Annotated in this window: 70 protein-coding genes and 1 tRNA gene (1 of these 71 only partly in view); 31 read left to right on the forward strand and 40 right to left on the reverse strand. The window is 67.7% G+C overall.

Going from position 1 to position 82,474, the window contains the following annotated elements:
- Positions 1–565, reverse strand: partial view of an MtrAB system histidine kinase MtrB gene (gene mtrB / locus QZZ33_RS00805; protein WP_291377567.1) — the beginning only. It extends 1,058 nt beyond the left edge of the window; the window shows 565 of its 1,623 coding nt (coding positions 1–565); it begins with the start codon at positions 563–565; its stop codon lies beyond the left edge, outside the window.
- Positions 562–1,245, reverse strand: a complete 684-nt coding sequence (gene mtrA / locus QZZ33_RS00810; protein WP_291377568.1) for an MtrAB system response regulator MtrA — start codon at positions 1,243–1,245, stop codon at positions 562–564. The genes mtrB and mtrA overlap by 4 nt, the downstream gene beginning before the upstream one ends.
- A 278-nt stretch (positions 1,246–1,523) precedes the next feature.
- Here mtrA and QZZ33_RS00815 point away from each other — a divergent pair, with 278 nt between their 5' ends.
- The 5 genes from QZZ33_RS00815 to QZZ33_RS00835 are packed head-to-tail and all read left to right on the forward strand — an operon-like array spanning position 1,524 to position 6,844.
- A complete protein-coding gene (locus tag QZZ33_RS00815) occupies positions 1,524–2,519 on the forward strand; it encodes a hypothetical protein (RefSeq protein WP_291377569.1) in 996 nt (331 codons plus the stop codon).
- A gap of 7 nt (positions 2,520–2,526) precedes the next feature.
- Positions 2,527–3,165, forward strand: a complete 639-nt coding sequence (locus QZZ33_RS00820; RefSeq protein WP_291377570.1) for a DUF4129 domain-containing protein — start codon at positions 2,527–2,529, stop codon at positions 3,163–3,165.
- A complete protein-coding gene (locus QZZ33_RS00825; RefSeq protein WP_291377571.1) occupies positions 3,162–4,391 on the forward strand; it encodes a DUF4350 domain-containing protein in 1,230 nt (409 codons plus the stop codon). Before QZZ33_RS00820 ends, QZZ33_RS00825 begins: the two co-directional genes overlap by 4 nt.
- Positions 4,388–5,551, forward strand: coding sequence for a MoxR family ATPase (locus QZZ33_RS00830; RefSeq protein WP_291377572.1), 1,164 nt, complete (start codon positions 4,388–4,390; stop codon positions 5,549–5,551). Before QZZ33_RS00825 ends, QZZ33_RS00830 begins: the two co-directional genes overlap by 4 nt.
- Complete coding sequence (locus QZZ33_RS00835; protein WP_291377573.1) at positions 5,552–6,844, forward strand: DUF58 domain-containing protein; 1,293 nt, start codon at positions 5,552–5,554, stop codon at positions 6,842–6,844.
- A gap of 71 nt (positions 6,845–6,915) precedes the next feature.
- Here the strand turns inward: QZZ33_RS00835 and QZZ33_RS00840 are convergent, their stop codons facing one another.
- Positions 6,916–7,911: a stage II sporulation protein M gene (locus tag QZZ33_RS00840; RefSeq protein WP_291377574.1), complete on the reverse strand. Its 996-nt coding sequence runs from the start codon at positions 7,909–7,911 to the stop codon at positions 6,916–6,918.
- A gap of 29 nt (positions 7,912–7,940) precedes the next feature.
- On the opposite strand from QZZ33_RS00840, the gene QZZ33_RS00845 reads away from it, so the two are divergent.
- Positions 7,941–8,765: an RDD family protein gene (locus tag QZZ33_RS00845; RefSeq protein ID WP_291377575.1), complete on the forward strand. Its 825-nt coding sequence runs from the start codon at positions 7,941–7,943 to the stop codon at positions 8,763–8,765.
- A 13-nt stretch (positions 8,766–8,778) separates the two neighbouring features.
- Here QZZ33_RS00845 and ahcY read toward each other — a convergent pair whose 3' ends face one another.
- Genes ahcY through QZZ33_RS00865 form a run of 4 tightly spaced genes read right to left on the reverse strand, consistent with a single transcriptional unit; the run spans position 8,779 to position 12,545 of the window.
- A complete protein-coding gene (gene ahcY / locus QZZ33_RS00850; protein WP_291377576.1) occupies positions 8,779–10,218 on the reverse strand; it encodes an adenosylhomocysteinase in 1,440 nt (479 codons plus the stop codon).
- 21 nt (positions 10,219–10,239) lie between these two features.
- Positions 10,240–10,713 carry a hypothetical protein gene (locus QZZ33_RS00855; protein WP_291377577.1) on the reverse strand — a complete coding sequence of 158 codons (474 nt, stop codon included), beginning with the start codon at positions 10,711–10,713 and terminating at the stop codon, positions 10,240–10,242.
- 9 nt (positions 10,714–10,722) lie between these two features.
- Complete coding sequence (locus QZZ33_RS00860) at positions 10,723–12,144, reverse strand: phosphomannomutase/phosphoglucomutase (protein WP_291377578.1); 1,422 nt, start codon at positions 12,142–12,144, stop codon at positions 10,723–10,725.
- A gap of 41 nt (positions 12,145–12,185) precedes the next feature.
- The gene (locus tag QZZ33_RS00865; RefSeq protein ID WP_291377579.1) at positions 12,186–12,545 is read right to left on the reverse strand and encodes a DUF3499 domain-containing protein; all 360 of its coding nucleotides are present in this window, start codon (positions 12,543–12,545) and stop codon (positions 12,186–12,188) included.
- A 94-nt stretch (positions 12,546–12,639) separates the two neighbouring features.
- Between QZZ33_RS00865 and QZZ33_RS00870 the strand changes: the two genes are divergently transcribed.
- On the forward strand, positions 12,640–13,041 hold the full coding sequence (locus tag QZZ33_RS00870) for a metallopeptidase family protein (protein WP_291377580.1): 402 nt from the start codon (positions 12,640–12,642) through the stop codon (positions 13,039–13,041).
- Here the strand turns inward: QZZ33_RS00870 and QZZ33_RS00875 are convergent.
- The 3 genes from QZZ33_RS00875 to QZZ33_RS00885 are packed head-to-tail and all read right to left on the reverse strand — an operon-like array spanning position 13,038 to position 17,857.
- The gene (locus tag QZZ33_RS00875) at positions 13,038–14,435 is read right to left on the reverse strand and encodes a DUF5719 family protein (protein WP_291377581.1); all 1,398 of its coding nucleotides are present in this window, start codon (positions 14,433–14,435) and stop codon (positions 13,038–13,040) included. The genes QZZ33_RS00870 and QZZ33_RS00875 overlap by 4 nt on opposite strands.
- On the reverse strand, positions 14,432–17,515 hold the full coding sequence (locus tag QZZ33_RS00880) for a glycosyltransferase (protein ID WP_291377582.1): 3,084 nt from the start codon (positions 17,513–17,515) through the stop codon (positions 14,432–14,434). The genes QZZ33_RS00875 and QZZ33_RS00880 overlap by 4 nt, the downstream gene beginning before the upstream one ends.
- Before the next feature lie 27 nt (positions 17,516–17,542).
- Positions 17,543–17,857 carry a WhiB family transcriptional regulator gene (locus QZZ33_RS00885; RefSeq protein WP_291377583.1) on the reverse strand — a complete coding sequence of 105 codons (315 nt, stop codon included), beginning with the start codon at positions 17,855–17,857 and terminating at the stop codon, positions 17,543–17,545.
- A 192-nt stretch (positions 17,858–18,049) separates the two neighbouring features.
- Here QZZ33_RS00885 and QZZ33_RS00890 point away from each other — a divergent pair, with 192 nt between their 5' ends.
- Both QZZ33_RS00890 and QZZ33_RS00895 read left to right on the forward strand, forming a co-directional pair.
- Positions 18,050–19,255 carry an LCP family protein gene (locus QZZ33_RS00890; RefSeq protein ID WP_291377584.1) on the forward strand — a complete coding sequence of 402 codons (1,206 nt, stop codon included), beginning with the start codon at positions 18,050–18,052 and terminating at the stop codon, positions 19,253–19,255.
- A 37-nt stretch (positions 19,256–19,292) separates the two neighbouring features.
- Positions 19,293–20,483 (forward strand): LCP family protein, encoded by a 1,191-nt coding sequence (locus tag QZZ33_RS00895; protein ID WP_291377585.1) that lies wholly within the window; start codon positions 19,293–19,295, stop codon positions 20,481–20,483.
- 31 nt (positions 20,484–20,514) lie between these two features.
- Here the strand turns inward: QZZ33_RS00895 and purE are convergent, their stop codons facing one another.
- Both purE and QZZ33_RS00905 read right to left on the reverse strand, forming a co-directional pair.
- Positions 20,515–21,015, reverse strand: coding sequence for a 5-(carboxyamino)imidazole ribonucleotide mutase (gene purE / locus QZZ33_RS00900; RefSeq protein ID WP_291377586.1), 501 nt, complete (start codon positions 21,013–21,015; stop codon positions 20,515–20,517).
- Positions 21,012–22,151: a 5-(carboxyamino)imidazole ribonucleotide synthase gene (locus QZZ33_RS00905; RefSeq protein ID WP_291377587.1), complete on the reverse strand. Its 1,140-nt coding sequence runs from the start codon at positions 22,149–22,151 to the stop codon at positions 21,012–21,014. The genes purE and QZZ33_RS00905 overlap by 4 nt, the downstream gene beginning before the upstream one ends.
- A 34-nt stretch (positions 22,152–22,185) precedes the next feature.
- Between QZZ33_RS00905 and QZZ33_RS00910 the strand changes: the two genes are divergently transcribed.
- Entirely contained in the window at positions 22,186–22,689 is a 504-nt protein-coding gene (locus QZZ33_RS00910) for a GtrA family protein (RefSeq protein WP_291377588.1), read from the forward strand.
- On the opposite strand, the gene QZZ33_RS00915 is transcribed toward QZZ33_RS00910, so the two are convergent.
- Together QZZ33_RS00915 and QZZ33_RS00920 are read right to left on the reverse strand one after the other, a co-directional pair.
- Complete coding sequence (locus tag QZZ33_RS00915) at positions 22,686–23,960, reverse strand: ATP-binding protein (RefSeq protein WP_366475346.1); 1,275 nt, start codon at positions 23,958–23,960, stop codon at positions 22,686–22,688. The two genes, QZZ33_RS00910 and QZZ33_RS00915, sit on opposite strands and share 4 nt — an antisense overlap.
- 45 nt (positions 23,961–24,005) lie before the next feature.
- A complete protein-coding gene (locus QZZ33_RS00920) occupies positions 24,006–24,680 on the reverse strand; it encodes a response regulator transcription factor (protein ID WP_291377590.1) in 675 nt (224 codons plus the stop codon).
- A gap of 81 nt (positions 24,681–24,761) precedes the next feature.
- Between QZZ33_RS00920 and QZZ33_RS00925 the strand changes: the two genes are divergently transcribed.
- Positions 24,762–26,879: a hypothetical protein gene (locus tag QZZ33_RS00925; RefSeq protein WP_291377591.1), complete on the forward strand. Its 2,118-nt coding sequence runs from the start codon at positions 24,762–24,764 to the stop codon at positions 26,877–26,879.
- Between the two features lie 67 nt (positions 26,880–26,946).
- Positions 26,947–28,818 carry an FtsK/SpoIIIE domain-containing protein gene (locus QZZ33_RS00930; RefSeq protein ID WP_291377592.1) on the forward strand — a complete coding sequence of 624 codons (1,872 nt, stop codon included), beginning with the start codon at positions 26,947–26,949 and terminating at the stop codon, positions 28,816–28,818.
- Here QZZ33_RS00930 and QZZ33_RS00935 read toward each other — a convergent pair.
- Positions 28,785–29,180 (reverse strand): hypothetical protein, encoded by a 396-nt coding sequence (locus tag QZZ33_RS00935; RefSeq protein WP_291377593.1) that lies wholly within the window; start codon positions 29,178–29,180, stop codon positions 28,785–28,787. The genes QZZ33_RS00930 and QZZ33_RS00935 overlap by 34 nt on opposite strands.
- A gap of 159 nt (positions 29,181–29,339) precedes the next feature.
- Here QZZ33_RS00935 and QZZ33_RS00940 point away from each other — a divergent pair, with 159 nt between their 5' ends.
- On the forward strand, positions 29,340–29,594 hold the full coding sequence (locus QZZ33_RS00940; RefSeq protein ID WP_291377594.1) for a WhiB family transcriptional regulator: 255 nt from the start codon (positions 29,340–29,342) through the stop codon (positions 29,592–29,594).
- An 18-nt stretch (positions 29,595–29,612) separates the two neighbouring features.
- On the opposite strand, the gene QZZ33_RS00945 is transcribed toward QZZ33_RS00940, so the two are convergent.
- Positions 29,613–31,058: a PAS domain-containing sensor histidine kinase gene (locus QZZ33_RS00945; RefSeq protein WP_291377595.1), complete on the reverse strand. Its 1,446-nt coding sequence runs from the start codon at positions 31,056–31,058 to the stop codon at positions 29,613–29,615.
- A 69-nt stretch (positions 31,059–31,127) separates the two neighbouring features.
- On the opposite strand from QZZ33_RS00945, the gene QZZ33_RS00950 reads away from it, so the two are divergent.
- The gene (locus tag QZZ33_RS00950) at positions 31,128–31,634 is read left to right on the forward strand and encodes a DUF2505 domain-containing protein (protein WP_291377596.1); all 507 of its coding nucleotides are present in this window, start codon (positions 31,128–31,130) and stop codon (positions 31,632–31,634) included.
- A gap of 75 nt (positions 31,635–31,709) precedes the next feature.
- Here QZZ33_RS00950 and QZZ33_RS00955 read toward each other — a convergent pair whose 3' ends face one another.
- The 5 genes from QZZ33_RS00955 to QZZ33_RS00975 all read right to left on the reverse strand — a co-directional run bounded on the left by QZZ33_RS00955 (position 31,710) and on the right by QZZ33_RS00975 (position 38,007).
- Positions 31,710–32,954, reverse strand: coding sequence for an APC family permease (locus QZZ33_RS00955; protein ID WP_291377597.1), 1,245 nt, complete (start codon positions 32,952–32,954; stop codon positions 31,710–31,712).
- 9 nt (positions 32,955–32,963) lie between these two features.
- Entirely contained in the window at positions 32,964–34,397 is a 1,434-nt protein-coding gene (locus tag QZZ33_RS00960; protein ID WP_291377598.1) for an amino acid permease, read from the reverse strand.
- Between the two features lie 69 nt (positions 34,398–34,466).
- Complete coding sequence (locus QZZ33_RS00965; protein ID WP_291377599.1) at positions 34,467–36,629, reverse strand: EAL domain-containing protein; 2,163 nt, start codon at positions 36,627–36,629, stop codon at positions 34,467–34,469.
- Between the two features lie 3 nt (positions 36,630–36,632).
- Positions 36,633–37,796, reverse strand: a complete 1,164-nt coding sequence (locus QZZ33_RS00970) for an FIST N-terminal domain-containing protein (protein WP_291377600.1) — start codon at positions 37,794–37,796, stop codon at positions 36,633–36,635.
- 137 nt (positions 37,797–37,933) lie between these two features.
- Positions 37,934–38,007: transfer RNA gene (locus QZZ33_RS00975), tRNA-Met, on the reverse strand.
- 147 nt (positions 38,008–38,154) lie between these two features.
- Between QZZ33_RS00975 and QZZ33_RS00980 the strand changes: the two genes are divergently transcribed.
- The gene (locus QZZ33_RS00980) at positions 38,155–38,913 is read left to right on the forward strand and encodes a DUF4328 domain-containing protein (RefSeq protein ID WP_291377601.1); all 759 of its coding nucleotides are present in this window, start codon (positions 38,155–38,157) and stop codon (positions 38,911–38,913) included.
- 63 nt (positions 38,914–38,976) lie between these two features.
- Here QZZ33_RS00980 and QZZ33_RS00985 read toward each other — a convergent pair whose 3' ends face one another.
- Positions 38,977–41,943 carry a UPF0182 family protein gene (locus tag QZZ33_RS00985; protein WP_366475331.1) on the reverse strand — a complete coding sequence of 989 codons (2,967 nt, stop codon included), beginning with the start codon at positions 41,941–41,943 and terminating at the stop codon, positions 38,977–38,979.
- Positions 41,940–43,058 carry a S16 family serine protease gene (locus QZZ33_RS00990; RefSeq protein ID WP_291377602.1) on the reverse strand — a complete coding sequence of 373 codons (1,119 nt, stop codon included), beginning with the start codon at positions 43,056–43,058 and terminating at the stop codon, positions 41,940–41,942. Before QZZ33_RS00990 ends, QZZ33_RS00985 begins: the two co-directional genes overlap by 4 nt.
- Before the next feature lie 95 nt (positions 43,059–43,153).
- On the opposite strand from QZZ33_RS00990, the gene QZZ33_RS00995 reads away from it, so the two are divergent.
- The 3 genes from QZZ33_RS00995 (at position 43,154) to QZZ33_RS01005 (ending at position 45,870) form a co-directional block, all read left to right on the forward strand.
- Positions 43,154–44,530: a zinc-dependent metalloprotease gene (locus QZZ33_RS00995; protein WP_291377603.1), complete on the forward strand. Its 1,377-nt coding sequence runs from the start codon at positions 43,154–43,156 to the stop codon at positions 44,528–44,530.
- 96 nt (positions 44,531–44,626) lie between these two features.
- Positions 44,627–44,785 (forward strand): DUF5679 domain-containing protein, encoded by a 159-nt coding sequence (locus QZZ33_RS01000; protein WP_226094589.1) that lies wholly within the window; start codon positions 44,627–44,629, stop codon positions 44,783–44,785.
- Between the two features lie 140 nt (positions 44,786–44,925).
- A complete protein-coding gene (locus QZZ33_RS01005) occupies positions 44,926–45,870 on the forward strand; it encodes a hypothetical protein (RefSeq protein WP_291377604.1) in 945 nt (314 codons plus the stop codon).
- A 20-nt stretch (positions 45,871–45,890) separates the two neighbouring features.
- Here the strand turns inward: QZZ33_RS01005 and QZZ33_RS01010 are convergent, their stop codons facing one another.
- Both QZZ33_RS01010 and nudC read right to left on the reverse strand, forming a co-directional pair.
- Positions 45,891–47,882, reverse strand: coding sequence for an ATP-dependent DNA helicase UvrD2 (locus QZZ33_RS01010; protein WP_291377605.1), 1,992 nt, complete (start codon positions 47,880–47,882; stop codon positions 45,891–45,893).
- Between the two features lie 60 nt (positions 47,883–47,942).
- On the reverse strand, positions 47,943–48,857 hold the full coding sequence (nudC, locus tag QZZ33_RS01015; protein ID WP_291377637.1) for an NAD(+) diphosphatase: 915 nt from the start codon (positions 48,855–48,857) through the stop codon (positions 47,943–47,945).
- Between the two features lie 147 nt (positions 48,858–49,004).
- Here nudC and QZZ33_RS01020 point away from each other — a divergent pair, with 147 nt between their 5' ends.
- Positions 49,005–49,949 (forward strand): phosphotransferase, encoded by a 945-nt coding sequence (locus QZZ33_RS01020; protein ID WP_291377606.1) that lies wholly within the window; start codon positions 49,005–49,007, stop codon positions 49,947–49,949.
- Here QZZ33_RS01020 and QZZ33_RS01025 read toward each other — a convergent pair.
- The 4 genes from QZZ33_RS01025 to QZZ33_RS01040 form a co-directional block, all read right to left on the reverse strand.
- The gene (locus QZZ33_RS01025) at positions 49,928–51,499 is read right to left on the reverse strand and encodes a diguanylate cyclase (protein ID WP_291377607.1); all 1,572 of its coding nucleotides are present in this window, start codon (positions 51,497–51,499) and stop codon (positions 49,928–49,930) included. The genes QZZ33_RS01020 and QZZ33_RS01025 overlap by 22 nt on opposite strands.
- A gap of 130 nt (positions 51,500–51,629) precedes the next feature.
- Positions 51,630–54,875 carry an ATP-dependent DNA helicase gene (locus QZZ33_RS01030; protein WP_291377608.1) on the reverse strand — a complete coding sequence of 1,082 codons (3,246 nt, stop codon included), beginning with the start codon at positions 54,873–54,875 and terminating at the stop codon, positions 51,630–51,632.
- Positions 54,872–58,021 carry a UrvD/REP family ATP-dependent DNA helicase gene (locus tag QZZ33_RS01035; protein WP_291377609.1) on the reverse strand — a complete coding sequence of 1,050 codons (3,150 nt, stop codon included), beginning with the start codon at positions 58,019–58,021 and terminating at the stop codon, positions 54,872–54,874. The genes QZZ33_RS01030 and QZZ33_RS01035 overlap by 4 nt, the downstream gene beginning before the upstream one ends.
- 81 nt (positions 58,022–58,102) lie before the next feature.
- Positions 58,103–59,089 (reverse strand): DUF3152 domain-containing protein, encoded by a 987-nt coding sequence (locus QZZ33_RS01040; protein WP_291377610.1) that lies wholly within the window; start codon positions 59,087–59,089, stop codon positions 58,103–58,105.
- A gap of 49 nt (positions 59,090–59,138) precedes the next feature.
- Here QZZ33_RS01040 and QZZ33_RS01045 point away from each other — a divergent pair, with 49 nt between their 5' ends.
- Positions 59,139–59,357, forward strand: coding sequence for a DUF3107 domain-containing protein (locus QZZ33_RS01045; protein ID WP_291377611.1), 219 nt, complete (start codon positions 59,139–59,141; stop codon positions 59,355–59,357).
- Positions 59,358–59,372: 15 nt separating this feature from the next.
- Here QZZ33_RS01045 and QZZ33_RS01050 read toward each other — a convergent pair whose 3' ends face one another.
- A complete protein-coding gene (locus tag QZZ33_RS01050; RefSeq protein ID WP_291377612.1) occupies positions 59,373–59,876 on the reverse strand; it encodes a gluconokinase, GntK/IdnK-type in 504 nt (167 codons plus the stop codon).
- A gap of 184 nt (positions 59,877–60,060) precedes the next feature.
- On the opposite strand from QZZ33_RS01050, the gene QZZ33_RS01055 reads away from it, so the two are divergent.
- Positions 60,061–61,656: a DEAD/DEAH box helicase gene (locus QZZ33_RS01055; RefSeq protein ID WP_291377613.1), complete on the forward strand. Its 1,596-nt coding sequence runs from the start codon at positions 60,061–60,063 to the stop codon at positions 61,654–61,656.
- Between the two features lie 18 nt (positions 61,657–61,674).
- Here QZZ33_RS01055 and QZZ33_RS01060 read toward each other — a convergent pair whose 3' ends face one another.
- A complete protein-coding gene (locus QZZ33_RS01060) occupies positions 61,675–62,499 on the reverse strand; it encodes a PHP domain-containing protein (protein ID WP_291377614.1) in 825 nt (274 codons plus the stop codon).
- A gap of 59 nt (positions 62,500–62,558) precedes the next feature.
- On the opposite strand from QZZ33_RS01060, the gene QZZ33_RS01065 reads away from it, so the two are divergent.
- Positions 62,559–63,953, forward strand: a complete 1,395-nt coding sequence (locus QZZ33_RS01065; RefSeq protein WP_291377615.1) for an aminopeptidase P family protein — start codon at positions 62,559–62,561, stop codon at positions 63,951–63,953.
- Between the two features lie 15 nt (positions 63,954–63,968).
- Complete coding sequence (locus QZZ33_RS01070) at positions 63,969–64,175, forward strand: hypothetical protein (RefSeq protein ID WP_291377616.1); 207 nt, start codon at positions 63,969–63,971, stop codon at positions 64,173–64,175.
- 4 nt (positions 64,176–64,179) lie between these two features.
- Here the strand turns inward: QZZ33_RS01070 and QZZ33_RS01075 are convergent, their stop codons facing one another.
- Together QZZ33_RS01075 and QZZ33_RS01080 are read right to left on the reverse strand one after the other, a co-directional pair.
- Positions 64,180–65,025 (reverse strand): DUF3800 domain-containing protein, encoded by an 846-nt coding sequence (locus QZZ33_RS01075; protein WP_291377617.1) that lies wholly within the window; start codon positions 65,023–65,025, stop codon positions 64,180–64,182.
- 185 nt (positions 65,026–65,210) lie between these two features.
- Entirely contained in the window at positions 65,211–65,597 is a 387-nt protein-coding gene (locus tag QZZ33_RS01080) for a DUF1304 domain-containing protein (RefSeq protein ID WP_291377618.1), read from the reverse strand.
- A gap of 213 nt (positions 65,598–65,810) precedes the next feature.
- On the opposite strand from QZZ33_RS01080, the gene QZZ33_RS01085 reads away from it, so the two are divergent.
- Positions 65,811–66,806, forward strand: coding sequence for an LLM class flavin-dependent oxidoreductase (locus QZZ33_RS01085; protein WP_291377619.1), 996 nt, complete (start codon positions 65,811–65,813; stop codon positions 66,804–66,806).
- Between the two features lie 114 nt (positions 66,807–66,920).
- On the forward strand, positions 66,921–68,300 hold the full coding sequence (locus QZZ33_RS01090; protein WP_291377620.1) for a hypothetical protein: 1,380 nt from the start codon (positions 66,921–66,923) through the stop codon (positions 68,298–68,300).
- Positions 68,301–68,324: 24 nt separating this feature from the next.
- Here the strand turns inward: QZZ33_RS01090 and QZZ33_RS01095 are convergent, their stop codons facing one another.
- On the reverse strand, positions 68,325–69,725 hold the full coding sequence (locus QZZ33_RS01095) for a PLP-dependent aminotransferase family protein (protein ID WP_291377621.1): 1,401 nt from the start codon (positions 69,723–69,725) through the stop codon (positions 68,325–68,327).
- 97 nt (positions 69,726–69,822) lie between these two features.
- Between QZZ33_RS01095 and QZZ33_RS01100 the strand changes: the two genes are divergently transcribed.
- From QZZ33_RS01100 to QZZ33_RS01115, 4 genes are all read left to right on the forward strand, one after another.
- A complete protein-coding gene (locus QZZ33_RS01100) occupies positions 69,823–71,265 on the forward strand; it encodes a pyridoxal-dependent decarboxylase (RefSeq protein ID WP_291377622.1) in 1,443 nt (480 codons plus the stop codon).
- 134 nt (positions 71,266–71,399) lie between these two features.
- Positions 71,400–72,308 carry a phosphotransferase gene (locus QZZ33_RS01105; protein ID WP_291377623.1) on the forward strand — a complete coding sequence of 303 codons (909 nt, stop codon included), beginning with the start codon at positions 71,400–71,402 and terminating at the stop codon, positions 72,306–72,308.
- Between the two features lie 41 nt (positions 72,309–72,349).
- Positions 72,350–73,648: a CBS domain-containing protein gene (locus QZZ33_RS01110; RefSeq protein WP_291377624.1), complete on the forward strand. Its 1,299-nt coding sequence runs from the start codon at positions 72,350–72,352 to the stop codon at positions 73,646–73,648.
- Positions 73,641–74,159 carry a DUF1003 domain-containing protein gene (locus tag QZZ33_RS01115; RefSeq protein ID WP_291377625.1) on the forward strand — a complete coding sequence of 173 codons (519 nt, stop codon included), beginning with the start codon at positions 73,641–73,643 and terminating at the stop codon, positions 74,157–74,159. Before QZZ33_RS01110 ends, QZZ33_RS01115 begins: the two co-directional genes overlap by 8 nt.
- An 18-nt stretch (positions 74,160–74,177) precedes the next feature.
- Here QZZ33_RS01115 and QZZ33_RS01120 read toward each other — a convergent pair whose 3' ends face one another.
- On the reverse strand, positions 74,178–74,693 hold the full coding sequence (locus tag QZZ33_RS01120; RefSeq protein ID WP_291377626.1) for a hypothetical protein: 516 nt from the start codon (positions 74,691–74,693) through the stop codon (positions 74,178–74,180).
- 86 nt (positions 74,694–74,779) lie between these two features.
- Between QZZ33_RS01120 and QZZ33_RS01125 the strand changes: the two genes are divergently transcribed.
- Positions 74,780–75,907 (forward strand): Mrp/NBP35 family ATP-binding protein, encoded by a 1,128-nt coding sequence (locus tag QZZ33_RS01125; RefSeq protein ID WP_291377627.1) that lies wholly within the window; start codon positions 74,780–74,782, stop codon positions 75,905–75,907.
- A 6-nt stretch (positions 75,908–75,913) separates the two neighbouring features.
- On the opposite strand, the gene QZZ33_RS01130 is transcribed toward QZZ33_RS01125, so the two are convergent.
- Positions 75,914–76,480, reverse strand: a complete 567-nt coding sequence (locus QZZ33_RS01130) for a hypothetical protein (protein WP_291377628.1) — start codon at positions 76,478–76,480, stop codon at positions 75,914–75,916.
- Between the two features lie 91 nt (positions 76,481–76,571).
- On the opposite strand from QZZ33_RS01130, the gene QZZ33_RS01135 reads away from it, so the two are divergent.
- On the forward strand, positions 76,572–77,804 hold the full coding sequence (locus QZZ33_RS01135) for a galactokinase family protein (protein WP_291377629.1): 1,233 nt from the start codon (positions 76,572–76,574) through the stop codon (positions 77,802–77,804).
- 10 nt (positions 77,805–77,814) lie between these two features.
- Here the strand turns inward: QZZ33_RS01135 and QZZ33_RS01140 are convergent, their stop codons facing one another.
- From QZZ33_RS01140 to glyA, 4 genes are read right to left on the reverse strand one after another with little or no spacing between them, the layout of a single operon-like run.
- Positions 77,815–78,624, reverse strand: a complete 810-nt coding sequence (locus QZZ33_RS01140) for an exodeoxyribonuclease III (protein WP_291377630.1) — start codon at positions 78,622–78,624, stop codon at positions 77,815–77,817.
- Positions 78,625–78,672: 48 nt separating this feature from the next.
- The gene (locus tag QZZ33_RS01145) at positions 78,673–80,199 is read right to left on the reverse strand and encodes a DUF2142 domain-containing protein (RefSeq protein WP_291377631.1); all 1,527 of its coding nucleotides are present in this window, start codon (positions 80,197–80,199) and stop codon (positions 78,673–78,675) included.
- A 50-nt stretch (positions 80,200–80,249) separates the two neighbouring features.
- The gene (locus tag QZZ33_RS01150) at positions 80,250–81,125 is read right to left on the reverse strand and encodes a bifunctional methylenetetrahydrofolate dehydrogenase/methenyltetrahydrofolate cyclohydrolase (RefSeq protein WP_291377632.1); all 876 of its coding nucleotides are present in this window, start codon (positions 81,123–81,125) and stop codon (positions 80,250–80,252) included.
- Positions 81,126–82,424, reverse strand: coding sequence for a serine hydroxymethyltransferase (gene glyA / locus QZZ33_RS01155; protein WP_291377633.1), 1,299 nt, complete (start codon positions 82,422–82,424; stop codon positions 81,126–81,128).
- Positions 82,425–82,474 lie beyond the last annotated feature (50 nt).

The raw sequence follows: 82,474 nt of genomic DNA on the forward strand, positions 1-82,474 counted from the left end.
GCGAGTACACGAAATACAACTCATACTCTTCGGCGGACTTCAAGTCGAGAGGGGCGCCAACCACCACGGCCGGCGCGCCGGAAGGCAACTCGGCAGGCTGCCAGAACTGGTTCGACTCGTTCACCACGGAGGCACGGAGGTCTGGCGTGATGAGGGGTATCAGTTCCTGTTGGCCGAACAGAGTAAGGAACACATCCGAGTCGTTGTTGGGCGAGCGCAACAGCACCAAGCTGCGCGACGCGCCCCCCAGCTTGTTGAGCGCCTGCAGCTGGTCGATCACCAGTTGCTGAAGTTCGCCGGGCGTCTCCGCCGTGGATGCCTCGAACACCTGTTGGGTGCTCTCGATGTCTCGGGCAGACTCCACAAGGATGCGCTCCACGCGCTTGTCCACTAGTCCGTCGCGAATCTCGGTCGTCACATACGCGCCCAGCACCGCCACGGCCGCCAGACCCACCACGAGCGTCGAGGTGATGACCCTCAGCAGCATGGACCTGGTCCAGCGGCGCCACAGTTTCTGGACTGGCGCGAGCAGCATCATGCCCACCGCGCGCGCGCTGAATCTCACGACGTGTGGCCGCCAGCCTTGTACCCCACTCCGCGCACGGTGAGCACAATCTCGGGATTCTCGGGATCGTGTTCGATCTTGGCGCGCAGCCGTTGAATGTGGACGTTGACCAACCGGGTATCGGCCGCGTGGCGGTAGCCCCACACGTCCTCGAGCAGCACCTCGCGGGTAAACACCTGACCCGGAGCGCGCGCGAGCGTCACCAGCACGTCGAACTCGAGAGGCGTGAGCTGCACCACCTCTCCGCCGCGGGTCACCCGGTGGCCGGTGACGTCGATCTCAAGGTCGCCGATGCGCACGACGCCAGGCGAGATGTTGTCATTGCGGCGCAGCCTGGCGCGCACACGCGCGATGAGTTCGCGTGGCTTGAACGGCTTGGGGATGTAGTCGTCCGCCCCCGACTCCAAGCCGAGCACCACGTCGACGGTGTCCGACTTGGCCGTCAGCATGATGATCGGCACGCCAGACTCGGCGCGGATCTCCCGACAGATGTCGATTCCCGACTTTCCAGGAAGCATCAGGTCGAGCAGGATCACGTCTGGTTGCTCGGCACGGAAGATGTCGACCGCCCGATCCCCGTGATCGCAGAACACCGGATGGAATCCGTCGGCTCGCAACACAATGCCCGTCATCTCCGCAACTGCTGGGTCGTCGTCGACCACCAGGATCTTTGCCACCATGTCGCCATGATGCCACGGCCCACCACTTGACGGGGCGCGCGCCTTGGGGGTGGGCCCGAGGCGTGGCAAGATGGGCGGCACACACGCGAGGAGGGGACGTGACGGACAACGGCTCGTCGGGAAACGACGGTTGGGCCATGCCGGGCACGAACGTGCCGCCGCCTGGGCAGGCACCCCCTGGCGCACCAGGGTCCGGTTACGCTCCACCTCCAGCGCCCGGCTACGCCCCGCCACCGGCGCCCAACTACGCGCCTCCTCCTGTACCGCCAGGTGCGGGTGTGCCACAGCAGCCAGCACTGACCTACCGTTCGTGGCAGCCGGGCATCGTCGCGTTGCGCCCCTTGCCCTTTGGCGACTTCATCACGGTGCCCTTCAAGGCCATGCGCTTCAACCGCGCGGTGGTGGTGGGCGGACCGCTGTTGCTGTTCACCGTCAGTGCGATGCTCACGGCCCTCGCGATCTGGGCCGCGGCCAACGACAGCGAGCTCAACCTGTTCTCCTACTACGACTCCTTCAAGGGAATATCCACCTCGACGATCGTTGCCGCGGTGATCGCGGGGCTTTCCTGGGTGGTCTCGGACGTGTTGGCATCCTCGATCGTTTACCCCGCCGTGGCGCGAGCCATGCTGGGAGAGCGCATCACGTTCTCGGCCGCAATGAAGGCCACCATGGCGCGCATCGGACACCTGTTGCTGTTGTCGGTGATCGCCGCCATACCGCTGCTCATTGTCGCGGGACTCGCGTTCTGGGGACTGGTCACCACGAATCCGAATGATGACTCCGCTTTTGGCGCCGCGCTTCTGGGGACCATGGCCCTGATCTTGTTGGTGATGGTGCCCATCGCCTTCGCCATCAGCGTGTACTCGGTGGTCGCCCGCGGAGCCATCGTCTTGGAACGCGCGAACGCCATCCAGGCGATCAAGCGAGCCATCCAGCTCGTGCCAGGGCGTTTCTGGTGGTCGGTGCTCATCATGTTCGTGGTGGGGCTGATCGTCGGCGCCGTCCAACAGGCTTTCGGCTTCGTCACCCAGTTCGCCGCGATCATTCCGATGGGGCTCACGTCGAGCGGCAACGCCGACGCCGCGGTCGCGATCGGGTTCATCGTGGGGTACATCTTCCAGTTGATCGCCATCTGCGTGACGCAGTACTCGTTCTTTGGGTCAACAAGTGCGCTCATCTACCTCGACATGAGGATGCGCAAGGAGGGCCTCGCGTTCGACCTGGCCAAGGCCGCAGAGGCGCGCTACGCCGCCGCTCAGAACTCCATGGCGTGACATGGCCATGGCCCCACGGAGCATCCCCATCGAGCCAGATGCAGAGACCGCCCGTCAATGGGTGGTCGACGAACTGGCCAAAGACGCCTACGACGCGACGGGCCGTTCGTGGCTTCAACGATTCCTTGACTGGGTAGCGAGCCTGTTCGATGGCGTCGGCGAGGCCACTGGCAACTTGGGCTTCGCCGGAGTGCCCGGCGCCGTGGTCGCGATCCTCCTGGCGGTCCTCTTGGTCGCACTCATCGTGTTCATCGTGTGGGGGCCGATGCGCGCCTCGCGCCGTCGCAAGGCCTCCCACGCCGTCTTCGAGGACGACGTGCGCGACTCGAAGGCGATGCGTTCGGCGGCAGAGCGCGCCGCCGCCCGTGGCGACTGGACACTCGCCGTCATCGAACGCTTCCGCGGCATCGTCCGTGATGTGGAGCAGGCCGGTTGGGTGGCCGTCTTTCCCGGCATGACCGCGTACGAGTTCGTCACCCAGGCTGGGGAGCGGGTGCCCGCGCTCACGAGCGAGCTCGACTGGGCTGGCGATCTGTTCGATCGGATCAGGTACGGGCACGACGCGGGAAGCAGGGCCCACTACGAACGCATGGTCGCGCTCGACTCCGCCACCGCGTCGGCCCGCGTCGTGGGAGCGACGGCATGACCGCGACGCTCGAGCGCACGGACGACGGCTTTGTGCGCCGCAGCGAAGGTCCAGGGGTCAAGCGCCGTGTGGTTGGTGCCAAGTGGGCCATTGGCGGGGTGGTGCTGGTGACCATCCTGGCGTTCATCGCCTATGCGCAGCGCGCCGACAACGACTACACGCCGCTGTCCATCAAGAACTATGAGCCCGGCGGCGCTCGAGCACTCGCGGAGGTAGCAGGCGACCAAGGGCTCGACATGCGCCAGATCGAATCTCTCAGTGACGCCCGCATCACCGACCCAGAGTCGACCACGTTGGTGATAGCCAACGGCGAGGCGCTGCAGGCTTTCCAGGCGCGCACCATCCTGGACTACCCAGGCGACGTGGTCATCATCGGCGAGAGCCATGCCCTCCTGACGGAACTCGGGGAGTACCTCTGGGTGGTCGAGTCGACGGAACGCACCCTCGAAGCGGGCTGCAGTCACGTCGACGCGCGAGCCGCAGGGACCGTCTCGACGTCTGGAGCGGTGATCGCGGGCACCACGGATGCCACGGCCCGCTACTGCTTCACCGCCTCCGACAACGGGGGCTCCACCGTGGTGTTCACGCACGGCACTGCAGGCGGGCGTGTGACGGCGGTAGCCGATCCCGCGATCGTCGTGAACGACACGATCGACAACGAGGGCAACGCGGCGCTCGCCTTGCGGCTCATCGGCAAGCACGACAACGCCGTGTGGTACGTCGGATCACTCTTCGACACCACGATTCTCACCTGGACGTCGCCAGACAACCCCCACGGCCCCGCCCAGCGGGATGACGTGCCAGCCTCGACTGACTTTCTCCCTCCGGGGACGGGCAACGCGGTGTTCGCCCTGGTATTGGCGATGTTCTTCGTGGCGCTGTGGAGGGCCAGGAGGTTCGGCCCCCTGGTTCACGAGCCGCTGCCGGTGGTGATTCGATCCTCAGAAGCGACGCGCGGGCGGGCCCGGCTGTACCGGAGCGCGGGAGCCTCCGGCCGTGCCGCGGCATCGCTGCGCGCCTCGGCCGCCACCCGCATCGGCGCCCGCATCGGCGTGCCGCGGTCATCCGGCAAGGCCGTCCTGCTGGCCGCCACCGCGAGGGCCGCCGGGCGACCAGTGGCCGAGGTTGAGGCAATCCTGTACGGCCCACCGCCAGGCAACGAGTCCGCCATGATGAGTCTGATAGAGCAGATCGACACACTCGAAAGAGAGGTACACCGAACGTGAGCGACACCGCACCACGACCGGAAGAGCCCCAGTCCGCGCCCCCGCTGGCGCCGTCGGATGCTCCACCCACACCGCCAACCCCTCGCTTCTCCGCTGACCCCGGGGCCAGCTATGCCTCCGCCGCAGCCGATGCCCCCGCGTCGGAACCTGCGTCGGAAGCTGCCCCGGCGTCGGCGTCGCAACCCTTCACCGGACCGAGCGACACCGTCACCTCCCCCGCCCGTGATGCGCTCGGACGCATCCGCATCGAGATCGGCAAGGCGGTGGTGGGCCAGGACCGCGCCGTCACTGGCCTGGTGATCGCGTTGCTGTGCAAGGGCCACGTGCTGCTGGAGGGCGTGCCAGGCGTCGCCAAGACGCTCTTGGTGCGCACCATGGCTCAAACCCTCGGGCTCGAGTTCTCGCGTGTGCAGTTCACGCCAGACCTCATGCCTGGAGACGTCACCGGTTCGCTCGTGTACGACGCGCGCACCGCAGCGTTCTCCTTCCGCCAGGGGCCAGTGTTCACCAACCTGCTGTTGGCCGACGAGATCAACCGCACTCCTCCCAAGACGCAGTCGTCGCTCTTGGAGTCGATGGAGGAGCGCCAGGTGACGGTGGACGGCGACTCGTTGCCGCTGCCAGACCCGTTCCTCGTGATCGCGACCCAGAACCCCATCGAGTACGAGGGCACCTACCCGTTGCCAGAGGCCCAGCTCGACCGCTTCATGCTGAAGCTACCGATTGGGCTGCCTGAGCGCGCTGACGAAGCCTCCGTGCTGCGCCGCCACGCCGACGGCTTCAATCCCCGCGACCTCGCCGCCGCGGGTGTCGGCAGGGTCGCGTCCGCAGCAGACATCGAGGCGGGACGCCGGGAGATGGCCACCGTCGATGTGTCTGACGACATCATCAATTACGTGGTGGACATCGCTCGCGCCACCCGCGAGATGCCCTCCGTGTCGCTCGGCGTCTCACCTCGTGGAGCCACCGCACTCATCGCGGCGGCGCGAGCGTGGGCCTGGATGCGCGGCCGCACCTTCGTGTCCCCTGACGACGTCAAGGCGCTTGCCGCCTGGACCCTCGCCCACCGCATGCAGCTGCGGCCGGAGGCCGAGCTTGAAGGCGTCACACGCGAGTCAGTGCTCACGTCTGTACTCGCGTCGGTGCCGGTGCCTCGCTAGATGTACATCACCGGCTGGACGGCACTCCTCGCAGTGCTCGGCGCGATTCCCGCGACGATCACCAGGAGTCAAGACATCGCGTGGCTGTGGATGTTCGGCGTGCTCGCGCTCGCCGCCATCGATGCCATCGCGGCGCCGTCCACCCGCTCCATCTCCGTACGTCGCACTGTGCCTCACTCGGTGCGCCTCACGGAGGCGACGCAGTCGACGCTGACGCTTGCCAACACGTCCTCTCGCCGCGTGCACGGCTCCGTGCGCGATGCCTGGCCGCCGTCGGCGGGAGCAGGGAAGAACCGCCACCGCTACTCGCTTGCGAGGGGGCGCACTCAGGTCTTCACCACGCCGCTCATGCCAACGCGGAGAGGGGACCGCAAGGCAGCCCACGTGACCCTGCGGATGGAGGGCCCACTGCGCCTTGCGGGCCGACAGCGAGCGCTCCCTGTCGACACGTCGCTCAGGGTCCTTCCCGAGTTCGCATCGCGCAAGCACCTGCCAGCCCGGCTGGCGCGGCTACGTGAGCTCGACGGACTCAGCCCGATTCTGATGCGCGGGGCCGGTAGCGAGTTCGACTCCTTGCGCGAGTACGTCATCGGCGACGACGTGCGCACCATCGACTGGCGCGCCACTGGAAGGCGCGCAGACGTGGTGGTGCGCACCTACCGCCCCGAACGCGACCGGCGCGTCTTCATCGTGGTCGACACGGCTCGCCTATCCGCCGCACGCGTGGGTGACGCGCCCCGCCTCGAGGCCTCGATCGAAGCCGCGTTGCTGCTCAGTGCTCTCGCCTCGCGAGCTGGCGACCGCGTCCAGGTCACCGCGTTCGACCGCGTGGAGCGGGCGCGGGCTCAGGGCGCTTCCGGGTCGGCGCTCATGCCAGTGCTGGCGTCGGCGTTGGCTCCTGTGGAACCCCACCTCATCGAGACGGACTGGCCGGCCCTGGTGCGGCTCATCGGCGAGCGCCTGTCACAGCGTGCGCTCGTGGTGCTGCTCACCACCGTGGATATCTCGCTCGTGGACTCGGGGGCCCTGCAGGCGATTGCGGCACTCCAGCGAGACCACCACGTGGTGATCGCCTCCGTCGACGATCCAGACGAGGGCACGATGCTCCAGGCACGCGGCGACGTGGAGTCGGTATACACGGCGGCGGCCGCTGCCCGCGGTCGCATCGAGCAGGACATGGTGGTGGCAAGGATCCGCAAGTCGGGCGCCGACGTGGTGAGCGCACTGCCAGACGACATCGCACCGCGGCTGGCGGACACCTACTTGGCGCTCAAGTCGTCGGGAAGGCTGTAACGCGCGCCCGCAACCGTCGTGTCGCCTCCCGCTATCGAGCTAGCAGTGTCACAAACCGAGCCGCAGGGCTCCTAGTGCGCGACGGGAGCCATCTCCACGCGGAAGCCCTGTTCGGCGTCTCCAGAAGCTCCGCGCTGCGACGCCCACCTGCCCACCCCGAAGATGTAGAGCCAGAACGCCAGGAAGGCCAACGCACCCACGGCAATCTTGAGCCACCACGCCATGTGCGAGCCCGTGATGTAGCCCTCGATGAGCCCCGACAGGAACAACGCGATCGTCAGACCCAAAGCCACGGACAGCAGCGTGCGGAACATCTCAGCGAGCGCTATCCCTCGAGGGAGCCTGCCGGGCACCAGGAGCGTCCAGAACACCTTGAAGCCCGCCCCAGCGGCCACGAACACCGCGCTCAACTCCAGCAGCCCATGCGGAATGATGAGCTGGAAGAAGATGTCCAGCATGTCGTGCTCGGCCATCACGGCGCCTGCGACTCCCAACTGGATCACGGTGTTGTACATCAGGATCAGCGGGAAGACGCCCGTAATGCCGAGCACGATGCACTGCGCCGCGAGCCACGCATTGTTGGTCCACACGAGCGCCGTGAAAGACGTCGAGTCGTACTCGACGTAGTAGCTCGCGAACTCCTCTTTAGCGATCTGCGCGCGCACCTCGGGCGGGCCGACCAGCTCGAGCGCCGCTGGCGAGTTCAGGGTGTAGTAGCCAGCCACCACGCCCATACCGACCACCACGAGAGCGGTGATGGCGCCCCACCACCGCACGCGATACAGCGCGGCAGGCAACGAGGTGGTGAAATACCTGCAAATGTCGCCCGTGCGCACCTGGTGAGAGCCCGTGAGCCACACGCGGGAACTGCCGAGCAACATGGACAGCCGGGTGATCAGCGCAGGCTCGGGCGCGGCGGAACGCACCGTCGACAGGTCCGACGCGGTGGCGCGATACAGGCGCGTCATTTCGTCGGCATCGGCGCCGGTACGACGACGCTGGCGCGCCAATTGCTTGAGCCTGCTCCAGCGGGCTTCCCTCAAGGCGGAGAAGGCGTCGATGTCCACGCCGCTACCATGCCATATATGGAGGGGCGATGAGTATCGACGAGGAAATTGTTCTTGGCGAGGGCGTGGCGATCGACTCGGGCGCCGCGTCCGTGGTGATGCGCGCAGGATCTGGCGCGATCGACGCGATCATCATGTACGTCGGCTTCGTGGTGTTGGTCAACGTCGCTAGCCCACTCCTGACCTCGGTCAACTTCGCCATCGTCAGGGCACTGACAATCGTGCTCTTCGTCGCGTGGTTCGTTGGCGTGCCCGCGCTCGTCGAAACCCTGACGCGCGGCCTCAGTGTGGGACGACTCGCGCTTGGCCTGCGCATCGTGCGCGATGATGGCGGCCCCGTCTCAGCACGCTACGCGCTCGGCCGTGCCCTGGTCGGCCTGTTCGAGGTCTATCTCAGCGCCGGCTTGTTCGCCGTGATCGCGTCGTTCATGTCGGCTCGCGGCAAGCGCATCGGCGACATGCTCGTCGGCACCTATGCCATGCGGACCAGGGGCGGGCGCAAGGCCATGCCCCCCGTCGTGATGCCCTTCGGCATGACCGAGTGGGCGCAACAGGCTGACGTGCGGCGGCTCCCAGACGGTCTGGCGCTCACGGCGCGGCTGTTCCTGGGGCGCGCCCACCAGATGTCCCACGACGCTCGTTACCGCTTTGGCACCGAGATCGCCGGACAGCTGGCGTCGTACGTAGCACCGCCCCCGCCAGAGGGAACGCACCCCGAGACCTTCATCGCCGCCGTGCTCGCCACCCGCAGGGACAGGGAGTACGTGTCCGGCATCTCGGCTCAACGCCTCAACGCCGAAGAGTTTCAGCGGCTGTCAGTGCTGCCGTACGGGATTCAGGACAGCGACAACTAGCCGCCGACCGCGCCTAGTAGCGGTAGTGATCGGACTTGAACGGGCCGTCGACCGGCACGCCCAGGTAGTCGGCCTGCGACGGAGTCATCGCGGTGAGGCTCACGCCCAGTGCGTCGAGGTGCAACCGCGCCACCTTCTCGTCCAGTTCCTTGGGAAGCCGGTGCACTCCCAGCGGGTACGCGTCGACGTGGGTCCACAGTTCGATCTGCGCGAGCACCTGGTTGGTGAACGATGCCGACATCACAAAGCTGGGGTGGCCCGTCGCGTTTCCGAGGTTCATGAGTCTGCCCTCGCTCAGCACGATGATCGAGTGACCGTCCGCAAACGTCCATTCATCCACTTGCGGCTTGATCGGCTCGCGCTTGGCGCCAGACCGGGAAAGCCCCGCCATATCGATCTCGTTGTCAAAGTGGCCCACGTTGGCCACGATCGCCTTGTCCTTCATGGCGGCCATGTGTTCCACACGGATGATGTCCTTGTTGCCCGTGGTCGTGATGAAGAAATCAGCGCGGTCAACGTAGTCCTCGACGCGTGTCACCTCGTAGCCGTCCATCGCCGCTTGGAGGGCGCAAATCGGATCCACCTCTGACACCACCACCCGAGCGCCTTGTCCGCGCAGCGCCTCCGCGGCTCCCTTGCCCACGTCCCCGTAGCCGCACACGAACGCGATCTTGCCGCCCATGAGCACGTCGGTGGCGCGGTTGAGCCCGTCAGGCAGCGAATGCCTGATGCCGTACTTGTTGTCGAACTTGGACTTGGTCACAGAGTCGTTGACGTTGATGGCGGGGAAGAGCAGCTCGCCGCGCGCGTGCATCTGGTCAAGCCTGTGCACACCTGTGGTGGTCTCTTCGCTCGTGCCGACGATGCCTGCAGCCATGCGCGTGAAGCGCGTCGGGTCCGCGGCGAGTGAGCGGCGCAGCACGGCCCTCATCCCCTCGACCTCCGCGTTGTAGGCGGGGTCCTCCTCTTCGAGCGGGGGCGGCACCGCGCCAGCCGTCTCGAAACGCACACCCTCGTGCACCAGCAGCGTCGCGTCTCCGCCGTCGTCCAGGATGATGGTGGGCCCATCGTGGCCCTCCCACGTGAGAATCCTGTCGGTGTACTCCCAGTACTCCTGGATGGTCTCGCCCTTGATCGCGAACACCGGCACTCCGCCCGGCGCGCTGTAGGTTCCAGGGCCGACGACGATGGCCGCTGCCGCGTCATCTTGGGTGGAGAAGATATTGCACGACGCCCATCGCACCTGGGCACCGAGCGCCGTCAGGGTCTCGATCAACACGGCCGTCTGCGTGGTCATGTGAAGCGATCCGGCGATGCGCGCGCCCTTGAGCGGCTGCGCGTCCCCGAACTCCTCGCGGAGCGCCATCAGGCCAGGCATCTCCACCTGGGCCAAGCGAATCTGGTGGCGGCCGGAGTCGGCCAAGGCGAGGTCGGCGACGATGTGCTCAATCATGGGGGTCTTCTTTCGGTGGGTTCACGAGCGGTGGGCGGCCCAGCGCGCCACCGCCTCAGCAGCGGCGGGCTCCAGGTAGATCGTGAAGGGCTGGTGTTCGGCGCTGGCCAGCGTCACCTCGGCCATGCTCGGGGAGGCAGGACCGTTGACGGCCATGACGGCGCCAAGTTTGACGGTGCTTGACGGTTGATGAATGCGCACCGGCGCGCCTTGTTGCTCGTAATGATTCATCACGAGGTCGCCCGCCGAGGTGATGGTCACGACGAGTCGTGACCCGGTTCGATGCGCCCCCCACCACACCGTGCCGAATCTCTCGCCCGGACGAAGGCCGAACTTGGTGAAGTAGAAGGCGCTCACCGTGGGCTGAACCGCGGGCTTCTTCGACGCTCTCACCAGCGCAATGATTCCGGCGACGATGCCACCGATAATGACCAGCGGAATGAGTAGCCCCATGAAGAGTTGGCCGAAGGCGTAGCCGGAGTCGTATGCGTCCACCAGCCGCTCCTAGTTCCGCTCGCGGATCACGGCGAGCGCACGGTCGCGGACGCGTTCCATCACCTCGCGGTCGGCGGCCTCCACGTTGAGCCGCAGCAGCGGCTCCGTGTTGGAGCCGCGCACGTTGAACCACCACAACTCCCCTGAAGATCCCCAGTGGGTGAACGTCAGCCCGTCAAAGTCGTCGACGTCGACACCCTCGCCAGAGAACGCCTCCCGCACGCGCTCGAGGGATTCGGGCACTGAGCCGACGCGGGAGTTGATCTCGCCCGAGGCTGGGTACGGGTCGTGCGTCGCCAACAGGGTGGACAGCGACGCGTCCGACTCCCCCAGCGCGGCCAACACGTGCATGGCCGCGAGCATGCCGGAGTCGGCAAAGTAGAAGTCCCTAAAGTAGAAGTGAGCCGAGTGCTCTCCCCCAAACACGGCGTCCACGTCGGCCATCTGCGCCTTGATGTTGGAGTGGCCTACTTTGGAGCGCACGGGCTCAGCACCGGCAGCCGACAACTGCTCAGGGACCGCTCGCGAAGAAATGAGGTTGTGGATCACCTTCGCAGTGCGCCCGGCCGCGGCCTCCCTGGCCGTCTCTCGCAACCCCACGAGGCACGTGATGGCGGACGCGCGCACAATCTCGCCGCGCTCATCCACCGCGAAGCAGCGGTCGGCGTCGCCGTCGAAGGCCAGGCCGATGTCGGCGCCGTGCTCCTTGACCGCCGCCTGGAGGTCGCGCAGGTTCTCCTCGTCGAGGGGGTTTGCCTCGTGGTTGGGAAACGTGCCGTCGAGCTCGAAGTACAAGGGGATGATGTCGAGCGGCAGCTCGGGCAGGCCCGCGGCGGTTCCGAGCACCGCTGGCACCGTGTAGCCGCCCATCGCGTTGGCGGCATCCACCACCACCTTGAGTCGGCGCCCGCCCTCCAGGGGAACAAGGCTGCGTAGGAACGCCGCGTAGTCGGCGAGCATGTCTCGCTCGGTGGCGGCACCAAGGTGCGCCGCTGGCGTTGGCGGCTCCACCAGATAGCGGGAGGCCAGCTCGCGCACCTGCCCCAGCCCGGAGTGCTCGCCCACCGCCCTGGCGCGCGCGCGGCACATCTTCATGCCGTTGTACTCGGCTGGATTGTGGCTCGCGGTGATCATGATGCCTGGTAGATCAAGCGTTCCAGAGGCAAAGTAGAGGCCGTCTGTCGAGCACAGGCCGATGCGGGTGACGTTCACGCCGCGGGCGGTCAGGCCCTCTGTGATGGCGTCGGCCAAACCAGGCGAGCTGTCTCGCATGTCGTAGCCGATGGCGACGGTGTCCTCGCCGTCAGGCAACACAATGGCGTCGGCGAAAGCGGAGCCGATCGCGCGGGCGACGTCGTCAGTGAGGTCCTCTCCCACCACCCCTCGCACGTCATAGGACTTGATGAGGCCGCTCAGATCTGGTGGGTTCACGCGGTCAAGCCTAGCGAGCCGCCGCCGCAGTGCGGGCCGCTCTAGCCGTCGGACGCCACCACGCGCAGGTGGCCGCGGCGCGGCTCGGAAGCCAGCGGAGGGCGAGGGTCAGCGAGCGGGGCGGTCACGGGCTTGCCAGCCTCACGTACTGCCCTCGCGAGAGCGTCAAGATCGTCAGGCGACGGCCCCTGCTCCTCGAAATCCTGGTGGATGTGCACCACGTTCCAGCCTCGCGGCGCAGTGAAGCGCTCGGCGTGCGAGGAGCACAGGTCGTAACTGTGAGGCTCGGCTTCGGTCGCGAGTTGCCCGACAACAACGGTGGAGTCCGCGTAGACGTAGGTGAGTGTCGCCGCGGCGGGGCGTGCACACGCCGTCTTGGAGCACTGCCTGGTTGCCATCACAGCAGTGACGCTACCTTTCGGCGGTGGCCCCGAGCCGTCACCACGCCGGGCGTCGCCTCGTCCGCTACCGCCACCGAGGCGTTAGGGTCACGACATGAGGCGAGACACGCACGGCAGGGGGCCACGAAGGCCGCTCATTCCGCCGACGCTGCCCGGCTATCGCACGCGCGCGGAGGTGTTTGACGAACTTGCGGCCGAAGGCTCTGAGCGCCTCGCGAGCAGGTGGTCGAAGCAATGGGGCCGGGTGGAGTTTGGCGTCGAGGACGTGCCGCCGTCTGAACCCGCGCCGTGGGAGCACGGCGTGCCCCTGGGGCGGGTGTTCCCTGGCGAGTACGGGGCGCCCACGCGGGTGGTGCTGTACCGGCGACCCCTCGAGCAGCGGGCGTCTGCTGACGAACTTCCCGGCTTGGTGCGGGACATCCTCGCCGAGCAGGTGGGACACCTGTTGTCGATGAGGCCAGACGAGGTGGACCCCGACTACGGGGCGACCGACTAGCCTCCGCCAGACGCCGGGTAGGTGTCGGGCAGCACCGTCGCCGTCAAGAACGTCGTGCTGATGTCGACGGGCGCGGCGGACGCGATGTAGCCATCGGGCGACGTCATGACAAAGGCCCACGCCGAGACGCCTTCGATGTGAATGCGTGCGCCCTGCGCTGCGGTGATCGGTACCCACTGGACCGTGCGGGCGGCGATGTCGGCGGATCCCACCACCTCGTCGGCGTCGCCCAGAACCTCAACCTGCGCCGCGACCGGCGAGTAGACGGCAAGCCGCGCACCGTCGGAGGGAACCACTGCCGACAGTGTGGTGGGCGTGCGCACGTCCATGGCGGGAACCCAGGTGTGGTCGTAGGCAACGTCTGCCGCGAGGCCCTCGCGCGGCGCACGCGCGACCACGGTGCGGGCGGAGGCGAGCACCGGCTCGTCGGAACGCACCTCGATGGCTCCGAGCCTGTCGGTGGGTACGTCGATGTCGGTGACCACTCCAGGATCGAGCGTGATCGCTTGGCCCACCGACCACGATTCGATTCCCTCTGGGGACACGAGCGACAGCTCCACACGGGCGCCGTCCGGCGCCATGAGCCGCACGGTGACCGCCGGTCCTGGGATCGCTACGGCAGGGGTGGCGGACCCAGTGTCGGTGTTGCCGCTCGCCGCGTCGTCGTTGCGTACCGCCTGCGCGTCGGCATTGACCACCGGAATGGCCGAGTCTGTCGCTGGCGCGCTCGCACCCACCCAGGTGGTGCCAGCGGGTTGGAAACCCTCCAGCCGGGAGTCCTGAAGCGCCGCCACCACGCCGGGACCAGTGGCCTCGACCCGCAGGACGATCGCGCTCATCTGCGTGGCAACGCCCTCGATGAGCCTCTGCACCGAGTCGCCAGGCGCAATCGGGAGCAGCACCTGATCCTCCCGAGCCCCCAACGGTCCATAGATGGTCACGGTGACCTCTGTGGGCGCCGTACTGGGATTGGAGAGCACCAGGCGTGTGCTCGACCCAAGGGTGGTCGCGCCGCCCACGAGCCACTGGTCAAAGGAAGGCTGCGCGCACGTGAGGGCCGCCCAACCCTCGATATCTCCGTCAGCGATTCGCTCCGTCTGCACGGCTATCGCATCGTCCGCTCCGAGGCCGAGCCCGACCGCGCGAGTTGACGTGGGTCCCCACACGTCGAGCGTGCGCACCGTCGGTTCTGAGGCCAGGTCGCCTCCTGTGCCCACGTCCCCCACGGGGACGGTTTGCCCCCCTGGACAGGCCACGACGGGCGCGGGTGGTTCGATCTCGAAAGACATCGGCGTGGGCATCTCGAGCGGCGGCGAGGCGACGATGATGGTCGCGGCGGCCGACGCTGTGACCACGGCGAGCGCTCCGGCGGACACCACGATGCGGCGGATCATTCGGCCACCTCCTTGGATCGCCTGAGGGGCACTGAGCCGATGAGGGCCCACGCGACCGCAGCCAAGCTCGCCCACCACCACCAGCGTTGCGCGGGGTCGCGGTATTCGTATGTCACCGCGCCTCCTCCCGGTGGAACATCGAAGGCGACCCGGCCCAAGGGGTCGTCAACTCTGTCGAGTTCGTGTCCGTCTAGCTGTGCGGTCCACCCGATGGCCGAGGGAGTGGCGATCACGAGGGTCCCGCCTTCTGTAGGCGACTCCGTTGGCCCTCCCGACGTGACCAACGACTTCACGGCGAGTCTCTCGTCATCCGTCGCGAACCACGCTCGCGACACATTGCCGCCGTCCAGCCGATACGTGGTGCCAATTTCGGATCCGCCGACCAGCGTGAGGCTGGCGTTCTGGTCGAGCGCGCCTTGTATCCGGGTGCCGCCAGGGGCAACCACCACGGTGCCGATGCCCCACTCACGCAGAGCAGACAGGTCCGCGGCTCCCGACCGAACCGCCTCCGCGACCGTCGGCGCGAGAGTGTCGATCGCCACGGTCTCGCCTCCCGATCCGCCGAGCGGTTCCCCTTCGGGCCCCCACTCAGCCCTACCGATCGCGTGAGACGAACCGTCGTGCGTCAGCACTGAGTAGGTGACCTCGCCGTCGCCAGTAGAGGCGAGGACCAAGACGCGCTGACGTGCCAGCCCCTCCTGCTCGAGCGGCACGGCAAGCGGCAACACGTGCGTGCCGACCGTGGTGGCAGAACCGGGTTGGGAGCCGGGCCACGCCACAAAGACGATCACGGCCACCGAGGCGCCAGCAGCGACCGTCGCCACGGCCGCCGAAAGGACCCTCCCGACCGCAAACCGAGTGCCGTCTCCGGCAAGCAGAGTGCCGTGCGCCCCCGCGGCCGCCACCAGCGCGCCCACCAGCACCAATGAGGAGCCGGTTCCCGGCCATCCCGAGATCGCGCCGGAGCCAGCCCCGTCCGGCCACGCCGCAGTCGCATGCGCTGACCAGGCCGCCACCGCCCCGCCTGCGGCCATCACCACGAGGCCGGCGGCGGCGGTTTGCCATGCCCTGCGCGATGCGATCGCGGCGATCGCGCACGCCACGACCGCAACACCACCGACGATGCCGATGGGCCACGCGGCGCCGAGGGTCGACGGCCAGCGGGACGTGTCGGCCATTCCCAAGGCGACGCGCCATGCGCTCCCGGTGAAGGCCTCCCCAGGCCCGGGCTCGCGCGCAAGCACGGAGGCGACCAGGTTGGCGTCGGGTGCAAGCCTGGCCGCGGCGGCGAGGCCGGGAAGCCCCACCACGATCGGAACTGTGGCGATGGCCCACACCCTCCACCGCAGTCGGCCCGCCATGGCACCGAGGACGGCGACGATCACGGCCACCGGGAGCAGCAGGACCGGTTGCGCAACGGTCGCGACGGTCACGGCAAGCGCCGCCGCAAGTCCCGCAGAAGGCGAAGGCGCGGGGGTCGGAGATTCGATGCGCCCAGCGACCAACTCTCCACGGCGCCACCCCGCGGCGCGCGCAAGGGCCACGGCCGCCGCCACGAGCGCCACGTGAGCGAGCACTGGGCCCACACGGGCGTCGGCCACCGCTGCGAGGAACGGGGGCCAGAACCCAAACACGAGCGCTACGGCCGCGCGAATCCACGGCCCGCGCGTGGCATGGCCAGCGGCCCACCATGCGAGCAGTGCCGCCACGAAGGGCGAGGCGATGAGCAGCACGCCGATTCCCACGCGCAAGCCTCCGGGAAAAGCCGCGAAGGGAGCCATGAGGCCCGCGTACGCGCCGTCGATACCGGCCGAACCGAAGCCGACGTCCGCCCACCCGGTCCAGGCTCGCGTCCAGACTGTCTGGAAGGCCAGATCGGTGGAGCCGATACCCGGCCCGGCCACCATCTTTCCGGCAACAAGTGCGCGCATGTAGTCGAGTCCCACCGCTACCGACGCTAGGGCGGCGATCGCGGTTGTGGTGAGAAGGCTGAGGCGTTGGCGAGCGGCCGCTGCGTCGAGTTCCGCCTTCACCATTTCGCTCGGCACCCGCGAGGCGCGCGAGCGCTCAAAGGTCCCCAACTCACGGTGCCTCACGGCATCGATAACTTGCCTGACGCTCGCGAAGAGGCGATCCTCGATGGGCCCCGTCGCGCCCACGGCGCGATGGGCGGCCGACGTCCGCATGATCGCGGGCGCTCGTGCGATCAGCAGCAACGGCACCGAGAGCTCGGCGAGAGCACGCCGCGGAACGTTCTGTGCGAGGCGCGCCACGATTCTCAGGGCCACGCTCAGGGGTATGAGCAGGATCAACGGCAAGACGGCCCACCACGGGGCCCAGGCGAACGCATGATGCCATTCGCTGACACGTCTGCGGGCGTGTGTCGATCCCCTGCCGCCTCGCCGGGAGCGCGCTCCATAGAGGCCGTCTTGGGCATGCCTCACGTGCGCACGAGGTTCGATCACCACATCGTGACCAGCGGCCCACGCCCTTCTGCACCATTCGAGGCTGTCGCCAAATCCCTCGTATCCGGCGTCGAGCCTGCCGAGCGCTTCGAAGGCTTCACGACGCACCAAGGCTCCCGCGAGAGAGACCGCCATGACGTCCTCGCGCCAGTCATGCTGACCCTGGTTGATGTCGTCCTCGACCACGAGCGCCACGCGGCGCGCCCCCACCTTGGACACCGTGGTTCCCAGGTTCACGAGCCGGGACGCGTCGTTCCAGCGCACGTGACCCGCGCCTACCACCGCGGCGCGAGGGCGCTTGGTGGCCGTGGCGACGAGCCTTGCCAAGGCGTCGGCGTGTGGCGCGGTGTCGTCGTGAAGGAGCCACAGCAGCTCGCCCTCGCGCGCGCCCGCTGTGTCGAGCAGTCCGCTCAACGCGTCGGCGTACGTGGGGGCGTCGACTCGGCGAACGTCGGCCGCGAGCGCCTCTGGAACGTCGACGTTGGCGCCACCAGTGACGACGATGTGCAGGATCGAGGGCTGTTCGTCGAGTGCCACGAGCGCGGCCAGGGTGGCGGAAAGGTGCTCAGATCGACCGTCGGTGACGAGCACTGCCCTCACGTAGGGCGTGCTCACGGGGTTCCGCCGCAGCGGGGACGTGCGCTAGACCGCGCGACGCTTGAGCTTGCGACGCTCACGCTCTGAAAGGCCGCCCCAGATGCCGAACCGCTCATCGTGTGCGAGCGCGTAGTCGAGGCACTCCGAGCGCACCTCGCACGACGTGCACACCTTCTTGGCCTCACGAGTCGAGCCTCCCTTTTCGGGGAAGAATGCCTCTGGGTCCGTTTGCGCGCACAGCGCGCGGTCTTGCCACGACAGCGGTCCGTCTGCTTCGCCGCCGAAAATGTCCACCACAGGGGCCAAGCCCGGCGTGGTGCCCACATCGGTCGGCACGGAGCCGGTATACAGATTCCACATTGCCCGTCCTCCGATCGACACACACTCGAAGTGAATTACACCCGTGTAATCCGTGCCCGTCAAGTCGAATGTAGCGCACTGTGACGCATCTCGCTCGGGAACCGAGCGTGGCGCCGTGACGTTTACGCTCAGAAGCGCGACCACCGCGGGGACTTACAATGAGTTCCTCGCGCCTATTTGGGGGTTTGTACCATGAGTTCGACCGAATACGTTCGGGTCCGTCACGCCACGACTGTCCGCAGGCATCGCGTGCTGCAGGGAGTCGCGTGGATCCTTGCAGCCACCGCAGGGTTTGGCCTGGTATTCACCATGACTTTCAAGACAAAGCTAGAAGCAGAGCTCGTGACAGCCAACGTCGAGCCCCTCCTCGGCCCCGACCGCCCCGCCGCTCCCGAACCACCCGTGGACGGGTCCTCAGGCGCGGCCGTCAACATCCTGCTCATGGGCTCAGACGACCGCTCGGGTGACAACGCCAAGATCGGCGGCCAAGAGGCCGGGAAGCGCAACGACACGACCCTCATCATGCACATCTCCGGCGATCGCTCGCGAGTCGAGGTCGTATCGATCCCGCGCGACACCACGGTGCGGATCGCGGACTGCGAGCGTTCCGACGGCACCTCGCAACGCGGCTGGACCGGCCTGTTCAACATCGCCTTCGCGAACGGCGCCGCGAACGGATCCAACTCCGACGGCGCGGCGTGCACCATCAAGACGGTGGAGTCGCTCACCAACATCCACATCGACCACTTCGTGGTCGTTGACTTCGTGGGCTTCCAAGACATGGTCACCGCCATCGGCGGGGTACCCATGTGCATCCCGCACGCCGTCAAGGACGCCTACTCCGGAACCAACCTCGCCGCCGGGCCTCAAGTGCTCAACGGGCGAGAAGCACTCGCCTACGCGCGCATGCGCCACGGCACGGGACTTAGCGGTTCGGACCTCGACCGCATCGACCGTCAGCAGCAGCTGCTCAAGAACCTTGCCAGCAAGATCCTGAGCGCGGAGATGCTCTACAAGCCCCAAGACCTCACCAACTTCATCCGCGAAGTTGCTGGCTCCCTGACCATGGACGACGGCTTTGGCGATCTGGACACGCTCATCGGCCTTGCGTTCTCCATGCGCAGCATCAATCCCTCGTCAGACGTGACGTTTGCTACGGCACCCGTGGTCGGGGACCCCAACAACCGCAACCACGTGATCTTCAGCTCGAAGGCAGACGCGGTATGGCAGGCCATCATCGACGATCAACCGATCGCCCCCTTGCTGGATGCCCAGTCGGCCTCCCCCGCCAATGAATCCAACGTGGTGACGGCACCGAGCCCCGGCACGCCGGAGACTTCTGGCGGCTCTGATGCTCCGTCGCAGGACGACATCCTCGACGCCTGCGCTGCTGGCTGACAACACCGAGCAGGGAGGGGGTCCCGTGGAGGCACTCGTGACGCGCCACGCCCGGTCCTCGCGCGGCCACGTCGTGATGACGGGCTTCGCCTGGGCGCTCGCTGCCGCCGCAGGTTTTGGCCTGGTCTTCACTCAGGCCTTCAGTGCGAAGTGGGATGCGACCGTGACGACCACCGACATCGACCCGCTACTCGGTCCCAACCGGCCGGCCCCGCCGCCACCGCCCACCGACGGGTCCTCAGGCTCGGCGCTGAACATCCTGCTGATCGGTTCGGACGACCGCAGCGGCGGGAACGCAGCGATCGGCGGTGAGGAGTCAGGAAAGCGCAGCGACACCACCCTCATCATGCACATCTCCGCCGACCGATCCCGCATCGACGTCGTGTCCATTCCCCGCGACACCATGGTCAACCTGTCTGAATGTCAGCGATCCGACGGCTCGACGCAGAAGCCGTACTACGGTCAATTCAACGAGGCTTTTGCGAACGGCGTGCGCACCACGGACCTCGACTCGGACGGAGCGGCGTGCACCATGAGAACGGTCGAGGGAATCACCGACATTCGCTTCGACCACTACGCGGTCATCGACTTTGTGGGGTTCGTCAACATGGTCAATGCCGTCGACGGAGTGCCGATGTGCATCCCGGTCGAGTACAACGATCCCCTGTCCGGCACCTACCTGCAGCCAGGGCCGCAGAAGCTCGACGGCAAGCAGGCAGTCGCCTACGTGCGGATGCGCAAGGGTCTCAACACCAACGGTGGCGACCTCGACCGGATCGACCGCCAACAGGAGTTTCTGAAGAACCTCGCGAGCAAGGTGCTCAGCGCGGAGATGCTGTACCGACCCCAAGACATCACCAACTTCATCAAGGCGGTGGCTGGCTCCCTCACCCTCGATGAGCGACTGGGCAGCCTCGACTACATGGCGGGGCTGGGCTTCTCACTGCGCAGCCTCAACCCGTCGACGGACATCACCTTCGCGACCGCGCCGGTCATGGACGACCCCAACATTCGCTTCCGCGTGGTTCTCACGTCGAAGGCGCCGGCGGTATGGGACGCGCTCAAGGCCGACCAGCCAATCGCCCCATTGCTCGACGCCCAGTCAAACTCGCCGGCCAACGACGGTGCCGTGGTGCCGACGGAGCCCACCGCTGGGACGCCGGACGCCACCGGCGGTTCACAGGCCGCTACCGAGCAAGAAATCCTCGACGCCTGCTCGGTCGGCTGAGGTCGACACGACTAGGCATCGCTCGATGAGGCTACGCGTCGCGAAGCCTCGCACCCTTCGACTCAGCCGCGGCGCGCAGGTCCTCCTGGAACGCCCTCATCCGCTCGCGTAGCGCCGCGGCCTCCTGCCCCTCCCCAGAACCCAGGATCCGCGCCGCCAACAGCCCCGCATTGCGCGCGCCGCCGATGGACACCGTCGCGACGGGTACGCCTGCAGGCATCTGAACGATGCTGAGTAGGGAGTCCATGCCGTCGAGGTACGTGAGGGGCACGGGCACCCCAATCACAGGGAGCGCGGTGACGGAAGCCAGCATGCCGGGCAGGTGCGCGGCGCCGCCCGCACCCGCAATGATGACGCGCAGGCCCCGATCCTCGGCTGTGCGGCCGTACTCGATCATCTGCTCCGGCATGCGATGAGCCGAGATCACGTCCTTCTCGTAACCGATGCCGAACTCCTCGAGCACGGCGGCCGCCTCGCCCATGACGGGCCAGTCGGAGTCCGAACCCATGACCACACCCACGCGAATGCTCACGATTGCTCTCCATCCCTCACGACGGCGGCAACGTGCGCTGCGCGCCTCCTGACATCGTCTACCCGGTCACCCATGACGGTCACGTGTCCCACCTTGCGACCTGGACGCACACCCTTCCCATACAGGTGCACCTTGGCTCCAGGGTCGCTCACCTGCGGCCATGCCGTCTCCAAGACCGTCCGCGACCCGCCCAGCACGTTCGTCATCACCGTCACGGGCGCGAGCGCCGCGGTGTCCCCCAGCGGCCAATCCAGCACGGCGCGCAGGTGCTGCTCGAACTGGCTGGTCACCGATCCCTCGATGCTCCAGTGGCCCGAGTTGTGGGGTCGCATGGCGAGCTCGTTAATGAGCAGCCTGCCGCCCACCTCGAACAACTCGACCGCGAGCATCCCGGTCACGTCCAGGGCCTCGGCGATCGTGCGCGCGATGGTCTCGGCATCTGCCTGCTCCGTGGGCGTGAGCCGTGGGGCTGGCGCGATCACCTCTGAGCACACCCCATCGCGCTGAATCGACTCGACGAGCGGCCATGCCTTGACCTCGCCAGAGGGGCTGCGCGCCACCTGAATGGCCAGCTCGCGCGTGTAGGGCACCATTTCTTCGATGAGCAACGCGGCCCCACCTTCTGCCGCCGCCGCCAGCCATTCGTCGGCGTGGGAGGGATTGCGGACGATGCGCACTCCCTTCCCGTCGTAGCCTCCCCGTGACGTCTTGAGTACGCCGACGCCGCCGTGGACCGCGAGAAAGGCCTCCACCTCGTCCTCGGTCTCCACGCGCCGCCACGCTGGCATCGGCAGGCCGAGCGCCTCGAGGCGTTGCCGCATCGCGATCTTGTCGCGAGCGAACAGCAGGGCCTCGCGACCAGGGCGCGCGGGCACGCCCAGTTCGGCCGCCACGTCAAACACGGCGTCGGGAATGTGCTCGTGCTCCCACGTGAGGGCATCCGGCCGTGGATCAGCCAGGAGCAGCCGCACCGCGTCTGGATCGCCGGGGAGTCCGACCACCGTCTCGTGCGCCGCGAGTGCCGCCGACGCCTCCGGCGACTCGACCAACACCCGCAACGTCACCCCTAACGTGGTCGCGGCAGGAGCCATCATGCGAGCCAGCTGCCCGCCTCCCACCACTGCCACTGTCGTCATGCGACTAACCTACCGGCCGCTACGCTCGTGCCTCATGAGCGTCAGCATCCGAGCCATCGTGGCGTGGCTGCGCCAACGCGCCGGAACCCTCGCGCGTTTCGGTGCGGTGGGCGTCGCTGGCATCGTCGTGAACCTGGGCGTCTTCAATGCGCTACGCCTGGGACCACTCGGCCCCGACGTCACCGTGGCTGGCAACGAGGACCGCGTCGTCACCGCCAAGGTCATCGCCACCATCGCGTCGATCGTGTTCGCGTGGATCGCCCACCGCGGCTGGACCTTCAAGGGTCAGCGTCGTCACCGTGCCGCCAAGGAACTCATGCTCTTCGGAGCGGTCAACGCCGTCGCCATCGCGGTCGAGGCGTCGCTCGTCGCGCTCACTCACCACGGATTCGGATGGACGTCGCTGCTGGCAGACAACGCCTCGTCGCTCGTGGGAATCGGACTGGGAACCGTGATCCGCTACTTCGGTTTCACGATGCTGGTCTTCGCCGGGGGCGCAACGGACGACGCGGGCTCAACGGACGACGCAGACGACTAGCGGCGGAGCCAGCGACGGCGCTGAGAACGCGAGAGGCGGTGCGGCACCACCGTGTCGAGGTCGACCATGCGTGGCACGCCCTGAAGAAACACGGAGAACACGGCAGGCGCGCGCTGAGACAGTTCGAGCCGTCCTCCGTCTGCGGCGACCAGGTCGCGCGCGAGCGCGAGTCCCAGACCGGTGCCCTTGCCAGACGTGACCGACCGCTCGAAGATGCGCGGAGCCAAGTCCTCCGGCACCCCGTCACCCTCATCGCGCACCTCGATCACAATCGCGTGGTTGGGCCCTGATTCACGCGCGACGATGGCCGTCGTGCCGCCGCCGTGGTGCAAAGAGTTCTCGATGAGCGTCGCCAACACTTGCGACAGGCCACCGGGCGTCGCGAACACCGTCCCCTCGGTACTCGCGATGTGGAGGCCCCTGCCAGCCTTGGCGAATGCGGGCTCCCACTCAGCACGCTGCTGTTCCAGAACGTCCTCAAGCTCCACCAGTTCCGTGCCGGAGCCGAGCGCCCTGCGCGTGCGGCCCAACAGTTCGTCTACGACGCCAACGAGCCTGTCTACCTGCTCGAGAGACGCCTCCGCCTCTGCACGCACCTCGTCTTGAGTGGTCGACGCAGAGATCTCCTCGAGCCTCATCATCAGGGCCGTGAGCGGCGTGCGCAATTGGTGTGAGGCGTCGGCGGCGAACTGGCGTTCCGCAGACAGCCGAGCTGCCATGCGATCCGCGCTGCGCACCAACTCCTCCGCCACCAGGTCAATCTCTTCCACGCCACTCGGCTCGAGCCGCGGGCGAGTCTGACCAGAACCGATTTGCTCGGCAGACGCAGCCAAGTACACCAGCGGCGCCGCCAAACGATTCGCCTGCCACGACGCCATGGCCGTACCGGCGATCACGGCGACGGCTCCCACGACCAACACCAAGAGGTCCGCTCGCGCCGCCTCCCAGAACACGTCTGACTGAGAAATCGACAACAGGACGACCACGTCGGACTCGGTCACTTCACTACCCCTGAACGACGGTTGGGGTTCCTCTCCAGCGGTGAGCTCAGTGCCGTCCGGCAGGCGCACGGTGATGTGGCGAGGAGCGCCAGAGGCGGTGCCGAGGAAGTTCTCGAGAATGGACTCGTCGAGCACTTCGCCAGAGACGTAGCGAGCCTCGATGGCGCGCGCGGCGGTCGCGGTACGGGAATCGAGGTCGCGCAGGGCGGCGTCCCTGACGAACTGGAAGGCGAACACGGCCAAGGGGATTCCCAGCAACAAGATGGCCACTGCCAAGGCGGAGAGCGTAGCTCCTAGGACGCGACGTCGCACCGCTCAGTCATTCTCGAAACGGAAACCCATGCCCCGCACCGTCGTGATGAAGCGCGGCTTCGCCGCATCGTCGCCCAGCTTGCGGCGCAGCCACGACACGTGCATGTCGAGCGTCTTGGACGGCGCGTGCGGATCCGCGTCCCACACCTCCTTCATGAGGTGCTCGCGCGACACCACCGAACCCGCGTGCGCCACGAGCACGTGAAGAAGGTCGAACTCCTTGCCGCTCAACTGGAGTTCCTTGTCATCGAGGTACGCGCGGTGTCCCGCCACGTCCACCCTGACGCCCCCGGCGGCGATTTCGCCCGCAAACTCGGCGTCGGCGCCGCGGCGCAACAGGGCTCGCACCCGCGCGAGGAGTTCGGCGAGGCGGAACGGCTTGGTCACGTAGTCATCGGCTCCAGCATCGAGGCCCACCACCAGGTCGACCTCGTCGGCGCGGGCGGTGAGCATCAGGATCGGGACGGTCAGGCCTTGATCCCGCACGCGCCTGGCCACATCCACGCCGTCGATGTCAGGGAGCCCTAGATCGAGGATCACCAGATCGGCCGAGTGAGCAGCCCCTACCCCGCCCTGGCCGGTGCCGTGCCACTCCACGTCATAGCCCTCGCGTCCCAAAGCCCGGGTCAAGGGTTCTGAAATGGTCGGGTCATCTTCGACCAAGACAATTCTCGCCATGGGGCAACATTACCCGCGCCGGCGGAGTTTGCAACGCCGAGCGGCACAGCAGGTCGCCGCCACGATTGGTAGTGTCCCGACGTGACCATAGCGCCGCGCACCACGCCATCAAGACTGGGGACAGTCCTCGCCCCTGTGGCGCGCCTCGGGTGGAACGGCGCCCCCGAGTTCGCCGTGGTGGCCCTCGTGGCCCTCGCGCTCGCCGCGGCCACCACCGCCTCGCTAGGCATTCACCGCCCCTACACGACGCTGCCGCTTGCCGCCGTGGCCACCTGGGGGTTGTGGGCGGCGGTCCGACCGCGCACCGCTCGGCACACCCCCGCCGCTCGGCAGGCGGGCAAGTGGGCCATGCTGAGTGTCTTGGTGTGGATCGCCGTCGGCATCGTGCTCTCGGCCGAGTATCTGATTGTCAGCCGCGACCCCGGCTTCCTCACCCTGTCAGGCGTCTGGCTCATCGACCACGCCTCGACGGACATACCGACGCTCGGGGCCATACCTGTCGCCGAACTCCAGCACAACCTTCTCCCCGATGCCTGGCAGGCCTGGAACCTGGACGGCGACCTAGTGCAGCCGCAAGGCGCGAAGGCGCTCCCCGCGCTGATCTCCGTGGGCGGGTGGATCGCGGGGGTGCCCGGCGTGCTCGCAGCGAATGTCGTAGTGGGGGGCGTCGGCGCACTCGCCGTCTACAACCTTGCGCGCCGGTTCCTCAGCCCCCTTGCGGCCCTCGCCCCTGCGGCGACGCTCGCGCTGACCGTGTCGCACCTCGGGTTGTCGCGCGCTGCGTACTCGGAGCCACTCACGTTGCTGCTGGTGATTGCCTCCATCCACTGGGCGTGGCGGGGCCTCGAAGAGGGACGTCACTGGGCGTTGATCGCGGCAGGCGTTGCGTCTGGCGCCACTACCCTGGTGCGCATCGACGGAGGCGCCTACGCGCTCGGGGTGCTCGTGGGCGTCTCCATCGCGGCCGCTTTCAAGGGGCCGAGTGCTCGCTCCCGCTTGATGGTGTTTGGGCTCGCGCAAGCAGTGCTCGTGGGTGCTGGCTACGCCTCGCTCGCGCGGTGGAGCGCGGCGTACCTTGAGCGCCTTGGCGACGAGGCCCGTCAGCTGGGCACCGCCTACGCCGTCGTCGTGGCCCTTCTTCTTCTGTGGGCGGTGACCTGGTCGAGTGTGCTCGCGAGGCGCCTTCGCGAGGTTCTGGCCGCGCACAGCACCGCTGCGGGGCAAGTGGTCGCCGTCGTCATCGCCGGTGCAAGCGTGACCCTCGCATCCCGACCCTTGTGGCTGACAGTCCACCGCGGCACCACGTCGGAGACGGACGAGTTCACCAACACCGTCGTCGCTTCCTTTCAACAGGCGGAGGGTTACGCGATCGAGCCGACGCGCACCTACGCCGAGCACACCGTCACGTGGCTCAGCTACTACCTCACGTGGCCCCTGCTGGTGCTCGCCACGGTGGGATTGGCCGTGATCGCCTACCGGGCGGTCACCGCCAGGTTCGAGTCGTGGGTCTTCCTCGGTGCGGTGCTCGCGCCCAGTCTGTTGTACCTCTCGCGACCCCAGATCGTGCCGGACCAGTTGTGGGCCATCCGCAGGCTGGAACCGGCGACGCTGCCGGGCCTCGCGCTCGCCGCGGGCGTGGGCGCGTGGTGGCTCGCACACCTCCTCGCCGAACGATGGCCACACTTGCGACACCGCTTCGTTGCGGCGGCGACCATTGTCATGGTCGCTATGCCCGTCACCACGTACGTCAGCATCCGGCCTGGGGACGACTACCCCGTCAAGTTCGCGACGTACACCTACCTGAGGGAGCAACACGGCGCCAGAGCCCAACTTGACGCGCTGTGCGCGGTGGCGGACGGTCGGCCCATCATCCTCGCCGGCACCTCCTCCCACTTCGGATCGCTCCGCGTGATGTGCGACGTTCCCGTGGTGCTCGCGCTGGAGGAGCCGACGCCCGACACCTTGCGGCGCGCCACCGACCTCTGGGGCGAAGCGCCGGTGGTCCTCACTCGGGATAGCGACTGGTTCTGGGAGTCCCCGCCCACACCGGTGGTGACGTCGCAGACTGTTCAGGGCGAGTACGCGTTGCAACACATGCCCCAGATCGCCTCCACACGCGACTACACGTGGTTCGCTGGCGTCGTCGCGGCGGACGGCACCCTGACGCCCCTCACCGCCGACGGCTCCCCCGTGCCCTAGGCGTCGGTTCTCCACAGATCCCTCGCCGAGCACGCACGGCAAGCACGCGCTGTGGCACGGTGCCAAGGTGCGCCTCACGATCGATCGTTCGCTGACCGACACTCACGATGTCGAGCTCCACGCAGCCGTGGGGACCAGCCTGGCCGAGGTGCTCGGCGGCAACACCTCCAAGCGCGCCTGGTGCGGATCAACACTGCTCGAACCTTCGCACCGGGTGGGCAATCACCCGCTGCTGGAGGGTGCACGCCTACGGGACGGGCCAGGCGAGCACACCGCCCCCCTCGCGGGGCTGCATCTTGCCGCCATCGCTGGACCAGACGCGGGCGTCATCATTGCCGTCGACGGCCCCGTGACAGTGGGGTCTGCGTCAGGCCGCCAGGGGATCCGGGACGATGCCATGAATCCTTCACACCTCGTGGTCGAGCCAGCGGCTGACGGTGGGCTCTCGTGCGCGGACGCGGGCTCAACCAACGGCACCGTGTGGTGGCGCCATGACGGCGAGCGTTGGTGGTGGTGGGGTTCGAGGCGCCGTTTCACCGCTCATCAGGGAGACGTCATCGGCATCGGCACCACCGCCCTGCAGGTGCGCGGAGGCGCCAGCGCGCCGCAGGCCCACCTCCGTCGGCGCGTGTCCCTGACCCTCGCCCGATGGCTCGCCGCCCTGCCCTGGACTCCCACCCCTGACTGGCAAGGGTTGCCGGACCCGACGACCGTCGGCGCATGGACCGGCTCCGCCACCATCACCGGTCCCCACGCCCGCGAGGCAACGCGCGCCATGATCCTGGCGCGCGGACGCCGCCCACCCTCGCCAGCACCATTCGAAGAAGAATGGCTCCGCTGGCTGCCGGCCGCGCTGCCGACCGATGGCACCATCCGTTGCGGCTCGTCGCAGCCCGCCGATGTGAGCCTTGAGGCGCGCGCCACCTCCACCCTCATCTCAGGGGTCGCCAACACTGAGCCGCGACTACCGATCGCGGTCTCGCGCGATCGCGCGGACGCCCTCGCGCGAGCGATTGCGGGCGCTGCGCCCCCTCCGTGGCCCAAGGCCGTTCGGTGGGCCGACCTGGACCAGCCGGGCGAACTCGCAACGGAAGGACCGCCGCTGCGCGTCGCGCTAGGCGTACTCAGCTCTCCCCATCTGGAGACGTGGACTCTTCGCCTTGACGATTCGACCCCTCACCTCCTGGTAGCGGGCGCGCGGCGCAGCGGAGCATCGACTCTCTTGGCAACCCTCGTGGCGGGGCTGGCCTCTCACTACGACCCTTGCCGCTTGCGGGTGACGCTCATTGGCACGGGCACAGAAGGCCCGCTCGCGCCATGCGCGAACCTGCCGCACGTCACCTGTGCGACCGTTTCGTCAGGTGGCGGCGACGCCCTGCACGTGCTGGAGGGAGCGGTGCACGAGGCTCGAGGCCGTCGCGAGGCCCTGTTCGCATCGGGCCTGCCCGATTGGCGGACGTGGGAGTCGTCCGGCGGGGCCCCCGGCCGACTGCTCGTGGTGGTCGACGACTTCGATGAGGCGACCGGCAGTTCGCACGCCGCCGCGGCCGCGATCGAGGCGCTCACCGGCTCGCAAGACTTTGTGGGCGTGCACGTGGCGCTCGCGACACACCGCCCCGCAGGTGCCATCACTGCCTCCTTGAGGGCGAATTGCGCCCACGCGGTGGCGCTGCGTTGCGCTTCGGAATCCGACTCTCTCGGCGTGGTCGGCGTGCCGGACGCCGCGCGGTGGGACGACAATCCCGGCCGCGGGGTGGCACGCACTCTTGGGGCTCTGGCACGAGTTCAGGTGGCGTTGCCCACGGCGGAGCGGTCGCCGCGCGTTCACCTCGCAGGCGCCGAAGTCACCCCAGCTCCTCATCTCGCCGACGCCGTGGCGAGGGGCGTCGTCGCGAATCGGGGCCGTCAGGAGGCGGCGATCTCACCGCTTCTGCCATAGTCCGCGAGCCTGCGCACCACGGACACCGTCACGACCACAGCGAGGACGATCAGCACCACCCCCACGAGCGGCCACACGGTGAGTAGCCACACGCCTACACTCGCTTGCATCAACTGCCACGCGAGGGCTCCGCTCAGAGCGAACCTGCGCCGCTTCGCGAAGCCCCACGTGAACGCTCCGACGCCGACGGCGAAGATGGCCATCACCGCCCCCAGCGCCGCAGACATCTGCCGATTCTCGCCATCTAGTAGGGCATATATGCAGTAGCCGACCGCCACAAAGCCCACCAGGACGGTCTCCGCTACGAGGATCACGAGCGCGACGAGGTCGAGAACGGCAGTCGCTCCCCGCCTCTTGTCCATCGCTCTCCACCTCGCTCACGGGAATTGTGACAGACGTTACATGCTTTAACCCTTGTCATCTGTTGTTAACAATGCGACCATGGACCTTAGTGATCCGCGACGACGCGGCGAATCTACCCCAAGCGTAGGTCGCCGCCTTTTTCTTTGTGAGGAGACTTCATGGACTGGCGCGACCGCGCAGCGTGTCTCGATGTTGACGACCCGGAACTGTTCTTCCCAGTCGGCAACACGGGGCCAGCGCTCGTGCAGATTGAGAAGGCAAAGACCGTGTGCAACTCCTGCACGGTCCGCGACCAGTGCCTCCAATGGGCCATGGAGCACAACCAAGACTCCGGCGTGTGGGGCGGGCTGTCGGAAGACGAGCGTCGCTCTCTCAAGCGCCGCGCTGCCCGCGCTCGCCGCGCCGCCAAGTAGACCTGCCCAGGGTCGCCCCTAGTCACCGTCGACGGTGACGGTCAGATCGACGCGCGAGCCGCCGGGCACCGAGTGCCATTCGATCTGGCCATGGAGTTCGTTGGTGACGAGCGTGCGGACAATCTGAGATCCCAAACCGGTCGGATCCGCAGCAATGCCCTTGCCGTCGTCGGTGATGCGGGCATGCAGTTCAGGGCCGTCCCGCTCGGCAAAGATCGTGATGGAGCCATGCTCGCGGCCCTCGAAGCCGTGCTCGACCGCGTTGGTCACCAGTTCCGTGAGAATCAACGCGAGGGATGACGCGTACTGCGCGGGGATCATCCCAAAGTCACCCTCGCGCACGATCTTGACCTGAACGCCAGGCGACGCCACGTCGGCCGCCATCCGGGCGGCGCGCGCCACGAGGTCATCGAAGTGGACCTGCTCGTCCAAGGTGCCGGACAGGGTCTCGTGCACCATCGCGATGGTCGCGACGCGGCGCATCGCCTCCGATAGCGCTTCCCTCGCCTCGGGTGCCTCGACGCGGCGCGACTGGAGCCGCAACAGGGCCGCCACCGTCTGCAAGTTGTTCTTCACGCGGTGGTGAATCTCGCGAATGGTCGCGTCCTTGGTGATGAGTTCGCGCTCACGGCGACGCAAGTCGCTCACGTCGCGGCACAACAACACGGCTCCCACACGGTTGCCGTTGTCGGTCACGGGGATGGCACGCAAAGACAACGCCGCTCCATTGGCCTCGACATCGGTCCGCCACGCCGCCCGCCCAGCCGTCACCATGGCTAGCGTCTCGTCCACCTGCCCCCTGTCGGACACCATCGCGGTCACCACGCGTGGAAGCGCCCGGTGCAAGAGCGACCCCGTGACACCGAGGCGGTGGAAGCACGAGAGCGCGTTGGGGCTGGCATAGGTGACGATGCCTTGGGCATCGAGCCTCATGACGCCGTCGCCCACGCGTGGCGCACCCCGTCTGGGGCCGGTCACGGAGGTGCGGACGGGGAACTCGCCGCGAGTGATCATGCTCAGCAGGTCGTCGGCGGCCCCTTTGTAGTTGATCTCGAGGCGACTGGAGGACCTCAAGGCGGCCATCGACGCCTCGCGAGTGAGCACCGCAATCACCCGCCCACGCATGACCACAGGGAGTGCCTCCTCGCGCACGGCATAGGTCTCATCCCAACGCGGCTCCCGTGACACGACGACGTGACGCTCCGTGAACGCCGTCTCAAGATGGCCGATCCTGCCAGCCGCTGCCCTGACCCCCACGACCTCCTCCTGGTGAACAGTGGGTCCCGTCGAGGGCCTGCAGTGGCCGATCGCGACGAAGCCCTCGTCTACCTTGCGCCACAACACCAAGTCGGCAAAGGAAAGGTCCGCAATGATCTGCCAATCAGCCACCACTTCCGACAGCCAGTCGGCCTCGTCCAGGGGCATCGGCCCGTACTGCTGAGCTATCTCCGACAAGGTGGCCACGGCTCAAGCCTATGAGGCGCCACGGGCGTCCGGCGCCGCGATACCCTAATCACAGCGGGAGGAGGCACCATGAAGATCAACCACGAACACCATTTCGATGCGTCGATCGACGACGTGGTCGCCATGTTCAGCAACGAGGAGTTTGCGGCGAAGCGTGCTCGCGCCACCGGCGCTGAAGGCAGCGACGTGCTCGTGGATGCCGATGAAGACGGCGCGTTCACTGTCGTGATTCGTCGCATCATTCCCGCCACCACGATTCCCGCCGAGTTTCGGGCGTTTGTGGGTTCCCAAATCCACGTCCGCTATACGGAGGCCTGGGACGCGCCAGACGCCTCCCGAGAAGACGGCGGGCGCGAGGGAACCTTCGCCATGGAGATTCCAGGTACGCCCGGACACGCGCGAGGAGTGGTGGTGCTCACCCCCGCGGGCACCGGCGCAGACTTTGAGGTATCAGGGGAAGTGCAGGCCTCCGTGCCACTGGTCGGGGCCATGGTCGAAAGGGCGGTCGCTTCCGCGATCGGGCAGGCCCTGCCGAAGGAGTTGGCGGCGGCCGACGCCTGGCTCGCCTCCGCGTGAGGGCGCTGGTTTGCGGCGTCGTCTGTGTTGCCTTCGCGAGCTCAACATCGCCGGCCTGAAAGGGACTCCGGATGGTCACGCGGATCGGCGGCGTGCGGCGGCGCGGATTGCGGCGGCGACTGCGAGCGAGCCCACGGTCGCGAGCGTGGGCGCCACGTCGAGCGACAGTGCCAGGAGTACGCAACACACGAATCCGATGGCCGGGACCATGCGGGCCGCCTGGAGCGCGCCACCCTCGCCTCGACGCGTGGCGCGGTACGCCGCCGCGTTGGCGACGGCGTAGTAGACCAGCACGGCGACGCTCGACATGGCGAGCGCGAAGCCGAGGTCGCCCCACCACACCAGCGTGATCGACCCGAGCGCACCCACGGCCTCGGCTCGCTGCGGCGCCCCAGACCTCCCGATTCGCGCGAGCGACGCCGGCAAGTCCGACTCCCGGGCCATCGCCATCGCCGTGCGTCCGATGCCAGCCATCAGCGCCACCATGGCGCCCATGGCCGCGACGGCCGCGAGCAACGCGAGGCCAGCAGCGGCACCGCGCGCGTCCGGCACCGCCAAGGACAATGGCGCGGAGGAGCCCGCAAGCGCGTCGACCCCAGGTCGCCTCAGCAGCGTGGCGCCGAGCGCCAGGTACACCACCACAACAATGCCGATGGCAATGGCGATCGCACGCGGAATGGTGCGGCGCGGGTCGCGTACCTCCTCTCCCAAAGTGGCGAGCCTGGCGTATCCCGCAAACGCGAAGAACACGAGGGCCGCGGCGGAGGCCACGGACCTCGGGGAGACGGATCCGGTCGACGCGGCAGCCTCTAGCTCTGCCTGTGCGGTGAGGGACGCCGCGATCACGGCCGCAAGCCCCGCCAACACCACCACCGCAATCGCCGTGGTGGCGCGCGCGGTGCGCGTCACTCCCATGGCGTTGACTGCCCACGCCGCAACTATCGCCGCGGTCCCCACGACGGGCACGTGTGCGGGCCACGCGTAGGAGCCAATGGCGAGCGCCATGGCGGCCACAGACGCGGTCTTCCCGACCACGAATCCCACACCGGCCACAAAACCCCACGTGGGGCTCAACTCGCGCCGACCGTACGTGTACGCCCCACCGGCCACTGGGTGGCGCGCCGCCAGCAGCGAGACCGACATGGCGTTGATGATGGCGACGCCTGCGGCAAGCCCGATCGCCACGAGCAACCACGGACCTGCCGCCGTTGCCGCAGGGCCCCACACCACGAAGACGCCCGCGCCCAGCATCGACCCGACGCCGACGCCGACAGCGCCGAAGAGCCCCAGGCGGCGCTCGGGCGCGGCGCGGGTACTCACGCGTGAATGCTAGCGGGACGCCGCACCTTGCTCGCCTGCGTCAGGCTCGACCTCTGCCACTACCTCCGCCTCCGCGACGGCATGCGACGCTCCACGCGGACGTCCCGCCTTGACCCACGCGATGTACAGCCCTCCGCCTACCAGCGCAGTCGCCGCTAGCGAACCAAGCGCGGCAGGGCGCAGTGCGTTCGCCACGAGAGTGAAGCCCACGGCGGTGGCGGCGACAGCGTTGAGCACCACCCATGCCACGCGACGCTCGCGCCACGCGAAGGTCGCCATAGTGAGCAATCCCATCAGGAAACTCACGAACACAGCGACTGCGTAGAACAGCACGAGCCGTTGATCACGTGCGCCTGCGGCGACCACGACCACCACCGACGCGCCATAGAAGACCATCACGCCGACGACGGGCACGTGATGAACGTTCGTGGTTCCCAACACGGACGGCAGCACCCCGTGCCGCGAAGGTCCGCTGCCCTCGTTGCGCGCGAGGGCTTTCAGCAGGCCGGGCCCGGCCTGGAACGAGGAACTCGCCGCAGACAGCAACAGCAAGGCCGTCGTGCCTTGGAATAGCGTGAACACTGCGTGGGAGCTACCGGCCCGCGCCAACTCCGCCACCAGCGTGGTGTCTTCGCCAGGCACCCCTACGCCAAGGTGCACTGCCGCGGCAGCGAGCCCCATCGTGAGCACAGACACAATGCCGAGAGTGAGCCACAGTGCCCACCGTCCGAAAGACCTGCGCCCTGCATCGTCCAGTTGCGCCAATTGGGCAATCGCCGAGGAGGGGGCCTCCACGCCGGTGGCGAGAGCCATGGCCACGGGGAACGCGAGAGCTACCGTCAGCGGCGCGGACGAGGTCAGCGACGGTTCCACGACGGTGGTGATGGTGTCTTGCCCGGCGCTGGTGATCAGCACGACCACGGCGGTGACGACGAACGCGATCGTCAGGAGCGCAAAGACTGCTCTCCCCAGGTGTCCGAAGCGCATGAGTCCCGCCACCAGCGTCAGCAGTCCCAGCGCGAGCCACAGCCGATATGGGGACAGCGAAGGCACGTAGGAGATGATCGCGGAGGATCCCGCGGACACCGAAATGGCGATTGTCAGCACAAAGTCGACCACCAGCGCGCCCATTGGCACGAACGCCAGTCCCTCGCCGAACGCCTTGCCGGTGGCCGCGGCGGCGCCGCCGCCCTCAGGGAATCGCGCGACGAGCTGGTGGTAGGAGGCCACCACCAACCCGACGATCACTAGCACCAGAAACATGGCGGGGAGCAAGAGGCTGAGTCGACCGTCGAGTGCGCGCAGTGCCGCCTCTATCGCATATGCCACCGAGGACACAGGGTCGGCCATCACCGAGAACGCGAAGGCGATCAGGAGGACTGTACGCCCGTGCCACCAGCCGGAGCGGCCCACACCCACCTCGTGCACAGCCGTCCGTGTCATGGCTGCTCCGGTCGCGATACGTCACGCCCCCGGCGCGCACGAGCACCCACGTTACTCGCCGCGAGCCCGTCAGTATCCGGGCCGTTCTTCCCACGCTGCCTCGTCGATCGTGGAGCCGAAACCGCCGCGAGGTTGTCCGACGTGAGATTCCAACTCCGTCAACACCTCGTGGCCCTGGTCCAGGTGTTCTAGCTTCTCGATGAGGCCCTCGGGGATCGCTGGCCTGCTCAGGAAGTATCCCTGGCCCAAGGTGCAGCCTGCCTGAATGAGACGCTGCAATTGCGCCTCATCCTCGATGCCCTCCGCAACCACCTCGAGTCCGTAGACCTTGCCCAAGTCAATGATGGTGCGCACCAGTTGGTCGCCCTGCTCGCCCTGCCCCCCTGAGACGAAACTGCGGTCGATCTTCAGGATGTCCAGCGGCAACTTGTGGAGGTAGCTCAGCGCGGAGTAGCCGGTGCCGAAGTCGTCGAGCGCGATCGTGATTCCGGCCTTCTCCAGTTTCTCCAGCGTCTCGATGGTGCCGTCGTGATCCGCAATCAGTGCGCTCTCCGTCACCTCCATGATGAGCGCAAGCGGCGGCAGGCCAGCCCGCGTGATGGCCGCCACCACGTCCTCGGCAAAGCCGGGCTCGCGCAACTGATGGACCGACGCGTTGACGCTCACCTTGAGATCAGGGAGAGACTCGCGCCAGCGAGACGCCCAATGACACGCCTGCTCAAGAACCCACCGCCCGACTGGCACGATGAGACCGGTCGACTCGGCGATCGGAATGAGTTCAGAGGGTGCCACTATTCCGCGGACCGGGTGGTGCCACCGCAACAGGGCCTCCACGGCGATGGGGCGTCCCGTCGTGAGGTCGAAGATGGGCTGGAACTCCACCGACAACTCGTCCCGCGACAGGGCTCCCGTCAGATCAGAGGCGAGGCCCAGCCGGGACGTGAGTTCATCGCGCATCTTGGACTCGAAGGTGGCACTGCGCCCCCCGCCCGCGCGCTTCGCCCGGTACATCGCCAGGTCGGCGTCGGCCAACAGTTCCGAAGCATCGCGACCGTGACCGCTGAAGGCGATCCCCACCGTGGCGCCGATCAGAACGGTCTTGCCACGCACCGTGAAGGGCTTGGCCACCGCCGCAATGACGCGCTCCGCCACCTGTAGCACGATTCCGGGTTCGGAGCCGTACTCCACCACAAGCGCGAACTCATCGCCGCCAAACCGAGCCGCAGAAGACTCCGTCCTCGTGGTGGCACGAATGCGCTCCGCGACTTGCAGTAGCAGTTCGTCTCCCGCCGCGTGGCCCATCGTGTCATTGACGTCCTTGAAGCGGTCGAGGTCGACGAACAGCACCGCCAACGGATTGGGATCTCTCTTGTCGAGCGCTGCCTTGAGTCGGTCCAGGAACAACGGGCGGTTCGGAAGCCCTGTCAACGGGTCGTGGAAGGCCTCCTTCATGGCCTCCACCGTGCGAGCGTCGGTCAGTGCCAGGCTGGCGTGCTCGGCGAAGGTGGACAGTAGCGCGCGGTCCTCTTCGCCGAGTGGCGTTCCGTCCTGGGACCCCGCAAGGAGATGCCCAGCGGTGACCCCTTGGACGTGGACCGGTATCGAGACGGGATCTACGAGCGTCTCTACGGCGGCGCCCACGTGCACGGGGCGGGTGGGATCCAGCGCGTCGTCCAGCACGAGAGCGACGGGACAGCCCCGCATCACGCTCGAGGCGCCCTCTGTGACAGATGCGAGAATTTTCGCGAGCGGCGCCCGGTGGGAGATGGACCGCTGGAGCGCAAGGAGAATCTCGAGCGCCCGGTGTCGCGCGCGTTCTCGTTCGAGGGCGCGGATGGATCGGGTGGCCAAGTCCAGGACGCCAGCCATACCAAGAAGGAGGTCTCGATCGGAGCTGGTGTAGCGCGCGCTCACTCGGCCAGCGACGATGCGCCCAGAGGGAAAGGCGGCACACGCGGCGGTCATCGTGTGACAACGCCCTATGCCTGGAATGCTCACTAGTGCGACGCCAGAGGGTATCGACTGCAACAGATCGGTGGGTAGATCGGCGCTACCGAAACCCACGCCAGCGAGAACTCCATCGGAGGACATGACGAGACCCACCTCCGCGTCAAACTCCTCTGCAACGAGTTCTGCGGCCTGTCGCACCAGCTCTGCGGACGTCGCGCACCTGCCCAACTCGGTGAGGAACACCACGAGCCGCTGAGGCGAGACTGCAGAGAAATCTGTCATTCATCAACCTAGGGCGAGCAACACGAGGGTGGCGCTGTGCACGCCGCGGGAGCCCGAGCGACGCGCGACCTCACCGTAGGTGTAGAAGCCCGCCAGAGGCACCTCGCCCGCGCGCTGCGCCAGTCGAGCCGTCTCGACCGCCAGGCCATCGTCGCCAAGAATGTTACGCCGTGCCGCGCAGTCAAAGGCCACGTAGCCCAAAGCAGTCGCCCCTTCGAGGCCCTCGATTGCCTGGTCGAACGCATCCTCAGTGCCGCGCAGCACGGACTCTGCGTTGCCCTCCATGACCCAAATCATCGACCCTTGCGGGACGTCACCACAGAAAAGTGAGCGACTCTCAAAATCCGCGCCAAGCACCGCGCGCACCTCATCGCCTCCTGGCCGCGGAAGGCCCAGCGGACGCTCCAGAGCATGGCCTTGCCAGGCCAACGGATCGGAGTATGCCTCCGGCGACGAGTTCGTCAACTTCAAGTAGTAGTCGAGCGCGGGTTGGTCATCGATCTTGAAGATCTGCGCTCCGTCGCTCTCGGTGACCACCATCGGCTCGCCGACTCGCTGCCACCCGTGGCCGACGCCGATACCGATGGGCCCTGCCGACCCAATCGCCGCACCCACCACTGCCCCCGTGTACGCGCGGTCGCCAAGAATCTGCCAGGTACCGGCCATCTGCAACTCGTCTCCGGCACAGCCACCCACGAGTTTCACCGCGGCTCCGCCTACCGCGTACGCGCCGCGCACTACCGACACCTGTTCGCCAGCGAGTCCGTCAGGAAGCAGGATGAGTGCACGGTGCGGCTGGGTGAGAGCAAGGAGCCCTTGAGCCGCCGCGCCTCCCGCTTCGGATGCGCCATCGGCAATCAGGCCCATCGAGGTGTGTGCCTCCAGTCCGTCTCCGCCCAGTGCCACCGCGACGATGCGCCCGGAGCCACCGCGGCCTTCGGCGATCTCACCGGAGGTGGAACACCCCACCAGGGGAGCATCGCCAGCCGCCCGCGCCGCGGACGACGCCACCTCATGCATGTCGTAAGAGGGCGAGACGAAGATCATGACGAGCGCGGCAGGCCTGCCGGCAATCGCGTGAGCGACCGCCTGTTCTGCGGCGGCATCGGGGCGTGGGTCGTCCGACGTGCCGACTGACATCCACCGCTGCACCTCGGAATCACTCATGCCTGAGAATCGACACCGAAGGGACGAAGTTGAGACATTCGGCCAGCGTCACGACCGCCCGGCTCGCGACGCGACGCTGCTCAGGAGGCACACAAGAAACGAGAAACCCCCAGCCGATAGGCTGGGGGTTCTTCTCGTAGCGGGGACAGGATTTGAACCTGCGACCTCCGGGTTATGAGCCCGGCGAGCTACCGAACTGCTCCACCCCGCGTCAGTAGATATCCCATCCTACCTGGCCGGGACAGGGCATCCAAATCGCCCCTTCGGCACCTCCCGGCGGCCCATCGTCCGCAAGGAGGGTCGCAGCATCATTCCGATGGAGGATGCACGCCCGCCCGCGAGTGGATACGGTCGTGTCATGACTACACCTCAAGAACCTCAAGACCCGTTCACCAGTCCCAGCGAGCCGCTGCCGCCGCAGGCGCAGTCGCAGACGCCTCCCCCGGCCTACGCCCCTCCCCCACACATCGTGGTGACGCCGTCTTCGGCACCGACAGCCCTCGCCTTGTGGGCAACGATTCTGACCGGGGCGGTCGCAGCCCTGGGTCTGGTGAGTGCCCTCCAGGCTTCGGACCGCGTGGAAGAGTTGAAGACGATACTCGCGGATCCGGAGAGTGCTTCACCTTTCGCGGGCCAGAGTCCGTGGGATCTGCTCTCCTACCCGCTGTGGATCGCCAGCTTCGTGCTAGTGGCGCTGTGGATGTCGAAGGTGCGCTCGGCGATGACTGACCGCGGCGAGGTCCCTGGCGGGCCCCCCGCCGTTGAGTGGTGGGGCTGGTTCGTCCCGCTCGCCGACTTCGTCCTGCCGTACCTGGGCATGCGTGCGATCACACGGCGCAAGGCCAGCCTCGCGATCATCCTGGGCTGGTGGTTCGCCTTCTGCCTCTATTGGGTGTTTGCGTGGGCATCCATCGTTCCCACGTTCACGGCCATGGACTACTCGACTGGGGAAGTGACCAACCTTGAAGCCTTCGACGTGCTCGTGCCGCTCACGTGGGCCAGTGCGCTGACCCTCGCCGTCTCCTGGGTGTTCCTCGCGCTCCTCATTCGCCAGACGACGGCTGCCGAAAAGACGCTAGCCGCGGATGCGATGAACAGCGCCAGGGCGTCGCTCTAGCCAGCGCGCACCGCGCATGAAGAGGGGCCGCGGGATATCCCGCGGCCCCTCTTCATGCCGGTTCTACTCGTTGCTCGCCGGTGAGGCGGACGGCGACGCCGCCGTGTCGGAATCCCCGTCGACACCGGTCGCCTCATCCAGGTCGGCCTCGGCGGTGGAGGCCCGTCCCAGCGCCTCGGCAAGCGCGTCTTGCGCCTCGCCGTACGCGGCGAAGTCACCGTCTGCGAGTGCGGCCTGACCGTCGAGCAGCGCCTGCTGTGCGTCGGCGAGTGCGGTGCGCAGCGCGTCTCTGGCGGCGCTCACATCCGGATTCACCGGCTCCGTTGGTTCGGTGGGATCCGTCGGCGGGTCCGTCGGGTCCGTCGGCTCTATCGGATCCGTCGGCGCCGCCCCCTCGCCGAACACCTGGTCAAGGGCGCCGGAGAGCGTGTCGGCAAAACCCACCTCGTCGCCGAAGGACACGAACACCTTCTGCAGAAGCGGGAACTGCGTGCCCTCGGAAGACCTCACGTACACGGGCTGGACGTACAGGAGCCCTCCGCCCACCGGCAAGGTAAGCAGGTTGCCGTTGATGACGTCGGTCTCGCCTTGGCGCAACAGGTTCAGCACGTTTTGCGCCTCTGGGTCAGAGCGGAATTGGTTTTGTACCTGGCCCGGACCGGACACAGTCGCGTCGCGCGGCAACTCGAGCAGCCTGAACTGGCCGTAGTCGGGGTGCTTCACTCCTGCCTGGTCGCCCGTCTCGGAGTTCACCGCGACAAAGCCGGTCAACACCTGACGATCCGAGTTGCCTCCCGGGATGAACGTCGACGTCAGCGAGAACGCGGGATCGTCTTGCCCTGGCATTTGTAGCGTCAGGTAGTACGGCGGCTGCAACTGAGCTTCGGCGGTCGGGTCGGCCGGGTTAGCCCAGAAGTCCTGGCCCGAGTAGAAGTCGGACGCATCCTCCACGTGGTAGCGCGTGAGCTGAAAACGCTGGATCGAGAACATGTCCTCCGGATAGCGCATGTGGCTCATGAGGTCCGCACTCATCTCGGAGTACGGAACCACCGTCGACGGGAAGACCTTCTGCCATGTCTGGAGGATCGGGTCCTCCGGATCCCACGCGTAGAGCGTCACGGTGCCGTCGTAAGCGTCCACAGTCGCCTTGACCGAGTTGCGAATGTAGTTGAGCACCGCCGGATTGAGGGTGTCGGTGTTCGCAAACACGTCCGCGGAAGAGATGCTCGCGGCGTAGGGGAAGTCAGGGGTAGTGGTGTACCCGTCCACGACCCACACAACGCGGCCATCGACCACGGCTGGATAGGTGGTCGCATCGAGGTCGAGGTAGGGCGCCACGCGGGCCACCCGCTCGATCGGATCGCGGTAATAGAGAATCTGCGACTCTTCTGTGACGCGGTCAGAGAACAGGATCTGCTGTTCACCGAACCTGAGTGCGTACATCACCTTGGCGAACGCGTTGCCGATGACGGGCCCACCATCGCCGTCGTACGTGTTGTTGACCTGTCCACCAGCGTCGTCGTCGGGGAAGTCGAGCTCCCACGGCCCCCTACCCTCGGGAGCACCCACGATCGAGTACGCCGGCACGCTCGTGCCAAAGTAGATGCGCGGCTGGTAGTCGCCCAGTTCGCCAGTCGAGGGGATCCCCGACTGATAGAACTGCGGGCGACCATCAAGGGCGACCTTGTTGCCGTAGGCGGCGACCACCCCGAAGCCGTGCGTGAAGACCGTGGTGTCGTTCACCCACGAGCGGTTCTCTGCGCTCAGACCGTCAAGGTTGAGTTGACGCACGGCGATGACGGTGTCGCGAATCTCGCCGCCAACACGGTAGCGGTCGACGGTCAGGGTCTCGGGGAACGAGTAGTACTGCTTGTTCTGCTGCAGCTGCTGGAACGTCGGCGCGACCACGTTCGGGTCGAGCAAGCGAATCTGCGCCGTCGTGTCCGCATCCGCGCGCAAGGCATCCGCGTCGGCTTCGGTGCGGGCCTCATACTGGCTGACCTCAACGTCGGTGAGCCCGTAGGCATGCAAAGTGGCGTCAATGTCACGCTGAATGTAGGGAGCCTCGTATTCCTGCGCGTTCGGATCCACCTGGAAGTTCTGAACGATCGCGGGGTACACGCCGCCGATGACGATGGCCGACAGGGCCATGAGGCCAACACCGGTGGCGGGAATCCGCCAGTCGCCCCTCCAGATCACCAGCAAGAACATGAAGGCGACCAGCACCGCGATGCCCGCCAGGATGGACCGAGCGGGGAGGATCGCATTGACGTCGGTGTAACTGGCGCCGGAGAAGCGCTCTCCCTCGTTGAGTACCAAGGAGAAACGGTCGAGGACGTAGTTGGCTGCGATGGCGATCATCACGATGAAGCCCAAGATGCCCAGCTGAGTGCGCGCACCCTTGCTCGCTACGAACACCCGCCCGCCACCAGAGATGCCGCCGTACAGCAGGTGGACGAACGCGGCAAGGATGGTGCAGATGATCGCAATCGCGAGCACGAATCCCACGCCGAGCCGCAGCACGGGCAGCGTGAACACGTAGAAGGACGCGTCGAGGCCAAACTGGGGGTCGGCATAGCCAAACGACGTGCGGTTCATGAAGGCAAGCACCTGGTCCCACCGAGATGCGATGGCGCCACCTGCGATGAGGCCCACGAGCACTGGCAGCACCAAGGTCACGATGCGCTCGATGGGCCGAATCTGCTCCCGGTACTGATCGAGTGGCGTGTTGCGCGCTGCGGTCAACGCGGGCCGCACCGACTTGGCCCACCGCAACGAACCCCACACTGCGGTGCCAGCGATGACGGCGCCGATGGCGAACAGAACGATGCGTGCGATCCACTGGGTGCGCCACACGTTGAAGTAGCCCACTTGGTCGTACCAGGCGGCTTCCGTCCACACGTTGGCAAGCGCCACTGTGAGGACGACCAACAATGCCATCACGGCGATCGCGATGGCCATGGGCGAGCGTCGCTTGGGCACCGAGACGGGCCTATTGCGCGGTGTGGGGCGGTCCTCGTCAAAACTCACGGGAGATCCTCTTCTTTGTTGTTGTCGACACTGCAACGCGGCAGGTCCGAAGTGTCTTCCTCGCCGATCGCCACGATGGCGGCATAGGCGTCTTCCAGCGTATCTACCGCGTAAACGTCGAGGCCGTCTGGAATGTGCCCGATGACCTGGCTGCAGTTCTCGACCGGTGCGAGAAAGTGCTCGGCGCCTGCGGAACGAGCACCGTACATCTTGTGGGCAATGCCGCCGATCGGATACACCTGACCATCCACGTCGATGACCCCTGTGCCAGCCACTTGCGCGCCTGCAAGTTCGTCCTCAGCCGTGAGCTGGTCCATGATGGCCAGCGCGAACATCAGTCCCGCGCTCGGTCCGCCTACCCTATCAATCGCGACGGTGACGTCGATCGATGGATCAAATTGGGGATCGACCGTGATGCCCATGCGCGGTTGACCCTCGTAGTCGATGAGGTCGAACGACACGGTCTGCTCTTCACCGTCGCGCATCACGGTCATGGTGACCGTGTCGCCAGGTTCGCGCACGGAGACGTAGTCCGAGAGGTCGGTGTAGGACACGAACTCTTCACCGTCGCCTGACGCCAACACGTCGCCGACGAGAAGAACTCCAGCGGCGTTCGACTCGTCCAAGACCTCCACCACCGTGATGGTCGCGGGTACCTCGTCGCCGAGCGCCTCGAGGGCGGACACTGTCGCGGCCTCTTGGGAGGTGATCCACTGCAGCTCGCTTCGCTCCTGCTCCTCCTCCTGGTCCTCAGGACTGCCGAGCACCGCCTCGACAGGGAGCACAGTCCTGGCTGGAGAGAAGAACCCCTGAATGACGGCGCCCACGGTGAACCTCTTGGAACTGGCGTCCGATACCGAGACGGTCGTCAGGCGCAGTTCTCCCGTCGACGTGTACGTCGTCGCGCCCTCGATCTGGACGAGGCGCACGTCGTCGGCGGTCGAGAGGGTATCGAACGTGGGACCAGGCCCCTCGATCGCGTACTGCGCTGGCGCTACCGTCAACACGGCTAGCAAGAGCGATCCCGTCAAACCGGTGGCCGCCATCACGTTGGCGCGACGGGACGGCGGTTGCTCCGACAGCGAAAGGTACACGTCGTCTAGTGGCTCACTCACGCCCCCATCATTGCCCATAGCGAACGCGAGCCCCAATCGGGCTCCCCGTTCGTTACCGTGGGGAACGGTAGGGGGCGCCGATGCGAGGAGACGAGATGGCGGACGCGGAAGAGCAGTGGATGAAGCTGCTCCGAGAGCTGTTTGGCGACGACGCCGAGGAGGCGCTCGACCAGATGCGCCACATGGGAATGGACCCGTCGGCCCTCGCTCAGGCATCTGGGATGGCCAATGCCCCAGGGATGATGGACCACATGCTGAGCCAGATTCGCGCCCTCATGAGTCAGTCTCAAGGCGAAGACGTCAACTGGACGCTTGCCCACGACGTGGCGCGCGGCGTCGCGGCTCAAGGCGGCGACCCCATGATCAGTGCGGCTCAGGCCCGCGAGTACCGCGCCGCCGTGACTGAGGCCGAATTGTGGCTCGACGCTGCGACGGACTTCGACCCCGCCCGAGCCCAACCCGCCGTATGGAGCCGCGCGGAGTGGGTGGAGGCGACGTTGCCCAAGTGGCGGTTCCTGGCGGGGCCCGTCGCGTCGTCAGTGTCCTTGGCGCTCGGGGGCGTGCTGAGCGACGACTCCGGAATGCTCGACGGGCCGAACGCCCAAGGCCTGATCGGTTCAGTGAGCCCCACCGTCTGCGGAATGCACATGGGACAGGCCGCCGGAGCGATGGCCCGCGAGGCCTTCGGTGCCACCGACCTCGGCATCCCGTTGCTCGATGAGGCCCGCGTGGTGATGGTGCCGCAGCAAGTCGAGGAGTTCGCAGAGGGCCTCGACATCGACATGGCGGACGTGCGCCTGTTCCTCGCGCTGCGCGAGGCGGCACACGTGCGCCTGTTTGCCTCCGCCCCGTGGTTGCCTGGCCAACTGCACGCCGCCATTGAACGCTACGCGCGCGGAGTCACGGTGGATCTTGACGCACTCGACAACGCCGTGCGCGACGCAGGCATGGGCGACCCAGCGGCACTTCAGAAGGCGCTCACCACCGGGATCTTCGCTCCTACCCACACGCCCGAACAGGTCGAGACGCTCGCAGCCATTGAGACGTGGCTGGCGCTCATCGAGGGCTGGGTTGACGAGGTCACCGCTCGCGCCGCCGCCCCACACCTATCCGCCTTGGGGCCCTTGCGGGAGATGATGCGACGCAGGCGTGCCGCTGGGGGGCCAGCGGAGGATACCTTCTCCGGATTGCTGGGCCTCACGCTTCGACCTCGGCGGCTTCGCGACGCGGCCGACATGTGGGCAACCCTGACAGACCGGTTGGGAACGTCCGCACGTGACGCACTGTGGCGCCACCCCGATCTGCTACCTGAGGCCGAGAACCTCGCCGACTGGAAGACCTGGGTTGAGAGGGCCACCGGTGAGAAGCGTGCGGATGACATCGACCGCGAAATCGAGGCTCTGTTGAGCGGCACCTGGGAGGGGCCAGACGAGGGGCCAGACGGGGAATCCGACACGACGAGTGGCGCTTAGCGGGTATTGTCGGCTTCCGCGTCTACGCTTGACGCAACGGACCCCCGGCTGGGGGCCAGCGGCACACGCCGCACACCAGCAATAAGGAGAAGGCTCATGGCCGACAAGTACCAAGGCGAGTTCTACTGCGTGAAGTGCAAGGCCAAGCGCACCACCGAGGGTGACGTTGTGGTTTCGGAGAACGGGCGCCGCATGGCGAAGGCCACGTGCCCCGAGTGCGGAACCAAGTTGAACCGCATCCTCGGCAAGGCGTAACTCGCGCCAACCGACGTCAAGGCCGGGTGCCCTCGCGGGTGCCCGGCCTTCGTCGTACCCGGGCATGAGCGACGCCGTTGGGGGCGTTCGCGCCTGTGGATAGAGCCCGTTGGCGTGGGTAGCGGTGGCACGCTCGCACCATGAGACTGATCGCCGGCGCCCGCGTTCTGACTCGTGGTGACGGCGTGCTCCAGGTGGGCGTCAGGGATCCGTTGATCGTGAGCGACCTCAGCCTGCACGAGCGCAGGTTCCTCGAACGGCTCGACACCGCGGCGAACATCTCCCTGGCCGACCAGACGCGCTACGCCCGCTTGGTGACAAGGCTCGTGACCGCGGGGTTGATCGAGCAAGACGCTCCCCGGTCACGAGACCCAGCCCCGCGAGCCACTATCAACGACGGCGGCCCCGTCGGATGCGGCATAGGACTGGCGCTCGCGCGGGCGGGCTGGGCGGTGGCGATCGACGATGACGGTCGCGCTGTCGAGACGCCGCGTGGCACCTATGATCCCGGCTCTCTAGCGGCGACGCGCCAAGCAGCCGCAGCCGACACGATCCGCCGAGTGTTGCCCCACGCCGATGTGCACGCGGGACGGGAACGATCGGACGTGTCCATCATCGTCTCTCATGGGGCCCCGTTGATCGAGGCGGCGGTGGCGCTCATGGCGGGGGACGTGCCACACCTCTACGTCACGACGGACGAACGCGGTGCGCAGGTGGGGCCTGTCGTGATCCCGGGGCGCAGCGCGTGTGGCGTGTGCGCAGGGCTCATGCGGACGCTCGCCGATCCCTTGTGGCCTGTGCTGTCACTCCAGCTCACTGCCGGGCGCCCGCTAGCCCTGTGCGGCCCTGACACGGCCGCACAGGCGGTCGCACTGGTCGCAGGCGCGCTCGAGTGGTGGCGCTCGAGTGGTGGCCGGAGCACCGGCTCGGCACCAGGTTGGCTCGACACCTTGTGGACCATCGATCGCCACCGCCCCCCTCATGCCACCGCGGTGGCACCACATCCCGACTGCGGATGCGGCGCGACGGGACCCGTTGGCGACGAACTCGCCGCGCGAAGGGCGCGGATGCCTGGCGCCTCGTGATGCGCCGCAGCCGCGTGCGCTCAGTGCGCCGCGACAATCCCTAAGATGTCGGCACCGTAGCGATCCAACTTTGAGGCCCCCACGCCGTGCACTTTCGCCAGTTCGCCAAGGGACTGCGGGCGATGGCGAGCGATCGCCACGAGTGAGGTGTCCACCAGCACCGTGAAGGCGGGTTTGGATGTGGCCTGCGCGAGTTCAAGCCGCCAGGCCTTCAGCGCCTCGAAGAGCTTCGCTTCGTCGGCATCGAGATCGTGTGCCGCGACACGGGCGGGCCGACGCTGCAGCGAGGCGGTCGCGTCAGGCCACCACTTCTCCAAGAAGCGTGTGCGTTTGCGGGTGGCGCGACCACCTTCTTTGCGGGCCCGCGCAAAGCTCACGTGGAGGTGCTCTCGTGCCCGCGTGATACCGACATACAGCAGGCGCCTTTCCTCCTCGATCGCCTCGTCTGTCTCCGCCATCGAGATCGGCAGCAGGCCTTCCGACATCCCCACCAGGAACACAGCGTCCCACTCGAGGCCCTTGGCCGCGTGGATGGTAGTGAGCGTCACGCCATCCACGGACGGCGCGTGTTGCGCGGAGGCACGGTCGGCCAGGTGCTCCACGAAGTCGCGCATGGTGGCGGCTTCGCCAGTGGCCGTGACCGCATCCACATCGAAGTTGTCGGCCAACTCCACGAGAGCCTGGAGAGCGTCCCATCGTTCGCGCACCGCACCGCGGGCAGCGGGAGGATCTTCCGACCACCCCGCGTCGACGATCGCCTCACGCACTTGCGCACCGAGCGGATCGTCCGACCCCACCACGGCAGCGCCGCGCAACAGCACGATCGCCTTGCGGACCTCTTCTCGCGCAAAGAACCGCTGACCACCACGCACGAGGTAGCCGATACCCCGGCTCGCTAGGGCGTCCTCAATCTCTTCCGACTGGCTGTTGGTGCGATACAGGACGGCGATCTCACGGGCGGCGACGCCCGCAGAGACGAGCGCCTCGATGCGATCCCCGACGGCGGCCGCCTCCGCGGCATCGTCCAGATAGGCGCGGAAGCCCACGGCGGGACCGGAGGGCCGCTGAGACACCAGTTCCACCCCTGACGCGGAGGCTCCGCGATGGGCCATCAGGCCGTTCGCGAGGTTGACCACTTGGGGCGTCGACCGGTAGTCGCGCACCAAGCGCACCACCGTCGCGTCCTCGTAGCGTCCCGTGAAGCCGAGCAGGTGCTCTGGCGATGCCCCGGCAAACGAATAGATGGTCTGGGCGGGGTCCCCCACCACGCACAGTTCGCGTCTGCCGCCAAGCCACTGGTCAAGCACGTACTGCTGCAGGGGGGAGACATCTTGGTACTCGTCGACCACAAAGTGCCGGTACTGACGCCTGATCTGATCGCTGACCTCGTCGTGGCGACCGATGATGTCGGCCAGCAGCAACAGAATGTCTTCAAAATCGAGCACGACGGCGTCCGTCTTCGCCTCTTCGTAGGCCCGCATCACGTCGGCCACCTGCATGGCGTCGATGCCAGCGGGCGCCGGACGACCCTTCGCCTTGATGACGCGGGCGTAGTCGTCGGCGGCCACCAGGGTCACCTTCGCCCACTCAATCTCCGACGCAAGGTCCCGTACCGTCAGGCGGTCGGGGCTGAGGCCAGCCGCGCGCGCCGCTCGCCCCACCAAAGGCGCCTTTTGGTCCACCAGTTGGGGCACCTGACCGCCCACCACTTGCGGCCAGAAGTAGCTGAGTTGGCGCAAAGCGGCGGCGTGAAAGGTCCTGGCCTGGATGCCATCGGCCCCGAGCGAGCGCAGCCGTTGCCTCATCTCGCCAGCCGCGCGCGCCGTGAACGTCACCGCCAACACTGACTGGGGGTTGAACGCCCCCACGCGTACCCCGTACGCCATGCGGTGCGTGATGGCGCGCGTCTTGCCCGTGCCTGCACCCGCGAGGACGCACACGGGACCGTGGAGGGCGGTGGCGACCTCGCGTTGTTCAGGGTCGAGGGCTTCGAGAATCTCGTCGGCAGACATTGGCGCCATTGTGTCAGGCGGGGGTGACGCCCAGCACGCTATCCCCAGACGACGACCGCGCTACACCGTGATGCGCTCGGCCCGCGTGGCGTCGTCGATAGGCCCGCCGTACCACTCCTCCAGCAACCGGCGCGCTATCGACCCGTGCGGCGCCAGGATGACTGTGCCGTCCGCCACGAGTTCGACGATCTCCTCTCGCGAAACGAACATGGCCTCGCTGATCTCGTCCTGATCGAGAACGAACTCCGACGAGTCAACCGAGGCGGTGAACCCCACCATGATCGAGGCCGGAAACGGCCACGGTTGAGACCCGACGTAGGCGAGGTCGCGCAAGCGAAGCCGAGCCTCCTCAAAAACCTCCCGATGGGCGGCCTGCTCAAGGCTCTCCCCCGGCTCGACATAGCCCGCCAGGTGGGAGAACCTGCGCGGCGACCAGTACGACGCATGCGCCAACAGCAGTCGATCCTCTGGGTCGGTGATGGCGACGATCACGGCCGGGTCGGTGCGCGGATAGTGCTCCCTGCTATCGCGCTCGCAGTAGCGCACCCACCCACCCTTGATGGGCTCCGTCTGGCCGCCACACACGGCACAGCGCGGGTGGTTGGCGTGCCAGGTGGTGAGCGCCACCGCAGTCGCAGCGAGCTCTCGATCCCTTGCGCCTTCTCGACCACGCTGTGCCAACTGTCCCAGCAGGGCACGCAACGGGATCATGCCATCGCCGCCGATGCCGTCGGTGTCGGTGCCGAAGGCCGAGTCCTCGGGGACGAGCGCCACCACATCGCGGCCCGCGTCGACTCCGAGGTACACGCGCAGCGAGGCGGAGGGTTGCTCGGCCGGTGCAAGGATCGCCAAGCGGCCGTCCATAGCCAATATGGAACCGTTGCGCACGACCACGGCGTGGAGCGAGGCGAGATCCGCAAGGTCGCGGCGCTCGGCCGCCCGGTCCACGAGCAATGGCTCGCCCAACGCCCACATAGTCACACGCCCCACGCTACCTGGAGGCGCGCCAGCGCCGTCGCGCGCACGGCGAGTGGCACCCGTGCGCCCTTGTTCCCCGTGTGCGTCGCCTGGCAGGCGGCGTGGAACGCGCACGGAAGGCGGTTTTCGCCGTACGGTTACTGCGTGCCTCGCTCACCTCTCGCGCTTGCGGCCCTCGCCTCGGTAGCCGTTCCTGGCCTTGACGTGTACGACGTACTGCGCAGCCCACACTCCGATGCCGACTTCGACATCGTGATCATCAAGGACGCCACTGGCAAACGTTGGGTGGTGCGCGCACCCAAACGCGCCGCTGCCGGAGCCGCGCTCGAGGCGGAGATGGGGCTGCTGCAGGCCCTCGCGCGGGCGCACGACGCCGGACTGATCGAGTTTGACGTGTCTCGGCCGAAGGGCGCAGCCACCATGACGGGCGAGGAGGGCGGTCGCGCCGTCGTCTACACGGAAGTGCGCGGCGCGCCGCTCGACCTGGCCGCCATCGAGCCAGGGCCAGGCCTCGCAGCATCGGTTGGCCGTGCGATCGCCCAGATTCACGAACTCCCGCCCTCGCTCGTCGAGGATCAGGGTCTGCCCACCTACGACGCCGACGAATATCGCTTGCGGCGTCTTTCCGAACTCGACGCGGGGGTGCAGACAGGCCTCGTACCGCCGCGGCTAGCTGATCGGTGGGAGCGCCAGATGGAGAACGTGGCGTGGTGGCGGTTCGAGCCCACCGTCACGCACGGCGACCTCGGCGAACAGCAGATCCTGGTACGCGAAGGCTCCGTCGCCGGAATCGTCGATTGGATGGATGCGCGAGTGGCCGACCCGGCCGATGATCTCGCTTGGCTTGCGGCCGCCGCGCCAGACGACGTCTACGAGTCGATCATGGAGGCGTACGTGATGGCCAGGCGCGAGACGCGCGACCCTCACCTCAACGACCGTGCGCGCCTCGCCTCCGAACTGGCGCTGCTCAGGTGGCTCATGTATGGCGTGCGCACCGACAACGACAATGTCGTGGCGGACGGTCGGGGGATGCTCTCGGACCTCGAGGCGCTGTTGTTCGACGACGGCTACGCCCCGCCGTCTGCCTGACTCCACGTCCGGTTGCGGCCCGCCTGCTTGGCGCGGTAGAGCGCGAGATCGGCCACTTCCAGCAGCTCGCCCGTCTCGATGTCTTCGCCGATCAGCGTGGCCACGCCTGCGCTGACTGTCACCTGGGCAGGGCCGTCACGCGTCTCCACGCGAAGCTCAGCGCACGCGTCTCGCATCGCCTCCGCGACCGCGTGGGCCTGCTCGGCGGTCGACCCAGGTAGGAGGACCAAATACTCGTCGCCGCCGTAGCGCACCGCGTGGCCGCCTGGAGCGCCGCGCTTAAGGACCTCAGCCACGGCCTCGATCACCCTGTCGCCCACGACGTGCCCCAGCGAATCGTTGACGGACTTGAAGTCATCGATGTCGACGACGACGACGCTGAGAGGTGACCCCATGGCGATGCAGGATTGCACGATCTCTGGCAGCGCTTCCGCGAGAAAACGGCGGTTGTAGAGCCCTGTGGCACTGTCGCGAATGACTTGGTCTCCCAGCTCGGCTCTCAGCTCCTCGCTCACCTCCACCTCTCGGGACAGAGCGTCGCGCGTACGCTCTAGCTCCCGACGTTGCATGACGGACTCCGTCACATCTTGCAGGATGACGCAGCGGCCCACGGTGCCTCCCCTGCCGTCGCGAATCAGCGTCGTCACCACACTCACCACGCGGGGCTCGGCCAACCCTGGCACGTCAACGTCGCCTTCGGACTCCAGGATGTGAGCGGTGCGGGGACACGACCGACCGAGAGACTCTCCCAAGAAGTCCTTCGCCCCGTCGATCTCCAACGCGAAGTCTCGCGCCGCCGCGTTGGCGTCGATCACTCGTCCCCAGTTGTCTGTCACAAAGACCGCGCCAGCGAGGCTCTCGAAGAGTTCGCCTCGCGCAAGCGGCACCTTGTCGACCAGGCCGTCCCTGACGACCGCTGAGCCGATCATCGCGACCGGCATCACCAAAAGCACGGGGGCGAGACTGGGGCCGCTCGGACCCCACACAAACACAGAGACGACGTAGCCCACCGAGGGCAAGGCCCCGGCAAGGAACACCGCGATCCGGGTCTTCTTCGAACTGCGGGCAAGGTGCCGATGTCGGTCGAACACGCTCGCCAACAGTTTGGCCGACAGGCCAAGGAGGACCGCGGTGTGGATCCAGAACCCCACCGCGTAGGAGAGCGTGCCGTCGTCATCCGCGACAACCATCACAGGGTGGAGCGCGGGCACCGCTGCGATGAGTCCCACGACAGCGGGATGAGCGACGAGGTTGATCACGTCGAGCGGTCGCGGCGACCACGTGGGGTTCTCGAGCACTTTCACGAGGCTCCGAACGCCTCCCACGAACAGTGCGCCCCAGAACAGGACCCTCACGGGATGCTCGCTCGTGGCGGTAAACGGATACTTCAGCGCCACGAGCGAGATGACCGACCACATCACGGTGGCGACCAACACGGTGGCGACGGCGAGACCAGCCAACGTCAAGCGGTTTCCGCGCAGGACAGTGACGCCAACCCAGATTGCGACCAGGATCGTCGCAATGTGCGCAATCGAGAGGAGAAGCGTCACGATGAGCTCTCCTCACGTCCGACTACGCCGTCGGCACTTGCCCACACCATCGACCGATGTCACGCCAGTGTAAGGAGGTTGGGTCAACGGCGGCACTCCCCGCCGTGGGTATCGCATGACGGTGGCGCAACTAGCGCCCCTCGAGAAGCCCCACGATCTGGTCACGGTCCAGCAGTATTTGCGGGCGCACGGTCACGTCGTCTGCAACGTAGTAGAACGCGGCGTCGATCTGCTCGACCGGCGTCCCCGTGCGCGCCGACCATGCGAGGCGGTACATCGCGAGTTGCACCTCCCTCGCGGCCGTTTCTGCCTCATCGCGCGGGGGCCTGCCTGACTTCCAGTCCACCACCGTGACGCGGTCGAGACCGGCCCCAGCGCCGAAGACGGCGTCGATGCGCGAGCGTACTGTGACGCCGCCGACCGGTAGTTCCACGTCAGCCTCCACGTGAGTGGGGGTGCGGGAGGCCCACTCGGAGGCGAGGAACGTGGCCTTGAGCGCATCCAACTCCGCCGCAGCATCGTCGTCGGCATCCTCGTCTTCCCACAGGGTGACATGGCCGTAGCGCGCCTCGATCCACGCGTGCAGCGCCGAGCCCCTGTGCGCGGCGCTGGTGGGCTCCACCGGCACAGGCCTACGCAGTTGGGCAGCGAAAGCGGCACGGTCTCGTCTGATCGCGACGAGCGCCGAGGTCGACACGTGCGAAGGTAGCTGGACGGTGTCGGCACCGCGGCCACGGTCGGCACGCTCCGCGAGCATCGCCGCGATCTCGCGGGCCAAGGGGAGATCAGGGTCCCACGCGGTGACTGGAGTGCCAGCGTCCCCTTCGCTGTCGGCTCCCTGCCGCGTCATGGCGTCCAGCACCGACGCGGCAAGCGAGCGCCGCTGCGCCTGCTGGGGCGTCGGGGCGCTGGGCCATAGCCCTGGCGGCCGCTCAATCTCTGGGGGAGCGTCGTCCTCGGGAAGGTCCTCCCACTGGCCAGCCGCCACCCGCCCATCGTTCAGGAGTTCCAGCACATAGGGCGAGGGTTCGCGGTGTCGCTTGCCGCCGGAGTACCAGGACCCGCTGAGCAGCACGTGCGAGCGTGCGCGCGTGAGCGCCACATAGAACAGGCGGCGCTCCTCGTCGAGCCGATAGCCGCCGGACTCACGCTTGAACTCGGCAAGCGTGGCGGCGAGCTCCTTGTGGTCGCGCGCCGAGCGGAAGTGCCATTGTGGCAACTGGTCGCGGTCGAGCCGCAGTTCGAAGGGGACGTTTCCGACGCCATCGAGCCATCCGCTGTCCGTGTAGTCGGGGTTGCTCGCTGACGGCACTCCCACGGAGGGAAAGTGGCCGTCGTTGAGGCCAGGCACCGCCACGATGTCCCACTCCAGGCCCTTGGCGCCGTGGACGGTGAGGATTTGCACGGCCGCAGGATCGGGTTCGCGGACGGGAGCATCCAGCCCGTTCTCTTCTGCGCGCGCCGCGTCCAGCCACGCCAGGAACGCTCCCAACGTCGCGCGCTCAGCACCCGCCTGGAAGGTGCGTGCTGAGTCGATGAACGCGTCAGTGGCCCGCCTCGCCCGAGTCGCCTGGCGTGCGACGGCCGACTCGATGTCGAGCCCCCAGGCGCGCTCAGCGAACGCCACCAGTTCTGGCAACGGCAGGTACGTGTGCCGCCGAATCGCCTCAACCACGTGTGCCAACGAGCCCAGCCGCGCCAGTGCCGCCAGCGTGAGTGAGCGTCCCTGTGACGACACCCAGTCGGAGCGCGGCAAGGACCCGAGGGCGTCGACGATGCTCGCGGTGCCTTCGCGCTCTGAGCGCGGCCCAGCGAGTTCCTCTGCACGGTCGTGCACGGCCGCCAGGTCCCGCGGGCCCAGAGCGAGCCGCTCTCCGGCGAGCAGCCGCATGAGCGAGTCTCCCCTGGACGGATCATGGGCCACCTGAAGCAAGGCGAGCAGGTCCGCGACGTCCGGCACGTCGAGCAGCCCGCCAAGGCCCACCACCTCGTAGTCGAGCCCTGCCGTCACGCACGCGTCCGTGATGGCGTCGTACTGGGCGCGTCGCCTGCACAGCACGGCCGCTGTGACGGGGGTCGCGTCTGAGTGGCCCAGTTCCGCGCGCCTTGCCTGGATGAAGCCGACCACGGCCCTCGCCTCATCGTCGGCGGTCACGAGCCTGCTGGCGATCACTCCCGGCGCGGCGCGGCGCGGCTCCGGACGCCCCAGTTCTTCTCCTCGCGAGCGCAGCGGAACTCCCGTGACCGGCGCCGCGGTGAGCGGAGCGACGGCAGCATTCGCCGCCGTCAGGATGGTGGCCTCGTTCCTCCAGCTCACTGACAGCGTGTGCCTTGCGACGGCGCCTGCACCAAAACGGTCGACAAACTGCCTGAGGGCGTCGGCCGAGGCCCCGCGAAAGCCGTAGATCGCCTGGTTGGGGTCGCCCACGGCCATCACGGGATGGGTCGGCCCGAACATTCTGGCGAAGAGGTCGAGCTGAGGAGGCGAGGTGTCTTGGAACTCGTCGAGCAGCACGGCAGCGTATCGAGAACGCTCGAGTTCCTGCACTGGCTCGAGGTGGGCAAGCCTGACGGCCACGTCGACCTGATCAGAGAAGTCGAGGAACGAGCCCTCTCGCTTGCGCCTGTCGTACTCGGCCACCAAGTCGGCCATCGCGGCAAGCGATCGCACCTTGCCGACGTGCCTGGCGAGGTCTTGAGTGAAGGTTCCCGGCACCTGGTCCCCCGCCTTCTTGGGCAGGTCCTCCATCATGGCGAGCGCCTGCTCGGCCCAGTCCCGCAGGCGCTCGGGGCTCAGGCGATGGTCGCGCGCCTGGGCTGCGAGCCGCGGGATGGCGGCGGTGACGGTGCTGACGGCCGAGTCCGTTTCCACGGCCCGATCCCAGGATTCGACGACGGACTGGGCGAGTTGCCACAGCGCGGCGCCGGTGAGCACCGTCGAGCCCGGGTCGACGGCCACCCTCAGGCCGTGTTCCTCCGCGAGCGCCGCCGCATAGCCGTTGTAGGTGGATACGCTCACTGGCGGCCGCGCCGGGTCAGGACCAAACACCGTGCCGATGCGGCTGGTGGCTCGCTCGGCGATTTCGGCCGCCGCCTTGCGGGTGAACGTGAGGCACAGGATCTCGTCCGGGCTGATGTCTCGCCCAAACAGCTGCCGCGCGTTGTCGAGCAGGTACAGGATGCGCAGCGACAGGGTTTCCGTCTTACCGGATCCTGCCCCTGCGACCACCAACGCCGGGCCGAGTCCTGCGCCCACGATGGCTGCCTGCTCAGCGGTCACGGTGCGATCGGGGTCCACCGCTGCCGCCAGTTCGGCGACACCCCGACCCAGGCCCTCGATCAGGCCCTCGTGCAAGCCCACCTCGGCCGCGGTCACGACTCGCTCACCTGGGCCCCCTCCGCATGTGCGGGACACGCCCTGCGCACGGGACACGAACCACACGCCTCGTTGACTGTCGCCACAAAGGTGCGTCCGGCCATCGTGTCGACCACCGCCTCCAGGCGCTCGCGAGCGGCCTCAGGGTCGATCGGGTCTTGGCTCCTCACGGCACCGGCCTTGCCGGTCGAGACGTACGCGAGCTCCGCCCCAGCAGACGCGGTCACTCCCGGCACCGCGCCCTCCACCACCGCCAACTGGTACATGGCCAGCTGACCGTTGTCCGCGGCGTCGGCGACGCTCGGCACCGCCTGGCCCGTCTTGAGGTCCACCACGTACGCGGCGCCGTCGCGAAGTTCAACTCGGTCGGCGGAACCCGCGAGCACGGCGCGGCCCACCTCGACCTTGAAAGCATGCTCGGTGAGCACCTCTGTGTCCGACCGCCCGTCGAGGTAGGCCGCCAGGCGCACCACCTTGTCCCGCGCCCGCTGGTAGGCGACGCGCTCCGGCCACGTGGTCATGCCGAACGCCGCAGACCAGCGCTCGTCGAAGTCGGCCATGATCTCGCGCTCGCCCCCGTGGGGGTGCGCCTCGGCGAGGGCGTGAATGAGCGTGCCGATCTCTTGAGCGTCCGTCGCCTCTCGCGTGCCGCCCGTGGATTCGAGGGCCCACCTCAGCGCGCATTTCTCGACCCACTCGACCTTCGAGGGCGACACTCGCACTGGGACGTCGTCATCCCAGAAGCCCTGGTCGGTGGATGCCTCGGCGGCGCCGTGCCACTCATCTGGGTTGGCACCCTGCACTCCCGCGCGCGCGAGCAAGGCGAGCATGCGAGCGTGACCAGTGGCATCGGCCGACTCCTGCGCCTGCGTCCGCACCGCCGCGACGGCCGCGCGCAGGTCTGAAACGGGGCGTGAGAGTGCCGCGTCGACGCGCGCCACGCCGGCAGTGTCCTCCACGAGGGACACAAACCGGGAGGGCCGCGACTCGCCGTCGTCCACGGCCGTGACCACGAGGCGCGTGCGCGCTCGCGATACGGCCACGAGAAACCCACGCGTCTCGTCGTCAAGAACGGCGGCCCTCGCCGTTCGCGCTGCCGCCTTGCCTGGCGCCGACGTCAGGATGCCCGCGGTGAGATCCGCGAGGTGCTGGGCGCCCAGCACCGAGTCGCGCAGCTTGAGGTTCGGCCACAAGCCCTCCTCGACGCCGGCGATGACGACGACGTCCCACTCGCCCCCCGCGGCAGACGCAGGGGTTGCGAACGCCACGACGTCACGGGCGAGCGCCCTGGCGCCGAGCGTGTCAGCGGCGAAGTCTTGGCCCTCCAGGTAGTCGACAAAGGCCGCCGTGCGGGCCTCCGGCAGCCGCTCGGTGAACGTCTGGGCAGCGCGCAGCAGGGCGATCACTGCGTCGAGGTCGGCGTCGTCACGCGCGGATCCGGCGAGCGCCGCTTCGCGCCATGCGTCGGCCACTTCAAGCGCCTGCCAGGCGGCCCAGATCACGGCGCCGGGGGTGGCCGCTGGAGCGTCGGCGCGGGACTGTGCGGCCGCAGTAGCGCGCGACGCCTTGGCAGCGGCCGCGGCCTCCGGCCCCGCGAGCGAGGCCCACCGAGCCGGATCGACCATCGCCTCGACCAGCAGCTCGCCGGAGGTCTTTGCCCCTCCGCCCGCTCGTTCCTCACGCACGAGCTCGCGACGCAGACGCCGGATTCCCACCGGATCGAGGCCCACCACACGCGACGTGAGCACCTCGACGGCGTCGTCTTCCGTCCACGGCTCGCCCAAGGCGGCGCGCAGGATTCTCATGAGCGGCGCCACCGCGCTCTCCTTGTGCAACGCCGTGCCATCGCCCAACGACGCGCACGGGATGTCGGCGGCGAGCAAGTCCGAACGGATCTGGCGCAGCAGCGCGGCCGAGCGGGCCACCACGGCCATCCGCCCCCACGCAACGGGTTCACCGTCCAGGCCGTGCCGCGCACGCCGCAACTCGGCCGCGATGGCGCGCGACTGCCCGTAGTGGTGGGGAGCGGTCAGGACCACCACCGATGCGCCACCGTCCCGGTCAGGTGCGCCGGGCGGGACACCAGCCGACGTCCAGCCCCCTGCCGCTCTCGCGGCCCGACGCGCGCTTCCCACCCCCTTGACTCCGATGCGTCCCGCCACGGCGGCGGTCACCGCAGCGAGCGCCCCCGACTGTCGCAGCCCTTGGTCGAGTTCGATGTGAGTTGCCTCCCATTCGGACACTGCCTCGTCCAGCCCTTGTGGGCGCGCGCCCCGGTATCCCTGGACAGATTCGTCGGCGTTGCCAAGCACGAGCAGTCGCGCTCCTTGAGCGGCCATCTGCCGCAGCAGCGCCGCGCCGGCAGCGGTCACGTCCTGATAGTCATCCACGATGACCAGCCCCCACGAGGGAGCCGGGCTGCCTTCGGGCCAGTCGGCGAGGGCGTCGGCAGCGCGGGCCACAATCGTGGCGGGGTCGTAGCGGCCGCCCTGGTCGACTGGGGAGCTGCGTAGCGCCATGACGCCTTCGTACTCGGCGTACAGGTCCGCCGCCGCGATCCACTCCTCGCGGCCATGCGCCCGGCCCAGAGCAGCCAAGTCCTCTGCCGAGAGGTCCGCCTCCGCCGCGCGCATCAACAGATTGCGGAGCTCTTCGCGGAACCCAGGGAGCAGGATCGCCTCTTCTGGAAGCGCGCCGCCCCACGCGAGAGACGGCGCCCTGCCGTTGATGCGACCCTCCAGCAGCTCGCGCAACACCACGTCCTGTTCCGCACCGGAGACGAGACTGGGAGGGGGCTCGTCCAGTATCTGCGCTTCGGCGGACAGGATCGCGAACGCCGTCGAGGCGACACTGCGAGCAACCGGCGTGGAGGTGGGCACCCCGATGGCGAGTGACACCCTGTCTCTCAGCAAGGACGCCGCCGCGCGCGACGGCGCGAGCACCAACAGCCGGTCCGCTGGCAGTCCCGTCGAGACAGCACGCGCTGCCGCCATGACAGCCAGAGTGGTCTTCCCTGTGCCCGCGCCCCCGGTCACCACCACATGGCCCGATCCCCCATCCAGGTGGTCGAGCACGGCGCGTTGCCCTGGTGACGGCTCAGGCTCAGCTGCCCGCGAACTGGGCGGCACCAGGGTGAGGGCGGTCATGCGCCTATCCCACCACGTCCACCGGACATCGCCGGTGAGGCCCACGCTCGTGCGAGAGGGTCGCCACCGGCGGCGACGACGCTACGGTGCGGCTTCCGTCGGCGTGGGACTTGGCGTCGGCCCGGGAGGAACCGCCGGTGCGTCGGGGTAGGGCCAGGGGTTGACCTCGCACTCTTCTGGGAAGCCGTCTCTTTGTAGGTCCATGACGGCGGCGCGCCCGCTGGTGCATTCGGAGTCCTCGCGACCCATGAGGTGACCCACACGGTGAAGCAGCATGTAGTTCCGGGCGCCCGAGTAGTCGTCCTCGTACGCTGGCAAGCCTGCGGTCCAGTCGTAGATAGACAGCACGATGACCCCGTCCTCCGAACACAAGTTGTCATACGGAGAATCGGCAGGTGACTCGGTTGGGCCGTTGACAGACTCGCCAGACGCCTGTGGCGCCACCGCCGGCTCGGCGTCAGGCGCTGGCGTGGGGCTCGTGTTGGTGACGGGTCCCACCTGCGCCGCGACGTGCGGGTCAGCACACGCGGCCGCCGTGGTGTACGGGCTGGCAAGGAGCACCCGGTAGTCAGCGACACCATCGGTCGCGACATACTGCAGTGTGCCGTCAGTTCCCCATGCCCTGTTGTCGTTGAGCACCTCAAGCACGTAGGCACGGAAGGCACCGTCATCGGCCGAGACCCCATCCTCCACTGCGACGGACACCCACCGCACGTCGCCCTTGTCGGCGTCCGGCTGGTCCGTCCCCGGTACCACCGTGAAGGTCCCGTCCCCGCGGAACGCATAGTCGGTGGACACGACCCCGGCAGCACGGTCATCGGCCGTCAGGTCGCGGGTGATGGGCTCACGCGGCGGCACAGACGGTTCGACTGTAGGACTGAAAGCGAAGGTGGGACTCGGCGACGCCGTCGGCGTCGGTTCCGCCCGAAGCCGCTCAGGAAGCCCGTCGGTGACCCACCCTGCCAGCAGCCCCAATCCGAAGGCCGCCGCCACCACTGCGGCGGTCACCGCGATCCCGGGCAAGGAGATTCCCCTGCCCGCGAACATCGACCTCACCCGCGAAAGCACCCCCCTACGATAGTTCCCACAGGGGCATATCGCGTTCACGGAGGTCACGTTGGAGATCCGCATCGGCATTCAGAACGTCAGCCGCGAGTTGATCGTGGAGACGGACAAGACGTCTGACGACGTGGCGGCGATGGTCAAGGAAGCCCTCAAGGGAGGAACCCTCGACCTCACCGACGCCAAGGGGCGTCGCATCATCGTGCCGGTCGGCTCCCTGGGCTACATCGACATTGGCGAGGAAGAGAAGCGGCGAGTCGGCTTCGGTGCGTAACGGCCCCGTGCGGCGCTAGTCGTCCTGAAGCGCGGCGATCTCGGCGGCCTCCGCTACGACTTGCGCGATGCTCAGGCGGGACACATCGATCGACCCTCCCGCCTCATCGAAGCCCAAGGGCTCAAGGACCGCGTACTGCGTCGCCACGAGCTCCACGCCCGCGAAGTGGTCCTCCAGCTCGGTCCGCTGGCGGACGCGTTCCTCGATCACCCTTTGCGGAGCCGCGAGGTGCAAGAAGATCATGGGCCCTCCCGCCTCGCGAAGCCTGTCGCGATGAGCGCGACGCAACGCCGAACACGCGACGACGCCGTCGGCGCGAGGCGCCATCCACGCGCCAACGGCGTCCAGCCACGGCCACCTGTCGTCGTCGGTCAAAGGGATTCCGCGAGACATCGCATCCACGTTTTCCGGCGGGTGGAAGTCATCGGCGTCGGCAAACTCGTAGCCCAAAGCTGCGGCCAGCGCTGCACCGACAGAGGACTTGCCGCAACCCGTCACACCCATGACCACCACGCGCATGACGCCAGCCTAGACGCCGCGGCGCGAGTCGCCTGAGGGACGGCACGGCGCGAGCCGCTAGACTGGATGGGACCACATGGTTGACCGGTCGCATGTGATGCGCGGCGTGACGCCGCTTCTTAACGGAAATGCGCGATCGGCTACTAGCCCGCGACGTATCGTCGCCTCGCATTTGAAGGACCACATGACTTCCGAGACTTTTGCCGATTTTGGCGTGAACCCACTCATCGTGGACGCGCTCGCCGACCACAGCATCATTGCCCCGTTCCCCATCCAGTCGATGACGCTTCCCGTAGCGCTTTCCGGCCACGACATCATCGGCCAGGCCAAGACCGGCACCGGCAAGACGCTCGGCTTTGGCATCCCGTTGCTGCACCGTGCGGTGTCGCCTGGCGAGCCGGGATTCGACGAGATGGGCGACGCCACCGGCAAGCCTCAGGCGCTTGTCGTGGCTCCCACCCGCGAATTGGCTGTGCAGGTTGCCAACGACCTTGAGATGGCGTCCAAGAAGCGCTCGACCCGCATCCTCAAGATCTATGGCGGCCGCGCCTACGAGCCCCAGATCGACGCGCTCCGCAAGGGCGTCGAGGTCGTGGTGGGCACCCCTGGCCGCCTCATCGACCTCATGAACCAGGGCCACCTGGACTTGCGCTTTGTGCGCACCGTCGTGTTGGACGAGGCCGACGAGATGCTTGATCTCGGGTTCCTCGGCGACGTGGAGAAACTGCTCGCATCGACCCCCGCCGGGCGCCACACCATGCTCTTCTCCGCCACGATGCCCGGTCCAGTGGTGGCCCTTGCCCGCCGCTACATGACGCAGCCCACGCACATTCGCGCATCGGAGCCCGATGACACCGGGGCCACCGTCAAGGCGACCGCACAGTTCGCGTATCGCGCCCACGCGCTCGACAAGATCGAGGTGCTCGCGCGCATTCTGCAGGCCAAGGATCGCGGACTCACCATCGTGTTCGCCCGCACCAAGCGCACCTGCGCCAAGGTGAGCGATGACCTTCGCGAGCGAGGCTTCGCTGCTGGCGCCCTGCACGGCGACCTCGGGCAGGGAGCCAGGGAACAGGCGCTGCGCGCCTTCAGGGCGGGCAAGATTGACGTACTCGTCGCGACCGACGTTGCCGCCCGCGGGATCGACGTCGAAGACGTCACCCACGTGATCAACTACCAGTGCCCTGAGGACGAGAAGACGTACGTTCACCGCATCGGCCGCACCGGCCGTGCGGGCAAGAAGGGCGTGGCGGTCACGTTCGTCGACTGGGACGACATGCCGCGTTGGGGCATGATCGACCGCACGCTCGACCTGGGTTACCCCGAGCCGGAGGAGACCTACTCCAACTCGCCTCACCTGTTCGAGCAGCTCAGCATCCCCACGGGCATCAAAGGCACGCTTCCGCGCTCCGCGCGGGTGCGCGAGGGCCTCGACGCTGAGAAGGTGGAGGACCTGGGAGAGACCGGCAAGCGCGGTGGCCCAGGCGGCGACCACTCGGATCGGGGCGGACGCGGCTCCGGTGGCGGGCGTGGAGACGATCGGGGCGGACGGGGCCCTGGTGGCGGACGCGGTCAGGGACGACGCGGTGGCGACAGCAGTCGCGGCTCCGGCGAGGGCCGTGCGCGTCGCGAAGCTCCAGCTGGTGAGACTCGCGGCCCGCGCGAGGGCGCATCGGCAGAGGGTCAGCCCCGCGAAGGCGCACCCAAGCGCAATCGCAACCGCAAGCGTCGTCGCTCAGGCGGTGGCCAGGGAGCCTCTTCCGCTCCCGCGGCGGAGTAGCGCGGGAGCGCCGACGCGCTAGCCTCGTAGCGCCTGCAGTGCTTTGTAGGCGGCAGGCGACGTGACGTTCTCGCCCAACTGGTTCAGTTTGCCGGTGCCGTGATAGTCGGACGCGCCCGTGTGCACGAGGTCGAGCCTCTCGGCGACGCGCGCCAAGCGGCCGCGTTGTACCTCGGAGTGGTCCCTATGTTCGACCTCAAGGCCCACGAGGCCCGCGCTGGCCATCTGTTCGATCACTGACGTGGGCACCACCTGACCCCTGCCGTCGGCGCCGGGGTGCGCGAACACCGGCACCGCGCCGGTCGCGCGCAAGGTACGAACCGCGTCGAGCACGTCTGGCGCGTAGTGAGGAACGTAGTAGGCCGAGTTTCCGGCGAGGACCTCGGCGAACGCGTCGTCCCTGGTGACGAAAGCTCCCCCGGCCACCAACGCATCGGCGAGGTGAGGCCGCCCCACCGTGTCAGCGCTCCCCGCATGTGCGACCACGTCGTCCCAGGTGAGAGGGTAGTCGGCCCCGATGAGCCGCACCATCTCTTGGGCTCGTGCAATGCGTGCGGCGCGAGTGCGCTCCAGCATCGCGACGATCTCGGGGTGCGAGGGATCTGGCCAGTAGGCGAGCACGTGAATCGAGATGCCCCGGTGCGTACACGAGACCTCGATGCCGGGCACAAAGTTGATGCCGAGCCCGCCGGCCATCTCGGCAGCCTCTTCGAGACCCGCCATCGAATCGTGGTCAGTGAGCGCCACCACGTCGAGGTTCGCTGCCTGCGCGGCCCGCATCACGTCAGCGGGCGACTCGGTCCCATCCGACACGTATGAGTGGGTATGGAGGTCAATGCGCACGCGGCCAGCCTACGTGGCTCGCGTGTCGAGTCCCGCCCCGGCCGTGCCACGATGTTGGGGTGGACAACACCGACAAGCAGGCTCAGGACACCAACAAGGCGCGCGCGACCCGCCCCACGTCGCAGGAGTTCAAGGACTTTCTCAGCACCGGCTGGGCGGAGCCCGACGACGTGCGGACCACCCGGTCGGCCGCCGCCCCCTACGCCGCCGCCCGGCGCGAACGCCTGAGCGCGATGTTCTCCGGCAAGCGCATCGTGATCCCTGCCGGCGACCTCAAGGTCCGCTCCAACGACACCGACTACCGCTTTCGTCCTGACAGCGACTTCGCGTATCTCACGGGCCTTGGCGCGGACCACGAGCCGAGCGCCGTGCTTGTCATGGAGCCGCGCGGCACCGCCGACGCGCCACGGCCGGGGCACGACGCGACGCTCTACCTGCTCCCGCCCGCCGGGCACGACGACGAGGGCTTCTACGCGGACCCCCGCTCTGGCGAGTTCTGGATCGGTCGACGCCCAGGGTTGGCCGAGTTCGAGGCTATGACGGGGATCGCGACTGCGCCGCTGACGGACCTGCCCAGCGGCCTGCGGTTGAGCGCTCAACCGACCAAGCCGGTCCACAAGGCGCTCAGCGAGATGCGGTTCGTGAAGGACGCCTACGAGATCCAGCAGTTGCGAGACGCCGTGGACGCCACCATCGACGGCTTTGCGCGTGCCGTGAAGGAACTTCCCCGCGCTCTCGAGCACAAGCGGGGCGAGCGCGTGGTCGAGGCTGCCTTTGATGGCCACGCCCGCGAGGAGGGCAACGCGGTGGGCTACGAGACCATCGCCGCGTCTGGCGCCCACGCGACCACGCTGCACTGGATCAGCAATGACGGCCAGGTGCGCCACGGCGACCTGCTCCTGCTGGACGCAGGCGTGGAGGTGGAGAGCCTCTATACGGCCGACATCACGCGCACGCTGCCGGTGGACGGCCAGTTCAGCCCTGTTCAGCGCAAGGTCTACGAGGTGGTGCTCGAGGCCGCCGACGCAGGCTTCGCGGTGGCCCGCCCAGGCGCCAAGTTTCTTGACGTCCACATGGCCGCCATGGAGGTCATCGAGAAGCGCCTCACCGAGTGGGGCATCGTCCCTCCCTCGGAAGACCCTGAGTCCAAGCTGTACCGCCGCTGGATGGTGCACTCCACGTCCCATCACTTGGGGTTGGACGTGCACGACTGCGCCGCCGCCAAGCGCGAGCTCTACATGGAGGGCGTGCTGGAACCCGGCATGGTCTTCACGATCGAGCCGGGCCTCTACTTCAAGCCTGACGACCTCATCGCTCCGGAAGAGTTACGTGGCATCGGCATCCGCATCGAGGACGACGTGCTGGTGACTGAGGACGGTTGCGAGAACCTCTCCGTGGCGCTACCCCGCGACCCCGACGCCGTCGAGGCGTGGATGGCGCGGCTGCGGGGGTAGTTGTAGCGTCGGGGCATGGCGATGCGCACCTGGTCAGAGCGTCGGCTCCGCGTGTGGCGGTGGGGTTGGGGTGCGTTGCTTGCCGGTGTGCTGTTCGCGCCCATCGGACAGCAGGGAAGCTGCGCTGAGACGGCCGCGTCGGTCGCAGGCGACAGTCAGTGCGAGAGCCGCAGCATTCCGCTGCTGGGGCTGATCCTCCCCATTAGCTACCCCGCTCCTTAGCGCCTCAGTCGATCGGCGGGTAGGTGCGGGGCTCCGGATAGATCATGATCCCGCCGCCTTGCGCCTTGGTCGTGTTCCAGTGCGCCGCGAAGCACGGCGCGATCTTGTCCCACAAGTAGTGATTTGCCTGCGGGGGCGACTGGATCTTGAACCACTCGTACGTGGAGTACGCCACGATGTCCGCCAGCTGGATCATCTCCCTGTCCCACGAGCTTCGCTCGGTGTCCACCCAGAGCGGCTTGTCCATGAGGAGGTCAAAGTCCGGGCGGTTCGAGCCCTTGGGTCGCAGAGCCCTGCGAGCGTCGTGCAGTGCCCCACTCTTGAAGTAGTTCTCATGCGACTCTTGTTGGTCTGCGACAAACATGCCGCCCTCGCCTGCATTGACGTGGCCGAGCGTCAGGGCGACGCGCTCGTAGAGCTTGGAATAGGCGGCGCCCAACGGCTCGACCGCCGAGTCTGCGGCCCGAAGCGCAGCCTTGTCGACCACCACAGAGAAGATCGTGGGGCGAAACTTGGCGAAGATCTGACCAAGATCGCGCACGAGCAGGTGCAGGTTCCCTGACTGAATGAGAGCCGCGTAGCCCGAGGGGACCATTGGCACGCCATGCCCCGCGGCGGCGTGCTTGAGGTATCGACCCTTGAGTTCGGTGAGGCTCCAGTCAGGGTTGCGCGCGTGCTTGCCGAAGTAGCGCTCTTTGGTGGCCTGAAGCTCGATCGCCAAGGGACCCCTCGACGAGTCGTGGATGCCCACCGCCGCGAGCACAAGGTAGTCGCTGGGCGTCGGAGCCTTCGACCCGGCACGAGGCCAAGCCTTCGCGTCTCCGCACTCGTCCACGTAGAACAGCAGCATCGGCGCCCCCTTATGAGCCCGATCGTAGGGCACCGGGCCCGACGGCGGATCGCGCCGCAGCTAGGCGCCCGCCCCGCCAGACAGTGCGAACCGATCTCGCTCACGACACGCCGCGCGGCAGGACGATGAGCGGTCGCTCTCGGCGTGTCATCCGTTGATCTGGTTCGCAGCGTCGGTGCCCGCCGTCACGCGAGCGCGGCAACTCCAAGAAGCGCCAGCGCCACCAGCGGCAGCGCGCCTTGCTTCACAGCGGCCGACGCCTTGGTGGGGTCGGAGAGGATCAGGACGATCGCAGCCGCGAGCATCGATCCGGCGCCCGCGAGCACCAGTGCAGCACCCACCCCGTCAGACCCCATCGCATATCCGACGATGCCAGCCAGGGTCACCAGGGCCAGGAAGAGGTTATAGAAGCCCTGGTTGAACGCGAGCCCCCGGGTCGCCTCAGCCTGTTCGACAGTGGTCCCGAAGGTCGCGCGCACTCGAGGGGTGGTCCACCACAAGGACTCCATGGCCCAGATGTAGATGTGAAGTGCGGCCGCGAGGCCAGCGAGGACGAGGGCGACAAGCAGCATGTGGGCCTCCAAAGCGCGTTCGAGCACGATCGTAGGGCACCGTCGCCGCGAGGCGAACAGTTCTGACCGCGCGCGCCGGCGCCACGCCTGGACCAGCATCCGGCCCACCGCGCGCTCTCAACGGACGCGGTCAGAACTGTTCAGGCCGAGGGTCGGGGGCATCGGGTCGGCATCGGACGGGAAGCGCCTGGCCCCGTCGGCGGTTGACCCAGCATGCCCCTCCGCCTTTCCGTGCTCGACCTTGCCCCCATCGCCCCGGGCGAGACAGCGTCGGCCGCGCTCGCGCATACCGTCCGCATGGCGCAGGCCGCCGACCAGGCGGGCTACGCGCGCGTCTGGTACGCCGAGCACCACAACATGCGCTCCATCGCGTCGAGCGCCACGAGTGTGCTCATCGCCCACGTGGCGGCGCACACCGAGCGCATCAGGGTGGGCGCAGGCGGCATCATGCTGCCCAATCACTCGCCGCTGACCATCGCGGAACAGTTCGGCACGTTGGGCGCGCTGCACCCGGGTCGCATCGACCTTGGCCTTGGCCGCGCTCCCGGCGGCGACCGCGCAGTATTCGCTGCACTGCGCCGCTCCCCCACCGATTCCGACCGCTTCCCCGACGACGTCGCGGAACTGCGCGACTACCTCGCCGGAGCTTCGCGCGTGCCGGGCGTGCGAGCGGTCCCCTCCGCAGCGTCGGCCGCCGACGCGGTGCCGCTGTACATCCTGGGATCGTCGCTGTTCGGCACCCAGCTGGCCGCGGCGTTGGGCCTGCCGTATGCGTTCGCCTCCCACTTCGCGCCCGCCGCGCTCCACGAGGCGGTGCGCGTCTACCGCGACACGTTCCGCCCTTCCGAGGCCCTGGCGGAACCGTACGTCATCGCGGGAGTGAGCGTCTTCGCGGCCGACGACGCGGACGACGCTGCGGTCCAGTTCGCGGCCTCGCGCAGGTTCCGTGTGCGGGCACTCATCCCGCGCGGCCCCGCCGCCCGCGAGTACAGCGACGACGAGGTGGATGCCTTCTTGCTGAGCCCCGGCGGCGCGCAGATCGCGCAGATGGCCCGCTATACGGCGATCGGCACGCCGGACGACGTGCGTGAGTACCTGGAGGCGTTCGCGGCGGAGGCCCGCGCCGACGAGGTCATCACGGTGCACGGGGCGCTCGGTGTCGATGATCGCGAGCGCTCCCTTCGCCTCGCCGCACCGAGAATCGACTGACGGGAAGCGGCGCGGTCGGCTATCGGCATCGCCAGACCTAATGCCCACGTCACCGCCCTGGTCTGTGCCTACACTGACGGTCCACAGCGTCGCCTTGTCGGTAGGATCCCCACCATGCCCGTCACCCCCGCGCCCAGTCGCGTCAGGCTCGTGCGCGCGCTCGTCCTGGCTCTCGCCGTGCTCGCCTGGAGCGTGCTTGGCTTGACGAGCCAGGCATCTGCAGCGGTCACCCCTGGCGTCGACCCCGAGGCCGATCTCGTCCTGTTCTGGGGTGACGGCTGCCCCAACTGCGAGGTCGAGCGCGACTGGCTGGAAGAGGTCCGGGACCAGTATCCGGACCTCGTCATCGCGGAGTACGAGGTGTGGAACGACTCCGACAACAGAGACCTGTTTGTGGCAGAGGGCGAGCGCCTGGGCTTCGCGGCGAGTTCCGTACCCACTACCATCGTGGGCGAGCGCGTGTGGATCGGCTGGACCGGCCAGATTCAGCAGGACATGGCGGCCGCGATCGACCAAACCTCGCGAGGCGAGGAGCCACGGGCCGGTATCTACGGCACCGCTGGCGCTGGCACATGTTCGGAGGAAGACGCCTTCTGTACCGTCGAGGAGGACGGCCAACTGATCGAGGTGCCGCTCGTGGGCGAAGTGTCCCTGGGGGACCGCTCGCTCCTGGTGTCCACCGTCATCATCGGCTTCGTCGACGGCGTCAACCCGTGCTCACTGTGGGCCATCTCGGTGCTCCTCACCATCGTGTTGCGCACGGGATCGCGGCGCCGCGTCGTCGCCATCGGCTCCACTTTCCTCGTAGTCACCGCGGGGATGTACGCCCTCTACATGGGCGCCATCTACTCGGCGCTCGCCGTGGTGGGCTTCATCGGGGCTATTCAAATCGCCGTCGCGATCGTCGCTGGAGTCTTCGGAACGGTGAGTGTCAAGGACTACTTCGCGTTCAAGAAGGGCCTGTCGTTCACCATCAGCGACTCGGCCAAACCCGGCATCTACCAGCGCATGCGAGCCGCAGCGAGTCAACGCGCCCTGATCCCGGCGCTCGCGGCGACCGTTGCGCTGGCCGTCGCCGTGTCGCTCCTTGAGACCCCGTGCACCGCGGGCTTCCCTGTGCTGTGGACGGGGATGCTCCAGGCCAATAACGTCGGCGCCCTGGAGACTGCGGGGCTGTTCCTTGCATACATGGTGCCGTTCCTCCTGGATGAGTTCCTGGTGCTCGCCGTCGCGATCTGGACCATGCGCGCCATGAAGATGCAAGAGAAGCACGGCGAACTGCTCAAGCTGTTCGCTGGCGTCACCATGCTGGTGCTCGCCGCGGTCATGGTGATCGACCCCGCGCTCATGGAGAACCCTGTGGCCGCGCTCGCGCTGTTCGCCGGAGCGTTCGGACTGGCCGCAGTGATCCACGCCGTGACGCAGCGAGTGAGAGACTCCCGCTCAGATCAGGCGGAACTCGAGGCCAACGCGGCGTCCGACCAGAGTCGGTGACGAGGCGCCACCGATCCCCCGGCCCTACGCCGCGCGTTCGGCCAGCACCTTGATGCCCAGTTTCATCTCCTCCGGCGGCAAGTAGAACGGCAGCCGGAAGCGGTCTGCGCCCGTGCCAGGCAGCACCTCGAACGCGGTGCCTGAAGCCACGGGGGCGCCCGCCTCAGCGGCCCGCGCGGCGAACCGCGTGGCACCACCGTCTGGAAGCCTGACCCACAGCGCAGGGCCGCCGACTGGCCGCCGGTACTCCCAGTCCAGTCCGTGCTCCGCAACGGCCTCGTCCACCGCGTCGAGGGAGTCCAGCATCGACGCCACCCGCCACCGCAGGGTCTCTTCGAAGTGCTCCGCAAGCAGCCTGGCGGCCACCCGCTGAAACAGCGCGGGCGAGCCGAGGTCCATCGCGGCACGCCGGTGTCGCAGTTGGGCCGCAAGCGTCGCGTTGGTGTGCAGCCAGCCGATGCGCAGTCCGCCCCAGAAGACCTTCGACATGCCTCCCACGGTGATGACCGAGGCGTCAGTCCCCATCGCGGCAAAGGGCGTGCGCGCGCTTCCGTCGAGCGCGAGGTCGCCGATGGTGCGGTCATCTATCAGAGTGGTCGCGAGCCCGGCCGACGCCTCGAGCAGTACTCGCGCGTCGTCGTCGCTGATGGCGGTGCCGGTGGGGTTGTGGAAGGTGGTGGTGTACGCCAGGTCGGGCCGCGCGGCGCGCAGCAACTTGATGGAGCCGGCCACGTCCAACCCGCCTGGACCCATCGGCAAGGCGAGCGGACGGGAACCGGAGGCCTGTACAGCGTCGAAGACGCCTGGATAGGTGACCGATTCGAGCGCGACGGGGCGTCGCGAGGTGGCCAGCATCGTCACCACGAGCCAAATGGCCTGCTGCGCACCCGAGGTGATCACCACCTCCTCTGGACGCGCAGGTACGCCTTGCCGTCGCAAGTGCTCGGTCACGGCGAGCACCAGGTCCCTGTCGCCAAGCGCCGCGTACCCGTTGCCCACCGCGGGTGAGCCGCCGAGGAACGCCGACAGGTCAGCCAGTGCCCGCGTCACCACGGGCGCAGGCGGCGGCGACGCGGTGTTGAACGCGACGATGGGCTGGCTCTCCCCCGTAAGTATCTGCGCGAAGCGCTCCTGGGGGCTCAGCCCGAGCACCCCTCGCGAACTCACGCCGAGCGTCGGCGCCGCACCGGGCCGCACCTCGAGCCATCCCGCATCCCGCAACTGCTGGTAGGCGGCCGTCACGGTATTGCGCGAGAGGTGAAGGTGGCCAGCGAGCGCGCGCTCGGAGGGCATCCGGGCGCCGTGCTCGAGCGACCCTGACTCGGCGAGCGACACGATGGCGTTTGCCAATTGGACGTACAGCGGCCCTGTGCCCGTCTGCCAATGGTCAAGCACGTCGGAGAGTTGTTCGGCCGTAGTACGCATGCGGGCCAGCATGCCGCTAACTGGACCCTCTTGCCTAGTGCCAGTGGCATCTGATGCGGCACTGGATCGAGGGGGCCAGTCGCAAGACCATGGTCACATGGCTACCGATCTCACCCCAGCTCTCACCCACCCGATGGCCCTCGCGCGACTGCGGGAGAGGATCGCCGTCACCACGGAGGCCGCTCGCAGGGCCGGCGGCTACCTTGCGGCGGCCCCGCATCGGCCCATCGCCCCCACCGCCGACGCCGTGGCAGGGCTTGAGGCCTTTCGTCGCCCCCTGCAGGACGCCCCACGCACCGCTCACGACGTGCTGCGCGAGCTCGACGAGGTGGGCTCTCCCGCCACCACGGTGCAGGCGATGGGCCGCTACTTCGGCTACGTCAACGGCGGCGTGGAGCCCGCGGCGGCCGCAGCCTCGATCCTGGCCGGGGCATGGGACCAGAACGCCGCCCTGCCCGCCCAATCCCCCGTCGCGTCGGTGCTGGATGAGGTCGCGGCCGCATGGGTCGTCGACCTGCTGGGACTGCCGCACGACGCCGTGGCCACCTTCACCACCGGCGCCACCTTGGCGAACTTCACTGGCATCGTGACGGCGCGCGATGCCCTGCTCGCCCGCGCGGGCTGGGATGTCAACGAACTCGGCCTCATCGGTGCCCCGCCGATCCGCGTCGTCGTGGGCGACGAGGTGCACATTTCCGCGCTCAAGTCGCTGCGGCTGGCGGGGCTGGCCCCCGGCCTGGTGGAGCGCGTCCCCGTTGACGCGCGTGGCGCCATCGACGCCGACGCCTTTCCGACCGACACCGACGCTCTCACCTTGGTCCTCCTCCAGGCGGGCAACGTCACGACCGGCGCGAGCGACCCCTTCGACCGCATCATTCCCGGCGTTCGCGAGCGTGGGGGGTGGGTGCACGTCGACGGTGCTTTCGGCCTGTGGGCAGCCGCCTCGCCCACACTCAGGGAACAGGTGTGGGGAGTGGACCAGGCAGACTCGTGGGCGACAGACGCCCACAAGTGGCTCAACGCGCCGTACGACTCCGGCGTCGTCATCGTCCGCGACTACAGAGACCTGTACCGGGCCATGGCCATGCATGCCCCCTACCTGGCGAGCACGGACTCCCGGCCCCTCATGCACCTCAGCCCTCACATGTCTCAGCGCGCCCGAGGCGTCGAGACGTGGGCGCTGCTCGCCGCAAGAGGTCGCTCGGGGATCGCAGAGCTCGTGGACCACTCGTGCGCCATGGCTTCCTTGTTCGCCGACCTGCTCCGCGAGGCGGGCGCGGAGGTAATCGTTGAGCCCGCGCTCAACCAGGTTCCCGTGACATTCGGCCAGGAGCCGGGCGCGCCGGGCGACGACGCCGTCACGGCAGCCGTCACGCGGGCTATCGCCCAGGAGGGCACGCTGTGGGCAGGCGGCAGCGTGTGGAACGGCCGGACGATTCTGCGCATTTCCGTGTCGGACGCCGCCACCACGGCCGACGATGTGCGGGCCTCCGTCGACGCCATCGTCGCGTGTTGGGAGGCGGTCCGCGCGACCTTCTGACGCCCTGGCTCGTGGGATTGTGGGCCGGTGCGAGGTACGTACCTTTTGTGTGAGCGAACCCCCACAATGAGGGGCAGGACTCGTTGTGGCAACATGCCATATCGGCCGCGGTTGAGGACGATTACCGTCAAAGGGTGGTCAACACTGTGGTACGGGCCCGCAACCGGGAAGACGTCACCATCGACGCCGCACTCGTCCGACAACTTCTCGACTCCCAGTTCCCCGAGGCGAAGGCCCTGCCGGTGGGTGCCCACTTCGAGGGAAGAGACTGCATCGTCTGGCGCCTCGGCGATCAGTGGGCCATGCGCATGCCGCTTCACCAGCAGGCTGCCGCAAAGCAGACCACCGAGACCGCATGGATGGCGCACATCGGCAAGGCGTGGCCGTTCGCGGCTCCCGTACCTGTCCGTGTCGGGCGACCCTCCGCTGACTTCCCGTGGGCCTGGACGGTAGTGCCGTGGATCAACGGCACCCCCGCCCACGTCTCACCCCTGGATCGCTTGGGCGTGGCACAGTTGGGAGCGGCTCTTCGGGCGCTCCACGTGCCAGCGCCAGCAGAGGCTCCTCGCCACCCCACCCGTTCGCTCTCGCTGCTGAAGCGCTCCGACCGGGTCTCTGAACGCCTCGAAGCGCTCGCCTCCGCCTCCGCGAGTTCCTCGTGGCGCCTCAACGCCAAGGCCGCCGCGCGGGTCTTTCATGACGGTGCGATCACCCCCCGTCCCGCCGCCTCTTGGACCCACCTCGACCTCCACCCGGGCAACGTGCTCACGGACGATGGTGAGCTGGCAGGCATCATCGACTGGAGCGAGTCTGCGGCGGGAGACCCCGCTGCTGACCTGGGTCAGGCGCTTGTCCTGGTGGGCCAGGATGGCTGGGACGCGCTCACCATCGGCTACGGACCCATCGACGCCCGCACCTTCGCCCGCGCCCGCGCCGAGGGCGTCTACCTTGCCCTCTCCTTCGCCGCCGAGATGAAAGGGCCCCGCGCCGCCGCAGGATGGGCTGGCCTTGAGGCGCTGGGAGTCGCGCACCGCACCCGATAACTTCAGCCGCACCTGGGCGCTCCGACAGTAGGCTGTGCCCCATGAGCATCGGCACCGAACGCGTCTACGTGGCACGCCTTGCTGGCACCACTGTGTTCGATCCACTCGGCGATCCGGTGGGTCGAGTGCGGGACGTCGTCCTCGTCGTGCGCCGCACGGGAGTCCCTACGGCCGTTGGCCTCGTGGTCGAGGTCCCGGGCAGGCGCCGCGTCTTCATGCCGCTCACTCGAGTCACGTCGATCGTCCCCGGCCAGGTGATCTGCACTGGCGTAGTGAACCTGCGCCGGTTCCAGGCGCGCCCTTCAGAGACACTCGCCATCGGCGAACTGTTCGATCGCTCCGTGACCCTGAGGACTGACAAGTCGACCGCCTACATCGAGGACATCGCGATCGAGCAGACGCGCGGGAAGCTCTGGCAGGTCACCAAGTTGTACGTGCGTAGCGGGGAACGCCGACGCGGGGTGCTCGGCTTCTCTCGCCGCGGCGCCTCCACTGTGGTGGACGTCGATGCCGTGACGGGCCTCGCGACGCGCGACAAGTTGCAAGGCGCTGCCCTCGTCATCCAGTCCTTTGCGGACTACAAGCCCGCCGACCTGGCCGCGGCGCTCATGGAGATGAGCCCAGCGCGCACGGCCGAGATCGCCGCCGCGCTTGACGACGAGCGGCTGGCGGACGTACTCGAGGAGATGCCGGAGCACGATCAGATCTTCCTCATGCGCACCCTTGACCCCGAACGCGCAGCAGACGTGCTCGAGGCGATGGAACGCGACGACGCCGCCGACCTGCTCGGCGACCTTCCCGAGCAGGACGCGGCTGCCCTGCTGGAACTCATGGAGCCAGACGACGCCAACCAGGTCCGTCAGTTGCTCGGCTATGAGGACGACAGCGCTGGCGGCCTGATGACCACCGAGCCCGTCATCGTCGGGCCGGAAACCACCGTGGCCACGTGCCTTGCGTTGGTGCGACGCGACGCATTGCCCCCGGCCCTGGCGTCCATGGTGTTTGTGGTGCGTCCTCCACTTGAGACCCCCACCGGACGCTACGTCGGCCTCGTGCACATTCAGCGGCTGTTGCGCGAGGCGCCACACGACTCTGTGGGCAACTTCGTGGATCCCGCCATCTCGACTCTCGCGCCGGCCGACACCCTGTCCGACGTGTCCCGCCGCATGGCCGCGTACGACATCCTGGCGCTGCCAGTCGTGGACGAGGACAACCGTCTGTTGGGCGCCATCTCCATTGACGATGTCTTGGACCACTTGCTGCCTCGCGACTGGCGCGAGCACGACGCTGGCGACCCTCGCGCGCCGGAGCGACCCGCGCAAGGGGGCAAGCGTGGCTGAGCGACTCGATCGACCCAAGGGGGAGCGCCGACTTTTCGGTTCGCGTCCCACGTCGCCGCGCAACGCGGACAGGTTCGGCAGGATCTCCGAAGGCATCGCCCGCTTCCTTGGTACGCCACGATTCCTTGTGTACCTCACGGTGTTTGTCATTGTCTGGTTGGCGTGGAACACGTTCGGCCCCGTCAACCTGCGGTTCGACTCGGCGACGTACTACTTCACCGCGCTGACCCTGATGTTGTCTCTCCAGGCTTCCTACGCGGCGCCGCTCATCCTGCTGGCCCAGAACCGTCAGGACGACCGCGACCGCGTGAGTGCGGAGCAGGACCGCCAGCGGGCCGAGCGCTCGCTTGAGGACACCGCATACCTCGCCAGGGAGGTCGCCGCACTGCGGCAAGCGCTCAACGAGACGGCCACCCGTGACTTCGTACGCTCGGAACTGCGATCGCTGCTCGATGAACTGCGTCAGGACGACAAGGACCGCGAGCGCGACGGCGCCACCAGCGCCGAGTAGCGGCGACTGCCGACGCGCCTACGAATCTTTCTTGTCACCCATCCCTGACCCCGCGCTGAAGGCCGCAATCAACGCCACGGCCAACCACAAGTACCCCAGCGGATCCTCGAAGTACGCCGAGATCACGGTGCCCACATCGACGTTCGCAAGCCGAGAGAGCCCGGTGGGGATCGAGCCCGCAGCAAAGAAGACGACCATGAGGGCGTCTGCCGCGAGCACCGCCACAGCAGCAATGAGCACGGCGATCACGCCAGTGACGAATCCGGTGCGCTTGGCGACCATAGCCACCGTCACGCCGACCAGGAGGCCGACGCCGATCACGAGCATCAGGAACTCACGCTGCATGGCGAACGAGATTGCCGCATAGGCAAAGGCCGCAATCGCACCGACGACCAGGGCCGACGCGGCCGCGAGCAGCCAGGATCCGGTGGCTCCCGGCTCTTCGACCCCAGGTGCCGACTCAGGACCGCCGACCGCTTGAGAACTGTCCGGATAGGCCGTCGGGCCTTGCACTTCTGGCGTGAACTCTGTCATGACTCCCCCTCAAGTTGACGCAGCTTTGCGTGCTCGGACACTAGCGGACGGACTCGACCGTGCGCAAGGGTGCCTACGATGGTGGCATGCCTACGATTGAAGCTCTCCGCTCCGCACTGTCCAAGGTCATCGACCCCGAGATCAGGAGGCCGATCACCGAGATCGGCATGGTGCGCAGCATCGAAGTCGAAGGCGACGGGATCGCCGTGATCGGCATCGACCTGACGATCTCCGGTTGCCCGATGAAGGACCGCATCACGCGCGACGTCGAGGCCGCGGCACAGACCGTTGACGGCGTGACGGACGTACGGGTCGAACTGGGCGTCATGTCCGACGAGCAACGCGACGGCTTGAAGACGGCGCTGCGCGGTGGCAAGCCAGAGCCCGTCATCCCCTTCACCCAGCCGGGAAACCTCACGCGCGTGTACGCGATCGCCTCCGGCAAGGGTGGCGTCGGCAAGTCCACCGTGACAGCCAACCTGGCCGCCGCGATGGCGGCGGATGGGCTCAAGGTGGGAGTGCTCGACGCGGACATCTTTGGCTTCTCCATCCCTGGCATGCTCGGGATTACCGCGCAGCCGACTCGACTGGATGACATGCTGCTGCCGCCGATCGCGCACGAGGTCAAGGCCGTGAGCATTGGCATGTTCGTTCCGGAGGGCCAACCCGTCGTGTGGCGCGGGCCGATGCTGCACCGAGCGCTCGAACAGTTCCTGGCCGACGTGTTCTGGGGCGACCTTGATGTGCTGCTTCTCGACCTGCCGCCAGGCACAGGCGACATCGCGATCTCCGTGGCTCAACTGCTGCCCCACGCGGAGTTGGTGGTCGTGACGACCCCCCAGGTCGCGGCCGCTGGCGTGGCGGAGCGCGCGGGCTCCATCGCCACGCAAACCTCGCAGTCCGTCGTCGGTGTCATCGAGAACATGGCCTGGCTCGACCAACCAGACGGCAGCCGCCTGCACCTGTTCGGCGAGGGCGGCGGCCAGCGCGTGGCGGATCGCCTCAGCGAGACGCTGGGCACCACCGTCCCGCTGCTCGGTCAGATCCCCCTCGACATGAGCACGCGCGAGGGCGGCGACGTGGGCACCCCCGTGGTCCTCTCCGACCCCGAATCCCCCGCCGCCGTCGCGCTCCGCGACATGGCTCGCACTCTAGGCGCTCGCCAGCGGGGCCTTGCGGGGCGGTCGCTGGGCGTGTCCCCCGTCGCGCCCTAGCGAACGCTAGGCGGCGTCGGCCGAGCGAGCGTGTCCGTCACCTCGTGGACCCCAACCAGCGATGATCGCCGCAATCAGCCCGCACACCACGGCGCCGGTCGACGCCGCAGGCGTGGCCAATGCGGTCAGCAGGGCATCGTCCCAGCCGAGTCCCGATCCGACTCCACCGCCAAGGCCTCCCACGATGCCTCCGATGTCCCCAATCTGCTGGTTCACGTATCCGGTGGTCGCGAGGACGTGCACGCCGATGGCGGTCAGCACGAACGCAGAGATCTGCGTCCTCAGGCCGCGGCAATCGCTCAGGTAGCGCACGGTGAAGCCGACAGCCGCGGCCTCGCCAAGTCCTAGCAACACAAGGGCGAGCAAGAGTTGCGAGTCGGGCACCAAGATCGACAGCAGCGCACCCACCACGAGGGCGACGATCAGCCCTCCAAGCACCGCGCCCATGCGGTTGTCGCGCAACCGTCCCAACACGGAGGGCGACTGCTGCATAGGCGGCGGCGTGGTCGCCGCTGTCTGGGGCGTCGGCTGTGGCTCTGGAGTAGCGGAGGAAGTCGTCTTGCGGGCGGCCATGTGATTGCTCCTCGAATAGTCGGCATTTCCTCCCTCATCATGGCACGACCATGGCGTGGTGAGGAGGTCAGCGTTTGGCATGATGGGACACATGCCCGTTTCGTCGGATCTTACCGAACCTCGCTGGACGACGGCATGGTCGCTCGATGAGGGTGAGCGTCGCGCCAGGGCTCGCATGCGACAAGCCTTCGGGGTCGAGGCACGCCACGTCTGGTCGGCGCCAGGGCGTCTCAACATCGTCGGCGAATACACGGACATCAGTCAGGGGGTCTCGCTCCCGACGCCCATTCCTCACCGCACCTTTGTGGCGGCGGCTCGCCGCTCGGATCGGGTGGTGCGCCTCGTCACGGACAGGGCCGATGCGGCGTGCGGCGATGAGGCGGTGTGGGAGGGCGACCTGGACTCGTTGCAGAGCCTGGTGGGCGAGGACTGCTGGATGGCATATCCCGCTGGCGTGCTCTGGGCGCTCATCGAACGCGGTTTTGCGAGCACGGGGATCGACCTGGCTTTCGCCTCGTGCGTGCCACTGTCTGCCGGCCTCAGTGCGTCGACATCGCTGACCGCCGCGACGGCGTTGGCTGCGAACGGGCTGTGGGGTCTCGCGCTCGCGACCGACATCACCGCGGTCGAGCTTGCGGACGTGTGCATCGATGCGGAGAACGAGATTGCGGGCGGAGCCACAGCTGGCCTCGCCCAACACGCGATCATGCGAGGCGCCCCAGGGGAAGCGCTTCACCTCGACTTTGCCACGTCACCGCCACGTGCCACAGGGTGCCCGCTGACCTTCGCCGAATACGGCCTGGGGCTCCTGGTGATCGACACGGGCGTTCCCCATCCCGATCAGAACGAGATGGTGCGTGAACGCATGGCGCAGATAGGTAGGGCCGCCGCCGCGCTGGGTGTCGAGAGCATTGGTGCCCTGCGCGCGGTGCCCGGCGCTTTGGCGCGGATCGAAGCGATCGATGACCCGATCCTGCGCAAGCGTGCTCGCCACGTCTTCACAGAGAACGAGCGCGTGGAGGTAGTGCGGGACGAGTTGACAGGGACCGCTCCGGCTCACGAGCGATTCGTGGCGGTCGGCAAGGCCATGTACCGCTCGCACGCCTCGCTCGAGACGGATTTTGATGTGAGCTGCGAGCCGCTGAATCTTGCGGTCGACCAGGCGTTCAGAGCGGGCGCGCTGGGGGCCCGCCTCACGGGCTCTGGCCGTGGCGGATCGGCGGTGGCGTTGATACGCCGGGCACAGGCGACGGGCACGGCGCGCCTCATTGACGCCGCATTCGTTGCCGGTGGCCTGCCCCGCCCGGCGTTCGCGTTCTTCTAGAAGTCCGGGGCTAGCGGGCGCCGAGCTCGTAGTCCACCACAAGCGGCGCGTGGTCCGACCACCGCGCATCCCACGCTGCTGCGCGATCCACCCGCACCGCCACAGCCGCAGAGGCCATCGTCGGCGTTGCGTAGTGATAGTCGATGCGCCACCCCGTATCGGTGTCGAAGGCCTTGCCCCTCATCGACCACCAGGTGTACGGGCCGTCCTGCTCCCCCACCAAGGTGCGGTGAACGTCGACCCAGCCGGCGTCGATCCACCGGTTCAGGTACGCACGCTCTTCCGGCAGGAAGCCTGCGGACTTGAGGTTGCCCTTCCAGTTCTTGATGTCGTGCTCGGTGTGAGCTGTGTTGATGTCACCCATGACCACGACGCGATCGTGGGACGCAGCGAGTGCCGCCATTCGCGCTGTCATGAGGTCGAGGAACTCGAACTTGGAGTCCATCTTGGGCGTGCCCGCCTCGCCGGAATGAACGTACACCGACACCACCCGGATGGGACCGCTGGCGGACGCCACGGTGGCCTCGAGCCAGCGGCCGGTGTGTGCTGGCACGGCGGCGGCACCTCCGAGCGCCTGGGAGCCCGCTAGGACGTCTGTGAGCGGCTCGCGCGAGAGGATCGCCACGCCAGCGCGGCCCTTGATCTCGCACGCCTGGTGAGCCACGTGCCAGCCGGCCGAGAAGGCGTCGTCCACCACCTCATCTGGCGCCCTGACCTCTTGGAGGCACACCACGTCGGCTTCGACGGTGTCGAGCCACTCCTGCATGCCCTTGCGAAGGGCCGCGCGGACCCCATTGACGTTGACCGTGACGATGCGCATCTGTTGATTCCTTGGGCTAGCGGTCAGGACCTTGACACGGGATCTAGCCTATTCGGCGAGACAGACACGCCGACTGCGTACGTGCCACGCGGCGTAGCAAGTCGCGGCAAGGGCGAGTGCGATCAGCACGAAGGCACTGATCACGGCCGCGTGACCGCCAGGCACCCACATCGCAGCACGATCGACAACGACATCGAGGAAGCGTTCATCGCGGCCCTGGTAGAAGCCACGCAATGCCACGCGCAAGCCGGCGGCCGCAGTAAGGCCAGCTCCCACCACAAGAACGGGAATCGTGATCCAGAGCCAGCGAACTCGAACAAGGGTGTCCCAAGTGATCGCGACAAGAGCGGCCAACGGAACGAGGCAGACAAAGAGATATCGGCCCTGCAAGCCCGGCAGAAGGCCGTAGTCGATGTACCACGGGTACGAGGACTTGAACATGAAGGCGATGGTGAGCACCGGCGCGGCAATCAATGTCAGCGCGAGCACTCGCCTTCCACGTGCCACCCAGATGGCGGCGACTGAGGCGAGGATGATGGCGCCCACCACGTAGATCGCGCGCCCCCCAGAGAACGTGAGCTCGAGGTACGAGAAGCGCCCGACGAAACTCTCGCTGACAGCATGCGCCGCGTGCGAGAAAAAGGTCAGTGGCGTGCGGCCGGGATCAGGGCTCAGGCCAGCGATGAGCTTGTATCCGTCAGGTTGGAGATCGCCATACCTCACGATGTTCACGAGCCACCAAAAGCCGCCCGTCACGAACGAGACTCCCAGCCCCGCTGCTAGCCGGTAGATACGGTGTGTTCGGCCCACAACCCCTGGCGCGGCATACAGCGCGAAGACCACCACGGGAAGCAGCACCAGGGTGGTGCCCTTGGTCAGCGCTGCGAGACCCATAGCAAGGCCAAGCACAAGAGCTGACCGCCATCCGCCCCCGCGAACGTACAGCCGGACAGCGAGCCACGCGGCGATGGCCGCGAGAAGATTTGCGAGGTTGTCATTCGACACCGAAGCGGCGATGTGAGGGACCTGAGGCAGCGCCAGGGGGAAGAAGGCGGTCGCTCCCGCGACTCCCGGACTCGGGACCAGCAGGCGGACGGTGCTTGCAAGGAGCCACGGCAGGGGCAGCATCATGAGCACGTCAAGCAGTCGCGCGAAGAACAACTGTGTCGACCAAGTCTCACCTGGCATTCCCGCAATGCGCGCAGCGGTCGCTTGGATCGCGTAGAAGAGGGGAGGGTGCTGGCTCATCTGGTCGGCGACGGTCGCGTCGGGGCCGGGAAGCGCGTTGTCCGAGTCGATGGTTGAGTGCGTCTCTGGTGGCGTTTGCACGTGAAGATACACCGGGGGGTTGCCCCAGTGCGTCTCGCTTCTGGGAAGCTTGTAACTGAGACCAGCTTCCGACATCGCGGTCACGACGCCTGGACCTACTTTCGCGTCGCCTGGAACTGGCCATCCCCCGCCATGTTCAAGGCGAATCACCGAATTGAAGTGCACGTGCTCGTCGGGCGCTCTGAATGCCGGTGTGATGAGGAGCCAAGCGATCATGATCGCGGCCCACGCAACAGTGGCGATCACGACGAGGCGTCGGAATGTCCGCTCCCCCACATTGTCCGAGCCCATCGAAATCACAGCGCCCTCTCGCTCGCCTCAACCACGTTGGCCACTAGCATGGCACGGGTCATGGGCCCCACACCGCCGGGGTTGGGCGAGTACCACGAGGCCCGTTCGCGGGCATCCGGAGCGACGTCACCTGCCACCCTTGACTTGCCGGTGGCTGGGTCCGTCACGCGCGACACCCCCACGTCTACCAGCACCGCACCGTCCTTGACCATGTCGGCCGCAATGATCCCCGGCACTCCAGCGGCAGCCACGATGACGTCGGCCTGGCGGGTGTGCGAGGCGAGGTCTGCGGTGCCCGTGTGGCACAACGTCACGGTGGCGTTGACGGCCTTGCGAGTCAGCAATAGCCCGATGCTGCGGCCCACCGTGGTGCCTCGCCCCACGACCACGATGTGCTTTCCAGCGAGAGACACCCCATGCCGCTCCAGCAGCACGATGATGCCCTTGGGCGTACACGGCAGCGGACTCGTGACCTGCTCGCCGACGCGCAGCACGAGCCTGCCAAGATTCGTCGGGTGCAGACCGTCGGCGTCCTTGTCGGGATCGACGAGTTCGAGCACCCGATTCGTGTCGATGCCTGCTGGCAGCGGCAACTGCACAATAAAGCCGGTGCACGCAGGGTTGTCGTTGAGTCGCTGCACCGCCGCCTCGATCTCGGCCTGAGTCGCCGTCTGGGGCAAGTCCTCCCTGATCGACGTGATGCCCACCTCGGCGCAATCGGCATGTTTGCCGTTGACGTACCAGGTGGAGCCTGGGTCGTTGCCCACGAGCAGCGTTCCAAGGCCGGGCACGATGCCGCGCTCGGCGAGCGCCGCGACCCTCACGGCCAGCTCGGCCTTGATAGTCGCGGCGGTCGCCTTGCCGTCGAGAACGCCCACCATCTACTGAACGAGGCCCGGGTAGAGCGGGAAGTCGCTGGCGAGCGTCGCGACGCGTGAGCGCAGCGCCTCGATGTCGGCGTCCCCCTTGAGCGCGGTAGCGATGATGTCGCCAACCTCGGCGAACTCGGCGGAGCCGAACCCACGCGTGGCAAGGGCCGGGGTGCCGATGCGCATGCCCGAAGTGACCATCGGCGGCCTCGGATCGAACGGGACGGCGTTGCGGTTGACCGTGATGCCGACCTCGTGCATCAGGTCTTGCGCCTGCTGGCCGTCGATCGGCGAGTTGCGCAGGTCGACCAGGACCAAGTGGACGTCGGTGCCGCCGGTGACGACGTTGATGCCTGCCTCGATCGCGTCGGGGGCCGTGAGGCGCTCCGCCAGAATGCGCGCACCCTCGAGAACGCGCTCCTGGCGCTCCTTGAACTCCGCTCCCGCGGCGATCTTGAGCGCGGTCGCCTTGGCGGCGATCACGTGCATGAGCGGCCCTCCCTGCTGGCCGGGGAAGACTGCCGAGTTGAGCTTCTTGGCCAGTTCCATGTCGCGAGCCACGATCAGCCCGGAGCGCGGGCCGCCGAGCGTCTTATGCACGGTGGTGGAGACCACGTCGGAGTGAGGAACGGGGCTCGGGTGGAGACCAGCGGCTACCAAGCCAGCAAAGTGCGCCATGTCCGTCCAGAGCTTCGCCCCCACCTCGTCGGCGATCTCGCGGAAGGCGGCGAAGTCGAGATGACGAGGGTACGCAGACCAGCCGGCGATGATGACGTCCGGGCGCTCGGCGAGAGCCTGCTCACGCACCTGCTCCATCTCGATGCGGTGTGATTGCTCGTCGAGCCCATAGGCGGCGACCTCGTACAGCTTGCCCGAGAAGTTCAACTTCATGCCGTGCGTGAGGTGGCCGCCGTGCGCGAGCGACAAGCCCATGATCTTCTGACCGGGGCTGATCAAGGCGTGCAGCACCGCTGCGTTGGCGGTGGCACCCGAGTGAGGCTGCACGTTCGCGTATTCCGCGCCGAAGAGGCTCTTGGCGCGCTCGATGGCGATGTTCTCCGCCACATCCACTTCTTCGCAACCGCCGTAGTAGCGGCGACCGGGGTAGCCCTCCGCGTACTTGTTGGTCAGCACAGAACCCTGGGCCTGCAGCACCGCACGCGGCACGAAGTTCTCGGAAGCGATCATCTCGAGGTAGTCGCGCTGGCGCCCGAGTTCGCGGTCCAAGACGCTCGCGATGTCGGGGTCGAGTTCGGCCAAGGTGGAGTTCATGATTCCCTGCGTGGCAGAGGGGGTCGCGGCATCGGTCATCGCGGATCCTTCGCGTCAGTCGGCGCGCGCGGCGCCGAGGTGAGTGTTCG

The organism is Demequina sp., assembly GCF_016278775.1.
Lineage (GTDB): Bacteria > Actinomycetota > Actinomycetes > Actinomycetales > Demequinaceae > Demequina.

Excerpts from the sequence above, each read along its gene's own strand:
- mtrA (WP_291377568.1), bottom strand. The coding sequence starts at position 1,245 with ATGGTGGCAAAGATCCTGGTGGTCGACGACGACCCAGCAGTTGCGGAG.
- QZZ33_RS00820 (WP_291377570.1), top strand. The coding sequence starts at position 2,527 with ATGGCCCCACGGAGCATCCCCATCGAGCCAGATGCAGAGACCGCCCGT.
- QZZ33_RS00825 (WP_291377571.1), top strand. The coding sequence starts at position 3,162 with ATGACCGCGACGCTCGAGCGCACGGACGACGGCTTTGTGCGCCGCAGC.
- QZZ33_RS00835 (WP_291377573.1), top strand. The coding sequence starts at position 5,552 with ATGTACATCACCGGCTGGACGGCACTCCTCGCAGTGCTCGGCGCGATT.
- QZZ33_RS00845 (WP_291377575.1), top strand. The coding sequence starts at position 7,941 with ATGAGTATCGACGAGGAAATTGTTCTTGGCGAGGGCGTGGCGATCGAC.
- ahcY (WP_291377576.1), bottom strand. The coding sequence starts at position 10,218 with ATGATTGAGCACATCGTCGCCGACCTCGCCTTGGCCGACTCCGGCCGC.
- QZZ33_RS00870 (WP_291377580.1), top strand. The coding sequence starts at position 12,640 with ATGAGGCGAGACACGCACGGCAGGGGGCCACGAAGGCCGCTCATTCCG.
- QZZ33_RS00875 (WP_291377581.1), bottom strand. The coding sequence starts at position 14,435 with ATGATCCGCCGCATCGTGGTGTCCGCCGGAGCGCTCGCCGTGGTCACA.
- QZZ33_RS00885 (WP_291377583.1), bottom strand. The coding sequence starts at position 17,857 with ATGTGGAATCTGTATACCGGCTCCGTGCCGACCGATGTGGGCACCACG.
- QZZ33_RS00890 (WP_291377584.1), top strand. The coding sequence starts at position 18,050 with ATGAGTTCGACCGAATACGTTCGGGTCCGTCACGCCACGACTGTCCGC.
- QZZ33_RS00905 (WP_291377587.1), bottom strand. The coding sequence starts at position 22,151 with ATGACGACAGTGGCAGTGGTGGGAGGCGGGCAGCTGGCTCGCATGATG.
- QZZ33_RS00910 (WP_291377588.1), top strand. The coding sequence starts at position 22,186 with ATGAGCGTCAGCATCCGAGCCATCGTGGCGTGGCTGCGCCAACGCGCC.
- QZZ33_RS00920 (WP_291377590.1), bottom strand. The coding sequence starts at position 24,680 with ATGGCGAGAATTGTCTTGGTCGAAGATGACCCGACCATTTCAGAACCC.
- QZZ33_RS00935 (WP_291377593.1), bottom strand. The coding sequence starts at position 29,180 with ATGGACAAGAGGCGGGGAGCGACTGCCGTTCTCGACCTCGTCGCGCTC.
- QZZ33_RS00940 (WP_291377594.1), top strand. The coding sequence starts at position 29,340 with ATGGACTGGCGCGACCGCGCAGCGTGTCTCGATGTTGACGACCCGGAA.
- QZZ33_RS00950 (WP_291377596.1), top strand. The coding sequence starts at position 31,128 with ATGAAGATCAACCACGAACACCATTTCGATGCGTCGATCGACGACGTG.
- QZZ33_RS00960 (WP_291377598.1), bottom strand. The coding sequence starts at position 34,397 with ATGACACGGACGGCTGTGCACGAGGTGGGTGTGGGCCGCTCCGGCTGG.
- QZZ33_RS00965 (WP_291377599.1), bottom strand. The coding sequence starts at position 36,629 with ATGACAGATTTCTCTGCAGTCTCGCCTCAGCGGCTCGTGGTGTTCCTC.
- QZZ33_RS00970 (WP_291377600.1), bottom strand. The coding sequence starts at position 37,796 with ATGAGTGATTCCGAGGTGCAGCGGTGGATGTCAGTCGGCACGTCGGAC.
- QZZ33_RS00980 (WP_291377601.1), top strand. The coding sequence starts at position 38,155 with ATGACTACACCTCAAGAACCTCAAGACCCGTTCACCAGTCCCAGCGAG.
- QZZ33_RS00995 (WP_291377603.1), top strand. The coding sequence starts at position 43,154 with ATGGCGGACGCGGAAGAGCAGTGGATGAAGCTGCTCCGAGAGCTGTTT.
- QZZ33_RS01000 (WP_226094589.1), top strand. The coding sequence starts at position 44,627 with ATGGCCGACAAGTACCAAGGCGAGTTCTACTGCGTGAAGTGCAAGGCC.
- QZZ33_RS01005 (WP_291377604.1), top strand. The coding sequence starts at position 44,926 with ATGAGACTGATCGCCGGCGCCCGCGTTCTGACTCGTGGTGACGGCGTG.
- QZZ33_RS01010 (WP_291377605.1), bottom strand. The coding sequence starts at position 47,882 with ATGTCTGCCGACGAGATTCTCGAAGCCCTCGACCCTGAACAACGCGAG.
- nudC (WP_291377637.1), bottom strand. The coding sequence starts at position 48,857 with ATGTGGGCGTTGGGCGAGCCATTGCTCGTGGACCGGGCGGCCGAGCGC.
- QZZ33_RS01035 (WP_291377609.1), bottom strand. The coding sequence starts at position 58,021 with ATGACCGCCCTCACCCTGGTGCCGCCCAGTTCGCGGGCAGCTGAGCCT.
- QZZ33_RS01050 (WP_291377612.1), bottom strand. The coding sequence starts at position 59,876 with ATGCGCGTGGTGGTCATGGGTGTGACGGGTTGCGGCAAGTCCTCTGTC.
- QZZ33_RS01055 (WP_291377613.1), top strand. The coding sequence starts at position 60,061 with ATGACTTCCGAGACTTTTGCCGATTTTGGCGTGAACCCACTCATCGTG.
- QZZ33_RS01070 (WP_291377616.1), top strand. The coding sequence starts at position 63,969 with ATGGCGATGCGCACCTGGTCAGAGCGTCGGCTCCGCGTGTGGCGGTGG.
- QZZ33_RS01075 (WP_291377617.1), bottom strand. The coding sequence starts at position 65,025 with ATGCTGCTGTTCTACGTGGACGAGTGCGGAGACGCGAAGGCTTGGCCT.
- QZZ33_RS01080 (WP_291377618.1), bottom strand. The coding sequence starts at position 65,597 with ATGCTGCTTGTCGCCCTCGTCCTCGCTGGCCTCGCGGCCGCACTTCAC.
- QZZ33_RS01085 (WP_291377619.1), top strand. The coding sequence starts at position 65,811 with ATGCCCCTCCGCCTTTCCGTGCTCGACCTTGCCCCCATCGCCCCGGGC.
- QZZ33_RS01090 (WP_291377620.1), top strand. The coding sequence starts at position 66,921 with ATGCCCGTCACCCCCGCGCCCAGTCGCGTCAGGCTCGTGCGCGCGCTC.
- QZZ33_RS01095 (WP_291377621.1), bottom strand. The coding sequence starts at position 69,725 with ATGCGTACTACGGCCGAACAACTCTCCGACGTGCTTGACCATTGGCAG.
- QZZ33_RS01100 (WP_291377622.1), top strand. The coding sequence starts at position 69,823 with ATGGCTACCGATCTCACCCCAGCTCTCACCCACCCGATGGCCCTCGCG.
- QZZ33_RS01110 (WP_291377624.1), top strand. The coding sequence starts at position 72,350 with ATGAGCATCGGCACCGAACGCGTCTACGTGGCACGCCTTGCTGGCACC.
- QZZ33_RS01120 (WP_291377626.1), bottom strand. The coding sequence starts at position 74,693 with ATGACAGAGTTCACGCCAGAAGTGCAAGGCCCGACGGCCTATCCGGAC.
- QZZ33_RS01125 (WP_291377627.1), top strand. The coding sequence starts at position 74,780 with ATGCCTACGATTGAAGCTCTCCGCTCCGCACTGTCCAAGGTCATCGAC.
- QZZ33_RS01130 (WP_291377628.1), bottom strand. The coding sequence starts at position 76,480 with ATGGCCGCCCGCAAGACGACTTCCTCCGCTACTCCAGAGCCACAGCCG.
- QZZ33_RS01135 (WP_291377629.1), top strand. The coding sequence starts at position 76,572 with ATGCCCGTTTCGTCGGATCTTACCGAACCTCGCTGGACGACGGCATGG.
- QZZ33_RS01140 (WP_291377630.1), bottom strand. The coding sequence starts at position 78,624 with ATGCGCATCGTCACGGTCAACGTCAATGGGGTCCGCGCGGCCCTTCGC.
- QZZ33_RS01150 (WP_291377632.1), bottom strand. The coding sequence starts at position 81,125 with ATGGTGGGCGTTCTCGACGGCAAGGCGACCGCCGCGACTATCAAGGCC.
- glyA (WP_291377633.1), bottom strand. The coding sequence starts at position 82,424 with ATGACCGATGCCGCGACCCCCTCTGCCACGCAGGGAATCATGAACTCC.